Source organism: Porphyromonas pogonae (assembly GCF_036320655.1).
GTDB lineage: Bacteria > Bacteroidota > Bacteroidia > Bacteroidales > Porphyromonadaceae > Porphyromonas > Porphyromonas pogonae.
In genome coordinates this window covers 403,701-519,043 of the sequence record NZ_CP143258.1, presented here as the reverse complement: position 1 = coordinate 519,043, position 115,343 = coordinate 403,701, and the positions used below count along the sequence as shown (strand labels likewise).

Annotated in this window: 81 protein-coding genes, 2 tRNA genes, 1 pseudogene and 3 riboswitches (2 of these 87 cut by a window edge); of the genes and pseudogenes, 21 read left to right on the top strand and 63 right to left on the bottom strand. The window is 43.7% G+C overall.

Going from position 1 to position 115,343, the window contains the following annotated elements:
* Positions 1–919, bottom strand: the 5' portion of a protein-coding gene (locus VYJ22_RS02090; protein WP_329904755.1) for a YifB family Mg chelatase-like AAA ATPase. Its footprint begins 650 nt before the window's first position; only the first 919 of its 1,569 coding nucleotides appear in the window; the start codon lies at positions 917–919; its stop codon lies beyond the left edge, outside the window.
* Between the two features lie 69 nt (positions 920–988).
* Entirely contained in the window at positions 989–1,723 is a 735-nt protein-coding gene (locus VYJ22_RS02085) for a hypothetical protein (RefSeq protein WP_329904754.1), read from the bottom strand.
* 224 nt (positions 1,724–1,947) lie between these two features.
* Between VYJ22_RS02085 and VYJ22_RS02080 the strand changes: the two genes are divergently transcribed.
* Genes VYJ22_RS02080 through VYJ22_RS02070 form a run of 3 tightly spaced genes read left to right on the top strand, consistent with a single transcriptional unit; the run spans position 1,948 to position 4,006 of the window.
* Positions 1,948–3,342: an alpha/beta hydrolase family protein gene (locus VYJ22_RS02080; RefSeq protein WP_329904752.1), complete on the top strand. Its 1,395-nt coding sequence runs from the start codon at positions 1,948–1,950 to the stop codon at positions 3,340–3,342.
* A 58-nt stretch (positions 3,343–3,400) separates the two neighbouring features.
* A complete protein-coding gene (locus VYJ22_RS02075) occupies positions 3,401–3,805 on the top strand; it encodes a putative signal transducing protein (protein WP_329904751.1) in 405 nt (134 codons plus the stop codon).
* 9 nt (positions 3,806–3,814) lie between these two features.
* Positions 3,815–4,006 carry a hypothetical protein gene (locus VYJ22_RS02070; protein WP_329904750.1) on the top strand — a complete coding sequence of 64 codons (192 nt, stop codon included), beginning with the start codon at positions 3,815–3,817 and terminating at the stop codon, positions 4,004–4,006.
* A 22-nt stretch (positions 4,007–4,028) separates the two neighbouring features.
* Here VYJ22_RS02070 and VYJ22_RS02065 read toward each other — a convergent pair whose 3' ends face one another.
* From VYJ22_RS02065 to yihA, 13 genes are all read right to left on the bottom strand, one after another.
* Positions 4,029–4,679 carry an O-methyltransferase gene (locus VYJ22_RS02065; protein ID WP_329904749.1) on the bottom strand — a complete coding sequence of 217 codons (651 nt, stop codon included), beginning with the start codon at positions 4,677–4,679 and terminating at the stop codon, positions 4,029–4,031.
* 1,367 nt (positions 4,680–6,046) lie between these two features.
* The gene (pepE, locus tag VYJ22_RS02060; RefSeq protein WP_329904748.1) at positions 6,047–6,769 is read right to left on the bottom strand and encodes a dipeptidase PepE; all 723 of its coding nucleotides are present in this window, start codon (positions 6,767–6,769) and stop codon (positions 6,047–6,049) included.
* 273 nt (positions 6,770–7,042) lie between these two features.
* Entirely contained in the window at positions 7,043–7,618 is a 576-nt protein-coding gene (gene tpx / locus VYJ22_RS02055) for a thiol peroxidase (protein ID WP_407989189.1), read from the bottom strand.
* Positions 7,619–7,724: 106 nt separating this feature from the next.
* Positions 7,725–8,663, bottom strand: a complete 939-nt coding sequence (locus tag VYJ22_RS02050) for a hypothetical protein (RefSeq protein WP_329904747.1) — start codon at positions 8,661–8,663, stop codon at positions 7,725–7,727.
* Positions 8,664–8,875: 212 nt separating this feature from the next.
* The gene (gene kbl / locus VYJ22_RS02045) at positions 8,876–10,066 is read right to left on the bottom strand and encodes a glycine C-acetyltransferase (protein ID WP_329904745.1); all 1,191 of its coding nucleotides are present in this window, start codon (positions 10,064–10,066) and stop codon (positions 8,876–8,878) included.
* A 40-nt stretch (positions 10,067–10,106) separates the two neighbouring features.
* Entirely contained in the window at positions 10,107–10,544 is a 438-nt protein-coding gene (locus VYJ22_RS02040; RefSeq protein ID WP_329904743.1) for a DUF5606 family protein, read from the bottom strand.
* A 39-nt stretch (positions 10,545–10,583) separates the two neighbouring features.
* The gene (gene coaE, locus VYJ22_RS02035; RefSeq protein WP_329904742.1) at positions 10,584–11,174 is read right to left on the bottom strand and encodes a dephospho-CoA kinase; all 591 of its coding nucleotides are present in this window, start codon (positions 11,172–11,174) and stop codon (positions 10,584–10,586) included.
* An 18-nt stretch (positions 11,175–11,192) separates the two neighbouring features.
* The gene (locus VYJ22_RS02030) at positions 11,193–12,194 is read right to left on the bottom strand and encodes a YbbR-like domain-containing protein (protein ID WP_329904740.1); all 1,002 of its coding nucleotides are present in this window, start codon (positions 12,192–12,194) and stop codon (positions 11,193–11,195) included.
* A 15-nt stretch (positions 12,195–12,209) separates the two neighbouring features.
* Complete coding sequence (gene yajC, locus VYJ22_RS02025; RefSeq protein WP_329904739.1) at positions 12,210–12,533, bottom strand: preprotein translocase subunit YajC; 324 nt, start codon at positions 12,531–12,533, stop codon at positions 12,210–12,212.
* Between the two features lie 260 nt (positions 12,534–12,793).
* Positions 12,794–13,840, bottom strand: coding sequence for a transcription antitermination factor NusB (gene nusB, locus VYJ22_RS02020; RefSeq protein WP_329904738.1), 1,047 nt, complete (start codon positions 13,838–13,840; stop codon positions 12,794–12,796).
* A 389-nt stretch (positions 13,841–14,229) separates the two neighbouring features.
* Positions 14,230–16,302, bottom strand: coding sequence for a S9 family peptidase (locus VYJ22_RS02015; protein WP_407989185.1), 2,073 nt, complete (start codon positions 16,300–16,302; stop codon positions 14,230–14,232).
* A 36-nt stretch (positions 16,303–16,338) separates the two neighbouring features.
* Positions 16,339–17,373, bottom strand: coding sequence for a UDP-glucose 4-epimerase GalE (gene galE, locus VYJ22_RS02010; protein ID WP_329904737.1), 1,035 nt, complete (start codon positions 17,371–17,373; stop codon positions 16,339–16,341).
* Positions 17,374–17,393: 20 nt separating this feature from the next.
* Positions 17,394–18,002 carry a ribosome biogenesis GTP-binding protein YihA/YsxC gene (yihA, locus tag VYJ22_RS02005; protein WP_329905547.1) on the bottom strand — a complete coding sequence of 203 codons (609 nt, stop codon included), beginning with the start codon at positions 18,000–18,002 and terminating at the stop codon, positions 17,394–17,396.
* A gap of 303 nt (positions 18,003–18,305) precedes the next feature.
* Here yihA and VYJ22_RS02000 point away from each other — a divergent pair, with 303 nt between their 5' ends.
* Positions 18,306–18,911 (top strand): hypothetical protein, encoded by a 606-nt coding sequence (locus VYJ22_RS02000; protein ID WP_329904735.1) that lies wholly within the window; start codon positions 18,306–18,308, stop codon positions 18,909–18,911.
* A gap of 326 nt (positions 18,912–19,237) precedes the next feature.
* On the opposite strand, the gene VYJ22_RS01995 is transcribed toward VYJ22_RS02000, so the two are convergent.
* From VYJ22_RS01995 to VYJ22_RS01910, 18 genes and pseudogenes are all read right to left on the bottom strand, one after another.
* Positions 19,238–20,587, bottom strand: a complete 1,350-nt coding sequence (locus tag VYJ22_RS01995; RefSeq protein ID WP_329904734.1) for an IS4 family transposase — start codon at positions 20,585–20,587, stop codon at positions 19,238–19,240.
* 1,191 nt (positions 20,588–21,778) lie between these two features.
* Entirely contained in the window at positions 21,779–23,893 is a 2,115-nt protein-coding gene (locus VYJ22_RS01990; protein ID WP_329904732.1) for a TonB-dependent receptor domain-containing protein, read from the bottom strand.
* A 28-nt stretch (positions 23,894–23,921) separates the two neighbouring features.
* A complete protein-coding gene (locus VYJ22_RS01985; protein ID WP_329904731.1) occupies positions 23,922–25,076 on the bottom strand; it encodes an adenosylcobinamide amidohydrolase in 1,155 nt (384 codons plus the stop codon).
* A complete protein-coding gene (locus tag VYJ22_RS01980; protein WP_329904730.1) occupies positions 25,073–26,869 on the bottom strand; it encodes a VWA domain-containing protein in 1,797 nt (598 codons plus the stop codon). The genes VYJ22_RS01985 and VYJ22_RS01980 overlap by 4 nt, the downstream gene beginning before the upstream one ends.
* Before the next feature lie 4 nt (positions 26,870–26,873).
* A complete protein-coding gene (locus VYJ22_RS01975; protein ID WP_329904729.1) occupies positions 26,874–27,800 on the bottom strand; it encodes an ATP-binding protein in 927 nt (308 codons plus the stop codon).
* Positions 27,801–27,820: 20 nt separating this feature from the next.
* Complete coding sequence (cobN, locus tag VYJ22_RS01970; protein ID WP_329904728.1) at positions 27,821–31,576, bottom strand: cobaltochelatase subunit CobN; 3,756 nt, start codon at positions 31,574–31,576, stop codon at positions 27,821–27,823.
* Positions 31,573–32,598 (bottom strand): ABC transporter ATP-binding protein, encoded by a 1,026-nt coding sequence (locus VYJ22_RS01965; protein WP_329904727.1) that lies wholly within the window; start codon positions 32,596–32,598, stop codon positions 31,573–31,575. Before VYJ22_RS01965 ends, cobN begins: the two co-directional genes overlap by 4 nt.
* 4 nt (positions 32,599–32,602) lie before the next feature.
* Positions 32,603–33,634, bottom strand: a pseudogene (locus VYJ22_RS01960) (FecCD family ABC transporter permease).
* Entirely contained in the window at positions 33,634–34,806 is a 1,173-nt protein-coding gene (locus VYJ22_RS01955; RefSeq protein ID WP_329904726.1) for an ABC transporter substrate-binding protein, read from the bottom strand. The pseudogene VYJ22_RS01960 and the gene VYJ22_RS01955 overlap by 1 nt, the downstream one beginning before the upstream one ends.
* Before the next feature lie 199 nt (positions 34,807–35,005).
* A riboswitch (cobalamin riboswitch) is annotated at positions 35,006–35,201 on the bottom strand.
* 1,219 nt (positions 35,202–36,420) lie between these two features.
* Entirely contained in the window at positions 36,421–37,992 is a 1,572-nt protein-coding gene (locus VYJ22_RS01950; RefSeq protein ID WP_329905544.1) for an MGH1-like glycoside hydrolase domain-containing protein, read from the bottom strand.
* A 51-nt stretch (positions 37,993–38,043) separates the two neighbouring features.
* A complete protein-coding gene (locus VYJ22_RS01945; RefSeq protein WP_329904723.1) occupies positions 38,044–39,183 on the bottom strand; it encodes an alkaline phosphatase in 1,140 nt (379 codons plus the stop codon).
* A 112-nt stretch (positions 39,184–39,295) separates the two neighbouring features.
* Positions 39,296–40,318: a phosphatidylinositol-specific phospholipase C domain-containing protein gene (locus VYJ22_RS01940; RefSeq protein WP_329904722.1), complete on the bottom strand. Its 1,023-nt coding sequence runs from the start codon at positions 40,316–40,318 to the stop codon at positions 39,296–39,298.
* Positions 40,319–40,321: 3 nt separating this feature from the next.
* Complete coding sequence (locus tag VYJ22_RS01935) at positions 40,322–41,944, bottom strand: alkaline phosphatase family protein (protein WP_329904721.1); 1,623 nt, start codon at positions 41,942–41,944, stop codon at positions 40,322–40,324.
* Between the two features lie 29 nt (positions 41,945–41,973).
* On the bottom strand, positions 41,974–44,892 hold the full coding sequence (locus tag VYJ22_RS01930) for a GH92 family glycosyl hydrolase (protein ID WP_329904720.1): 2,919 nt from the start codon (positions 44,890–44,892) through the stop codon (positions 41,974–41,976).
* 116 nt (positions 44,893–45,008) lie between these two features.
* Positions 45,009–46,676 carry a RagB/SusD family nutrient uptake outer membrane protein gene (locus VYJ22_RS01925; protein WP_329904719.1) on the bottom strand — a complete coding sequence of 556 codons (1,668 nt, stop codon included), beginning with the start codon at positions 46,674–46,676 and terminating at the stop codon, positions 45,009–45,011.
* Positions 46,677–46,689: 13 nt separating this feature from the next.
* A complete protein-coding gene (locus VYJ22_RS01920; protein WP_329904718.1) occupies positions 46,690–49,086 on the bottom strand; it encodes a SusC/RagA family TonB-linked outer membrane protein in 2,397 nt (798 codons plus the stop codon).
* A 116-nt stretch (positions 49,087–49,202) separates the two neighbouring features.
* On the bottom strand, positions 49,203–50,285 hold the full coding sequence (locus VYJ22_RS01915) for an IS5 family transposase (RefSeq protein ID WP_329904717.1): 1,083 nt from the start codon (positions 50,283–50,285) through the stop codon (positions 49,203–49,205).
* Positions 50,286–50,307: 22 nt separating this feature from the next.
* Positions 50,308–51,153: a carboxypeptidase-like regulatory domain-containing protein gene (locus VYJ22_RS01910; protein WP_329904715.1), complete on the bottom strand. Its 846-nt coding sequence runs from the start codon at positions 51,151–51,153 to the stop codon at positions 50,308–50,310.
* 415 nt (positions 51,154–51,568) lie between these two features.
* Here VYJ22_RS01910 and VYJ22_RS01905 point away from each other — a divergent pair.
* Positions 51,569–51,643 (top strand) — tRNA-Val (locus tag VYJ22_RS01905).
* Between the two features lie 54 nt (positions 51,644–51,697).
* A tRNA-Val gene (locus VYJ22_RS01900) sits at positions 51,698–51,772 on the top strand.
* A gap of 284 nt (positions 51,773–52,056) precedes the next feature.
* On the opposite strand, the gene VYJ22_RS01895 is transcribed toward VYJ22_RS01900, so the two are convergent.
* Both VYJ22_RS01895 and VYJ22_RS01890 read right to left on the bottom strand, forming a co-directional pair.
* Entirely contained in the window at positions 52,057–52,191 is a 135-nt protein-coding gene (locus VYJ22_RS01895; protein ID WP_329904713.1) for a hypothetical protein, read from the bottom strand.
* 76 nt (positions 52,192–52,267) lie between these two features.
* A complete protein-coding gene (locus VYJ22_RS01890; RefSeq protein WP_329904712.1) occupies positions 52,268–53,578 on the bottom strand; it encodes a metallophosphoesterase in 1,311 nt (436 codons plus the stop codon).
* 206 nt (positions 53,579–53,784) lie between these two features.
* On the opposite strand from VYJ22_RS01890, the gene VYJ22_RS01885 reads away from it, so the two are divergent.
* Positions 53,785–54,900, top strand: a complete 1,116-nt coding sequence (locus VYJ22_RS01885) for an AraC family transcriptional regulator (RefSeq protein WP_329904711.1) — start codon at positions 53,785–53,787, stop codon at positions 54,898–54,900.
* Between the two features lie 105 nt (positions 54,901–55,005).
* On the opposite strand, the gene VYJ22_RS01880 is transcribed toward VYJ22_RS01885, so the two are convergent.
* Positions 55,006–56,478, bottom strand: coding sequence for a glycoside hydrolase family 125 protein (locus VYJ22_RS01880; RefSeq protein WP_329904710.1), 1,473 nt, complete (start codon positions 56,476–56,478; stop codon positions 55,006–55,008).
* Positions 56,479–56,532: 54 nt separating this feature from the next.
* Positions 56,533–57,357, bottom strand: coding sequence for an alpha/beta hydrolase (locus tag VYJ22_RS01875; protein ID WP_329904709.1), 825 nt, complete (start codon positions 57,355–57,357; stop codon positions 56,533–56,535).
* Between the two features lie 67 nt (positions 57,358–57,424).
* On the opposite strand from VYJ22_RS01875, the gene VYJ22_RS01870 reads away from it, so the two are divergent.
* A complete protein-coding gene (locus VYJ22_RS01870) occupies positions 57,425–57,790 on the top strand; it encodes a YccF domain-containing protein (RefSeq protein ID WP_329904707.1) in 366 nt (121 codons plus the stop codon).
* Between the two features lie 239 nt (positions 57,791–58,029).
* On the opposite strand, the gene rodA is transcribed toward VYJ22_RS01870, so the two are convergent.
* The 17 genes from rodA to VYJ22_RS01785 all read right to left on the bottom strand — a co-directional run bounded on the left by rodA (position 58,030) and on the right by VYJ22_RS01785 (position 80,719).
* A complete protein-coding gene (gene rodA / locus VYJ22_RS01865; RefSeq protein WP_329904706.1) occupies positions 58,030–59,487 on the bottom strand; it encodes a rod shape-determining protein RodA in 1,458 nt (485 codons plus the stop codon).
* A 1-nt stretch (position 59,488) separates the two neighbouring features.
* On the bottom strand, positions 59,489–61,447 hold the full coding sequence (gene mrdA / locus VYJ22_RS01860) for a penicillin-binding protein 2 (RefSeq protein ID WP_329904705.1): 1,959 nt from the start codon (positions 61,445–61,447) through the stop codon (positions 59,489–59,491).
* Positions 61,448–61,457: 10 nt separating this feature from the next.
* On the bottom strand, positions 61,458–61,976 hold the full coding sequence (gene mreD, locus VYJ22_RS01855; RefSeq protein ID WP_329904704.1) for a rod shape-determining protein MreD: 519 nt from the start codon (positions 61,974–61,976) through the stop codon (positions 61,458–61,460).
* The gene (gene mreC, locus VYJ22_RS01850; RefSeq protein ID WP_329904703.1) at positions 61,966–62,835 is read right to left on the bottom strand and encodes a rod shape-determining protein MreC; all 870 of its coding nucleotides are present in this window, start codon (positions 62,833–62,835) and stop codon (positions 61,966–61,968) included. Before mreC ends, mreD begins: the two co-directional genes overlap by 11 nt.
* An 18-nt stretch (positions 62,836–62,853) precedes the next feature.
* A complete protein-coding gene (locus VYJ22_RS01845; protein ID WP_329904702.1) occupies positions 62,854–63,876 on the bottom strand; it encodes a rod shape-determining protein in 1,023 nt (340 codons plus the stop codon).
* A 55-nt stretch (positions 63,877–63,931) separates the two neighbouring features.
* Positions 63,932–65,449, bottom strand: a complete 1,518-nt coding sequence (gene purH, locus VYJ22_RS01840; protein ID WP_329904701.1) for a bifunctional phosphoribosylaminoimidazolecarboxamide formyltransferase/IMP cyclohydrolase — start codon at positions 65,447–65,449, stop codon at positions 63,932–63,934.
* A 1,649-nt stretch (positions 65,450–67,098) separates the two neighbouring features.
* Positions 67,099–68,550: a CCA tRNA nucleotidyltransferase gene (locus VYJ22_RS01835; RefSeq protein WP_329904700.1), complete on the bottom strand. Its 1,452-nt coding sequence runs from the start codon at positions 68,548–68,550 to the stop codon at positions 67,099–67,101.
* Between the two features lie 85 nt (positions 68,551–68,635).
* Positions 68,636–69,439 carry a TIGR03915 family putative DNA repair protein gene (locus VYJ22_RS01830; RefSeq protein WP_329904699.1) on the bottom strand — a complete coding sequence of 268 codons (804 nt, stop codon included), beginning with the start codon at positions 69,437–69,439 and terminating at the stop codon, positions 68,636–68,638.
* A complete protein-coding gene (locus tag VYJ22_RS01825; RefSeq protein WP_407989438.1) occupies positions 69,429–70,700 on the bottom strand; it encodes a putative DNA modification/repair radical SAM protein in 1,272 nt (423 codons plus the stop codon). Before VYJ22_RS01825 ends, VYJ22_RS01830 begins: the two co-directional genes overlap by 11 nt.
* A 133-nt stretch (positions 70,701–70,833) precedes the next feature.
* Positions 70,834–71,781 carry a ribose-phosphate pyrophosphokinase gene (locus tag VYJ22_RS01820; RefSeq protein ID WP_329904697.1) on the bottom strand — a complete coding sequence of 316 codons (948 nt, stop codon included), beginning with the start codon at positions 71,779–71,781 and terminating at the stop codon, positions 70,834–70,836.
* A gap of 71 nt (positions 71,782–71,852) precedes the next feature.
* A complete protein-coding gene (locus VYJ22_RS01815; protein ID WP_329904696.1) occupies positions 71,853–73,547 on the bottom strand; it encodes an alpha-amylase family protein in 1,695 nt (564 codons plus the stop codon).
* A 7-nt stretch (positions 73,548–73,554) separates the two neighbouring features.
* Complete coding sequence (locus tag VYJ22_RS01810) at positions 73,555–74,355, bottom strand: patatin-like phospholipase family protein (RefSeq protein WP_329904695.1); 801 nt, start codon at positions 74,353–74,355, stop codon at positions 73,555–73,557.
* A 579-nt stretch (positions 74,356–74,934) separates the two neighbouring features.
* The gene (locus tag VYJ22_RS01805; protein WP_407989172.1) at positions 74,935–76,359 is read right to left on the bottom strand and encodes a Gfo/Idh/MocA family protein; all 1,425 of its coding nucleotides are present in this window, start codon (positions 76,357–76,359) and stop codon (positions 74,935–74,937) included.
* A 32-nt stretch (positions 76,360–76,391) separates the two neighbouring features.
* Entirely contained in the window at positions 76,392–77,972 is a 1,581-nt protein-coding gene (locus tag VYJ22_RS01800) for a peptide chain release factor 3 (protein WP_329904694.1), read from the bottom strand.
* Entirely contained in the window at positions 77,969–78,865 is an 897-nt protein-coding gene (gene rfbD / locus VYJ22_RS01795; RefSeq protein WP_329904693.1) for a dTDP-4-dehydrorhamnose reductase, read from the bottom strand. The genes VYJ22_RS01800 and rfbD overlap by 4 nt, the downstream gene beginning before the upstream one ends.
* A 15-nt stretch (positions 78,866–78,880) precedes the next feature.
* The gene (locus VYJ22_RS01790) at positions 78,881–79,423 is read right to left on the bottom strand and encodes a DUF4924 family protein (RefSeq protein WP_329904692.1); all 543 of its coding nucleotides are present in this window, start codon (positions 79,421–79,423) and stop codon (positions 78,881–78,883) included.
* A 15-nt stretch (positions 79,424–79,438) separates the two neighbouring features.
* On the bottom strand, positions 79,439–80,719 hold the full coding sequence (locus VYJ22_RS01785) for an alkaline phosphatase family protein (RefSeq protein ID WP_329904690.1): 1,281 nt from the start codon (positions 80,717–80,719) through the stop codon (positions 79,439–79,441).
* Positions 80,720–81,323: 604 nt separating this feature from the next.
* On the opposite strand from VYJ22_RS01785, the gene VYJ22_RS01780 reads away from it, so the two are divergent.
* The 8 genes from VYJ22_RS01780 (at position 81,324) to VYJ22_RS01745 (ending at position 93,559) form a co-directional block, all read left to right on the top strand.
* The gene (locus VYJ22_RS01780) at positions 81,324–83,258 is read left to right on the top strand and encodes a S8 family serine peptidase (RefSeq protein WP_329904689.1); all 1,935 of its coding nucleotides are present in this window, start codon (positions 81,324–81,326) and stop codon (positions 83,256–83,258) included.
* 344 nt (positions 83,259–83,602) lie between these two features.
* Complete coding sequence (locus tag VYJ22_RS01775) at positions 83,603–85,537, top strand: S8 family serine peptidase (protein WP_329904688.1); 1,935 nt, start codon at positions 83,603–83,605, stop codon at positions 85,535–85,537.
* Between the two features lie 292 nt (positions 85,538–85,829).
* Entirely contained in the window at positions 85,830–86,453 is a 624-nt protein-coding gene (locus VYJ22_RS01770) for a hypothetical protein (protein ID WP_329904687.1), read from the top strand.
* On the top strand, positions 86,453–86,740 hold the full coding sequence (locus VYJ22_RS01765) for a winged helix-turn-helix domain-containing protein (RefSeq protein WP_329904686.1): 288 nt from the start codon (positions 86,453–86,455) through the stop codon (positions 86,738–86,740). Before VYJ22_RS01770 ends, VYJ22_RS01765 begins: the two co-directional genes overlap by 1 nt.
* Positions 86,737–88,917 (top strand): TonB-dependent receptor, encoded by a 2,181-nt coding sequence (locus VYJ22_RS01760; protein ID WP_329904685.1) that lies wholly within the window; start codon positions 86,737–86,739, stop codon positions 88,915–88,917. Before VYJ22_RS01765 ends, VYJ22_RS01760 begins: the two co-directional genes overlap by 4 nt.
* Before the next feature lie 19 nt (positions 88,918–88,936).
* Positions 88,937–89,575, top strand: a complete 639-nt coding sequence (locus tag VYJ22_RS01755; protein WP_329904683.1) for a hypothetical protein — start codon at positions 88,937–88,939, stop codon at positions 89,573–89,575.
* A gap of 514 nt (positions 89,576–90,089) precedes the next feature.
* The gene (locus VYJ22_RS01750) at positions 90,090–90,923 is read left to right on the top strand and encodes a GLPGLI family protein (protein ID WP_329904682.1); all 834 of its coding nucleotides are present in this window, start codon (positions 90,090–90,092) and stop codon (positions 90,921–90,923) included.
* A 23-nt stretch (positions 90,924–90,946) separates the two neighbouring features.
* Positions 90,947–93,559, top strand: coding sequence for a peptidase associated/transthyretin-like domain-containing protein (locus tag VYJ22_RS01745; protein WP_329904681.1), 2,613 nt, complete (start codon positions 90,947–90,949; stop codon positions 93,557–93,559).
* Positions 93,560–95,061: 1,502 nt separating this feature from the next.
* Here VYJ22_RS01745 and porW read toward each other — a convergent pair.
* From porW to VYJ22_RS01710, 7 genes are all read right to left on the bottom strand, one after another.
* Positions 95,062–96,801, bottom strand: a complete 1,740-nt coding sequence (porW, locus tag VYJ22_RS01740) for a type IX secretion system periplasmic lipoprotein PorW/SprE (protein ID WP_329904680.1) — start codon at positions 96,799–96,801, stop codon at positions 95,062–95,064.
* Positions 96,802–96,821: 20 nt separating this feature from the next.
* Positions 96,822–97,643 carry a metal ABC transporter permease gene (locus VYJ22_RS01735; RefSeq protein ID WP_329904679.1) on the bottom strand — a complete coding sequence of 274 codons (822 nt, stop codon included), beginning with the start codon at positions 97,641–97,643 and terminating at the stop codon, positions 96,822–96,824.
* Positions 97,644–97,663: 20 nt separating this feature from the next.
* Entirely contained in the window at positions 97,664–98,101 is a 438-nt protein-coding gene (locus VYJ22_RS01730) for a phospholipase (RefSeq protein WP_329904678.1), read from the bottom strand.
* Between the two features lie 8 nt (positions 98,102–98,109).
* Positions 98,110–99,399 carry a 3-phosphoshikimate 1-carboxyvinyltransferase gene (locus tag VYJ22_RS01725; RefSeq protein ID WP_329904677.1) on the bottom strand — a complete coding sequence of 430 codons (1,290 nt, stop codon included), beginning with the start codon at positions 99,397–99,399 and terminating at the stop codon, positions 98,110–98,112.
* An 8-nt stretch (positions 99,400–99,407) separates the two neighbouring features.
* Entirely contained in the window at positions 99,408–99,890 is a 483-nt protein-coding gene (locus VYJ22_RS01720; protein ID WP_329904675.1) for a GAF domain-containing protein, read from the bottom strand.
* Positions 99,891–99,909: 19 nt separating this feature from the next.
* Positions 99,910–101,541, bottom strand: a complete 1,632-nt coding sequence (locus VYJ22_RS01715) for an ABC-F family ATP-binding cassette domain-containing protein (RefSeq protein WP_329904673.1) — start codon at positions 101,539–101,541, stop codon at positions 99,910–99,912.
* 174 nt (positions 101,542–101,715) lie between these two features.
* Positions 101,716–104,370 carry a DUF5686 and carboxypeptidase-like regulatory domain-containing protein gene (locus VYJ22_RS01710; protein WP_329904671.1) on the bottom strand — a complete coding sequence of 885 codons (2,655 nt, stop codon included), beginning with the start codon at positions 104,368–104,370 and terminating at the stop codon, positions 101,716–101,718.
* A gap of 123 nt (positions 104,371–104,493) precedes the next feature.
* Here VYJ22_RS01710 and VYJ22_RS01705 point away from each other — a divergent pair, with 123 nt between their 5' ends.
* Positions 104,494–105,699: a dicarboxylate/amino acid:cation symporter gene (locus tag VYJ22_RS01705; RefSeq protein ID WP_329904670.1), complete on the top strand. Its 1,206-nt coding sequence runs from the start codon at positions 104,494–104,496 to the stop codon at positions 105,697–105,699.
* A gap of 88 nt (positions 105,700–105,787) precedes the next feature.
* Here the strand turns inward: VYJ22_RS01705 and VYJ22_RS01700 are convergent, their stop codons facing one another.
* Both VYJ22_RS01700 and VYJ22_RS01695 read right to left on the bottom strand, forming a co-directional pair.
* Entirely contained in the window at positions 105,788–106,921 is a 1,134-nt protein-coding gene (locus VYJ22_RS01700) for a PepSY-associated TM helix domain-containing protein (protein WP_329904669.1), read from the bottom strand.
* A 71-nt stretch (positions 106,922–106,992) separates the two neighbouring features.
* Complete coding sequence (locus VYJ22_RS01695; protein ID WP_329904667.1) at positions 106,993–109,329, bottom strand: TonB-dependent receptor; 2,337 nt, start codon at positions 109,327–109,329, stop codon at positions 106,993–106,995.
* 391 nt (positions 109,330–109,720) lie between these two features.
* Positions 109,721–109,935: riboswitch (cobalamin riboswitch) on the top strand.
* Positions 109,936–111,584: 1,649 nt separating this feature from the next.
* Positions 111,585–111,788: riboswitch (cobalamin riboswitch) on the top strand.
* A gap of 326 nt (positions 111,789–112,114) precedes the next feature.
* Between VYJ22_RS01695 and VYJ22_RS01690 the strand changes: the two genes are divergently transcribed.
* The 4 genes in view from VYJ22_RS01690 to VYJ22_RS01675 are tightly spaced (at most 44 nt apart) and all read left to right on the top strand, a layout consistent with a single transcriptional unit that may run on beyond the window.
* Positions 112,115–113,575, top strand: a complete 1,461-nt coding sequence (locus VYJ22_RS01690) for a 4-hydroxyphenylacetate 3-hydroxylase family protein (RefSeq protein WP_329904666.1) — start codon at positions 112,115–112,117, stop codon at positions 113,573–113,575.
* Positions 113,576–113,593: 18 nt separating this feature from the next.
* On the top strand, positions 113,594–113,893 hold the full coding sequence (locus VYJ22_RS01685; RefSeq protein ID WP_329904664.1) for a NifU family protein: 300 nt from the start codon (positions 113,594–113,596) through the stop codon (positions 113,891–113,893).
* Positions 113,894–113,936: 43 nt separating this feature from the next.
* Positions 113,937–115,229 carry an acetyl-CoA hydrolase/transferase family protein gene (locus VYJ22_RS01680; RefSeq protein WP_329904662.1) on the top strand — a complete coding sequence of 431 codons (1,293 nt, stop codon included), beginning with the start codon at positions 113,937–113,939 and terminating at the stop codon, positions 115,227–115,229.
* 44 nt (positions 115,230–115,273) lie between these two features.
* Positions 115,274–115,343 carry the beginning of a 4-hydroxybutyrate dehydrogenase gene (locus tag VYJ22_RS01675; RefSeq protein WP_329904660.1) on the top strand. 1,046 nt of this gene lie beyond the right edge of the window, so the window shows 70 of its 1,116 coding nt (coding positions 1–70); the start codon lies at positions 115,274–115,276; its stop codon lies beyond the right edge, outside the window.

Sequence of the window (115,343 nt, the reverse complement as noted above, 5' to 3'; positions counted from 1 at the left end):
CGTCAAGGAACAGCACCCCGTTATGTGCCAAGCTGATCTCGCCCGGCTGCGGGAATGAGCCTCCACCTACCAGAGCAGCCGGTGATATGGAGTGATGCGGTGCTCTAAAAGGCCTTGAGGTAAGTAGTGTGGATCGGCTTCCCATCTTGCCCGCTACAGAGTATATCTTAGTCGTCTCCAAAGATTCGCTCAGAGTAAAAGGGGGTAATATGCCCGGCATACGTTTTGCCATCATACTCTTACCACTCCCCGGCGCACCTATCAATATAATATTGTGTCCGCCGGCGGCAGCCACTTCGATAGCTCTTTTCACATTATCTTGTCCCTTCACCTCCGAGAAGTCATAGTCAAAGATATCTTGTTGCTTATAAAACTCTTTTCTGGTATCTATTATTACCTGCTCTATCTCCTTTTTGCCACAGAGAAACTCTATGACCTGCGCCAGTGATTCAGCTCCGTATACTTTGAGGTTATTCACCACAGCAGCTTCGCCTGCATTCTGCTTCGGCAATATCAGCCCTTCGAAACCCTCCACCCTCGCCTGTATGGCTATAGGCAGTGCTCCTTTGACCGGTTTGAGAGAGCCGTCTAGCGAAAGCTCTCCCATGATCATATACTTACCGAGATTATCATCCGGGATTATCTCGTTCGAGGCCAAAATTCCTATAGCAAGAGGCAAGTCGTAGGCCGTGCCCTCCTTCTTGATATGTGCAGGGCTCATATTGATGACAATGTGTGTGCCGGGAAAACGAAATCCGCTCGATTCTATAGCCGACACTATACGATCATGACTCTCTTTTACAGCCGCATCCGGTAGTCCCACCAGCTGGAAGTATACACCGGGCGTGCTATGCACTTCTATGGTTACAGTGGTTGCATATATGCTTTGCAAAGCAGCAGCATAAGTTTTTACCAACATAAATTATACGGTACAGATTTATTTATTATTGAGGTTAACAAGATTAATTAAGAGTAATTAGCAGAGCCTTTATCTTTTCACTTTCCCCAGGCTGTCTATCATGATCACTTGAGTTTCTTTGTATACCCCGTAAGCATCTCTGGCTCGGCTCACAATCCCCAGGCTATCCGAGATCACCGTACCTTTGAGCTTATTGCTCTTGGCTATGTTTTTGGCCTCGGCATCCGTAGGGGTCAGGATCAGGTACACTCTGTTTATAGTATCGGGCTGAGTGGGTACCTTATCGATCAGTTTAGCCATCGCCGAGCTATCCGAAGCTTGAGGGGTAATAAAGAGCAAAGCTGTAGTCTTCTCTTTATAAATAGAAGGCAGAGAGAAAAACTTACCGTACACATCGGGTCCCGATATGGTAGCAAGCCTCTGTTCATATCCTGCATCCAGGTTGATCTGATTCACCTTATATTTCAGAGAGTCTATCGGGGCAGCCCCCCACTGTGCATTACGTAAGTAGTACGACTGCAACCTCACACCGCCATCTATATATACAATAGCACGATTGTATAGCGTGGTATCAGGGTTTATTTCAAATTTATCACTAGCCGAATGAGATATAAATTTATTAAACGTCTGCGCCTTCTCTCCATACAGCAGTAGCCACACGGTGGAGTCTCTGGCGGGCTGTCCCTGCACAGTAAAAGTAAACTTAGGCATATCATCCGATGTTGTACTATTTTTCTTCTTACATCCGGGCAGTATGGTTATCACACTCAGCAGTAATATGATGATTGGGAAGGTATGCTTCATAGAATGAATGATTTTTGCAAGATTAATTATGTTCTCAACTTACACAAATATAAATAATTCCATCGATTATATCTTGTTTTATCATTTAAAATGAATCAACAGCCTTCTTATTGCCAAACGGGCTATCATGGTGAGTCACGGATAAAAGAATTGACATTACAAGAACACGGACTACTCTTTTCATTATATTTGTATCTATAGTTGTTTAAATTACATATCCTGCTATGAAGAAAATAACCTTTGCTCTTTTTCTTATTTTCACCGGTCATATGCTCTGTCATGCACAAAATTACGCAGGCAGTTGGAAAGGAACACTTTCTTTCCCCGGCGGATCTCTCAAGATCGTGTACCATGTGGCGGAAGATGGCGACAGGTACAAAGCCACCATGGACAGTCCGGATCAGATGGTAATGGGATTACCGGTAAGGAGGGTATATGCAAAAGCCGATTCCATCACATTTGACATGAAAGAGATCGGGATGGAATTCAAAGGAGTGCTTTCGGGCAAAGATAAGATCAGCGGCAAGTTTTATCAAAACGGAGCTGCTTTCCCTCTGGAACTATCACGAAACGGAGGTAGCGCCTATGACAGACCGCAGACTCCCGCTAAGCCGTATCCTTACCAAGAACGAGAAATCAGAGTAAAAGGGAAAGATGAAATAGTTTCCTTGGCAGGCACTCTTACATTCCCCTCCGGAGATAAAGCCAAGCACTATCCCACCGTCATACTTATAACAGGTAGCGGCCCTCAAGATAGGAACGAAGAGATCTTCGGGCATAAACCTTTTCTGGTTATTGCTGATTCCCTCACGCGAGCCGGCTATGCAGTATACCGCTACGATGATAGAGGCACGGGACAAAGTTCGGGTAAATATGCAAGTGCTACTATCGAGGATTTTGCGACAGATGCCGAGGCTGTCTTCGACTATATTAAGACACTCCCGGAAGTTGACAACAAGGAGGTCTTTCTCATGGGACACAGTGAAGGTGCACTCATTGCAGCCATGGTTGCAGCCAAGAACAAGGACATTGCAGGAGTAATATCTATGAGTGGGCCGGTAGTGAGCATCAAGAAACTGCTACTGGAACAGACATCTAAAATATCATCGCTTATGGGTGTTTCCGAAGATAAAATAGCACACACCTCTAAGCTAAACATGGCATTGTATGATCTGATTTCGGACAAGACATTGCCCAGCGACAGCCTATACCCCAAGATAGTCAGGATATCCTCAACCTATTTGGGTGACGAGCTCAAGTTTTTGCCTGATGACCGGCAAAAAGAACTTTACAGAAAGATAGAAGCCGAGGTAAACTCCCCATGGATTAGGAGCATTATAGATCTGGATCCGGCCACTTATTTCACACAGCTCCGTTGCCCCGTCATAGGTCTTTACGGCTCCAAAGATGCGCAGGTATTACCCGGCAATGCCCAAAAGCTGCAAGAGGTGTGTCCTCACGCCCGAGTGAGGGTTTTCGACGGCCTCAATCACTTGCTGCAACCGGCCGACAAGGGATTACCGCAGGAATATGTCTCTATCCCCATCACCATCAGTAGTGATGCGCTACGCTGGTTGGTACAGCAGCTCAAAGCTATTACTCCCCCTGAGAAGAAGTAATGCATCACGTGGGGCCTTCAACTCACATTCAATTTTTAACAATCAAAGAACTTTCACAATGAAAAATAATCAAGAAGAACAGATAGTACTGCTGGCAAGCTATCAAAGTATAGAAGAGGCGCAAGATATACAGCGCATTCTGGAAAGAGCAGGTATAGAGACCTTCTTAGCCAATGTAAATACGAATCAGTTGATGGGAGGGCTGGTAGACGTAGGCGGTGTCAGGATAGAAATTGCAGAAAGCAATGTAAATGAAGCTCTCAAGGTACTGCACGATGAAGGCATCGTACTCCCAGACGAAACAGACTCGGAAATAGGCAAAATCGCCAACTTTGCCGACAAACTCCCTCTGATGAAAGGGCAACCACTGGAGCGTAAGTTATGGTTTATTATAGCTATGATGGTAATACTGCTGGGTATTTTGGCCGCTATAGCCTATTTTACAGGACTCACCTCGAAATAAGATCGGACAATGGCTTACAAAAGACCCCTCACCAACTCACAGATAGCTTGCATCATCCTGTTATGGCTTGTGATCACCGTCTATATCCTGAGCCGAGCTATACTCAACGGCATCACCATCATCACCTTGGCTATGGCTACATTCATTGTATTTTACCCCATTGTCAAGAGCATACGACAGCGCCGAAACGACAAACGCTAGAGTATGCAAGCTCCCCCTCTCCTTACTCTGATACTTTGTAGATGAGCGATAGTCCGTCGCGCAAAGGTAGTATCAGGTTTTCCACCCGCTTGTCGGCCTGCACAAGGTCGTTGAAAGCGAGTATGGAACACGTTTGTGTGTCAGTGGGTAAGGGATCTTCCACCACTTTTCCATCCCACAGGGTATTATCAGCGAGTATCACCCCTCCTACGGGCAGATACTGCATCACCAAGTGGTAGTAATCGATATACTCCCGCTTGTTGGCATCCATATAAACGAGGTCTATCTTGTATTGCCTCATTACTTGCGGTATGATCTCCATGGCATCTCCGAGGTGTAGCGTTACCTTGTTGCCCCATGGCGAAAGCTGCAGATACTTTCGGATAAAATCCTCCATCTCATCATCCACCTCTATGGTATGTATAGATCCGTCAGGAGTCTCCATACCCTCTGCCATACACAGGGCTGCATATCCCGTATAAGTACCTATCTCCATGATATGATGGGGCTTCAGCATGCGCACAATCATTTTCAACAGTCGGCCCTGAAGATGTCCCGATATCATTCGGGGACGCATAAGTCTTACATGCGCGTCTCTATCCAAGGCACGTAGTACATCTCCTTCATCATCAGTATGTGTAAGTATATATTGTTCAATCCTTTTGTAATCCATATTGCTTTGCAGATGTGATAATACTATTGCGAATTTACGAAAAGCAAACGGGATTATAATCAGTGAGTTTACGAAGCAATACACAGCCTGTACACACGTTATTGAATAGTTATTGAATACTTATTCACAATTTATCCACGGATTTTCAATATCCGAGGTAGTAATTATAGACAGTTGTAAACATATTGTTGATAACTTTTCTGAGCCGGCTATCTATGCTATATCAGTGGAAGTTATGCCGAAATGATGATTACTTATAGAACACTCTGTAATCTCCCCAACGAATAGCATAATACAACATCAAGCATCACACAATGCCCACAATCTATTTTAGGCTATAATTTTGACAAAATGTCAAAAAGGATGGATTTTAGAGACAAAACAGTGATGTTCTTAACACTCTATAAATCTCACAACTAAATAAATATAGAAACAGCAGAAGAAGCCTCGAAAACTTCACTTCTTAGTTACAATTTCAGGCTTATTTGTACAAAGTCTAAATAAGAAATTACTTTTTTAATAGAAGATTTCAGGGATTTTAGAGGCTAAATAAAGAGGCAAGCTCTGTTTCTCGCCGATATAGAATATCTGCAAGATGTATACCCTATATTATTCGAATATTTGTTTTGATGGCTTAGTTAGCAAAAGTTATCCACAGGGAGTGAATTCTATTATGATAAGTCTCTTGACTTATCATAATAGGTCGATGATCTGTATACATAAAGCAATGGTCCGTATACGATAAGTCAGCCGACCTATTAGGATAAGTCAGCCATCCGTATATAGCAGATTCGGCGACATATTATATCAGGTTAGGAAAAGAAGATGCAGATGTAAAGTCACGCCAAGAAGCAATGCAGCAAAAGTGACTTGGTTGCGAAGTAAAGACAGGATTGTCCTATAGGTTTGTTACTTCAGGAGGTTAATATGGTGTGTGAGGGACAATATATCATAGTCGCAATGAGACCAAAAGGATGTATTCACACTCCTCCTTAAGCCCAGCGAAAGCCCTACTCATGCTGGAAATATCATCAGTCATATTGCCCATATGTGCCCCCTGTATAAATTGATTATTTATGTGTAGTTTGTAGCCTTTGCGTGATGTGTATAGCCATGATGTATGCATGCCCAAAGATACAACATCATGCCCCCTTTGTCAAGCCCCCAAGAGAGAGGAGAAAGGAGTGTAAACATAAAACTCCAACCCCCAGCAAAAAACTGACAAAATGTAAGCTATCACCTCATACCCCAACGGGAAAACGATGCTGAGTACAATGCACAAAACAAAAGAAGTAGAGAGGGCATACTAATGTATCCCCAGCTCTCTACTCCCAGTCGTAAGATCTGTGCTATCGCCCCTGACTTTATCACCTTAGACGGATACCCAGCAGGGTATGCGGCAATACGGACGGCGCGACCTCCACCGGTTCATCTCCGTAATGAAATACGCGCGCATCGAGCTCTCCTTTGAGTTCATATTCGTTACCCTCGACACGTAGCATAGTATTCTCACGCAGGCCAATCACGTATTTGTCAGGATTGGCAACCAGATATTCATTGATCCTCTGCTCACGCGTCTCTCCTCCATGATTGGTAGGATGAGCATCGAGATAGTGAGGATTGATTTGGAAATCAATGAGGTTGAATGCCCCAAAATCCAATGGCTGTACAATGGGCATATCATTGGTAGTACAGATGGTAGGACAAGCAACATTGGCTCCTGCACTCCATCCGAGGTAAGGTACGCCGGCAGACAATACTCGCTCACGCACAGCAGGTATGATACCCAACTCCTGCATCATCGATAGTAAGCGGAAGGTATTGCCACCGCCCACCATGATAGCCTCAGCTTCCATGACAGCCTTGAGGGGTTGGGCTTCATGATGTATCCCATAAGCAACATGTCCCGTATCTTTGAGGGCATTATTGACCTTGGTTACATACTCATCAAAGCCATATGTTACAGCGGCAAAGGGTATAAAAAGTATTTTTTTAGGGGTATTACCCAAGAAATCATGGATAAAAGGTGTGGCATAGCCCAGGTAAGGTTGCCCCGGCTTGGCAGAGTTACTGATCAAAAGGAGTCTCATAGTTTTCTTTTTTATAGGGTGTTAATATCATGTGCTTGAGAGAGGTAAGCGGTAATGGCATACTACGCCGGCGTTTTATATCCCAAACGCTTGATCTTGGCGAAGCATCAGAGAGCATCATGCTGAATGAGTGTAATGAGGTTGTGAATGTATTGACACTTTTACAGCATATCATACCTTCGTTCCACATTCTACAAAAATAAAAAAGATGTGCCACATAGGGCACATCCTGATGAGCATAAATAGGAGCAGAGTCCTATAAACGTGATGATTTTACTTCAACACTTTGAGTGCTGCATCGTAGTTGGGTTCTTTGGAAATCTCTTTCACAAGTTCTGTGTAGAGCACTTTACCGTCGGTATCAATGACAATGACTGCACGAGCCAACAAGCCTTTGAGAGGACCATCGGCAATAAGCAGACCGTAACGTGTGCCGAAATCAGAACGGAAATCCGAGAGCGTATGTACATTTTTGATACCTTCAGCTCCGCAAAAGCGCTTCATGGCAAAAGGCAAATCTTTGGATACACACAAGACTACAGCATCTTTGATATCCGCTGCTTTCTGGTTGAAAGCCCTTACAGAAGCAGAACATGTACGTGTATCCACACTGGGAAACACATTGAGGATTATCTTCTTGCCTTTGAAGTCAGCAGCAGTAACATCCTTCAACTCCGTATCACAAAGAGTGGCTTCAGGGGCGGTATCGCCCACTTTGGGCATCATGCCCACGGTATGTATGGGCATCCCACCCATGGTCACTACCTCACCTTTTGTTTGCTGAGCAAAAACAACTGAGGGAACAAGCAGCAATATAGCTGCAAAGAATAATTTCAAATTTCGGTTCATATACGTATAAAAGTTTCGATTCTTAAACAAAACCTTGCCAACAGTCCTTTTGTTGTGCATCTATAAACTAAAACAATGATTTTCCTGCTGAGAAATCAAAAAATCTTTATTTACTTATAATCACTGTGGCTGTACGCACGGGGAAAGCACTGATATCACTAACCTCTATGACATTTTCTTCATCATTCATGAAGCGATAAGTAAATTTATGCTCGAGTCGCTCGCCATTGTCCTTGTAAATAATAACCCTTTCGGGCAAATATCGAGGCTCTACCCCCATGGCTCCGCACATATCAGTGGGCATACCAAAGACCGTGGGCTCTACCATATAATTGAAGAATGAGCATAAAACCCAGAAGATACCGGGATTGCGAAATGTACCGGGATAACTAAACTCATAGTGTACTTTGCCATTGTAATTACTCTTGATAACGGCACTATCTCCGGTACACTCCTGATCGGCATAGACAATGAGGTCATTGTGCCACACCATGTGGATATTGGAAGAAGATTTATTCTCTACTTTTTTACCTCCCGCATTTGTAAATACAGCAGTGCTATTGATAATATAGCGTGACAGAAAGTTGTCTTTGAATGTAGCAGAAGCATCTGTGACAATCTCACCCTTGACATCATTATCCGTAAAAGATGTTTTCACATGAGCTTTGGAGAGGAGTGCGTTTTCACCCAAAGTTGAGGTGTATGAGGATTCAAATCCTTTGAGTGGATTGGTGAGCACGGCTGTTTTGTCTGTAATCTTATTGAGCATGATCACAGAGTCCTTATCAATAAGACGCTTGATAGAGTCGAGCTTACTATCTTGATTGTAATAAAAGTAAAACTCAAGCGGCTTATTGATATTATTCGTATTGAAGCTGATACGGGTAAGCCTCATGGTATGTACAAAGCCTTTGTTTACAATCTGCTTATACTCCGGGATCTTATTATTGATAGGACCATCGTCTGTGTTGCACGAGCTGAAAAAAGCTATGAAAACAGAAATCAGGCATAGGGCGAAGGCGTGCTTTGTGTATTTATTATTCATAAGAGGGTCTCCTTTAAAGCGTAGTAATTTCCCCGAAGTTCGTCATTTTTGATGAAATTACAACGCCTTGAAGAGGTGATGCACTTGAAATATCCTGAAAAACATGTATTGCGTATATAAACTATAGCATATCAAAATCAAAGGGTGTATCCCGGCCGTAAAGCTTATGGATACACCCCTGTCAATGAGTGGGGAGAGTATAATCGCGTTGATTATTTGATAACGCCCAACTCCTTACCTACCTTGATGAAGGAGTTGATAGCATGATCGAGATGGCGGCGTTCGTGACCGGCAGAAAGCTGCACACGGATACGAGCTTGATCCTTGGGTACTACGGGATAGTAGAATCCGGTTACATAGATGCCCTCTTCAAGCAAACGAGCAGCATACTCCTGAGAGAGCTTGGCATCATAGAGCATCACAGCACAGATAGCAGACTGTGTGGGCTTGATATCAAAACCGGCAGCAACCATCTTGTCATGGAAATAAGTAACGTTTTCCATCAACTTCGTGTGAAGCTCGTTACTTTCCTTGAACATCTTGAATACTTCCAATCCGGCACCTACTACTGCGGGTGGGATGGAGTTACTGAAGAGGTAAGGACGTGAGCGCTGACGGAGCATGTCTATGACCTCCTGAGGGCCGGCGGTAAAGCCACCTACAGCACCACCAAAAGCCTTGCCCAGCGTACCGGTGTGGATATCGATGCGACCGTAGCAGTCGAACTGCTCTGCCACGCCATGACCGGTAGGGCCTACCACGCCTGCAGAGTGGCACTCGTCCACCATAACCATAGCATCGTACTTCTCTGCCAGTTCGCATATTTTATCCATTGGAGCCACATTGCCATCCATAGAGAACACACCGTCGGTAGCGATAATGCGGAATCTATCGCCTTGCGCTTCCTGCAATACTCGCTCGAGGTCTTGCATGTCTGCATTTTTGTATCTATAACGCTTAGCTTTGCAAAGTCTCACACCGTCAATGATAGAGGCATGATTGAGCGCATCGCTGATGATAGCATCTTCCTCGCCGAAGAGAGGCTCAAAAAGACCACCATTGGCATCAAAACAAGCCGCATAAAGTATAGCATCGTCTGTTTTGAAATAATCGGCAATAGCCTTCTCGAGTTCTTTGTGGATATCTTGGGTACCGCAGATGAAACGAACAGAACTCATCCCAAAACCGTGAGTATCCATAGCCTCTTTTGCGGCCTTGATAAGTCGCGGATTATCTGACAGACCTAAATAGTTATTGGCGCAAAAGTTTACCACCTGCTTGCCTTCATTAACTTTGATGTCGGCCTTCTGTGGAGTGATAATGATGCGTTCTTTCTTGTACAGCCCTGCCTCTTCAATTGATTGAAGTTCACCGGCAAGGTATTTTTTCATTCCTTGGTACATAGCATTTAGATATTATGAGTGGTTATTATAATATAAGTATTTATTCGGCTGTTTCTGTTTCGCCTTCATCAGCTTTATCTTCTTCTGCTACTGTGGCAAAAGAATCAAACCCGTTTTCGAGAAGCAGGTTGTACCATGAGAAAAGCTTTTTGATATCGCTGGGATATACACGGTCACGATCGAACGAAGGGATAACTTCTCCGAAGAATGCACGGAGCGCTTCATTGTCTTTGAGAGTTGCCACATCGACGGGCTTGCCCTGCTGATGCTCATGAAGCTTTTGCATTACATCACCCAAAGGCATGTCTTCCTCCTGGGTATAGATAGAGATATCGGCCAATGATACAATACGATCCGATGCATGTACGGGCATACGACGAGCATTGACCATTGATTCTACTATAACACTGTTTCTACCTTGTGAAACGAGTTTGAACAAACCGGGTTTGCCGGAGATAGAGAGTATTTTTTTCAACATATTATATGAAAACTTAGTTCTTGCAAAGATACTTATTTTTTAACGTAAACGTTTGATGATATCGTATAGCTGAGGTACGACAAAGGTATCGCCATCATTGACGACCCTATAATCCGAACGTGCAATAATATCGTCTTGCGACATCTGCTTGGCTATGCGACGCTGCACTTCTTCCCGCGAAGAGCCGTCACGAGACATGGCTCGCCTCACTCTTATTTCATCAGGAGCGGTGACGGCTATGACACAGTCTGTAAATCGGGGGATATTGGTTTGAAACAATATGGCACTCTCAATGCCACAGAGCTTATATCCTTGATTGTCCAGGAGGTCTCTCCATAAAAGGAAATCACGGTCTACTGCCGGATGCACCAACTCGTTTACCCGAGAGAGAGCAGCCTGATCGGTAAAGACTATACCGGCCAGTAGCGTCTTATTGATTTTGCCATCGGGTGTGTGATACAACCGGTGACCAAAATGAGAGATCATCTCATCTTTCAAGACAGGATCCGTATCGTACAGCACCTTGGCTTTGGAATCACAGTCGTATACCGGCACGCCCATAATCTCGAGCACATTGCTCACAACAGACTTACCGCTACCGATGCCTCCTGTAATACCTATCGTAATCATGTGGTGGTGTAAGGGTGATTATCTGTTTTCGACTACGTATTGCACCCTTTCCGGTTGCAAATTGATATGTGTAACCCATTTAGGCTTTTGGATAATCTCTACCGGCAAAGATGCATCCACGCCTACACTGTCGATATTGGGGTATCTGACGCCTACAGTGAAGTCCTCAGAGTTAAGATCATTGTAGCGAGACAGTGGTACGGTGACCAGGAGATTAATACGACCGGGCAATGGGCGTAATACTTTGCCCGAGGGGAGGTCGAGGACTAATAACGGGAGCTCGAAACTAGCTTGGGTAAGTTCTTCCACATTGACTTTGAGCTGCACAGACTGACGCTCGAATACTACCCCGGGTACAGGAGAGTTCACTCCGATTGTTTTGTAAAGGGCAGAACTCAAGCTTTTGCCCTTGATACTATCAGTGTACACGGCATCTATTTTGCTCAAGGTATTTTGGCTACCGTATATCACAAGACTATCAGGGGTAATACCGGTATTGGATATGATATAACCTTGGGAAGCAGGAGGTATATATCCTACTTTTACGGGTACCTTCTTTTTTCTTCTGGTAAAAATAGGAATATTTACATCTGAAGGAGAGAGTGAGATAATACGAGCGGAAGGATCTAGCTTCTTAGTCACTTCGTTGAGCAAATCTTTGCGTGTAATGCCTAGAGATAATCCGTCGGCTTCCTTGATTACTCTGAGCTGTATAGGTATAAAATGGCTAAAAGTGTATTCTACAAGGTTTACCCCCTTGTCGATAACTTGTACCTCCACATATCCGGGAGGTGTGAGCTCAATACCCAGCCTTCCGGGTAAGCTGTCATATTGCAGAGGTATTACAATCTTTTTCTTGTAATCGCCTTGCAGACTTTGCAATACCCAGAATATAGACGAAATCAATACAAAGACAAAAAAGGTCAATAGCGATGATGCTTTTTTTCGTTTCTTGACATCTTCGGCATTTGACCTTTCGTTGTTTGCCCTCGTCTTTTTGGTACCGAGGTTGAGCTTCATAGGCTAATTTGTTTGTTATTTGGCCGGCTCTTGTGCTTCCGATGCCGTAAGGAATACGGAACCTTTATCTACACGCACTTTCACGTTTTCGGCTATTTCCACTACAAATTCGTTGGCTTTTACATCTTTGATTACACCGATGATTCCGCCAGAGGTAACTACACGGTCACCCGGCTTCATAGCTTCTCTCTTTTTCTGCAGCTCTTTCTGACGCTTTTGTTGGGGACGGATAAAAAACAGCCACATGATCACAAACATGGCTACGATCATCAAAATTGTATACCATCCGCCATTAGGATTGGGTTGTGCGGCAGCTGCCTGCAATAGCATAAAGTTCATAGGATTATCAGTGTTAAAAATAATTACATTGTTTATAATCAGTACAAATATAATGATTACCTGCATGAGTTACAAAAACCTGTATCAATTCTTGTCCATGAATGTGTTGCCGGTGTAAACAATTGTTGCTATCAAATAGAAAAAGCAAAGCCATGCAAGCAACCTGCATGGCTTCGATAAAATTAGACTCCGGGAGAGATAAGAGATAAATTAAAGCAGAAAGATATTTCACTCCCGCCTTTTACATCCCCGGGTTGTTGTTATTGCTTGATGATTCTGCCGCTCTCTTTGAGCTCTCGGGCTACAGCATCAAGAATACCATTTACAAACGTATGGCTTTTGGGGGTAGAGTATATCTTGGCAAGCTCAATACACTCGTTGATGGTGACCCATGTAGGTATCTCGGGGATATAAAGCATCTCTGAAATGCCCATCTCCAGAATAATCATGTCCATATCTGCCACACGCTCGCTATCCCAGTTCTTGCTGAGGTGCTGCTCTACGAGTATTTTCAGGTCGGCATGCTTCAGAAGAGTCTGACGCAAGAGTACCTTGGCAAAATTCTCATCCTCTCGATCTTTGAAAAGCGGTAAGAAGTGAGCCTCGGCAGGCTCATCCTCAATAATGCGACGCAAGGTCTTTTCCGTAAAGTCTTTCACAATCTCTACAGAGCTGTCAGAGAGCGTAACGGCATTGTAGCGATTATTTCTTCGAGCGTCCTGTACGGCATTATCGATCTCATCCCAATCCGGTTGCTCTTCGCAATCGATCTTTTCGAGAGCAGTAAGTTCATCATCCCAATAAATAGATTTGTCTTCAAGATATTCGGCAAGATCTTCATCGGTAGCAATGATGTTTTTGAACACTTCGACCCAGAAAAGTTGATCATTCTGAAAATTATCCTTAGAGTTGAGATATCTTTCGTATATCTCACTCGAGATGATTTTTTGCAACAAAGAACGCAGTAAAGTTTCTTCAGTTCTCCACGTAAGCCCCTTGTCTCGGGTACGGTTGTCCAAAGCTTCGCTTTCGTAAAGCATGCGTGACAAGCGATTATCTACCAATCGTGTGTTGGGGTTTTTATCTTCCGCAGTAGCGAGATGTCGATTTTTACGAACTTCCAGCAATTCCTGATGCAATTCTGTAATCGCGGGGATCAAACTCAGTAAATAAAAATATAAATCATACGTGCGAGAGAAGCTGTTGTTCAGCTCAAGCTCTGCAGTAGCCACAGTAGAATTCTCTCTATGGTGATGTGCGTATACTACTTGCAATACGCGGGTTCGAATGAGTGCTCGATTTATCATAATTTCAAATTCCGCATTTCATCACAAACATTTTTTCGCTTTATTTTTGTTTAGGGCGTATGATGAATGCAACCACAAAGTTAGCACAAACTCCGCAATATTTAAAACTTATGTGATTTATTCCTCCATTTTATCCCTTATGATAAGCCATGCTCTGCCGGGCTTATCAGAGTGCGATGATATAGCATTATTATCTCGTGATAGAGAGCGTTTTATTACCATAGGCTGAGACTAACAGCCACATGCAGGCAGGCTACACAGAGACGAACGTACTATATTTATCTTATATCCTTGCCGTCACTTTCCTTCAATTATGGATAAAGCGTGCAACTCTCTAACAGAAGTTGAGAAATCGCACGCTTTGATTTGAATTTATCTGTGGAAAGATCTTATTTTGCAGGTTTCAACCAGCGATCGAGCCACCCGAAGAATGTGCGTTGGAAGAGCACGGCATTCTGAGGTTTGAGCACCCAGTGCGTTTCGTCGGGATAGATGAGCATTTCCGAGGGTATGCCTTTGAGCTGTGCGGCATTGAACGCCATCATACCTTGCGAAGCCAAGATGCGATAGTCATGTTCGCCGTGAATCACCAAAATAGGAGTATCCCAGTTGTTGATAAACTTGTGAGGCGAGTTGGCAAAAGACTTCTGGGCTACCTTATTATTAGTATCCCACGGCGCACCGCCCAAGTCCCAATTGGCAAACCACAACTCCTCTGTCTCATAGTACTGAGCCTCGAGGTTGAAGATGCCGGCATGTGCGATAAAGGCTTTGAATCTCTTCTTGTGATTACCGGCAAGCCAGTAAGTCGAGAATCCTCCATAGCTCGGCCCTACACAACCGATATGTTCGCCGTCGACATAAGGCTCTTTCTTTATTTCGTCCACCGCAGTGAGGTAGTCTTGCATATTCTGTCCGCCGTAATCACCGCTGATCTGCTCATTCCACGCCTTACCAAAGCTAGGCACGCCATGGCGATTAGGCGCTATAACGATGTACCCCTGCTCTGCCATGATACGGAAGTTCCAGCGAAAAGAGAAGAATTGGCTCACGGCACTCTGTGGTCCGCCTTGGCAAAAGAGGACTGCCGGGTATTTCTTCGTTTTGTCGAAGTTGGGCGGCAATACCACCCACACCAGCATATTCTCACCATTTGAGGTCTTGATCCATCTTTTTTCGATACTGATAGGAGGGATGCTCTTGAGCATAGCATCATTCTCAGCTGTTACCGCCACGGCATTGCCGTCTTTGAGATTCACCCGATAGAGGTCGGTGGGTACAGCCATAGACTGACGTCCCGCCGCCATCACTCCATTGCGATATTCAAACCAAGTGTAGTCATGAGGGCCATCGGTGATCTGGCGTATCTTACGGCTCTTGACGTCAATGCTGAAAAGCTGTGTCTCTGCCTTGATGGTACTTTTGAAATAGATCGTCTTGTTATCGGGAGTCCATTGGATTTGGTCCACATTACACTCAAAGCCGTCAGTGAGATAAGTCTTCTTGCCCGTAGCAACGTCTTGGACAAACAGTCTGATCAGATCCGACTCATAGCCGTCACGCTCCATACTCAGCCAAGCGATGCTTTTACCGTCAGGCGAAAACTGTGGGGCAGTATCGTATCCCATCATGCCCTCGGTTATGTTGCGAGTCTTACCACTGGCAACATCATATAGATAGATGTCGGAATTAGTCGAAACTGCATACTCTTTACCCGTCTTCTTACGGCATGCATAAGCTATGCTCTTACCATCAGGACTCCATGAGAAATCACCGATACCATTGTGAGGCTTCATGGGCGCTTCGTACGGCTCTCCCTCCAACAAGTCTTTACCCGAAGTGATGGGGCTATCTCCCAATGTAGCTATAAATGGATGCGGTATGGTCTCTACCCATTCATCCCAGTGCTTGTACATCAGATCAGTTACTACTCTTCCTGTAGCCAGGGGCAAGTCTGGATAAATATCGGCAGCTGTCTTTACAGACTTAATATCTTTGGTGTAGAGTACCTGCTTCTCATCAGGGGAGAAAAGAAATCCGGTAATCCCGCCTTCTATATTCGTCAGTTTCTTGGTATCTGATCCATCAGCATTCATCGTCCAGAGTTGCATACTACCACCTTCGGTAGAGAGGTATGCAATACGTTTACCGCCATCGATCCACACAGGGCTGTACTCACCGGTTTTGGTACGGGTGAGTTGTGTCCTGTTTTTTCCGTCCATACCTACAGTAAAGAGCTCGGTCTGAGACTTGTTTTCTTTGATATTGGGAAAGCTCACGGAGTATACCAGAGTCTTTCCGTCCGGCGACAAAGCCGCATCGCCCACGCGAGCCATTGTAAGCAACATCTCAGGAGTCATGTGCCCCGGAGTGTTTTGCTGTGGCATCATTGCATTTGCAGAAGCAGGAGATGCAGCTGCAATGAAGCCGGTAGCCAGTGCTGTCATTGTTGTTTTCTTCATTCTTGAATTTTGTATTGCTTATAAGGTTATAATAAACTAATCCATCCGAGATATCTTCTTTTGCCATTTCCATGCACTACGGAGCGTATCGCCCAGCGTTTCCTGTGCTTTCCAGCCCAACACGGAGTTAGCTTTAGTAGGGTCAGCCCACACCTGCTCGATATCACCCTCACGGCGTGCTACTATTTTATGCGGGACTTTTACTCCGGTTACTTCCTCAAACGTATTGATAAGCTCCAGTACACTCACACCTCTACCGGTACCCACATTGAATACCTCGAGCGCATCACTCTGCTTCTTTTCGTCCAGCATGCGCTGTATAGCTATCACGTGCGCTTTGGCAAGGTCTACCACATTGATGTAGTCACGTATACAAGAGCCGTCAGGCGTGTTATAGTCATCACCGAATACGCTGAGCTCGGCACGTATGCCTGCTGCCGTTTGGGTGAGATAGGGAATCAAGTTTTGAGGTACACCCAGCGGTAACTCTCCGATAAGGGCTGAGGGATGTGCTCCTATAGGATTGAAGTAACGCAGTAGGATAGCTTTGAAGTTCACTCCAGCATGTATCGTGTCACGTATGATCTCCTCATTGATCTGCTTGGTATTACCGTAAGGCGATATTGCTTCTTGTATAGGAGCATCTTCCGTTACAGGCAGCACTTCGGGTTGTCCGTACACGGTGCACGAAGAGGAGAAAACGATACCCTGAGTACCATGACGTTGCATTGCTTCGAGCAGTACGATGAGTGAGAGTATATTATTCTTGTAGTAGAGAAGAGGCTTTTGCACTGACTCACCCACAGCTTTACTTGCGGCAAAATGTATTACGCCCGCTATACCGGGATTCTCGGTAAATATCCGCTCTATCGTTTTTTCATCATTGCAGTCTCCTTCATAGAACTTGGGGCGTATGCCTGTGATGGCTTCTATTCCATTGATTACATCGGCACTCGAATTGGAAAGATTGTCAATAATGATAACATTGTAGCCCGATTGCTGTAGCTCAACAGTGGTATGCGACCCGATGTATCCGGTGCCGCCGGTAACCAAAATCGTTTGATTTGTCATAATATTTGTACGATTTATACTTATTTATTTTGAAATATGCCCTGGTTGATATCATCGATATAGTCGAGTATCTCTTCTCCACCCTCTTTCTTTTCGCTCGAAGTCACAAATATCTTAGGCAGTTCCTCCCAAGTCTCGAGGAGTTTGGTTTTGTACTGCTCCACCGACTCCTTCAGACGCACTCTGCTCAGTTTATCTCCTTTGGTAAACACGATGCTAAACGGCACACCCGTCTCTCCCAACCACTGGATAAACTCCAAGTCTATTTTCTGTGGCTCATGGCGGCAGTCGATCAGCACAAACAAGCACGTGAGTTGCTCACGGCGCATGATATACTTCTTGATCAGCTTACTCAGATACTCACGGTTGTCTTTGCTCTTCTGGGTAAATCCATATCCGGGCAAGTCCACCAGATACCATGCGTCATTGATGATAAAGTGATTGACAAGTTGTGTCTTACCGGGCTTTTGTGAAGTCATTGCCAAGCCTTTCTTGTTGGTAAGCATATTGATAAGCGATGATTTCCCTACGTTAGATCTGCCTATGAATGCATATTCGGGCATGTTACCTTCCGGACATTTGCTGATATCCGTATTGCTGATAACGAATTCCGCCGATTTGATAATCATAATTTCAATAGATTGTGAGGCCTTCTGCATGCTTAGTACCACATACTTCGGGCATTCTGTTTTACGTTGGCCATGGAGTACTTCTCCGAGGCTTGGGATGTAAGGCATTCAATGCCGTGATCATTCTGATAAGTCTATTTCAAAGTAAAACGTATCTTTGTGATTATACAAATATAAAGCTTATTGAAGATAATGAAAAGAACTTAGTCATTTATCGTTCGTTTCGAGTTCTTTATAGGCCGTTTTTTATTGTATAAGTTTGATCCCTGCAATGAATTATTCACTATTAAAACCAATATTCATATGAACAAATCCCTATCCTTCTTGATATACGCGCTAGTCTGGTTGGTACTGGTATTGGTGCAGTCTCTGCTGATGTCGGGCAGCGGAGCCAATGCAGCCTTCTGGCAGTCTCCGCAGCAGTACTATTCCTTATGGTTGGTCGATGTATTTCTTATCATCCTTTTCTATGCCAATTATTACATCATCGCACCCAAGATGATTCGTCGCAGGCTATTCTACCCATACATCCTCCTATCTTTGGTATTTGCTATTATAGGCCTCTTTATTCCGGTAGTATGTTACCATGCTTGGCATTGGACGTTGCCGGGCTATGCTCCCGGCACTATACCTTACTCCACGCTGGGAGCCGTAGGAGCCATTGCTGTCATGGCAATAGGACTTTCCGTAAGGGGAGTGAAAGAGTGGATCAACCTCGAGGACGAGATGAAAGCAGGTATCATAACCCGAGACGAGATGCAACAGGAGATACACAAACTACAAAAAGAAAATGAAGAATTGAAGCCCAAGCCCATCAACGAAACACATGTGATGACACCGCCCCCGGCTACAGATACTGTAATAGAGCGTCAGTCAGATGCAACCCCGCCTGAAGAAGTGATTCCATAAACACATTTTTGCAACCACACAAAACTTATACGGCTATGTTCTCACAGGATATAGCCGTATATTCTTTGGGGGGGGGGATAAGGACCCTATTTTATTTATTATCCCAAGCCCATCTCCCTGCTTGTACGTCACAATACCTATTTGGCCATGGATTTACGAGATGTTATATATTTTGAGATATCCCTATCATAGCAAGGGTGTAATCGGCCAAAAAAGTCCTTACCACTCATTTATTAACACCCCCGATACAGGTGGTAACTCAAGCCCCGGGGTGGTACAAAAAAAGTAGCCACACCTCTTGACAAACTAATCTTTATACACATCTTTTAATATTTTTGTTTCATGAAAGATAGTACAGTGAGGTGCTCATGGAAAACCTTTAGACCTTTGCATATGGTATTATATCCTGGAGGTCCGCCAGATTTTACATAAGCTTTCCATGATCCCAGTCGGGCTATTATCCACGAAGCCCAAGCTAACGAATCTTCCCGAAAAGGATTATTCCCATCTTTTGATCGAGGAGACTCTTTATGTAGCATTTCCATCTCTAGATGCAGCATCTCGCACTCTTCCTCTGTAAAGAGTCGATTACATGAAACGCTCTCATTGGCAGTGTCATATTTTTTCTTTAGAGTCATACACTTTAGCACAACATAGAACCCCATTGCCATAAGCTTTTTCATCGCCATACCGTTTTCTAATTGGGCAGAGGTAATACCCAAGCCTTTGGTTTTCATTAATCTAAAGACTTCTTCGATATGCCATCGATACTTGTACCACTGTATAATCCGGAGTGCATCTTCCTTACTCTTTACTTCGTGCGAGGTGAGCAAACGCCATTCGATAGGCTTTTCACCCTCGGGAACGCTACCGGCATCTTCTCTGACATGAACGTAGTGGCAGCTAATACTCTTTGAAACATCGTCTTTACCATTACCTGTGTTGCCGAAAGTGACTGGTGCATATTTGACGTCGAACAACGCCTTGCGAGGTTTACGCCTATTTTGCCTAGTGATCTGGGATGTGCAACTGAAACTAACCGGTTGTTTATCCAACCATTCGATGATACGTTCTTTTTTAGATTTTGAATCTCCCTCGAGAAGCCGATTGTGAATGGAGCGAATCAGAAAATCACATCCTTCTTCCAACGTCTTACTCATGACGGTGTAGATATCATTCTCACGATCACCCACCATGGTTTTACGTAAATTTTCTGGCAAATTCGCGTTTGCCATTTTAGCCGATGCAGCCCAACGAGACGATTCTTTCTCATTAAATCCAAGTTTTTTACGCAGCTGTTTCTTCTGGCGTGCGTCTTTGCGATCTCTGTTATACAACTCAATCGAACTATAACCCATAGGGGTTTCCGTCTCAGGGTCAAAGAGCAAGCAAGGATGAGCAAAGATGCTGTACTCCGAACTCTTGTTGGTTCCATACCCATAATCTTCGTCATTAGGGTTTAATCGGCCACTGATATTATCAAAAGTAAACTCTGTAGTATCCTGAATGCAAAGCACATGCTTAAGATCTTTGCAACATTGTGCGCTATTTGCGGTAACGCAGTCCAAAAACTGATCCATTTTCCATCTTTTATTATTTAGGAGTCGATAAGCCCCCTGCCTTTCTGCATGATTCTTAAAACAACTGTTCATGACCCCGTCCACACGACGTGTCATTGCTGCCAAGACGAAATATAATCGCTTAGCGATACGTGCATCTTTTATGACGCCTGAAAATGTTAAGTTACATATATAAAGATACGAAAAAAACAACGAGGATACAATGCAAGAAATTGAATAAAAGTATGTTAAATCGTTGAGATATGTGTATAGATTAGCTTGACAAAGGGGGTACGATGTTGTATCTTTGTCATGATGACAATTACTTTTTATCCCACACGTATGAATACTCCGAAACATCACCTATACCCCACGAATACAGCAAAACGCTCGCTAAGTGACTTGCTGGCAGCGGTATGCACACCACGGAGCTTACACTTTGTCAAAATGCAATAGAAAAGATAAAATATCAAATTGTCAAAATGTAGCCAACTACACTTGACCATCACAACAAAGCCGTATAGAGGACACCTGCACCTCTTTACGGCTTTTTCTGTAGGAGAGCTCAAAATGCACCCGTATTTTAGTTAAAATGTCTCGCTAATTTAACTAAAGGACTCTCCTGTTTTAGTTATGACACCGAAATGTTTTAGTTAAAATACTTTTGTGTTTTAGTTAAAACACAACTTTATCTCAGTTAAACAACGACTGCGATCAACCTCTACACCTCAAGAAGCTCAATTATACAAAAGTCACTGCGCTACCCACTCTTTCAAAAAGACAAACCCAAAAGTACATTTACATCATTTTGAAACATATCAAGCCACATTTGCATCAATATGACGATTTCAAAATTCTGATTTTTGTCAGACTAAACATCCGTTCAGTTGTTATAAAAACAGCTGAATTGAAGACTGCCAAGTCAGACTATTGCTTATTTTGTTTCTATACCGACAGTGGCCTCTAAAGAAATTTCACCGAAAAGCCTCTCCCCATCTATACTCTTACGGGAGAGAAGCGAGTTGATCTATGTCACATAACGCCTACCCCTCCTTTAGCGCATTGTTATAATTTTGCAAAATGAAGATCAGAGGGGAAAACCATACAGCTGAAGTGCGAGGGGATGTCTACAAAAAAAGTCTGCAAGCTTAGGCATACTGCGATGCCTAAACTTGCAGATAAATCAGAAGGAACAGAGCGGAAGCAACCACTCAGCTATATTTCACCGCCATGCCATGGTGCCTAGAGTGACGTACCCACAGTGGTTATGGCGAAATATGCTTGTTTCCTGTAGGTATTTATAGGGAATCAAAACTGATAAGTAGCCTTGAACATGACATTGCGACCGGGCATGTTATAGCCGTCTTTTTCAGTGTAGTTCTCATTGAATATGTTGTTCATGTTTGCGCCTACCATGAGGTGACTATTCACGTGGTAGTAAAGTGACGTGTCGAAGATCAGAAACTGGGGCATCCTCAACAGCCCTTTCGCAGCCAGCTCGGGATTTTCTTTTTCCAGCATAGCGTTGAGTGTAGGGCGCACTTTGGGGTAATATTTGTACCAGTTTTCCTCGTATCTGTGACCGGTAAAGCGGCCGTTGAGCACAAACTCTATACCCTCTTCGCCTCTGTACTCGATACCAAAAGAGATGTTTTGGCGACGAGTATAAAGCATCTGCGACCACTCATCTTTGTTGGCATCTATCTTTACTTTGGTGTCGAGCATAAGTGTTGCATTGATATAAGGCTTGAGCACAAAGCTATTTGCCCAAAGCGAACCTAAGTTGTATGACGCCATGAGCTCCAGACCTCTCATCTTGGCTTTCTGTGCATTGAGGTAAGAGGTGATAGTTTTGTCTTTTTTGTAAGAGATTATCATGTCGGAGTGTCTGGTATCGAAGTAGGTGATATCGACCTGAATACCCTTGTCGAAGTTGCTGTAGCCCACCCCAAAGTCTGTGGTGCGAGACTTCTCAGGTTTGAGATCGGGGTTACCTTCCGTACGGCCGAAAGGACCATCGTACTGACCCGATTTCTGATATGCATCGGGAGCGGCAAATGATCTACCCCATGACCCATGCAACATCAGCCCCCGGAGCAACTCGTACTTCACACCTACATTGGGGCTCACGATGTTGTACGACTCCGTTTTAGCCTCGTTCTTGAGCAGATCGTTAGCTTCGAGCTTGAATTTCATAAAGTCCGCACGGGCGCCTGTAGAGATCAGGAGTTTGTCATTGAGTAGCTTAAAGTTCATTTGAGCGAAGATCCCCATACTATTGGTTCTGTAACCGGGCTGATAGGGCTTTTCTTTTTCGTTACGAGCCTTGTATCGATCCGATTTTGTCTGCATGTTACGGCTATCCAATCCCAGCACGAAGTCTTGGTCGGCTATCTTGAAGTTGTCTTGAAGGGTAGCACCGTAGGTCTGGTACTTGCTTTTGTAGTTGACATATGCAGTATCGGCATAGAGGGTGTAGTTTTTGTTTCTCTCTATATTGTAATAAGGAGTAAAGAGGAGCTTGTGATTGCCAATACCACCGCGGAGTTCCAGAGAAGTGGCACTACGCCCTATGTCCTTTTTCTTGTTGCCATATACCCCCCAGATGCTACCGCCCGTAGGTATGTCGGCTCCCGAGAATATAGTCTGGTATACATCGAGCGACCACAAAGGGCTGAATTCGTAACCGAGCCTGAGACGACCTGTAGCGGCACCGAAGTTACTACCCATCATACGGATGCCCTTGGTGGCAGTATCCAAGATCACTTCTTCCAGTGGAGAGAGCGAGAGCAGGTTGTGCTTGCCGGTCTTGTAGCCCTGAGCTTGATTGTCAAAACTCACATTGAGGTCGAAGGACAGTTTATCGACGAGTGCTCCGCCCAGATTGAGGGCTCCGCGGGATGCCTGGAACGAGCCCACTGAGAGTGACACATTGCCCGTGAGGTCTCCTTTGTTCTTTTTCGTGATCAGGTTAAGTACCCCTCCCATGGCATTGGTGCCATAGATAGAGGAGAACGGCCCCTTGAGTATCTCTACTTGCTCTATGTCTGTCACGCCCAGTGTAGAGATATTGTCGGTACCTGCAGGTACACCATTGACCAAGACTGTAACATACTTGCCCGATGGTTTAAAACCCCTGATACCTATAACCGTGTTGTAGCCACTGTACTGGATTACACCCACCGAGCTATTGTTTTTGAGAATATCCGCAAGATTGCTATAGCTCGAGTTGGCTATAGTACGAGAAGGGATAACTTCTATCTTGCCGGGTACACGTTTGAGAGGTAATGCTGATCGCGTAGAATACACCGTGACATCCTGTAGGTTGTAGACCTTGACGGAGTCAACAGGATTTCCATCCGCTTTAGCCAACAATGGCAGAGCCATGGCTAAAGTAATAATAAGGAGTAAATTCTTTTTCATTGTGTTTATTTTAAAAAATATAGTTGCATTAAACTTGGGAGTGGAGTATACGTGCCAGAGAGAGTATTGTATCCGATATTATCATTTTATAAATGTCTTGATTCTCATATCGGGTATGTTTGCTTTTACGGTGCAAGTCTATTGCTTGTTGCCCGTATGTACGAAGCAGGTCATTGAGCAATAGCCCGGCTTTGTCCATGAGAGTTTTGTCAGTGATGAGACCCCAGCGGTTTTGGTCACACAGGTGTGCTATGCAAGCCACAGACGCCACCACCTCATTGTCGGTGATCAAGGCATCGAGCAGTGGAGTGACTTGGTTTATCTCATAGTCACCGAAGCTATGGCTGTAGTAGTGAAGTATACTCTGACGTGTGAGGCCATAGCGCTTGCATTGCCACTCGACCGAGGATTGACGCTCAGGAGTCATGCCCGTCTGCAATGCCAGCGCTTTGGTCACAGCTTCCTTGACACTGCGCCCTATCATCTCGCCCATGAGCACATGCTTGCCGGTATTGTACAGTACCGTGTGCGCATCATTGTTGCACACGGCTATGAGCGAGTCGGTACCGGAGCCGGTAGCCAAGTCCTCCGAATACATACTGTTTGCCATGAGCTCGAGCAGAGCAGCTGTTTTGGCTTCGGTGGCTGTAATGAGCGCACGCGTGAGGGCTCCGCTATCGAGCCATGCATTGATGAGTAAGAATACATTGATGGTGCCCACTTGTGTAATAGGGGACTTGGTAAACTCATCATGAGCTGCTCTATCACCTGCTCTGCCTCCATTGACATCTATACCGGCAGTGGCTATAGCCATGACTTCGATGCCATGGTAGGAGCGTGAGGCACAAGCTGCATTTTCGATGAGGGCGGCAGTGCCCATACCGGTGGTGTGCGTGATGGGCAAGCCCAGCTCCCCGGCAATGGCACTGTAATGCTCGGTGATGTTGCGCCCCTTGAGCGGACAGTGACTTTTTGCCACTACGGACGGCACTCTCCCACAGCTGTTGTTGAAAGCAAACTGTAGGTCTTCCCTGTAACCGCCATTGAGGTTGGACGTACTCACAACACCCCTATTGCCCACAAAGCGCATCACCATACTATCGTCATAGAAGTAGACCTCATCACCCAGCGGGGTGAGGTATAGCAGTTCTTTATCCTTTCGTTGATCAAATGTCACACTCATAAACATCTATTTATTATATTGGGTACATATTCTGTGAGCTCGTCCAGCAGATAGTACGAGTCGGCTTGCATAGCCTCCGCTATCCGTTGTGCTTTGCGGAGGCGTATAAATCCCGTCTCCGTATCGATAACGATGGTGCGAGTGGTGAGATCGGCAAGTCTGCGTGCGCATCCTGCTATTACATCCACCTTGTTTTCACCATCGAAATTAGAGGTGGCTCTACCATCGGTAAGCAGAACCAATACAGGCGATAGCTGTTTGTTTTTTCGCTTTTCCGATGTGATGACTTCGCAGGCAAGTTTGAGCCCCATATAAAGCGGGGTGCGCCCACCTGTAGATATATGTGCCAGTAGATCATGCGCTCGCGACACACTACGGGTAAAAGGCAACACCAATGTAGCATCATCACCCCGAAAAGTAATCATGCCCACACTGTCACGCTTGATATAAGCGTTGCGCAGTAGCTCCATAATCATGCCTTTGACCTCTGTCATCCTTTTCTTCACTCCCATGGAACCACTGGCATCCACTAAGAAAAGGATGTGATATCCGGTACGGTGACGACGTTTCTTGATGCGATAATCCTGTGGATCAATAATCAGAAACGGGTCACTCGCTGTACTCGAGAGCTTACGGTGATATTGGAACGGAGCTGCGGCTCGGATGGTGGGTATGATGGCAAGATCGTAAGACAATCGGGACGTGGCAGCAGCGCTTCTGTAGCTCCCTTTGTGAAAATCCTGAGCACATTTGACTCTGGCTCCAAAGCCGGAGTGAAGCCTGACGACACGCTGTAGGTTGTTGATGGGATCGAATGTCATGGACAAACGTCCTATCTCATCCATACGCTCGGGAGCAAGAAGCGCTTCATCAGGCTCCGATTCTGCGGATGCAGAGGTGGGAGAGGGGTTATTACAGTCGGGAGCCTCAGGGATTTCAGAGGGCGGTGGAGCTGAGGCATCTTGCTCACCCTGATGTGGGGGAGTGTGATCAGAGTTGGGCAGGGAGTCCGGCACCGGGTTGTTGATCCGATGGCGCAGCGCTAAGTCCTTCACCGCAGTGAAGTCGCTAAGATCCAGACTATTTCTGCCGGCAAGTGAAGCATGCGTAATGGCAGCATGAAGTAGTGCTATGTCGGCTCTGTGTCCTGAGACAAAAGCCTCGGCACACAATTGTGCAGCGAATCGGTAATCCGTTACACTCACCTTGATCTCGCTTGCTTTGCTTCGAGCCTTGGTTATGTTAGCGGTGAGCAGGTGTTCATTATAATCGGTTTGCAAGAGCGATTGTCTGATAATCCGACTGCGCACCTCCGGTTCGGTGATATGTTGCAGGGCGACGAAAAGGTCGAACTTATCCAACACGGCTGCACTGATGCTCCCCTCCTCCGTGTTCACGGCTCCGATGAAACAAAAACTGTCTTCGCCCCGGCATTGCTGTAAATAATCGAGTATAATAAAAAGCACATGAGTGGGCAGTAAATTGAGGTTGTCCGCTAGCACTACATTGCCATGCATCCGTCGTAGCAGGCCCTCTCGCTGTCGGTAATGCCCCTGCTGTAGTATCTCCGATACATCGGTGAAATCATAGAGCATGTCCTCGGAGAGAGAAGAAGGAAGTACCAGCACCTCTCTGCTACCGGCAAGCTCGCGCACTGATGCAAGGAGGAGGGATTTGCCCACACCCGTCTCACCGCCCAAAAGGAGGCTGCACGACGTAGGACTTGCAAGTGCTACGGTGATAGCTTGACAAGCCTGAGGCTGACCAATGATACTACTGAATGATACGCGCATAATCTTATACTTCGGGGTGAAGATCGGAGACTATTTTTTCACACAACGACCTCACATCATCTGCTGTGAAGTCGGGGGAGTCAAACGGCAATCGACGCATGCGATGAGGTAATACCAGCTCCGAAGCTTTGAATACATCAGTAGGCGACACCTCATATCGGCCGTCGAATGTGGAGAGCGCCATCGCTGTTTTCAAGAGCGTAATATCGGCTCTATGCCCATCGACTTGCAGCTCGATGCTGATATGGGCTATCAAGGCTAATATATCGTTGGCAAAAGTGACCTGCGGTAGTAGCTCACGCGCATGAAGAATGCGTGACGCGAGTGCACGCTCCTCGTCACGATACTGTTCCATGAAAGCCTGGGGATTACGGTCGTACTCCAGCCTGCGTTTCAGAATCTCCATACGGTTTTCGACATCCTGCTCGCCACGTACCCGTACCGATAGGCCGAAACGATCGAGAAGTTGCGGGCGTAAGTCTCCCTCTTCGGGGTTCATGGTGCCGACAAGCACAAATTCGGATGGATGTGAAAAGGAGATCCCTTCTCGTTCTATATAATTCACCCCCATCGCAGAGACATCGAGGAGAATATCCACTAAGTGATCTTCGAGCAGGTTTACTTCGTCTACATATAATATATTGCCGTGAGCGTGATGCAGTATACCGGGCTCAAACTTTGTCTCACCGGTCTTGAGCGCATGCTCTATATCGATGGAGCCAACCAACTTATCCTCCGTGGCAGAAATGGGTAGCTCCACCACGGATGTATGCTCTGTGAGCAAAGCGAGACCTCGCACCACGGTGGACTTGGCCGTACCTTTCTCGCCCATAATGAGCACTCCTCCTATCTTAGGATTGATCATATTGAGCAGCAGTGCCAGTTTCATCTGCTCTTGTCCTACTATCGCTGTAAATGGATATCTTATCATATCTTAGTTTATCATCGTTATTAATCGCCTTCCATCAGACCTTCACACTCCAGATACACCTTTTCTACCAGCTCCAGTGTTTCGGGTTGTGCATGCCACATCCCTCTTTGTGAGGCTTCGAGTAGCTTCTCTGCAATCTCTCTTAGAGCCCAGGGATTGGCTTCACGCAACCATTCTTTGTGATCTGCATTACCGAGGAGATGCTGTGCCAAGGCTTCGTAATTCCAGTCTTCGACAATATCAGCCACGGCGTCCCACCCGAATATATTGTCCATGTTGTAGGCTACATCTTGTGCTCCTTTGTAACCATGTCTTTTGAGCCCTTCAATCCAAATGGGATTGAGTAATCGTGAACGCATCACCCTGGCAGACTCTTCTTTGACCGACCTCACAACGGTAAAGGAAGGATCCGAGCTGTTACCGTAAAAAGACTGCGGAGCTTTGCCGCTGCACTTTTTCACCGCAGCTATGAGGCCACCGTGATAGATAAACTCGTCATCGATATCATAGAGATCGAAGTCAATTGTGTTTTCGTTCTTCACCGTGGCAGTTACTTTGGAAAGCTGTCGCTCCAGATTATCACGGCACTTTTGTCCATGAAAGTCGCCACTATAAGCGTGAGCAGCCCACGTGATGGCAGCTGTAGCAAGATCATCATCAGTGCTCCAATTCTTATTCTCGACAAGTACATCTACCCCTCCGCCATAGTTACCGGGAGGACATCCGAAGACTCTCACGAGGGCGTGTTGCTCGGCAAGTTTGGAATCTATTCCTTGCTCACGCAGATGCAATATATCTTCATCGAAATGCTTTTTTACATAATTCATCTCGTGCGGTTCGTTCAGACTCACCACCATCTTGACGGCATCGTCGAGCAAGGATATAATAGACGGAAAAGTATCGCGCAACAAACCCGAGATGCGGGACACGACATCGATCCGTGGGCGCTGTAATACATCCAGAGGTATTACTTCAAGCCCGGTAACTTTATCAGAGCTGTCACTCATCCACACAGGTTTTAGTCCCATGAGCCATAGTATCTCTGCTATATCCTCACCGTAGGTACGCATCTGATCGCCCGAGTAAAGAACTATCGCTATACTTTCGGGATAAGTGTCATCGTTTTTTAGATATTTCTCCAGCAATTGCTCACCCAACTTGCTTCCTATCTTATACGCTACATGAGAGGGTATTTCGTTGGGATCGAGAGCATACATATTACGACCGGTAGGCAATATGTCGAGATTTCCGCGCGACGGACTTCCACCTTTTCCGGGAAGAATGAACTGTGCTGTGATCCCTTTTTCGAATGCCTTCAATTCGTTTGTCGTATCACACAGCTTGGGGTATATCTGCTCGTGCACTACCTGCATGATGTCCTGCACTGCCTGCATACTTCCCACACCGTCACCGAGAATGCTACGGCACCTAGCCTCATCAAGGGGATTAAAACGGTTTTGATTCAGAGCCTCGACCAAGCGACGACTCACCGCCGTGAACCGATCAAGTATCATCACAGAGGTAGATCCGTCATTCCAGATCTTATCAGGGATAAGGCGCAACACTTCTATAGGGAAACCATAGTACAGAGCCAGTGCTTCGTCCATAGACAAGCAGTTACTACCGGAGACCCGTAGCAATACACGCACAAAGTCGTTGAGTCTCGATCCCGATGGCGCTTCGCCAAAAATATGCAACCCGTCCTTTACCATGGAGCGCTTGATTACCCCCAGCCAGTTGTGAACTTTGGTAATATACGCTCCCGCATCCGTTACATTACCTACGTCTAATCCCAAATCCTGATCCATATGTAGCTTTTGCACCATAGCCAGGATACTTTCTTCACATAGTCGGTGTTGGGCTTTGGTCATGGGTGCTGTGATATATTTATGCACCAGCTCATCCAGTTCCGATAGCTCGTCATACGTACCGCTCTCGGTAGATACGGGTTCGAGGTGATTGAGTAGCACCGCTGACGCTCGCCTTTTGGCTTGAATCCCCTCCCCGATTACTGATGTATGATAGAGGTAAAGGTGTGGCATATCGTCTATGTTGGTTTGAGGCAGACAAGCCTTTGACAACGCTTTTTCTTTACCGGGCAACCACTCCAGCGTACCGTGTGTACCGATATGTACGACAACGTCGGCATTGAATACATGGCGTATCCATTTATAGATAGCTATGTAAAAATGAGGGCAGGCAATATCTGTGCTGTGATAAACCGCCTCGGCTTGCTGTTCGTAGCCACGAGGGGGTTGCAATCCTATAAATACATTACCATTGAGGATGCCCGGCACGGGCATTGCTCCATCAACGACTTTGAACGTTCCGGGCGAGGCCCCCCAGTCTTTTTCAAGGAAAGCTTTCGTCTCCGGCTCCAGCTCATCATGCCATCGTTGGTAAGCCTCAGCAGGTATCGTGTCGGTAGCTCTCTTCATCAATTCCTCATCGCTGAGCCACTCATCGTCGTTACTCACCGCACTGATAATACGCCTGATGATGTCATCGCCGTTCTTATAATGGTTATCAAAACTTACCCCCATAGCTTCGAGGCTGTGCAGGAGATTGTACACTGAAGCCGGCGAATCAAGTCCTGCGGCACACCCGATCATATCATTGCGAGGCGGCATATTGTGAAAGATGATAGCGACTTTCTTTTCAGCATTGGGGGTGTACTGCAGCTTAGCCCATCTGTACGCAAGGCGAGACACGATGTCTATCCCTTCTGCCATGGGGGCAATAGTGATCTCCTGAGGGTGTGTCATATCTCTACACCCGATAGGATACCCGTCTATCTGACCGTCAAATTCTGGATAATAAACAGCAGATACCAAAGAAAACGCATCGAGCCCCTGCACAGATTCCTTCCACTGCTCGTAAGAGAAATAGGTATAGTATGCCTGTATTACAGGGATGTTCATGCGCGCAAGTAACGATGGTGCAGATGTACCGTTTTTCTCCATCCAAATAGAACCGCTTTCCTCGAAGATCCCCAAGGAATAGCCCAACGTATTCACCACCACATCTACCAGCAGACCGTCAGGGTCATAAAAATACTCCTGCACAGTAGCCGTCACACCCTTCTCGCCCGTGAGATTATCTTTCGACGCAGTAGTATAAATAGGTATTACCACTGTACCCGCACTATTGAGGGCGGTTATAAGCGCGTCGATGTGGCGTAAGTTTTTATCAGCATACAAGTGATATGGTATCAGCACACCCACCACATAGCACCCCGCGTCTTTCGCCTTACGTACCTCAGCAAGATAATTCGTCTCTAATTCATCAGTGATATAAAGTCCTTCCCACTGCGGTATTACTGGAGGAGCATAATCAATGTCGATACCTCCGTAGTGCGAAGCAATGAATTTGTTTAGGTTGATCAGGTTAGTTGTGTTCTTGCACTTGATGTATTTGAGTATCGTATTACCATCAGCCACACTCACTCTGAGCCACAGCATCATCTCCGCCATCTCATCAGGCATGGTGCTGTAGATAAAAATCATCTTCTTATCAGCGTACTTTTGCTTGAAGCGGTTGAACTGTTTGAAATAAGCAATACTGCCATGAGTCATGAGCAGAATAAAGTCAGACGAGTCCAGCGTAGACCAGCTATCGCCCTCTGCCACAGCCTCGGCATCGAGTGTGGAGGTGCTTATTTTGCTTGCCGATATTACAGTGTCGCTACCCGACCTACACAAGGCTTCGTTCACCTCATCGAAAGGAGGTAGCGTAGTGTGTGCATCCAGCACATAGGTTATGTGATACGACTTCATGGGTGCGACGTATGAGGATAAGACATAGCATGTAATGCTTGGATGAGTGTTCTGATAGAGTCAAAGGAAGTCTTATCCGTTGCGGTACTGAGGATCCAGTCTTCATCGCGCACTGTTATGGCAAACCGGCAAGAAGCATCAGAGGCATTGACGTAGCCGTTACGATGCAGAGCATTTACCGTCCAATCAAACCTCAAACCATTTCCTTCTATTTTTATAGGATGGAGCGATGAACTATTCACTATAAACTTACCTTGATGAGCATCGAAAGTAAGATGACTATTCCCGAAAACCTGCTCAAAGCCTCCGTTGAGGATGAGGTCTTCCGGAGCTCCCGCTTCTATATCGCCATGCTTATTCATCAGCCACACCGTATCCGCCCACTGTAAAGCGAGGTCTAATTCGTGCGTCGAAACAAGGATGCTTTTGCCTGTTTTGGATGCCAGATCCTTGAGCATAATCATGATTTCCAACCTACCCGGCAAATCGAGATGAGCAGTAGGCTCGTCGAGTAGCATCACAGGTGTTTCCTGAGCCAAAGCACGAGCTATCATCACCCGCTGCTTCTCTCCATCGCTGAGCTCACTGAAAAACCTCGACTCAAATCCATTGAGATTACATTGCTCAAGAGCCAAGTATATCATATGTTTATCACGCTCTCTCAACTTTCCCCGTTGATTCACATAGGGGTATCGCCCAATAGAGACAATATCCCATACGGTAAGATTGTTTGTGGTAATCTTATCCGTGAGCACAAGACTTAGAAGTTTGGATCTGTCACTGTCTCTAAGCTTACCCAATTCATGGCCTGCGAGATATACAGCACCGTTCAAGGGGCTTTGAAGTCCGGCTATAGTATGCATCAGTGTAGACTTACCGCAACCATTGGGTCCCATGAGCATGACCAGCTCTCCATTGAGTACGGATAGATCTATCCGATGCGATACCTCGTATACACCTCTATGCGACTTATAGCCTGTAGCAAGGCTCTCCAGCCTGATATTATCTTGATGTTTGTTCATCTACTTAATTGAATACGAGTCTTTTCTTTCTATTTTTAGCAATAATAAGTATGACCACGGGAGCACCTATCAGAGAAGTGATGGCATTGATGGGCAATACAAATCCCTTGCCCGGTACCTGCGTTATGATATCACACACCAGCATCAGCAGTGACCCGCACAACATCGTTGCAGGGATCAGTATCCTATTGTCCGAGGTCCTGAAAGCCATGCGTGTAAAGTGCGGTACGGCGATACCCAAAAAAGCTATAGGCCCCGTGAATGCCGTAATGCAACCACTGATAATGCTGGTAATAAGTATGAGTGCCATACGTACCTTGCCCACACTGATACCTACACTGCGGGCATAGTTTTCACCGATATTCAGAGCATTCATATATTTGGGCATCATCAGGGATAAGAACAATCCTATGGAAACGACAGGCATCATAACCTGCAACTGGCGCCATGTTGTACCCGAGACACTACCAAATGACCAGAGCAAATACCCCTTGAGCGTCTCATTGTCTGTAAAAAACTGGAGTATCGAGATTACGGAACTTGCCATAAAACCTATCATTACCCCAACGATGAGTACAGATATAATATCCTTGAGCCATGAAGCTATACCGGAGATGAGCATAAGCACCACCAACGCTCCGATAAAAGATGATAATACTATACCCCAAGTATTGGCTACCCCCGATGTCTATATAAGTCCCGGAAATATGGTAAACGACATGGTATAGATAGCTACACCTACACCTGCTCCGCTATTGATCCCCAAGATAGATGTATCTGCCAGCGGATTGCGAAATAGGTTCTGCATCTGTAATCCCGCTATAGATATACCGGCTCCTGCAAAAAGAGCGGTAAGCGCTTTGGGTAGGCGGAAGTTGCGTATTACATAATCCGTAGTATCCATAGCGGAGGTATTGAACAAGGCGTTTATTGCATCGGACATGGATATATCCAAACTACCCCATATCAAATCAAGGAAAAAGCAGAGTAGCGTAAGCAATGCCGCTGCCACAAAAGCGATGTTAGTTCTCTTCATCATTTCTTAAGCTGCATCCAATAAGTTGTTTCATAGTCAGGCAGTAACTGCGGACGTGTTATCTTGATAATATCTTTGAGCAGTAAATCCGGTCGGTAGAGACCACTCTCCCAAAAGTCATTGCCGCCATTCTCATTGACTCGCTTGCGGTCTATAAACACCATGCCGTTGGCCGCAGCATCAAAATGCTTGTACCGGTCGTTGAGCGCCAAGAAGTCAGCCATGGTAAAAATCTTACCAGTCATCATACATATCCATATCTTTGCATGGCGGTGACGGCTAAAGATGCGCTCGAAACTACAGGGCTGGCTACTCACTTTGCCCTCGGCATAGTCAAACTTAACCCCTGCATCTCTAAACATAGAGGTGGGATAGCTAAACTCACCCGGCAGATACCACGTGCCTTTATAGTCCAGACCATACATGATGGGGATAGTATCGGTTTGTTGCGCCACCAGCTCTTTTGCTTTGAGGTAGTCTTCCTCTATTTTGGAGAATAATTTGTCGGCTTTGGCATTACAGCCCAGGAGCATGGCAGTAAGCTTCATCCATTCCGCACGCCCCAGGAGATTACGTTCTTTCCACTCATTGTAGAGTACGGTATTGATACCGGAGCTTATGAGCTCCTCGTCCTTGTCGGACATTCTGGACAAATCCTGTAGCACCACCTCAGGGTGCAAAGCGGCTATCTGCTCTATATTCTTAGCCATACCCCGGGCTATCTCTTGCACTTTACCCTCACTGATGCGTTTACGCACCTCCGGATTACAGATATTTTTTATATTGGAGCAACCTACAAGCTTATCCACCTTGCCCAGCAATGGTAATACTCCCACTTGAGTAGTAGATAAGCAGGCAATATTTTTCAGGGGAACAGGTATGAAATAGCAATTGCGACATGATAGTTGAGGACGTTTCTCACCCCGCGGATACAATATATAGGTAGCCATAGTATCAGGAGTGTCAGGGCTAAATACCATGACCTCTTTGTAGTGATCATGATTTTTCACCTCAATACCTTTGGCATATTTGAATTGGACAGGATACGAAAAGTCGGCATAATCAATAGATACACTATCTATCGCTTGTGTGTTTTTGCTACGATTTCCATTACAAGAATAAAACAGAAGTACCAGCAAGATCGAGTAAAAAAAGCAGATGTTTTTTTTCATCAAGGCGATTTTTTTGATATTTATTATATACGGATCGCCAAGAAAAATACAAGGAAAGGAAGCTCTGACCTCATAGCGGGAGGAGCAGTACATACACTGACTGTTGTATAAAATTCTTTTCAACCCGAAAGAACTTAAAACAAAAGGACTCCCACAACCCGATAAGACATATAGGTGATATCAAACATTCGTCTATATTATCGGTAATGATACTTCGGCAGGTCTTCCGACTCAGTCTAAATCATAGTGCCTTCCCGCTTGTGGCAGTGACATTATACTATGACATATACGACTTTACGGCTACGGGGATAGCTTTGGGATTACACCAAATTCCCTTTTAATCAATCGATATTCCATGCAAAGAATATCTTTGAACCGAATGTCCTGTTAGTTGCGACCACCTGTCGCTAGCTTTGCTCTAATACGAATACAATAAAAGCCTACATTAAATAAAGTTATACGCATCCGATTCAGCTAAGCAAAGATATAAAAATTTAAATTGTGACTCTTCGTACAACCCAATAATCATTAGCCCTGAGAGCCACTAAAGAAAAGCATCACCACTCCTGTGGCAACACATCTGGTTAGGATTATCACTTTACATGAGACTAAAAGAAAGATAATATAGGCTACCGCACCGTAGCTGCAGGGCAGAGCAAATCGGGTACCAAATGAGGGCACCGTAAGTTCACATCTCTTCAGGATAAAAGTAAAAAAATAGGGTTACACCTCTTGACAAAGGGGGGTACGATGTTGTATCTTTGTCTTGATGACAATTACTTTTTATCCCACACGTATGAATACTCCGAAACATCACCTATACCCCACGAATACAGCAAAACGCTCGCTCAGTGACTTGCTGGCAGCGGTATGCACTCCACGAAGCTTACACTTTGTCAAAATGCAATAGAAAAGATAAAATATCAAATTGTCAAAATGTAGCCAACTACACTTGACCATCACAACAAAGCCGTATAGAGGACACCTGCACCTCTTTACGGCTTTTTCTGTAGGAAAGCTCAAAATGCACCCGTATTTTAATTAAAATGTCTCGCTAATTTAACTAAAGGACTCTCCTGTTTTAGTTATGACACCGAAATGTTTTAGTTAAAATACTTTTGTGTTTTAGTTAAAATACAACTTTATCTCAGTTAAACAACGACTGCGATCTACCTCTACACCTCAAGAGGCTCAATTATACAAAAGTCACTGCGCCACCCAATCTTTCAAAAAGCCAAACCCAACAGTACATTTACATCATTTTGAAACATATTAAGCCACATTTGCATCAATATGACGATTTCAAAATTCTGATTTTTGTCAGACTAAACATCCGCTCAGTTGTTATAAAAACAGCTGAATTGAAGACTGCCAAGTCAGATTTTCGTTTGTTTTGCATCAATGCCAACGGCAAATCCTCTTTGAGATCCAATAGCAACAGTTTATAACCAGGCATGTGTAGTGAGTATTTGTTGTGTTTTTATCAGTTAGAATATGATGCTACACCCTGATGCAAGAGATTGAATACATCCTGAAATAGCGGTACACTACCCTGAAATTCATGAAGAGCAGAGAGGGGTTCCCTTGTGTGGGGTCCCCTCACTGCTTTGTAGGTTAGTAATTGGTGCGATCAGGGGTAACCGCTATGGTTTCTGTGCGATCGCCATAGTTGACAACTAACTTGAACGCTTTATTGGTTTTGATGGAAAGTTGTGGTTTCGAGGCTGCACTTGTGCGAGCCGATGCAATCAAATCGATAGAGCCTGTGGGTCCGAAGGGATATCGCTTGATACCGTGCCTTACCGTTTCGTTGAGATCCCATGTAATGGTATTATTGATATAATCACCTTTGATCCCCAGCATGTATTCTATGAGAATGGAAATAGGCGGCAGTCCTGTCCAACCTATAAAATCCTTACGCGCCATGAAGCCGGGCTCAGCCTTTTCGGGAGCGTAATACTCCCAAAAGGTATGGGTACGACGATAAACATCGAGTACTTGGCTATAATGATTGCGTGCTATTTCGAGAGCTTGTTTTTTATATCCTTTGTTGTAAAGCCCGTTGATCACCATATAGTTGGTACCCGGCCAGATCCCCCCTTGCCAGTAACGACCATTGTCACGGTACTTAGGATTGTCTGCACTGAGCGAGGGTACCCTATATTTACGGTTAAAGGTATTCGGGTTGTCCAACTCTGCTGTGAGCCTATCGAGCTTTGCCGAGTCGAGCACATCGGAATATAAAGCCCAGTATGCACCGATGCCTTTGGTGTAATTGAGTTTGCCATCGGCATATTGATCATATAAGAAGCCGCTCTTCTCATCCCATAAGTTGGTGCTGATATAGTTTTTGAGCAACTTGGCATCGTCTTCAAAGTCCTCAATCTCTTGCCAACGCTCGAGATAAAGCCCCATCTCAAGCAAGAGATTGGCAATAAAAAGTTGCTGTAGATTGGTATCCAACCAGATCATGTGACCATGGCTGAATATCATATTGTATTCCGGAGACACTCTGGGCATATTGTCCATACCGGTACCCCAGCCACTGGACCAATAAGTACCGTTGCGCCAAGTACGGTTGAGTTTGAGCCATTTATAATAGGCACATAGTACGGGAAACACTTTGTGCAAACGCTCGGTGTCGCCAAACTGCTTGTAATACACCATCTCACACCAAGGCAGAAGATTGGGACCTGTGCTTACAGGATCATAACGCTCGAAACAGTCGGCACCATCAGCTTTGATCTCACGACAGATGAAGCCGTCAGGGTGTTGTTTGGCGTAAAAGTTGTCGAGCGTCTGCTGGAAAGGAAATAAACGAGTGCCATAACGGGCAAACATGAGAATAAAGCAGGAATCCCACATGAAGATATTGCCATTGTACGCTGTATCGAAGTACGTAGAGACAAACCCTGATCCCTGTAACGGATGTTTGAGGTTTCTGACGGCAAACTCCCATGCTTTCCAGTACATTGCTAGTTCATCAGGATACCCATCCCAGATAGGTTCGGGTAAGATATTTTTGGCTTGGGCAAAAGACGGTACGGGTGTTTTGTGCGCGGGTAGCGTACGATACACATTGTCCGTGACCAGAGGCTCCTTGACATATGTGTTTTTGTAAGGCAAGTTGTATTTAGTAGCTTTAGTTTCCTGAGCCGTACATATCTCCGATACGCCCAAGAGCATAGCCCATACAGCAATTACAACCCGCCATGTAATAGACCTCTGTGTCATGCTTTACAGGTTTAGGACTTTCTTTATTTTGTCGAAAAGAGCAGTGTTTTCATAGATACCGGAAAACTCCTCCGCACCGGGGCCATAAACATATACAGGAACCATGACACCGCTATGCCCACCTGTAGAGAATTTACCTTTTATCTCTCCCTTCTGCAAATCACCACCTACGAGCGTAAGCCCTCCCGTTTCGTGGTCAGCTGTAACGACTACGAGCGTTTCGCCATTCTTTTCAGCCCATTTCATCACAGCTCCTATGGTACGATCAAAGTCTGCCATCTCCTGCATGAGCATGTCCAAGTCATTGGAGTGTCCGTAATCATCGATTTGTGAGCCTTCCACCATCAGGAAAAATCCCTTTTTGTTAGCAGAAAGGAGATCCATTGCCTTCACCGAAGCTTTTGCCAATACGTCTTTGCGAATCTTAGGCTCGGGAATATCCACCGTATCCAATACGGCAAATACTTTACCGGACTTAATGGCGGCCACGTCATCCCACTTCATAGGCGTTTGATAACCTTTTGCTCTCATCTCTTTGATAATATCCCTCTTATCAGGTCTTTTGTTGAAATAGTTGGCTCCACCACCAAGAATAAAATCGACATTACAATCGAGATAATCTTTGGCAATATCATAGTAATCTTCCCTATCGACATTGTGACAGCAATAAGCCGCTGGCGTGGCGTCATACAAGCGACACACCGATATTACACCGGAAGAGAGACCTTTTTCCCGAGCATATGTAGTGATAGACTTGAGTTCTTTACCATCAGGATCCGTACCCACCATATGATATTTCGTCTTATGCCCGGTAGCCATAGCCGTACCTGAAGCACCGGAATCAGTGATGAGTTTGTCTGTACAGTAAGTTTTGGACAATCCTATCGTTTGTGCATTCTCCAGATTGAGACGCCCCTTATTGGCAACCCACAGCGTATATACATGTGCCAAGCTCATGCCATCGCCTATCATAAAGACAACGTTCTTTACTTTGCTGCCTTTGATAGGCATTACCTTGACAGGTTCGTAGGTTTTTTCCAGAGTCACTGTGGCTTCAGTATCCTGTTTGTGCTGGGCCTGTAATGGGATGATGCCGAGGCACAGCAATGATGCCGCAAGGAGTAAACATTTTAGCTCTTTCATTATTTTACAAGTGTTATGTATTTGTTCAATATTTTTGTCTAATGAGATAATTACAACACGCAAAGAAAAACTATCCTGTTATTGACTTTACGTGTTGTAATAAAAGATGCAACTATAGATTTTGCTTGATTAGCTCCATGGTAAGCTCTTTACCCTTGTCTGATCCGCAAAAATCCATAAAGAACAAGCCTTTTACGGGGACAGAATTCTTCCTCAGATCTTCTACAGCAAGCCTATTCATATTCCCGGCAACACGTTTGGGGGGGAAAAACACCCCCGTACCACTTAAAAAAGTTACATAAAGCGAAGTGCCATTAGAGGCACGTGAAGCACTGAGATGATTGTAGATAGCTTTCCATTTAGATGAATCAGAAACGCCTTTCACTTTGTATTCATCTTCCACTTGAGCCGAAACGCTTCCCTGCTTTGAATATAAGAAAGAACGAAAAGAAGCATTGTCGCTCCACAGCTGAAAATATGAAAAATTATCGAGCCCCGGAACGTTATCACGGAAAAGAATTGCCAACTTACCTCTAAGAGAACCGACAGTCTGATAAGGTGAATAAATCGTGGTAAACCGGCTTTGTTGCGGATGACTCTTGATAATCTCATTCATTAGCTCATTGTAATCCTTACTTCCACTCGTAGGATTTCCCTCTCGTTTTACATGAAGTAAGATAAATTCAGTAGGATGGGTATCGAGATACTCAGTCATCATATCCAATACATCTCGTTTGAAATCAGTGTACTGGTTGGCGGTACCATGATAGATAGCCAATTCTTTATTGGCATAAGCTCTAAGCCTGATATCAAAGCCTCTCACTCCTGACTCAAGCTGCTCCTTAAGACTACTATTTTGAGTAAGGTACATAAATCCTCCCGACTTACTCGCCCCTGCATCATGGGCAGAGGGAAGTGCCAGATTGCATATCGTTTTGCCATCATCCAACAATTGCATCCAGGAAGAAGTGGGGATATTTCCATTATGAAGTGTACCTGACTTCACATGACTAACTAATGAGGAGTTTTGTCCATTAAGAGGCGCTCCATCATGATTCAACTCAGCCTTAGTACAGGCTGTACTAAACGTTACAGATAAAATAGCACAAAATCGGAGTAAATTAAAATTTTTCATAGGTTATTTATTAAGTTTTGAAAATGGAATAGTTTGCATGGGAATAGTCTCAGAACCATAATATACTTGTAGGGACTGCCCCATGTAATTCTCAAAATACTCAACTTTTATTGAATATACTCCTTTTCCCAGAAAAATATGTCCACGCTTCATCGCGGGAGAATGTGACCCGTCGTTATCAATCACCTTTTTATCGTTGATATATAACTTACATCCATCATCCGAAATAACCCCAAAAGAGTATTCTCCGTCATTATCAATACGTAATTGTGATGTGAAAAGAATCGCAAAATGATCTTTGTCGTTTACATTTAATTCATCAAGAGAAAACTCATGCACGTATCCAGTACGTGAAGGCTTACCCAAAATATTAAAATCAGGAACAGACTTACCCATATAATTATCGTACATTGCATAATGCACCTTCGGGATAGCCTCCCGACTAACAACCCTAAGATCAGCTTCGCCAATATCACTACCATGGAGTCCTTTATAAGCTATAGCCCTAACGACAGCGGAGGAGGTAAGCGTGAGAGAATCTTTATAGATGGGTGATTTAGGGCCGGGTTTAGAACCATCAAGGGTGTAGTGAATGACTGCTTGTCCCTCTGTGTCCGAAGTTATACCCACTTTGACACTATCCCTAAACATCCCATTGGTAGGAGAGACAAAAGGCATGGCTACATATACATCTCTGCTCGAGCCTTTCTCCTTGGAAGTGAAAGCCTCCGATATAAACCGCCCCTCTGAAGCTGGAGCGAGCTTTACTCCCAATAAATGAGCTATAGTACCCGCAACATCACAGATAAGATGACCGTCATGAAGCTTTTTGCCCGCAGTAACACCGTGACCGTACAGCATGATAGGGATATTATATTCGGCAGGAGAGTCATCGCCATGAGCATGACCGAGACCTCCGTGATCAGCCGTAATGAGGATGACTGTGTTTTTATCCATGCCGGAAGCCTTGAGCCGATCTATGAATTTGCCGATAAGCACATCGTACTTCTCTATACATCCGAGGTAGGCCTGTGACTCATGCCCATGCTCATGCCCCACATCATCAGTCTCAACAATGGAGATAAAAGAGAAGTCGGGTTTGGATGCAAAGAAGTCCTCCATACCCTCACGGAAAATCTCTTCACCGGTTTTACCTTTGACAATCTTATCCACGGCAGAAGTGTCATACATACGTTCCTGCTCCACCCATTCATAAAACATATGTACTTTTTTATTGGGAGCGGCCTCCTTGATTAGATCAAATAAAGTAGGGTACAAACCTTTCTTGTTTTTGTAAGCAGGCACAATAATGCCGGTATTGGGCATCCAACCATTGTCGGTAACTCCATGAATCACCGGTATAGCTCCGCTGACCATAGACATCCAGTTGGGACTACTCTCTGTGGGTCTTACGGAACGGGCATGTATAGTCCACGCTCCCTCTCTGATAATCCGATTGAGAGACGGGGTTCTGGCTCTCTGCACACCATATCCCCCCATAGCATCAAGTCCTATGAGTACCACGTGGCGCGGCATAGATCTTTGTGCGCAGAGGTACTGATCACTTGCAGCAAAAGTGAATAGCAACTGGGTAAGGAGTATGAGTAAAATGTTTTTATGATTCATCAAATTCTTATTTATTATGAATAACAGATTTATTCGATATACAAAATACGTGAGGGTATAGGAGTGAATGTGTGCGCCTCTTTACGTTTATAAAACCAAGCGAAACCCTGACCTTCATAGTCCTCAAAATACTTAATCTCATAGCTATGATAGCCACGAGCAAGAGCTATGCGCCCCGTAGCAGTGATGAAACTGTGTGAACCATCATTATTGACGACTTCTGTACCATTGATAGAAAGCACACTGCCGTCATCGGATTGAGTTTGAAAGTCATATACACCATCACGATCTATATAGATATACCCGTGGAATACGTAAGCAAACTTATCTTCTCTGGGAGCATCGGCAATAGATGGATATGACATCACTCCTTTTTTCACAAGATTGCAATGGGCGATATCTTTTACCGAAGAGCATGCACCCTCGTAATAGCTGTAGTTTACCCCGTTATTTTTCATTTTTAGAGAACTGCCGGGCATAAGTACGGCACGTACTGCTTGTAGTGTCAGTAACTCCGAGGGCTTACTTCCTTTGAGATAAGCTCGGGCTTTGAGGGTAGCAGAGCCATTGAGTTTGAGCGCAGAGGTATAAAGAGGACTTTTATCTGTGGGAGCGGAACCGTCCAGCGTGTAATATATTGCTGCACCCGGAGTGGAACATCCCAAATGTATGGCTATAGAGTCGACAAAAAGATAAGTGTCCTCCTGAGCATAAGGTATAGATACCTGATCAATATGTGTGAGGCTATACACCCCATGTGTGTTTGTCTCAGAAGAGACGACAGGTTTGTCGCTAAGAATATACTCCAGCTTCCCTCCCTTTATCAGAACATCATAGTGTAATGTATTTCCGCGGATTGTTTCTCCATTGAGCCGTACTTCTTGGATATAGACATGATGCTCAGGGTCATTAGCCGTAATGACTAATTCTTTCCCATGGGGCAATTTCACGACTGCTTTTTCGAATAAAGGAGTTGTAATGACAAACTCGCCACTGCCGGGACATACGGGATAGAATCCTAAAGAAGATAATATGTACCATGCTGACATTTGTCCGCAATCCTCATTACCAATGATGCCATCAGGTTGATCCGAATACATCTCACGAAGTATACGACGGGTGATTTCTTGCGTTTTCCAAGGCTGCCCCAAACAAGCATAAAGGTAGGCTATGTGATGGCTGGGTTCATTGCCGTGAGCATATTGCCCTATCATACCGGTAATATCCTGCAAGTCACCTTTCACGGCGGAAGTAGTACTGAACAAACTATCCAGAGCTTGTATCATTGCGCTCTTTCCTCCGAAAAGATTAGTAAGACCTTTTATATCATGTGGGACATAGAAACGATATTGCCATGCGTTGGCTTCGGTGAAGTCACGACTTATTTCATACGGATCTAAATTGGGCTCCCAATTACCATCAAGTCTCTTCCCCCTAAAGAATCCTGAGTATCCATCAAACAAATGAACATAATTGTAAGCTCTGCGATAATATCGATCAGCGACATCATTGCGCCCCATAGATGCCGCCATACGTGCTATACACCAGTCATCATAAGCATACTCCAATGTGCATGAAACAGATTCTCGCTTCAGATCAGACGGGATAAAACCATATTTAATGTAATAGTCCGACCCTTTTTTGTTTATATCAGATGACTTTATCATCGCCTCCAAAGCAAGGTCAGCATCAAATCCTCTGATTCCTCTGAGATAGGCATCAGCTATGACCGACACGGCATGGTACCCGATCATCGTATGAGTTTCGCCTGTAGAAAGAGGCCATATCGGAAGTTCTCCTTTTACTTTATACATTGCAAGCATGGATCGTATCATATCAGCCGTGAGATCAGGGTTTATAATAGTCATCAAAGGATTCCATGCTCTATATGTATCCCAAAGAGAAAAGGTAGAGTATACTTTATGATCCTTATTCATCGTTGAAAACACCTGATCTCCCAAACGGTATTTACCGGATACATCACTGATCACATTGGGAGTAACCATGGCGTGATAAAGCGAGGTGTAAAAAATGGTTTTATCCTTATCACTACCCTTTTGGATACGGATGCGCAATAATTCATGATTCCACGATAGGCGTGTATCTGCAAGTATTTTGTCAAATGTTTTAGAACCACACTCCTGTTCTCTATTGCGCCGAGCCTCCTCTACGCTGACCAGTGAAATGCCCACTTGCAGCTCAATGGTACGCACGGAGTCATCAGGAAAATTAATTATTATTTGCAGTGAATCTCCACGAGCTTTAGTCCCCTTTACAGGTACACCCGACTTAAAAATACTAAAGTTACTTATAGGTTTTGATAGACGAGCGGAGAAGTAGACGGGCTGCGGATCCACCCAACCGTTAGTAATGCGAAAGCCTTCCAAAATTCCATTTTTGACTTCCAATTGAGCATCATAGATTTTATCTTTTCCCAAAGAATGAATGAGATCTATAATCAAGTTTTTGTTCTTCGAAGAAGGATAGGTATACCGATGTACACCGCTCCGCATGGTTGCAGTGAGTTCAGCCCTAATCCCATTGTCGAGCATCACGGAGTAATACCCCGGCGAAGCTGTTTCATTGTTATGGCTGAATTTCAAAGGAGGCATTAGGAGAGTCTTCTCCGTACCCTGATTTTGCAGAGGGTAAATAAGGATATCACCAAGATCAACACACCCCGTACCACTCAAATGAGTATGAGAAAACCCAATTATAGTAGAGTCAGAATAATGATATCCGGAGCAAGCATCCCAATCGGATATACGAGTATCCGGACCTAATTGGACTCCTCCCAAAGGAGCTGTGGCTCCAGGATAAGTATGTCCATGAAAATCCGTTCCAATAAAAGGGTTTACATACCGGATAAGGTTATTTTGACTATAAATGCCTATGCGACAGATCATCGATAGCATCAGGAATAAAAGCATTCTTTTCATTTTGGTCATACGTAGATACGGATAATGTCAGAGACGAAACCTATATATCTTTTATCCAAAGCCCCCTTGATAGAGAGCTTTGGATATGCAAAATATACTATTGCTTAAATTAAATATTACACATCTCAATAGCCTTTGTTTTGTTTCAAGGCACCCATGGAGCGCTTAATCTCTTCGGGTGAATAAGGAAACACGCAGGCCTTTTCTGCATCATACTTCTTCGCAGGCATAATCTCAATAACTCCTTTATATGTTTTTCCATTAATAAGCATGGCTTTTCCATTCACAGTATCGATTTCTGAGTTAGGGTTCGATCTATTGACATATTTAATACCATGCTTTGCAGCTTCAAGTCTCTCACGAGCTTCGGGGTATTTGACCGACCATCTTTTGAGATCATGTACCCGATCAGTAAACTCGCCTGCAAGCTCACATCTTCTCTCATGCATAAGGTCGTGCATAGTGGCATTGGTATAGACATCACCGAGTCCTGCACGGGTAGTGATGCGATTGAGTACTTTAGCAGCTTCAGCACCCTTACCGGTTTCAATAAGAGCTTCAGCTTTGAAAAGAAGCATTTCCGCAAATCGCATGATAGGGACATTGAGGTCTGTTGTAGGACGGTTACCATTATTGGAGACCTTGTCAGAGATCCCCGCACCCTTGTTATTGATCGTTCCGTATTTAAATGGCTCCATATACTTATTGAAGTGAAATCCACACTCAAGGTCAGTAGAAGAGAAAAATTTTCTTTTCTCGCCGAAGAATGTAAACTCATCTCCGTACTGAAGTATAGTGGTAGCACGTCTTTGATCTTTGTCGCTGTATTCAGCCCAAAGTTCGAGAGTAGGTTTGAAATTACCCCATCCATTGTAACGTCCCCAACCTTTATTATCGAGCATAATACCCGGCAGTATACTTCCCGCATAGTTTTTTGCATCAGAATTGACGGAAAATATATATTCCTTGCTCCATTCATGCTCTGTGGAAAACACATCGGCAAATTTGGGCAGAAGAGCACGATGACATTCGTTTTCCAACTTATCTACCAATGCTGGAATCTCGCTCCACTTCTTAGAGTCGTATTGAGCCCAGTAGGCATATACTTTTACTTTGAGTGCTATAGCAGCATCTTTGGTAGCTCTACCGTAATCGGCGGGAGCCGTCTGATCAAAGGCAGGCAACATGGAGATCGCTTTGTCAAGATCCTGGATGATCAGTTCATAATTCTCCACTACAGACTTACGCTGCTGGGGTATTTTGCCATCGACATACTCTTTATAATCTTCATATTTATCAAAAGGAACACCATTGTCAGGTCTTCCATAGCGATAAGCTATCATGAAGTGAGAGAAAGCTCTCATAAAATAGGCTTCGCCCAGATGCATCTTGATGCGATCAGATGGAGAAGACAACTTTAGGGCATTAAGAACAACTCTATTAGCACGTGAATTCATCTGATACAAAGCCTGATAAATATCCTTGAGATTGCTTTCGGTAGAGCCATTCATCGTCAAATTGGCAAGGTTCATCTGCGTAGCGCCTCTCTTACGGCTATAGAAAATATCGTCCGACGCTCCTTGCTCCCAGAAGAGGTCACGTCCCCATGTTTCTTCCATACTCAAATTAGCATACACAGCATCTATGGCATCACTAAAGTCTTTGTCTGTTTTCCAAAAGTTTTTGGCATTGGGTGTTCCTTCGGGTTGTGGGTCTAACCAATCGGAGCAAGAGTTCATGCTCAATGAAGTCAATACCAACCCTAATGTTATGATTATATTTTTTGTTTTCATTGGTTATTGCAAATTAGTAGTTGAGTTTAAGACCAATTGAGAAAGTACGTGATATAGGGTACTGACCGGCATCGATACCTGTACCACCTACTTCGGGGTCGATACCGCTATATGAAGTAAACGTAGCCACATTGTCAATGCTGAATGTGAGATCAAGCGTGCTATTACGAGTACTAAAGAGCGACATTTTCCTGACAAGATCCGTGAGGGAATATCCCAATGTTATATTTTTGATACGGAGATAATCGCCTTTTTCCAGATAGAAATCAGAAGGCGTAGTAAAGTTCTCATTGGGATCATCTGCTGTAATCCGAGGAACGGCTTTATTGGGTCCGTCAAGAGCTTTGAGTATATCTCTGGATCTGTTAAAGCTTCCTTGAGATTCGTTAAGAGTAAGATATTTGTAAGCATTAAATATTTTTACGCCGGCAACCCCTTGAAGCATCATACTGAAAGTAAAGTTTTTGTATGAAACACCGCCTGAGAGAGCATAAGTAAGCTTAGGCATAGCATTACCCATATAAACACGATCGGCATTGCTGATCTTGCCATCGCCATTCTCATCCACAAATTTCAGGTCTCCTATCTGAGCTTTGGGTTGGATTTTTTTACCATCCTTGTCCACATAGCTGTCAATTTCCTGTTTGGTTGTAAATACACCTGAGTTTTTGACCAGGAAGAATGAGTAGATAGGCTGGCCGACCTCTGTTTGGAAGGGGCGTAAATCTTTGAACTTACCGCCATCAGTCCAAATTACCTTGTCATCCGGAGAGTTTGTTTGTCCCATACTGATTACCTTATTCTTCAAGGTGGCGAAGTTTCCTCCAACCCAATATTTCAAAGCTCCTACTTTATCGCTCCAGTTGGCCGACATTTCAAAGCCGGAGTTTCTGATCTTTCCGTCATTTACAAGTTGCGGATCATACCCGATACTGTGTGACCAGCCTGCATCCTGTTTCTTGATCAGATCTTTGGTGTTTTTGATAAAATAATCCATTGTCAAAGAGAGTCTGTTATCAAACAATCCTAAGTCAATACCGAAGTTGGTTTGCTCTGATGTTTCCCATGTAAGATTAGGGTTATAACCTTCTGCCACGTATTTACCCAACACAAGATAAGGAGGATTGCCTACCTGTCCTGCTATGTCACCATCACCTATACGATAGTTTTGGAGTAGTGGGTATCCATATCCCATACCGATGGAGCCTAAGTTACCAATACGTCCCCAACTCATGCGGAACTTCAATAAATTCAAAGCTTCCATATCTTTCATGAAAGGTTCTGATGAAAGCTTCCATGCCAAGGTTGCTGATGGGAAATCACCATACTTACGCCCTTTGGGTAACCTGCCGGCATAGTCACGGCGCCATGAACCAGAAAAGAAATACTTATTATCATAACTATATGAAGCTCTAACTACAAATGAAAGATTACGATCGAGCCAAAAACCATCTTTGGCCGGATTGAATTTGCCGGCTTGACCAAAATAGATCAAAGAAGGATCTTCGTTGTAGAAACCTTCAGCAGATGCAGAGAAGTCTCTGTATTTGGCTTCGGAAGCTGTAGTAGATGCCATGAGGCTTACGCTGTTCTTATTAAAAATACGCTCGTAAGTGATGGTATTCTCTGTACTCCAATTGGTGGTTCGGAAAGTAGAATACCCCATGAAGTTCCTATCAAACGGCTTGCCCGGCTCCAGACGTTTGGGTGAGAACTTTTTGTCGAAATAGTTCTCAAGTTGATATGTAAACCGAGATGTGAAGTTAAGCCCCCTTATCGGCTCCATGATATCAAGGAATGTGGAAGACGAGATTGTAGAATGGTGGTTTTCGAAAAGGCCTGCCGTGAGCGTTCTGACAGGGTTGATAACATCACCGTGAATATCGGCAAAGTTGCTGCCATACTTGGTTATGTAAGCTTTATCACTGGGGGCTGTACCGCCAAATGATCCGTCCGGGGCATATACCTCAGCATTTCTGGGCATCATGAGTGCAGATAAGATTACACCCGATTCTGCACTGTAGGTATTAGCATCGCGCAGTTGATTCTTTTGCCATGTAAGATCTTCACGCACACGTATGTGATCGCTGAGTTTGTACATAGAATTCAAACGAGTGGTCCACTCCCTATTATAAGTATTGAGCAAGGTGCCATTCTTATTACTGTACTCAAATGACACGAGGTTATTGAATGTCTCCGTACCGCCGGAAAGAGACATATTGTGTCGCTGAAACATAGCATTGCGAAAAATAGCTTTGATCCAGTCTGTACGGGTTTCTGCTATGTATGGATTTTTATTGGGATCCCATCCGTCAGGGAGTTTGTTTACTCCACCGAGTGCCGTAGCACGTACTCTACGCTCCTCATCTATTGAGACTGTTGAAAAAGTCGGATCGAGACACAGAGACATAAAACGAGCCGTTTTCCGCCCGATTTTAGTGAACAGACGAAGGAATTTTGATTCTAACTTTCTTGATTTAGCTCATTTTTGAGCCTCTTGAGGGGTCAGTGCCCCTCAAGTAGAGTCTAGTTTACGTTTTGTTGCATAAGTAGCTTTGGCGCACGTTTGAGATTGTACGCCAAAGACTCAATGAGGTTCTGATAATGCGTTTTAGCAATTCCTCGGTAGCGACATCGTCCACCATGAAACCATCGTATAATGCTACCAAAGCTACGCTCTATCTGCCATCGCATGGAACTGATCAGTCTATTCAATTGCTTTTTACCATCCGTCAGTGGCATACCTTTGACTGCTTTGTGCATGATGCCATCTATCAAGTTGTGGTCGCACAGATAACCTCTGTTTTTCTTGGATGTGTACCCTTTGTCCGCTAATATCATTGTCTCTTGGGGGAGTTGAGCCTGCTCCAACAGAGGTATGATTTGTGTCGTATCTGCCACGTTAGCCGCTGTGGTGATTACTTCATGTATTAGTCCCTTGGTGTCTGTTAAGATGTGCTTCTTGTAACCGTATCTATATTCATTGCATTTCTTCACCCAACGAGCCTCTTCATCTACGCCGGGTTTGCTTGAGCAGACTTTGACTTGGTATTCTTCTTCAGCCTCTTTCTCTTGATCGCTACGAGTATCCTCCCGATCATCGCAGATCACAATTTGAAGCCCTCCCGTTGGTTTGTTGGGGCTGTCAACAATACTTGCGTCCACAATGGCGCCCTCTTTGATCTCCATGATGCCATGTTGTTTGAGTTGCTTGTTGAGAAGCTTGAATAGCTTTGCCATTAAGCCTTTCTCTATAAGTTCTTGCCGGAAGCGACAGATGGTGGAGTGATCGGGAGAAACAAAGTCCATCGTCAGGCCCAGGAAGGCACTCCATGTGAGGGAATCGTTGATTCGCTCTTCTACTTGACGATCTGAGAGAGCGTACCAAGTCTCTAAGAGCAGGATCTTGAAGAGCATAATGGGGCGGTAAGAGGCAGCGCCCAATGGGGTGTCTCCCTTAAGACAATGTTTGTTGAGCAAGTTGGAGATGGGACGCCAATCTACAATGGTGTCAATCTGATGCAAAAAGTTGTTTTTGGTGGCTTGGCGACGACGTTCTACTGCTAGTTCTGCAAAAGATGCGGCATTGGTGTTCTTTTCCTTACTCATAGAGACTGTTTTGACTACTGGTTTAATATTCAAATATAATGATATCCAGCGATATAGGCAATATTAAAAGGGCAATTCTCGTGCAACAGTCTCCTATTGTAAGGGATTGTGGCAGGTTGGTAGCCTTAGATACCCCTGTCACCATATTATATTGGAATGTAGGTTTGCCTTCTGAAGCTCTTTTGGTTGTTACTATGATGACACCGGCCGATCCGGCATATGCTCCGTAAATCGCAGCAGAAGCAGTATCCTTCAATACTGTCATAGAAACGACATCACCTATATTAAATGGAGCATTGGGTACTCCATCCACAACAAACAAAGGTTTTTCCTCTGCTCTGGATCCCATACCCCTGATAGTAATGGCAGGCTTGGAATCAAGATGGCCTCCTTGCGACACTACTGTGACACCGGGTATTTGGCCCTGAAGCATCTCCTCCACACCTTGGATAGGTCTTTCCTTGAGTTGTCCGATATTGGACACGGTAGCCACAGATGCGGATAAATCTCCTTTCTTAACTTTACCATAACCAATGAGCACAACCTCATTGAGCGAAATAGCACTCTCCACGAGAGAGATTACTACCGTTTCGCTTTTTGTCACCGTAATCTCTTTGGTTACGTATCCAATGTAAGAAATTTTTAATTTTGAATTAGGAGCTAATTTTAGCACAAAGGCACCATCAAGATCACTTTGCGCTCCGGTAGTAGTGCCGGCAATCTGAACGCTCGCTCCAATGATAGGTTCTTGTGTTTTGGAGTCAACAATTTTTCCTTTAATTGTTACCTCCGACTTTTGCGCTTTCATCTGAAAGGTCAATGCTCCTACAAAGAGCATCAACAAAAGGTAGACGTGTTTACATTTCATAGGTTGATATTTTTTGTTCTCTCATATGTGCGTAACCTTTACTTTCACAAGAATAAAGATTACTTTTTCCTTATGCATTTGACGGCACAAATTTAGTAATTAAATCTATAGACACGCCTTTATTCAAAATTAATTTACATGAGACTATTATTTAATAAAATATACACATTAATAACATGGTTATGAAACATTCTTTTGATTAATCGGAGGTATTGTTACGAAAATATTTAGCCCCTTTTAACTGGGTATATTTTGATTGGCAACGGTGTCTCAGCTTAAACAAGCTAATATTTACAGGAAATTGAATTAAAGTTCTTAGTTTTTTTGCCCGGGCTATTGCAAATTCAGAAAAATCATATACCTTTGCAACCATATTTGAGAAGCAAATATACTTTGACGATATTAATTGATTAAGGGGCCTATAGCTCAGCTGGTTTAGAGCATCTGCCTTACAAGCAGAGGGTCATAGGTTCGAATCCTATTGGGCCCACTCCTTTTCAACAATATCATTAAAATCTGAGATACGATAACTTCTCAAAATTTAGGGCCTATAGCTCAGCTGGTTTAGAGCATCTGCCTTACAAGCAGAGGGTCATAGGTTCGAATCCTATTGGGCCCACCCTAGAAAAATTAAGTCAAAAAGCTATGCACAAAACATGCATAGCTTTTTTTGCTTTATAGTCTCATCTCTGAGTAAATATCAGGACTAAAGACGGTGGTGCAGATACACTTTTACAAGATGAGGCCTATGTATAGAATTTATTGCTAAGAGACCAACTTGAACTATGATAACGTACATTTAGATGACATCTTTTTACCGGGACTATAAAGAAAGTTTGCTCTTCGTGAGAGATAGAGTTAATTACTTCTCCTAAATCCGGTAATACTCAATGAATATCAAATCTAATAGCCGTTATCAAAAGCCACATCAATTCTTAAACCGCCTGCTGGGGATCCTCCGGCAGGCGGTTTTGATATATAAATAAAGAAATTAAACAGGAGAATGAGAACGTTACATTCAACTTCACTTATTTCCATATTACTTTTTATCTTCAAAGAAGACATCCTGACTGTACATCCGATTTCAGAGGATCAGATATAAATATTTTCAGGTTTATTTGGCACCACTCCCTATATTGGTAATATTACCATTTTTTTCGTACATGTAAAGTCCCACTGTATTCTTGTCTCCAGTAGTAATGACTGCGAAGGTTCGAGTAGCTTCAGGGTAATCCGTATTATCGTCGACCCATGTACCATCATTGACATAATATTTTCCGTTAGTTAACTTTTTGAGAGTAGGAACATGTGTATGACCAAATACTACAACATTTACATTCTCGTTGCTATTTTCGAGATACTGCACCCTGGCTTGTTCGAAATAATAATCCCAGTTTATTGTTCCGGATATTGCAGAAAGAAAGGTATTCGGCTTCTTTACCTTGTTCTGCTCCTGACGAGTTCCCCACGTACGCTGAATATTCTTAAATAATTTCCCGGAAATTGTACCATCAGGTTGTTCTTGAGGATAGAAATCAAGATAACTGTAATCGTCATTGAATCCTGCAATATGCATCTTGAATATCTTCTCATTAAGCCCCTCCTTAGGAGTGAATCGTTTCGACACCTTTGCCAATAATGAATAATAAGCATACGCTCCACTTTGATCAATATCATCCTTGTCAGGTACTTTATTCACTAGGGGATATTTCTTTTCTACGGTTGGCTTACCCTCTACTACCCAAGTGGCAGCATAGCGGGCATAAAAGTACCCGGCAGGCAGGATTGTATTGTCGTTTCCACATAATTCTTTGTTAGACACACGATCAGGAGCAGAGAACACATCGTAGCGATGCCCGTGCTCAATCGCTATTTCTTTTCGGTCTCCGGTATAGTAAGTGGCCAAACCTCTAGCACCTTGGCTTGGCTGTACAATACCGGGGATGGCATCCTGTAGTGTTTTTTGCTCTAAAGTCATGTCATGGTTTCCTATAACATAAACCAATTTGATACCACTATTTATAACCTGCTTGAATTCGTCTATAAGCTTCTGATTGTTGGCAATAACACCCTTATAGAACAGTTCTTCATCAGTGTAAGTAGGATAAAACACAGGTAGATACCACGAATCAAGAAAATCACCTATAATCACTAATTCACGCACATCTTTTGTCTTTTGAAGTCGTTTGAGAAAATCAATGAGTAAAGGACGATTCCTTACTGTTTCCGAATACCTATCGTCAATACCTACGTGCAGATCGCTGATAGTCACAATCTTGTTCCTTATGCTACCAGCCTCCCACAGGGGAGCAATCTTTTCGCCATTGCTCTGATCATCATCTTTGGTACATCCCGAAATAATTGCCATGAATATTGTTAAACACATAACAATAGGGAATGTAAAAGCATTGGTAATTCTCTTCATAATTTTAAATTTATATTTTAGTGATACTATACATTACAATACAAATATAGATGTTGAGAATTTCGGTCAATTACTTTTAATTGTATCAATATTACAAATATGCGTTTCATTTTTGCAATAGCACAGATGGAACATTGATTTCCATTTATGAAACTTACTATCTTATATCATTCATTTCCTATCTTTATCTCTCAAAACGAAATAACATGGTTGAACAATTTCTTATAGCTACAGTATATACTGCTCTAATTGTCATGTTTCTCTCCTCCGCCACACTGCTTGCCTTTCGTAAGAGTGGAGATCGTTCCCGAATAATACTCTGTGTTATTTTATTTATCTCTGTATTAAACTACATACCACGCCTTATAGACAATATGAATGGAGTATATCAAGCTCCGGTCATGAGTGTGCCCATGCTATCCTTGGCTTTGTTTATGATTCTATCCTATACTATATATCCCATAGAGGTAATATCTCCGGGATGGATGAATTTCAAAAGGCTTCTTTTATTGTATACACCAGTGGCAGTGATATTGATTTTTTACAAGATTACACTACTCCTTGGTGTGGTATATCCGGAGTATTCCAGCATTATAGCAATACTACCCCATTACCTTGAGTTTGACGCAATATTTCGTATTTTTCTATGCCTTATACTGTGTTTGCCTGTCTTCTTAATATTTTATATACCCTACACCAGCAAGTACAGCAATACAGATAGGACATGGATCAGAATATACGTCATAAGCGGGATCATAGATGTACTTAGCTATTTACTGATTTTAGCTTATCATACAACGGTCATCACTATCATCTATTTTCATATTACAATAGCATTGACAGCTCTCAGGCTTTACATGGAGTTGATTTATCGTATAGTAGGCAAGAAGGTGACTAACGAAGATATAATGGCTCCTAATATAAGTAGAAAAATAGCAATTGAACAGAATATCATAAAAAGGGAGAACGTAAATCATGCTAATAAACTGTTTATTCTTTTGGAGCGATATATGATGGATAAACAAGCATGGCGCAACCCCAATCTTTCCTTAAGCCTCATTACAGAGGAGCTTGCTACCAACCGTACCACATTAGAAAAGGTAATACATGAAAATGGGGTTGAAAACATAACGACTTATATTAATAAATTTCGCATAGCTGATTTTATTTCCCTGCTAAACAAAACGCCGGAAATGAGTATCAAAGAAGCTTTTTATATCAGTGGTTATCGTTCACGTACTACCGCTCTGAGAAATTTTCGTTCGTTTACCAATATGACACCGTCTGAATATTTCGGCAGAAATTTAAACACCAATGATTAGCTTCAACACTCTGAAGTAAGCTTCATACTTTCATCAAAATTAGAGCAAAGTAGTAAGCCTCCCTATTAGTGCTCGCGATTGCGAAGTAATACCGGCAAAAGATTATCAATGTGCAGTTTGTTTGGTTGTAATACTATTGAGCAGCTCCAACTTACCATCGTCAATGAGCTTAAGGATCAACTCACCAAAGAGAGAATTCTGCCACGCAAACCAAGGGCGTGTAAACTTATCCGCATTATCTTTGTGGAAAGACTCATGTATAAATCCCGTACCCGCATCAGTAAGCATTAGTGTCTCTATACAGTGCTTTATCTCCTGATCATTATCCGAAGTAAAAGCTTTCATCATAATACTCATCGGCCATATCATATCAAAGCCTATGTGGGGACCGCCAATACCTTCGGCTACTTTACCTTTAAAGAAATATGGATTGGATTCACTCCACACAAAGCGCCTTGTATTGAGATATACAGGATCATCGTCAGGAACATCCTCTAAATACGCCATACCGATGAGGCTCGGCACATTCGCATCATCCATCAGCAATTGATTACCGAAACCATCCACCTCATAAGCATAGATCTTACCATATTCAGGATGATGATATACAGCATACTTATCTAAAGCATTTTTCACCTCACTTGCCAGTGTTGTGCACTCTAATGCAAGCTTTTTGTCACCGTTTACCTCTGTGAGGATATCAGCAGCTTTGTTAAGTGACGTCACTGCAAAGAAATTGGAGGGGATAAGAAAAAGAAACGTAGTAGCATCGTCAGACGGACGAAAAGCCGAAGCTATAAGCCCCACCGGCTTCACGGGGCTACCCCAGCCTTTATTGCCCATAGAGTCAGTAGGATCCTCCGTAACCCGCTGAAATTTGTATGGCCCCAAATCTTGTTTCCGCTGTTGCTCCTTGAAGGTCTGCAAAATCAGTCGCATGACTTTGATCCAGTCTTGATTGAAAATGGAACTATCTCCTGTTGCTTTCCAATAGGCATAGGCCAATCTTATTGGATAGCAAAGGGAGTCTATCTCCCATTTTCGCTCATGCAACTCGGGTTTCATTTCTGTAAGATCACTACTCCAAGGACTTTTGCCGGGTTTGATATTGAAAGCGTTGGCATAAGGGTCTATAAGGATACATTTATATTGACGGAAGATAACCCCTTTGAGCATCTTTCTGATATTGGCATCCTGATTGGCAAAACGGAGATAAGGCCATACCTGAGCCGACGAATCGCGCAGCCACATAGCAGGTATGTCACCGGTGTAGACAAAAGTATCTTCCTTACCGTCTTTGACTCCAAAATGGACAGTAGTATCCAGCGTATTGGGAAAGCAATTTTCGAACATCCATGCCAAATAGTTATTAGTCAGTTGGCCTTTCACTTCTTTTATTTTGCGCTCCACATAGTCCGAATAGAAAAGCCTCTTGGCTTGCGGTGGGCGCTGTGAAAGGAGTTTCTCTCTTTGTGCATGTAGTTCTTGACGCACTTGTAACGCGGGCGCAGCCACATTCGCAGCAGATGCCATAGAAAGCGCCGGCAGCATGAGTAAATATAGGATAGGAGTTTTCATTTCGTAAAAAAATAATTGTTAAGAGCGGGAATAATGTCGGTTGGAATGTATCACCTACTTTGAGGCAGCACTATTGAAATAATTGTAAAAGAATAACGCCTGTGTCTTTATAGCCTCTGACCAATAAGTGCGGTCATGTATGCCCGGGCGGGAGATATACTCATGGGGGATATTGTGATAAAGGAGCTCTTCGTGCATCTTAGCATTGACCGAATGAAAAAAATCACCTGTACCGCAGTCTATCATGATTTTAAGAGAGTCAGGAGTCAGCAAATGCAGCATATTGATCACAGAGTTTTGACGCCAGCGTTCAGGATATTTCGCCTGCACCCCTAGTCTCTTGGCAATATTCCAGTTGTTTGGGAAAGGGGTCATATCCATACAACCGCTCATGCTACCACAAGCCCCAAATAGGTCTTGATGTCTAAAGGCAAGGTACAAGGCTCCATGCCCGCCCATACTGAGCCCCGCTATGGCACGCCCGTTACGGATTTTACGGGTATTGTAGTGTATATCCACATAAGGAAGAAGTTCTTGCGTAATATAAGTTTCATAGCGGTAGTTTGCATCAATCGGGCTGTCGAAGTACCAGCTCTCACCGCCATCCGGACATACAATGATCATTTGGTATTGGTCCGCTAATCCCATCACCCCGGGAATCTTATTGATCCATGTATCGTACCTCCCCCCGTAACCATGGAGCAGATACAGCACAGGATATACCGATGCTTTATTCATACCGTCAGGAGTTATTATTACATTTTTAATATCTTTACGCATGGCTTTGCTATGTATTGCTATGGTATCCACACGCTCAGCCCTTAAAGCAAACATGCTGCAAAGGGTCAGAATGATCAATCCTGCAAAGTACTTCTTCATGACAATATTTTTAGAGAAATTTCTTGAATTATAAAATTAATAAATTCAATTCTATAATCTATAACCTATGAGTATTTTAGGAAACATCGTGTGGTTTATCTTCGGCGGTTTTATGATTGCCATTGAATATTTCTTGGGAGGAATAGTAATGATGCTTACCATCATAGGCATACCTTTCGGGATCCAATCTATGAAGATGGCGGAGCTGGCACTTTTCCCCTTTGGTCGTAAGGTGGAAGAAAAGCCGGGAGCCGGTGGATGCGCTCTTATTTTGAGTGTACTATGGATTATCGTTGCAGGCATCCCCATCCTGGTTACTCACATTTTTGGGGGTGTATTGTTGAGTATCACTATTATCGGCATTCCTTTCGGTAAGCAACACTTCAAGCTTGCCAAACTTGCATTGGCGCCTTTCAATTTCAGAGTGGTATAAAAGGAAAGAGACTCTCGACGATTAATTGAGACTGTTGCAAAAGTCAACAGTCTCATGGATTTTGGAGGCAAAGCCAACAAAAGACACTTTGACCGGGCAGAGAAGGTAAAGTGCAAGGCGCTAAGAGTGAGTGCACAGGGAGTTTACTTCAGGTAAATGACCAAGCACGAATCTCGCAAGCAACGAAGCAATTGGCCTGCTATGCAACGGTCTCTAATTGGGTATGTACGATGTTACAACTACTTCCTACGGGCATCCATACCCAAAAAGATAAAGAGAAGTATAGTAAAACCCCATAGCGATGAGCCCCCATAGCTAAAAAAGGGCAAGGGTATCCCTATCACGGGTATGAGGCCGATGACCATACCTATATTAATGGTGAGGTGAAAAAGAAAGATGGAAGCAACAGAATATCCATAGACTCGTCCGAAGATATAGGTCTGTCTCTCGGCAAGCCTGATGAGGCGTAGTATAAATACGGCATAGGTTATGAGAAGAGCGGCTGATCCCAGAAAACCTTGTTCTTCTCCCACTGTACAGAAGATAAAGTCAGTAGCTTGCTCGGGTACGTAGTTGAGCTTGGTCTGAGTACCTTGTAGAAACCCCTTACCCATTAATCCTCCGGAGCCAATCGCGATCTTGGATTGGTCTACGTTGTAACCTTTACCCTTGATATCATCATCAATACCCAAAGCGACCTTGACACGTCCCTGCTGGTGGGGTTGTAGCACATCATGAAATACATAATCTATAGAATAAAAATACCCTACAGACATAAGAGAAAACAAGGCTATAAATAAGAACTTCGCCTTATAATATGATATGGCAAGCCAAACAAGACATATTATGAGTGCGCCTATACCCGCTATAGCCACCCATGCCAAATCGAACGGAGCGAATTTATTTACAATAAAAGATGCAGCTACCATAGCCAATAATATACCGGATATCCATGCCCAAAAATTGCGGGGTAGCTGCTCACAATATATTTTGATGAAAATAAGAGTAAACAAGATAATGAGTGTAGCTACCATGAAAAGATCAGACGAAGTAGCCCCCCACCATACTTGATCCTGTAGCATCAGCGCTACCACAAAGAAAACCACAGCCGAAGCGGCTATGCCCAAGAATATTCCTGAAAAACCCTCACGGTACAGAGCCAGAAACATCGCCGTAAAGACGAGTGCGGATCCCGTTTCACTCTGTAGCAGAATAAGCAGCATAGGAGTGATCACTATTGCAAAGATAATGCTATAATTACGCAGCCCCTTGATTTGGAATTGATATTTATTTACCTGCCAGGCCAATAACAAAGCCGTCGATACCTTGGCAAACTCTGCAGGTTGCAGCCGCATAGGCCCTATTACGAGCCAAGAGTGCGATCCTTTTATATCCGGCGCGACAAAGATGGTTACCGCCAGCACCAGCAGCATGATAAAGTAAAACAGAGGAGAGATATTCTCGATAAGATCGGAGTCTATCATGATAACAACAAACCCTATCACTACAGCAAAGCCCATCCAGATAAGTTGCATAAAGGGCCTTTCGCCGGGCTGAAATAGTTTATTTATATCGAAGTTATATGATGCTCCGCATATAGTGATCCACCCGGCTATGATAAGTACCAGATAGATGGCTACTGTGAACCAATCGAGTTTTTTCCAGATAGAGGGCTTGGCGCCTGAATAGGACAACATATCATTGAATAGGTTTATCGTTTTGTGAATTTGCGCTGTCTGCTCTCAAAGGCACTGTTATCGTAGAAGCTTTGTTCTTTTGTTCTAAATATATAGATTGTGACGGATCACCATCACCATACGATACCGACGTTTTCTTCATTTTTTCGGCAATAGCCTGTGATGCACCCGACAGCTCTCCCTTGCGAAGATAATATTCCATCATCACACGACCTATAGGCACACCATATACTGCTCCAAAGCCTCCGTTTTCCACATATACCCCCACAGCTATTTGGGGATTGTTACGAGGAGCAAAGCCAATAAAAGCGGAGTGGTCTTTACCATGCGGATTTTCGGCTGTACCCGTTTTACCACAAACTTCGATTTCTCCGGGAGCAAAGTTTGCAGCTCTACACGTCCCGCCTGTAACAGCGGCCGCCATACCCGACACGATATACTCCCAGTTAGTACTGCTGATCTCCGTATTGTGCTTATTGGTATACAACGTATCCAACTTCGAACCTGATATTCCTCTTACAACATGAGGTTTATAGTAATACCCCCTATTAGCGATAATAGCAGCCAGATTAGCTATCTGTAAAGGAGTAGCGAGGATTTCTCCCTGACCAATGGAGATAGAAATGATGGTAGAGGAATTCCAGCGTCCTTTATAAATCTTGTCATACACTTTACTATTGGGGATATATCCTCTTTTCTCGCCATATAAGTCTACTCCCAACGGATAACCGTATCCCAATTTTACAATCCTGTTTTTCCAATGCTCCAGAGCTTCTTGGGGCGAGCGATAGTACCGTCTGTCATCGAGCATCCCATGAAGCCCCCAGCAAAAGAATGCATTACAAGACGTAGCCAACGCAGGTACGATAGAAACAGGTGAAGCATGGGAGTGACAACGAGGTCTGCCCCGAAGGAGGGGATAACCATGATGGCATGCAAAACTCGTTTGCGGAGTGATGATACCTTCTTGCAGATAAATAGCTCCCTGAGCAGGCTTGAAGGTAGAGCCGGGAGGGTAATTACCCATAATAGCTCTGGCATATAACGGCTTGCTGGGCATATCTTCGAGAATGCGGTGGTTCTCTCCTTTTTTCTTTCCTGTGAGCATCTCCGGATCATAAGAAGGAGCACTCACCATTGCAAGGATTTCGCCTGTGGAGGGCTGTATCACCACGATTGCTCCACGTTTACCTTGCATCAGTTCTTCACCAAAGGCCTGCAATTTACTATCAATAGAGAGGGTAAGGTCACTACCATTGACAGGTGCACGGTCGTTTCTACCCTCAGCAGATCGTCCTTTGATGCGTCCGCTTGCGTCTCGGAGCAAGATCTCTACACCTTTTACACCTCTAAGCTCTTTTTCATACACGCGCTCTACACCCATACGCCCGGTGTAGTCTCCTGCAACCAAAGCTTTGTCACGTGAGATATCAGACGGGTTAGCTTCGGACACATATCCCAAGATATGTGCAGCATGATGATAATTATACTGGCGTATAGTACGGCTTTGGATAGAGAAGCCGGGGAATTTATAAAGTATCTCCTGAAAGCGTCCGGCCTCTTCAGTGCTAAGTTGTGATATCAGTACCTGGGGCACATTGCGGGAGAATCCGGGGTTCTTGCGCCTGTTGGACATGTCTTTGAATCTCTGTCTCAGAACAGTGATATCGATATTGAGGTTTTTGCACAGTGCTACGCTGTCAAATTCACCCGCCTCTCCCGTTACGACCATGAGATCGAAAGTCGGCTTGTTCATTACCAACAGCTCACCGTTGCGGTCATATATCACACCTCTGGCGGGATAGATAGGTTTTTGATAAAAGGCATTGCTTTCGGCTCTTGACTTATAGTTTGGTGTAAGTATCTGCAAATAAAAAAGCCTGATAATATACATCCCCACGATAACCACCGTCAGGATGATAAATAAATAGCCTCTTTTGTAATAATCGTTAGGGGACATCTCTTCTTACTTATTTGGCATCTTTCTCTGCCTGCTGAAAGATAAGGAAGAAAATTACACACACCACATAAGAGAACACAAAGCTCGATCCAAAACGCTTGAGGAAGTATACAAAGTCGAAGAGCGAAAGGGCATCAAGCAGGAAGAGTACCAGTGTGTTGAGCAACATCACTTCAAACAGCAACAGAAAAAAAGCACCGTTGCCCAGAGCAAAGCGTGAGGGGATAAGCTCTCTGTTGACTTCATCGTCACACAAAGGGGATGTAAGATAGTTACGCGCAAAAGCCGTAAGGGTAAATGCTGAGGTATTGAGGCCGGGAGTACCGCTGAGCGTATCGAGTATAAGACCTATGCAAAATCCCACCACCGTCATGATACTCTCACGAGTATTGATAGGCAGGAAGAAAAGAACTATAGGATAGATAAACGGAGTAGCTATCTTGAATAAGGCAAGAGGGGTAAACTCCCACACTTGCAGGAGTATGATGATAATGCTGACTAATATAAAACGAACCCAATTATTGAACATCTTTGATATCCCCTTCCAACTTTTTCACTTCCGTGGATTCTATATTATTGATCACATACACATAGCTCAGCTTATTGAAGTCTGTAGCCAGTTTCACGGAATAATTACTAAACGATTTACCTTCCTTGGGTTTTCTCTTGGGGTCCTGTGCCACCACCCCTACCATCAGATTCTGAGGGAATATGTAGGAGAATCCGCTTGTGACCACGGTGTCACCCGGAGCTATTTCTGCATGTAAGGGGAGGTCTCCCAGCGTAGCATACTCGCCTCCGGGTTTGTCCCATAACATGGATCCGTAGTAACCTTTGCCTTTGATACTGCAGCTCAATTTCATCTTGGGGTTGAGCAGAGGTATCACTATCGCATAGTTTGCAGAAGCTTCCGTGATAGTTCCCACTACACCATGGCTGCTCATCACCGGCATATCGGCATGTAAGTGATCTTTGGAGCCTTTGTTGATGATATAGTACACATTGCTGTTATGATTCTTGATGCTGATAATCCGGGCAGTGGTATAGCTGTATTCGGGCAGCGTATCCGACAGAGAATCTTTCACATGCACTATCGGCCTCACGGTATCCGCCTCGGCATCTTCCACCTTGCGCATCAGTGAGAGATAGTCACGCTCGAGGCGCGCATTCTCATGGAGCAAAGCTTCGTTTTGTTCTCTCAGATTCATGTAACTGTACACCTCTGTCAAAGATGAAGATACGTTACCCACTACGTAGTTTGTAGCCATTAGCTTAAGGCTGCGATGGTAGATGCTACTATTAAAGAGCATCAGCAACGCAGCCGTTTGCAATAGGATAAATATCAACCAATGTACATTGGTGCGCAAAAACTCAAGCAGCTTGTGCACGTATGATTGTAAATTTTATTATCGAATAAGGAAGTTAAAAGTGTCGAGATGTTTCAGTGCGATACCGGTACCTTTGGCCACGGCATGCAACGGATCTTCAGCCACATGGAAGTCGATACCGAAACGATCGGTCAATCTCTTGTCCAAACCTCTCAGCAAGGCTCCCCCTCCGGTAAGCGTAACACCGTTTTTCACAATATCGGCATACAACTCGGGCGGCACCTCTTCAAGCGTCTTCAGTACGGCAGCTTCTATCTTCTGTACCGACTTCTCAAGGCACTGTGCTATCTCACGGTGATTTACAGCTATCTTTCTGGGCAATGTGTCCATCTGGTCAGCACCGCACACAATGTATTCCTCTGGTGGATTGCTGATATCCTGCAATACAGCCCCTACGTTGATCTTGATCTGTTCTGCCGTGCGCTCACCTACTTTTACGTTGTGGGCTATACGCATATAATCCATGATATCGTGAGTAAGCTCATCACCGGCTATGCGTATCGACTGATCACGCACTATACCTCCCAGCGATATTACAGCTATCTCAGTAGTACCACCGCCTATGTCTACAATCATGTTGCCTTCGGGAGCCAGCACGTCTATGCCCACACCTATGGCAGCAGCCATGGGCTCATATATCATATACACATCACGCCCGCCGGCTCTCTCGCTTGAGTCACGTACAGCTCTGATTTCCACCTCGGTACTGCCTGAAGGAATACACACCACGATGCGGAGTGACGATGGTCCCAACCAACGACGCTTACTATTGATCATCTTGATCATACCGCGAATCATCTTTTCCGCTCCGTTAAAGTCCGCTATAACACCGTCTCTCAACGGTCTTATAGTACGTATATTGGCGTTGCCTTTCTCATACATCTCCCGGGCAGCGCTGCCCACGGCGATCATCTCACCCGTGCGCACGTCAAACGCGACTACAGACGGTTCGTCCAGAACTATCTTGCCGTCTTTGATTATAATTGAGTTGGCAGTCCCCAAGTCCATTGCCAGCTCTTGTCTAAAAGAGAATAACCCCATTTTTAAGTAGTAAATTATATTTTTTAACTCCCTTCGCACAGGGAGACTGTTTTTATCAATGTTTGAAATGGCGGAATCCGGTAATCACCATAGCCATTCCTTTATCGTTGGCTGCATCTATGCTCTCCTGATCTCTCACTGATCCACCGGGCTGTACTATAGCTTTGATACCCACCTCGGCAGCCAGCGTGACACAGTCGGCAAAAGGAAAGAAAGCATCACTTGCCATCACAGCGCCCTGAAGATCAAAACCGAAACTCTGTGCCTTGGCAATGGCTTGTTTGAGAGCATCCACCCTTGATGTCTGCCCTACGCCGGAAGCAAATAGTTGGCTATCCTTGACCAGTGTGATAGCATTGCTCTTACTATGCTTCACCAGTTTGTTGGCAAAGATCATATCATCCGTTTCGTCCGCAGTAGGCTCTATCGCTGTGACAGAGCGGAAGTCTGCCTGAGTCTCAGTCTTGGCATCACACTCCTGCATCAGCACTCCACCCAGCATAGAGCGGTATTGCCACTGAGGTTCTATCCTCTGCTTTTGAGTCAATATGATTCTATTTTTCTTCTGCGTAAGAACTTCCAACGCACCATTGTCATAGTCGGGTGCGATGATCACCTCGAAGAATATCTTATTGATTTCATTAGCAGTATCTGCATCTACGACTGTATTGGTTACCAATACACCGCCAAAAGCCGATACGGGATCACCAGCCAAGGCTGCTTCCCATGCTTCCAGGGCTGTACCTCTTGAGGCACATCCGCAAGCATTGTTGTGTTTGAGCACCGCAAAAGTAGGTGCGCTAAACTCTTGTATCAATTGTACCGCGGCATCAATATCCTGCAAATTGTTGTAAGATATTTCCTTGCCGTGGAGTTTGTCAAAATATTTATCAAAATCGCCGAAGAAAAGCCCCCTCTGATGGGGGTTTTCGCCATAGCGCAATACTTTGGCGTGTCCGGCACAAGCTCTGAAAGCGCTGCGCTCGTCGTTGTCAAAATAATTAAAGATCGCTGTATCATAGCCAGAACTTACGGCAAAAGCTTCTCTGGCAAAATTACGACGCTCTTGCAGCGACGACTTGGCGCCATTTGCCTTGAGCATGCTCATCAGTGGAGCGTATTGGTCTTTTGATGCTACGATAATGACGTCGTTAAAGTTTTTGGCTGCACCACGAATCAAAGATATACCACCTATGTCGATCTTTTCAATGATATCTTCGTCGGATGCTCCCGATGCTACCGTTTCCTCAAAAGGGTACAAATCCACAATCACGAGGTCGATCATCGGTATTCCGTATTGTTGCAATTGCTGCATATCCCCGTCATTTTCACGACGTGCCAGTATACCTCCGAATATCGCAGGGTGCAGAGTTTTCACTCTTCCTCCCAGCATAGAGGGATATTGCGTCAATTCTTCTACAGCTTCACAGGCGTATCCTTGTTGCTCAATAAAACTCCTGGTACCTCCCGTGGATACAAATCCCACTCCCAGTCTGTTTAGTTCTGCCAATATTTCAGATAGTCCATCCTTGTGATAGACTGAAATTAATGCCTTCCGGATCGCTTTTTCCATCTGTGAATCTTAATTTTAGAAGTTAAACGTTTTTAACTCGCACAAAGTTAATCTTATTTTTAACAACCTCAATAGCTAATACCTTATCATTATGGGATATAGTTGGCAATAATACTCATTTTTTTTATAACTTCAGCTATTCATTGTTTTATTAACGTTGTTATATCATTCAAAATTACGTCGTAACACAATTTTGTATACGGAAATTCAATGTTATTTACATTGCCTTAATTTACACATATATTACCCATACGTTCAATAAAAACGCCTTCTTAGTTCTTCCCTATGCAGCTTGTTGCGATGAGTATTCTACTCATAAAAACCAAGACTATGAATTGAAACAGACCCCTTACATCCATCATCTATACGATAGGGATAAGGCAACGATCTTTGTAGTACTCATCCATAGGAAAGAAGGAATCAATTTTGACATTTTGTCAAAATGATGAAAGAGGGGTTTGACGAGAGCCTCTATTATAAAACACGATATATAAGCCAACTAAACAATTTAAGTAAGCCACATATTGACCTCTTTTTTAGCTTTTACAGTTAAGTAAACATGATTATTTGTATCAAAATCGAGCAATTTTTTGGGGTTCCCAATATTTTCAGGTCACTTCAGAAGGGCTAATTAAACCAAAGTCTCAAAACAACGCACAATCATAAATAGCTGAAATATATAACAGGCTGTTATTATAATATTTTCACCTGAATGCTTGACCCCATGGATCATTCTATGGAGTCTTCGATTCTAATATATACGGACAACCGACCTTATATGATAGGATGACCGACCGTGTACGATAAGTCAATAGACTCTATACATAGGTCAGAGGTTCTTATATGATGAAATAAGTATCCTTGTAACGGGAGTTGGGGGAAGGACACAAAAAAACGGCCATGCTCGGAGTAGGCTGGCAGATAATGTGCAAATAGAAACTAAGCCGTATGGAACAATAGTGTGAAATCGAGCTCTAATAACACAGGGGGAGGTAAGGTCTCATGAAGCAACTCGGTATATCAGAGGATTCAATAAAGCTTTTGATTCTGAGGAATCACCAACATACGCCTCTGACAAAAGCACGAAATCCGGGACGATAAACTCTCGTTATTCATCAATACAAGCAGTATAGGGGTGTTTGTCTGCATGTCTTTATAAAATTGGGATCTGATCAATAAAACATACGGGGATAAATGAAGCAGGCGTCGGGTACAAAGATACAATCTTTTGCCCCTCTTGTCAAGTACCGCATAGTAGCACGAAATAAACCATAAAAACAGGGAAATCAGAGAGTGTGGAATATACTCATTATGCTGACAAAATGATACTCCTTTTCAGTCTCTTAACTACAAACCCGAGATACATATAAACACACACAAATCCCAAAACATCGTTTACCTGTCATGAGACCGTTGCATAGCAGGCAAATTGCTTCGTTGCTTGCGAGATTCGCGCTTGGTCATTTACCTGAAGTAAACTCCCTGTGCACTCACTCTTAGCGCCTTGCACTTTACCCTCTCTGCCCGGTCAAAGTGTCTTTTGTCGGCTTTCCCTCCAAAATCCATGAGACTGTTGACTTTTGCAACAGTCTCACTTCTGCTCCAAAGCCCAAATCTGTGCCAATAATGGTATCACACAACATATACTCTTACTTACTCACAGGGGTAAGTCCCATAGAGCGGGCTTTTTTGAGCATATATGCATGAGCAGCTTCATATTCATTGGGGATAACACCATCGAGAATAGCATCTTTGATGGCATCTTTGATAGATCCTACCTCACGACATGGAGCGAGACCGAAAGTGTCCATGATCATCTCTCCTGTAATAGGCGGTTGGAAATTACGTAACCGATCTTTTTCTTCCAGATCGAGCAATTTCTGCCTTACAACATTGTAATTGTCGAGATATTTACGCACTATCTCAGGATTCTTGCTGGTGATATCAGCTTCTACCAGCAACATGAGGTCATCAATGTCGTCACCAGCCTCAAATAGAAGGCGTCTTACAGCTGAGTCAGACACCCCCTCATCGACCAATGAGGCAGGGCGCATATGTAGCTCCACTAGTTTTTGGACATACTTCAACTTAGCATCCAGAGGTAAGCGCAATCTTTTGAAAATCTTGGGAAGCATCTTGGCTCCCACGAAGTTGTGATTGTGAAATGTCCACCCCAGGCGAGGGTCGAACTTCTTGGTGCGAGGCTTGCCTATATCGTGTAGCAGAGCACCCCACAAAAGCCATAGGTCTCCCTCACTGCGACCCCGACGATTGAGCACCTTAGCAAGGTTGTCCACAACTTTGTAGGTGTGAGACAGATTATCCTTGTGTCCCACTCCGTCACACGTCTCTGCTCCTTTGAGTTCAAGAAGCTCAGGAAATACCCTGCGCATCAAGCCCGAGAGCTCAAAAAGCTCCAATCCTATAGAGGGCTTGGGAGAAAGCATGATTTTGTGCAACTCCTCTATAATGCGCTCGGCAGATACGATGTCTATACGGTGAGCATTGCGCACAATAGCCTCGAACGTATCAGGATGTATAAAGAAGCCTAACTGCGAGGCGAAGCGTATGGCTCGCATCATGCGTAAGGGATCATCGCTAAAGGTGATATCGGGATCAAGCGGGGTGCGTATGGTGAGATCTTCCATATCATCAATACCTCCGAAAGGATCTATAAGTTCGCCGTATCTATCATGATTGAGACATATCGCCAAAGCATTGATGGTAAAGTCACGGCGTCTTTGGTCGTCTTCGAGCGTGCCGTCTTCAACAAAAGGCTTGCGACTATCTTGTGAGTAACTCTCTTTGCGAGCACCCACAAACTCGACCTCAAGATCTTTCTTTTTGACCTGAGCCGTACCAAAACGTGCGAATACAGACACCCGTGCTCCTTTGCCCAACTTATGCGCAAAAGCTTTGGCCAAATCGATGCCTCGTCCCACAGACACCACATCGATATCTTTGGACGGACGATGTAGAAACAGGTCACGTACATAACCACCAACTACATAAGCCTCCACCCCTAACTCATCCGCAGCCTCAGAAATCAGGTGAAAAACCGGTTGATCCAGCTTCTCATCTATTATATTTTGGTCTATCATTTACATTGTTTTATTGTACAAAGATAATGAATTGCTCCGGGGCATAAGCCATGTTGCCCATGGTGTAGGTGTGACTTGCCCACCATTACTCCTCTTGCATCTCGGTGAGATGGCTCCAGAAACGGCGTGGCATATGGCCTCGCTGTACTTTGGGATTGAATCGCTCGGGTATTGCCAGAGTTTTGAAATAAGTCTGCCACATCTGCCTGAGCATTTGCTCCTGTTGCGAGACGATATCTGCCGACAAACGGCCATGACCGATGCTGATGTGTTCGTTGAGATCAAGTGTGATCTCCTCCGTCTTCCCATCACGGCAGTGCAATCCGTAGCTGCGCCTTACATCATAGATGATCCACCTGAGCGATCCAAAGCGCTTACGGAAGTGTGACTCGATCAGAGAGAGCACATCATACTTGGGCTTGATGGGGGCAAAGTATATCCCATCGGCCATCTCCTGAAAGCGTACGAACTCTTTCATCTTATGGGCTTCAGCACCTACTTTGTGTGCTATCTCACGACAACGCAACACATCTGCATCAGCAAAGTTCGTTTCTATGGATTTGCCTTTATAATCGATATTTTTACAGATATACCTGAAGAGGAGCATCTCCCGCTCACGCATCTCCGATAGCCACACATGCAAGATGGTATTGCGTCCCATGGGGCTTAGCTTCTTGAGCAGTGCAACCCACACCCTTCGGCTATGTTCCGCAGTGGTGGGCACTGTGTAAGTATGCGCACAGAAGATAGGAAGCGGCTCGTAGTCCGGCACGATGTCGTGAGGTTGCAATTTGTGTAAATAAGCATAGAACACGCACGAAAGCAGCCCCTCAAGTGTGCCGTCATACACAAACAATAGCGGATCATGCGTGTGAGGATCAGTAATCATCGCCAAAGTCAATAGTCATTTGCACGGCATCTATGGTCTTCATAGACGTCTTCTTGCCGGCAATCAACTCCCGCAACCTGTCAGGCCCTAACTCATTGACACCTTGCATGGGCAATTCACGGCACATGAGGAAGTAGCGTGCACGTTTCATCACCACACCCATCTTTTTGAGGTTATCAAAGGCAAGTCTGCCGTAGCGACGCGAAGCTACAATAAGTTTAGCAGATTTGACTCCAATACCCGGGACACGGAGTATAGCTTCGTAGCTAGCTGTATTGACATCGACGGGGAAGAATTCCGGATGCCTCAAAGCCCAGCCGGTTTTGGGATCAACATCCAGATCCAAATTGGGTCTCGAATCATCGAGTATTTCTTTGACGTCGAAGTGATAAAAGCGCAGTAGCCAATCGGCTTGATACAGGCGGTTCTCACGCTTGAGCGGAGGCGTCTTGAGTGCGGGCAATCTGGCATCGTTGTTGACGGGGATATAACCTGAATAATATACCCGTTTGAGCTGAGGCCCGCTGTATAGTGATGCTGTAAGATCCAAAATCTGCTTATCGGTCTCCGGTGTGGCTCCGATGATAAGCTGTGTACTCTGCCCTCCGGGTACGTAGCGGGGAGCTTTGCGAAACTTACTCCGCTCTTCTACATTCTGCACGATGCCGTCACGAATAAATGCCATGGGGGTGAATACACTTTGAAAATCTTTGTCGGGAGCTATCATCTTAAGCTCCGGCTCGGAAGGGATTTCTATATTGACACTCATACGATCAGCATATAGGCCTGCCTCATCGATAAGTCCTCGGCTGGCACCGGGTATAGCTTTCATATGAATATAACCATTGAATCGATGCATGGTACGAAGTCCTTTGACTACACGCAACATCAACTCCATGGTGTTATCGGGAGTACCTATAACACCGGAGCTGAGGAACAGACCTTCGATATAGTTCCTCTTATAAAACTCCAATGTAATCTCTATGATTTCTTCCGGGGTAAAAGTGGCTCGCGGTACATCATTGCTCCTGCGATTGACACAGTAGGCACAGTCATAAATACAATAGTTGCTGAGCATAATCTTGAACAATGACACACACCTACCATCCGAAGTAAAAGAATGACAAATACCGGAATAAGCAGCTGAGCCAATACCGTTTTTAGTATTGGTACGCCTGGAACCGCTGGAAGCACACGAGACATCGTATTTGGCAGCTTCAGTGAGAGTTTTGAGTTTATTTAATGTCTTATCATTGATCATACTGTTACTAAAGTAAACACAAAATCTGAGACTCCAAAGACCTATATTGAAAGAAAAAAGAAGGAAGAAAACAGGCGTCTTCTTCCTTCTCAATTATATTATTGGGGAGAAAAACCTCCCGTAATGCTGAATATCAGATGGTGTAAAGCGAGCTGATAGACTCGTGGTTGCACACACGCTTGATAGCCTCGGCAAACATTTCAGCTACGGGAAGTATTCTGATCTTGTCGCATTGTTTCTTGAGGCTGATGGAATCGGTAAAGATCATCTCCACCAGAGCAGAATCAGATACACGCTGAGTAGCAGGATCGCTCATCACGGCATGGCTGGCAATAGCCCTTACACTCTTGGCTCCATTTTCCATCATGAGGTTACCGGCTTTAGTAATGGTACCGGCGGTATCCACGATATCATCGATAAGCAATACATCTTTGCGCTGCACATCACCGATGATTCTCATTTCTGCCACTTCATTGGCTTTGATACGGCTCTTGTGACATATTACCATAGGTACACCCAAGTGTTTGGCATAACTATTGGCACGTTTGGTTCCGCCCACATCAGGAGTAGCTATAACGAGGTTGTTGAGATTTAGTTCTCTGTTGATATATTCCAGAAAAACAGAAGACGCGTAGAGGTGGTCTACCGGCACATTGAAGAATCCCTGAATCTGATCGGCATGCAAATCCATGGTAATGAGCCGGGTGATACCGGCACTTCCCAACATATCCGCTATAAGCTTGGCACCGATAGAAACACGGGGTTTGTCCTTTCTATCTTGTCTTGCCCAACCGAAGTAAGGGATAACGGCAGTAATGTAGTGCGCCGATGCACGCTTGGCCGCATCGACCATAAGAAGGAGTTCCAGCAGATTGTCTGCAGAGGGAGTGGTAGACTGCACCAAAAAAACATCCTTTCCGCGAATGCTTTCTTCATAATAAACCGCAAATTCACCGTCAGCGAAGTGTTCCGTTGTCATTTTCCCTAGTGGGCATCCCAGACTTTTACAGATCTCTTCGGCCAGATGTAGCGAATTTGATCCGGCAAAAACCGCGTAGTTGTTTTCTTTAATTGTATTCATTATCGTGTTATAGATTAGCTCCTAATAGATAGGCTGTGTGTGGCACACTTTCGGCTACAAAATTAATAGTTTTATTCTTGTTTACTAAATTTTATCACGCGAACTCTATAAGGAGCAACAATAATTTCATACGGAGCATGATAAGTAAGGGTATCTATAGCAGTGATACCGGTGAAGAGATCTGTAGCACGGAGAGGTATATTCTCCTTGAGACCGATAGCCTCAAATGCCTCTTGAGGAATGATTATAGAGAGTTTGTCTTGCGTATTGGAGAAATTACATACTACCAAAATAATCTCACCGGCCCAATAGCGCATAAAGGAATAATGGCGTGATGCTCTGAATGAATCATTGGTCATATTGGCAGGACACAAATCATAAAAATCACCGAAAGAGATGGCTTCTTCAGTACAAATATCCGCAAAGATCTTCTTGTAGAAACGTCTTACTCGGCGCTCATCGGTAGTAAGCCTGTCTTCATTGTATTTACCTTCGTTGATCCAGCGTTGCATTGTATCAAGACTCCAGTAATCGAAAATAGTAGTTCTACCATCGCGTCCGCTAAACCCCTCCTTGTCCATCGCTCTCTCTCCGAGTTCCTGAGCAAAGTAAAGCATGAAAGGATTCTTACCACACAAGGCCGCCAAGGCTACGCCAGGTAACCCGCGGCCGGCATTACCGGCAAAGAAGTCCGAGGCGATACGCTGCTCATCATGATTTTCCAAAAAATACAGCATATGCTTGGTAAAATCAGCCGTAAGAGCTCGTGCCTGACCGAAAGAAAATACCGGTGACTCTTTGTTGATAATGCGTCTCAACGTATCATATACACCCACTTTGTCATAGAGGAAGTCAAAACCGGCCTCAATATAAGAGCGATACATTAAAGACTGGTAAATCTCGGCTATAAAGATGACGGGATAAACGCTCTTGATTTGAGGGATACACCATCTCCAAAACTCTACCGGCACCATCTCTGCCATGTCGCAGCGAAAGCCATCGACACCTTTGGAAGCCCAAAACTGAAGGATCTCCAACATACGATGCCAAGTATCCGGTATGGGATCAAAATAGGTATGCTTATTATCCATATAGTCTACCCCGTAATTAAGTTTTACGGTCTCGTACCAATCATCCTCGGACACTTGTGCCGTAAAACGGTCGTTACCGGAAACTTTGGCAGGGAATTCACTGTATAGATAGTCTTCTTCATTGGCTCCGAAGGTAAGCGTAAGGGTTTGACCGGGTAGATAATAGAAATTGTTTTGGGGATCAAAAGCTTTTTCCTTATTGTCGTATTCCCCCAAGTCATGGACGTGCGGAGGTTTATTCTTGGATTTGTATTGACGTGCGACATGATTGGGAACGAAATCAATAATTACCTTGAGTCCTAAATTATGATTACGGATGATGAGTTCATCAAACTCTCGCATACGATCAGCAGGTATATCGGCAAGATCCGCATCCACGTCATAGTAGTCGGTAATGGCATAAGGCGAACCGGCTTTGCCTTTGACGATGCCGGAAAAATCAGAACCAAGATTTTCCGTTTCGTAAGGCGTAGTACTGGCATGCTGTAATACTCCTACATACCAAATGTGAGTAACGCCAAAATCTCTGATTGCTTTGAGAGCCTCATGGGAAAAGCCTGAGAATTTGCCGCACCCGTTGGTTTTGATGCTTCCATTCGGTATCCTCGAAATATTTTTATTATCAAAAAGACGTGGGAGTACCGAGTATATTACTATTTTGCCGTTTTTCTTCATTTCATTCTTATTTTACCATGTTATTAGCATCCGATTGTTCATGGTTGTACTCTTCGATGCACTTTTTCGCCATTTCATATCCAAGCTGCATGATACCACGGGCGGAGTTGATTTCAAACATGCTATAACCTGTTATATCAGGAGACTCAAGTAGTATATCACAAAGTTGCCTGTCGTTTTGAGCGTTTTGCTGAAATATGAACTGAAAGCATCTGTCAGCAATACTCAAGAGAGACTTTTTATAAATCGGTGAAGGATCAAGACCCAGATTGACACCTATCACAGTATCGCAAAGAGGTCTTATGATTGATACGGGGAAGTTTTTGTACAAACCGCCATCTACATAATGAATACCGTCGATTATGACAGGATTGAAAAGTACGGGTATACTACATGAAGCGACCACAATATCTACAAGAGATCCTGACGAAAAAACCTTGCATTTACCATGGTCAAGGTCAGTAACCGGTATATATAAAGGGATGTTCAGGTCTTCTATCCTTTTGTGCTTGAGATTGCTCTCCAAATAAACATGAAAATTACGAGTACTAAACATACCCCCTTGCGGTATTTGGAAATTAGTCATTGCCATAAAACCTTTCCTGCTGAGTAACTCTACAATGTTGTCCGGTGTATGTCCGTCAGCATAAAACGCAGCAATGAGAGCTCCTGAACTGGTTCCTGATATCACATCGGGTTTGCGCCCTATTTCCTCTAAATACTTGAGAACTCCCAAGTGGGCAAATCCTTTGGCGCTACCTCCGCTCAGCGCCAGTCCCAATTGATATCTTTTCGATTGTTCCGCCATCTACAACTTCCCTCCTCCTTCTATTTTGGTTACGGGTACCTTCCCTTTTTGGTAGCATAAAAGTTCTGAGAATTATACTATCTGTACAAGTTCATTATTTTCAGCTGTCCTACTAATTCTATTAACCGATGAATTTAGCAAAAGTTAAGAACACACAGCACATACTTCCCTGAATTTTTACAGAGGGGTTGCATTATTTTACTTCTACGTACTTACATTTTGATAGTTAAGCTTTTATAAATATCTAATAACCCCACACGCGGAACTTATCTGAAAATATGTCTCACACTCATCTTTTGCTAATTTGAGACTGTTGCAAAAGTCAACAGTCTCATGGATTTTGGAGGCAAAGCCGACAAAAGACACTTTGACCGGGCAGAGAAGGTAAAGTGCAAGGCGATAAGAGTGAGTGCACAGGGAGTTTACTTCAGGTAAATGACCAAGCGCGAATCTCGCAAGCAACGAAGCAATTGGCCTGCTATGCAACGGTCTCATTAGGGCAAAAATATAAAATATCCGATTGGCAATCTAATCTATGCTAATCGGATATTTTATATAAAAGAGTTTGTTTAGGGCCTATTATTTAGCGAATTGTAGCTTTTTGAGTTTGTCCCATGCTCCACGGGTAAAGTCAGGAATCTCTACAGGTGCGCTGTTGTTTTTTACTGATTTTTCGGTAAGTTCTACTAAGCATGACCATTCGGCTGCATCATACACATCCTGATCCAAGGGCAAACCATGACGGAGGCAATGAATAAGTCTATAATCCATGATAAAGTCCATACCGCCGTGTCCGCCTACTTTCTTAGCTTTCTCACCTATTTCTTTGACAAAAGGGTGCTCATATTTCTTGAGCATCTCCTGCATTTCTTTTTCAGGGAGGGCTTTATGGAAATCAGGCTCCAGAGCGATCTGTTGTACAGGGTACTTCTGTGCAAAGCCTTTGGTACCGCTCACAAGGTGTATCCTATTATATGGGCGAGGGCTGGTGACGTCGTGCTGGATCATGATAGTATGCCCCTTTTCGGTACGTATAAGTGTAGTGTTCATGTCACCCATATTGTAATCTTCACCGGCTTCATGTGAATCTTTACCCTTTTTCTCAATGGCAGCTTTGGTCATGCCGAACTGATCAGTGGACATGGATACCAAGTAATTCATCTTATCACCTCTATGGATATTCATAATCTGACAGATGGGGCCAAGACCATGGGTAGGATAAGGATTTCCGGTATGCTCTTCATTAAAAGAGCGGCGCCAGTTATTGTGGTAACCACCTTTGAACTCCTCTCCGAAGTTGTAGTCGGTAAGATTATGAATGTAAGCACCCTCTCCATGTATCACCTCTCCGAATAAGCCTTGCTGAGCCATGTTTAGTGTAGCAAGCTCAAAGAAGTCATAGCAACAGTTTTCGAGCATCATACAATGCTTACGCGTCTTCTCCGAGGTGTTTACAAGTTGCCAACACTCGTCTATTGTGGTAGCAGCAGGGACTTCTATAGCAACATGCTTACCATGCTCCATAGCGTACACAGCCATGGGTGTGTGATTTTTCCAATCCGTACAGATATAGATTAGGTCAATATTGGGGTCTTCACACAGTTTCTTCCACGATGTGCTATCGGCAAAAGCAAGCTCTGCGGCAGGCTTGTTGTGTCTTTTGAGAATATTCTGGCACGAGTCTACATTTTGCTGCATAATATCGCAAAGACCTCTTACCTCCACACTGTCGAGATATGTAAATCGTTCTACAGCACCTATTCCTCGCATGCCCAGACCGATAAATCCCACGCGAACTACAGGTATAGGATCGGCTGTGAGCTGAAGCACGTCTGTTTGTCCATCTTCTCGATCGGGTGTTTTTGTAGACATTATACTTCCTGCTCTTTCGTCCTGAGCCTTTTGTTTTATAATGTCCTTGCCGTTTTTATTGATACACCCGGTGAGCCCGAGCATGACAATAATTACTAAAGCCGTAAGCCGGCCAAAATAGATTCTTTCCATGGGTAACTACGGTTTTTTATGATGTTAAAAAATCAGAATTCTGAAGTGAAGTGGAATTTGATATCAGGGAAGTCCTGCTGAGCCATAGTAAGCACATAGCCTGAATCTGCCAGATAAACATCGCGCCCGGCAATATCTTTGGCCATATATTGGGACTTGCGCCTTTTGAAATTGTCCAAAGATTCCTTGTTATCACTCTCTATCCAGCAAGCTTTATATAAGTGGATAGGATCCCAACGGCATTGCGCCCCGTACTCATGCAATAGACGATACTGGATTACCTCGAATTGGAGCTGCCCCACAGTACCGATAATCTTGCGTCCGTTGAATTGATTAGTAAAAAGCTGAGCAACTCCCTCCCCCATGAGTTGATCTATTCCCTTGGAGAGCTGTTTGGCTTTCATCGGGTCATCATTCTCAATGTATTTGAATAATTCCGGAGAGAAGCTGGGCAAGCCTTTGAAGTGAAGCTCCTCACCGGAAGTAAGCGTATCTCCAATCTGGAAGTTACCCGTATCGGGAAGGCCGATAATATCACCGGCATAAGCTTCGTCGACGGTCTCTTTTTTCTGCGCCATAAAAGCTGTGGGGCTACTGAAACGCATCATCTTACCCAATCTGATATGTTTGTAATTGACGTTGCGCTCAAATTTGCCGGAGCATATTTTCACAAAAGCGATACAACTGCGGTGGTTGGGATCCATATTCGCATGGATTTTAAACACAAATCCGGTAAAAGCCTCTTCGTGCGGATCTACTTTCCGCTCTATGGCTTGTATGGGCTGGGGTTCGGGAGCGATCTCGATAAAGCAGTTGAGGAGCTCTTGCACCCCGAAATTATTGAGTGCGGATCCGAAGAATACCGGAGCCACCTCTCCTTTGAGATATGTTTCCCTATCAAACTCAGGATATACGCCATCGATGAGCTCTATATCCGACCGTAGTTTCTGAGCTTGACTGTGGCGGATGTAATTTTCAAGTTCGGGAGAGCTGAGATCTTTGAACGCCACTGACTCGGTGATGCGTTGTTTGTCAGGTGTAAACAGATTGAGCCCTTGCTCATATATATTATATACCCCCTTGAAGCGCTGTCCCATATCAATCGGCCATGATAGCGGGCGCACACTTATCTGAAGTTCTTCTTCTATCTCATCGAGCAGATCAAACGGATCTTGTCCCTCACGATCCATCTTATTGATGAAAACAATAACGGGAGTTTTGCGCATGCGGCATACTTCCATCAGTTTGCGTGTTTGTGCTTCCACCCCTTTGGCACCATCGATGACAATGATTACACTATCCACAGCGGTTAGTGTGCGGAAGGTGTCTTCGGCAAAGTCCTGGTGACCCGGTGTATCAAGAATATTGATCTTGTGACCATTATAGTTAAATCCCATCACGGAAGTTGCTACTGAGATACCGCGTTGCTTTTCGATTTCCATCCAGTCACTGGTGGCGGTTTTCTTGATCTTATTACTTTTTACGGCACCCGCCACATGAATAGCTCCCCCAAAAAGGAGTAGTTTTTCCGTGAGTGTAGTCTTACCTGCATCCGGGTGACTTATGATAGCGAAAGTACGTCTTAGTTTGATCTCGTCAGAGTATTGGCTCATATTTTATTTAAAAATTCAGTGACGCCCACACTCCAATGAGTAGGTATCACACCGTATATATGTTGTATTTCTTGTTTGCTGAGTACACTGTAAAAAGGTCGCTTGGCCGGCACCGGATAGTCAGATGACGGTATGGGCAACACTTTGCACCGAGAGGAAAAAGGAGATTGAGAAATGATGCTATGAGCAAAATCGTACCAGCTACATACACCTGCATCAGTGTAATGAAGGTAACGTGTGCGGAAGCTTCGTTCCCTTAGGGCGCAATCGGTAATCATACATAAAATCTGTGCCAGATGTGGAGCATAAGTAGGGCTTCCTATCTGGTCATCCACAACCTTAACGATCTCTTTTTCTTTTGCCAAGCGCAACATTGTCAGTGCAAAGTTAGCACAATATGGCGAATAAAGCCACGCCGTACGCAAAACCAAAGCATGATCACCTAAAATGTCGCACACAATATCTTCCGCCATGCTTTTGGTATGCCCATATATTGATTGCGGATTCTTGGTATCCGTGGTGGTATAGGGGATATATCCTTTGCCATCGAATACATAATCGGTACTGATTTGTATCATCATGCACCCTAACAAACGACAACTCTGTGCAAGGTATTCCACGGCATGGGTATTGAGTAGAGTAGCCTTTTGAGGCTCACTCTCGGCTTTGTCTACTACCGTGTATGCAGCACAATTGATGAGAAGCGATGGCGCCTGTGAAAGCTGACTTTCCTCAAGATATTGCTCCAAAGCATGTGGATGAGTGATATCCAAGCGATCTACATCTGTAAACTCGAAATGCAGATGTGGATACAGCGGGGCAATGTCTTGAATGCAGAGCCCCAACTGACCGGCTGACCCGGTAACAATAATAAGAGGTTTGGATGAATGCATGCCTTGTATTACTTCTTATTCTTCTTCGATAACATCATCTCTATGCTTGAATCTATCCGCAAGCATGGCAAGAAAGGTGCTGATCTGCTTGATGGACTTCTGAGTGTCTTCACTCACAAGCTTGTTTTGCAAGCGCAAGGTAAGATAGCCGTACACAGCATTGAAGCATGTTTCTATCTCGCCCGCATTATTGCCCCCGTTTTTCTCGCGGAGTTGGATTATAGCAGGTAATACTTGGTAGTAGAGGCTGGTATATATCGTTTGTTTAGGATCTGCAAGGAGTTCTTTACTCAGGTCCTCCAGCTCCATCATCACAATACGATTGATATTGAGGTGTCCACTCTCGCGTACGCCTTCGGTCAGCATCATATCTGTCAGCTCTTGATACCATGTTTCTATCTCTTGCCGTGTAGGCTCATCTACCTCATACCGATTCAGTATAAGCTTGCGTATATTATCCATATTACAATCGGCGGCACGTATCAGATCTTCCACTTGCCACATATATAAGAGGTATTCAGAGATATTTTCCTTTCTCTTCTTTCGAGCTATTATCATGAGCGATAAGTAAGTTTATTTTTGATGAGCGGGCACAATCAGTTTATTCACTTCTGATACATCGCCATCATTAGGAGCAGGGGTAATGTTGAGTAGTTTACAGATAATACCGTAAACATTAAGATTGAGCAAAGGTTGTGAGAGCTCCGAATCCGAGCGGAAGTGAGGCCCGTTTGCCATGAAGATAGCGTTCATCTCTGGAGCCTTATTGTCATATCCATGTGCACCACCCGTCTTGAAATTAGGATTTTTGGCAAAGTAAACCATAGTACCTATATTGGGGATAACGACAATGTCACCAATACGTGCATTGGTGCCATAATGAAGATATGTGGGCACATCTTTTTTCCAAAATACTCTCACGTGAGGCACCTTCTGTAATTTATTGTATAGATCCTGTGCCATATCTTTCTTGGGATACAGATGAGTAAATGCGCCGGTGGCGACATGATCGAACTGATCTCTATCGACATAATCGGCAAGATTCACGCTTTTGTCCGGAGTATAGGTAGCCATACCGTGATCCGACACAAGTAGGAAATCGATCTTGGACGCAATGGGCAGTTGATTCATCTTATACAGAAAAGCGCCCAATATACTATCAAGGTGTGATACCATAGCCAGCGTTACGGGGCTCTCGGGTGTTTGTTCGTGTCCTGTATGATCAGGCTCTTCTATATACCACATGATCAGGTGAGGTCTTTCCTTTTCAGGCAATTGCAACCAACTGATTACAGAGTCTGCCCTATTCATGTAAGGCACTTTGTCGTTGAATTTTTTCCAGCGATGGGGGTGATGTCCATTGATGGGAGTTTCAGATCCGACCCAGAAGAAACTTGCTGTATTGACTCCTTGTCTGCGAGCAGTATTCCAAGCAGGTTCTCCATTATAGAAAGCCGGGTTTTCCACAGCTTTTCTATCTCCTAAACGGTAATGTCCATGTTCCGGATCCCAAAACTCATTTGCAACGATACCATGATGATCAGGATGCAAGCCCGTAGCCATAGCGTAGTGATTGGGGAATGTAAGAGACGGAAAACAAGGTCTCAGTCTGCCGTAAGTACTATGTCTGGCCAAAGAATCCAGTGTGGGGGTCTGAGCTTTTTTCCAATAGTCGTAACGGAAGCCATCAAGAGACAATACTACAACATATCTGTCACCAAAAGGCTTGGCGCTTACATTGTCATGCATAGTTTTTGCCCCGGTACCGCATCCGGCGAGAGCAAAAGCCAGCACAATACTACAAAATCCCAAGGATAAGTGAAGTTTAGATCCTAATTTATAGATATATTTCATAGAGGACAATTGTTATGAATAGATTTTCTAAAATACAAAGTTAATAAATACTCTAAATTACTTCCTATTAGCATTAAATAGCCTTCATTGAATTGGAAAAAGCCTTAAGTAATACTATGGAGGTAAAGCCTTTGAATCTTTATTTTGAAAATGTGTTTTTCTGAGAATTATTCTTATTTTTGCAATATAACTGTGAGCCACTATTACCAAAGTCAATAGCCTGGTTTTCGGATGTATTTTTATTTATATTGTTATTTAGATGCATTTGTTTTTAATTCAAAGCCCTCTGTCTGATCTCTTATTTGCTGATTCGTTGCCTTTTTGTTAAACATCCTTTGTTAGTTGTTCCAGTATTCCTTCTTTAGGGAAAATGTGTCTTTTAGCCGGATGTGTGTTACACTTTATCTTTTTTGTTCTTATTTATTCTTAGAACTTGTTTTTGAAGATGGTATAGCAACTCTCTGTTTATATTTTATGTAAAGTTATTGTGTGGGCGCCTGTTTTTATTTAAGTCGCATCCACTTTTATTTATTTTCTAACGGGCTTATCTGATGTTGTATTTGCGTAAAATAGGACTTTGGATTATAGCCATAAAATTTTACCTATGAAAAAATATATTCTTTACTCATTATGTATTTCAGCCATGTTAAGCTCTTGTACATCCGAAAGGGAGTTTGACAATGTTACCTACAGTTCTTCCCCAAATAAGGTACAGCCGGCTATAAATCTTGTCGGTAACGGGATCCCGGGAGAAATGAATATCAAAGTGTCAGAGGAAGTGGCCAGGTCGCTTGAAGTATCTCAAACCGGTAAGACTTCTCTTAGAAGTTTCACTCCCGGTATTATGAGGGCAATGAGTTCTATTGGTACCACTGAAGCTGCCCGTGTATTCCCCGATGCCGGTAAGTACGAAGCCAGAAGTCGGGAAATGGGCTTGCATTTGTGGTACAATGTTAAGTTCGATGTTAAGCAAAACCTTGATAAAGCCCTTGACCTTATGTCTCAAAATTCTGACATTAGTATCGTCGAGAAAAGTTATGCTACATCCATCCCGGATCTTAGCGTTGATGACACACCTGTTGTTTTTCCCAAGAGTGAAAAGGAGTTGCCGTTTAACGATCCGGGCTTGATTTATCAATGGCACTATGACAATCAGGGTCTTTATCCCCGGAGTGTGAAAGGTGCAGATATCAACCTATATGAAGCATGGCGTTATACAACCGGCAAGCCTCAAGTCATCGTGTCGGTTGTGGATGGTGGTATTGATTACTCCCATGAAGATCTCAAAGATAATATGTATATCAATGAAGCTGAAAAAAACGGACTTCCTAATGTAGATGATGATAAGAACGGATATGTAGATGATATATATGGTTATAATTTTTATAATAACAAAGGCCAGATTGTCCCTGACTCAATGGGACATGGTACTCACGTCGCAGGTATTGTAGGGGCAAAAAATAATAATGGTATAGGAGTATGTGGCGTTGCCGGAGGTGATGGATCTCCTAACAGTGGAGTACGGCTTATGAGTTGTCAAACCTTTGTAAATATACTATGTTATACTCAAGATAATGCAAAGGCTATAAAATACGGAGCAGATAACGGTGCTTTGATTTCACAAAATTCATGGGCTTATCCTCATTCGGGACCTCAAGCTTTGCCTGCTTTAATAAAAGATGCCATAGATTATTTTATAAAATATGCGGGTTGTGACGAAAATGGAAATCAAAAATCTAATTCATTAATGAAGGGAGGGGTAGTCATTTTTGCTGTGGGAAATGAAAATCGTGAATATAATGTACATCCCGCTTCTTATCCCGAAGTAATATCAGTTTCCTCTATGGCTCCTAACTTTACAAGGGCATGGTATAGCAATTTGGGAAAATGGGTTTCGATTATGGCACCCGGAGGAGATTCTACCTTTACAACTCAAGGGAAAGTATACAGTACATTGCCCCCCTCTATAGGTAAAAAAGTTAAGTACGGTTATATGCAAGGAACTTCTATGGCTTGCCCCCATGTATCCGGTTTGGCTGCACTTATTATTTCCAAATACGGTAAGGCTGGATTTACATGTGATGATCTGAAGAAAAGATTATTGGCAAGCATCAAGCCTATTGATATCAATGAGCTAAACCCGCAATATACCAATAAACTGGGTTGTGGATATCTTGATGCAGGTAAAGCTTTTGTTTCAAATCTCAAATATGCTCTGGACGCTCCCGATTTTTTAAATCCCCTCGTTAGTGCTAATAAAATGAATCTGATATGGAACACTGTCGTAGATAAAGATGATACTACTGCGGACAAATACATTCTTTATATGAGTAAAGAACCTTTAAGCGTGGATAATTTTGAAACACAATACCTCAAAAAACATTCTATCGTAGCAGCGGGCTATAGTTCAGGACAGCGTATGGAATATACGGTATCTGATCTGGAACCCAATACTCGTTATTATTTTGCTATTCAGGCAGTGGATCGTTGGGGGCTTAGATCTTCTCCCAAAGTATTTAGTATTACTACTCATATTTAATGACTAAATAAAGTATGTATGCTAAGGGGGGCGAATGTGATCTCCCCCTGCATAATATTAACCTTGTGATATACTTCTCAATCATAATTGTCTATTTATAAAATATTCTTATGTAAGCTTTTTATACTTTTCAGTTGAGTACCGGACATATCTATTTTGTATTTGTAGGTGTTAACTCTATTCGTCAAAATAGATATGCTAATCTCTGTTATTTATACTTTAGTAAAGAAGGTCAATGCTTATGAGGTAGCATTTTCATTCTCTTTTATTTAATTATTAGAAGGCATGAATATCACATAATTAAGACTTGTGAATATGTGCTTTCTTTTGTAATCTTATTTTTTATGAATAAATATATTTTTTACAGCTTATGTATTGCTTCGGTATTGGGATCATGCTCTACCGAAAGGGATTTTGATAATGCTTCTACTAAAATATCAGGATTGGAAAACATCCAGAATATAGCTTCGAATGGTAATGGAATACCGGGAGAAATGAATATTAAAGTATCTGAAGATGTCGCAAAATCGTTAGAAGTATTAAAATCCGGAGAAGTTTCTTTGAGGAGTTTTTCCCCGGGCATACTCAGATCTATGAATTCTATCGGAGCTGTAGAAGCTCGTCGTATTTTCCCTGATGCCGGAGAATATGAAGAGAGAAGCCGAAAAGAGGGGCTACACTTGTGGTATACAGTAAAGTTCGATTCCAAGAAGAATCTTGATGAAGCTCTTCGCACTATGGCTGAGAATAAAGATATTTCTATTTTGGAAAAAGTCTATGCGACTTCTGTGCCCGACTCTAAGGTTCATTTTGCGACCCCACTTCCGAGAAGCACAGTTAGAATGCCATTTAATGATCCGGGGCTTATCTATCAATGGAACTACTTAAATCAGGGACTTTATGAAAGAAGTCATAAAGGCGCTGACATCAACCTTTTCGAAGCATGGGACTATACTGCTGGTAATTCCAATATCGTTGTCGCTATTGTAGATGGTGGCATTGACATCCATCATGAGGATTTGAGAGATAATATTTATATCAATCGGGCTGAATATGGAGGAAGACCAGGCGTTGATGATGATAAAAACGGATATATTGATGATGCTTTTGGTTATAATTTTTTAGATGATAATGGTCGTATTGTACCCGACATTTCAGGGCATGGTACACATGTTGCCGGTATTGTAGGAGCAAGAAATAACAATGGTATAGGAGTATGCGGTGTTGCCGGAGGAAATGGTTCCCGAGATAGTGGAGTAAAGCTCATGAGCTGCCAAATTATGAGAACGGGTAGGAATGAAAGTGTAAATTCAGCAGCAGCCGTGAAGTACGGAGCTGACAATGGTGCTCTCATTTCTCAGAACTCATGGACATATGGTTATCCGGGTCCTCATACCCTTCCTCAATCAATGAGAGATGCCATCGATTATTTTATCAAATATGCCGGATGTGACAAGGATGGCAATCAGAAATCTGATTCTCCGATGAAAGGCGGTATCGTTGTATTTGCTGCAGGAAATAATAATCAAGAATATGAAGCCCTTCCTTCATCTTACCGGAGTGTAATATCTGTTTCTGCTATGGCTCCTAATTTTAGTAAAGCTCATTATACAAATCGGGGGAATTGGGTTACTGTAATGGCTCCCGGAGGAGATCGTAATTTTGGAGAAAGAGGTATGATATACAGTACTTTGCCGGAATCTGTGGGTGCTCGTGTTAAGTATGGTTATATGCAAGGTACATCAATGGCTTGTCCTCAGGTTTCAGGGATAGCTGCTCTTATAATTTCTCACTTTGGAGGCTGGGGATTTACTTGTGATGATTTAAGACGGAAGTTATTGGGAAATCTAAGGCCTGTAAATGTCAATAAAGTCAATCCTGATTTTGCCAATAAATTAGGTGCCGGATATATTGATGCCGGCAAGGCTTTTGCAACAAATAGAAACATCAAACCCGATGCCGTGGGAGAAGTGATAGTGCTTAATAATGGCAGGGATGCTATATCCATTACGTGGAAAGCATGCGCCGACAAAGACGATGACATTGCTGCAAGATATTATGTATATGTAAGTAAAAACGAATTGACGCCCGGTAATTTTCAGCCTCAGGGCGTCAAGGATTTTGATGTTATTGGCTTGGGTTATAAACCGGGAGAAAGCGTTCAGCTTACCATCCCTAAGCTCGAAGCCAATACTAAGTATTATATCGCCATTCAGTCTGCCGATAGATGGAATCTGAAATCTCCGGTGAAGATTTTGAGTGCATCAACAACAGAGTAAAAGTAAAGCATTACTCTTGCTTTCGAATCAAAAGTGCTGACATGTGCACGTAGCGAATCTGTCAAAGATAAGGTCATGTGGCGCACAGCGAAAAGGTAGGTTATATAAAAAGAATATTTTATAAGTTGTGGGATTCCATTGCACCCACAATATTGGGGAGCTTTCTTTGATTGGAAAGCTCCCTTTCCTTTTATCATATAATTTATGTTAAAATATTTGGTTAATAAAATTAACTAATTAACTTTGCGTGAAAGTAGGATTGCTAAAATATTGAATAATAACAATTACAGCCATGGATAATAGAACTATCAGCAGACAAGAAAGCCTTGAAATTATTTCCAAAATGATCAGTCGTACACGCACTCGCGTTTCACGAGATACAGCCGTTACCTTCTTAATATGGGGTTACGCATCTATTATCACCACTTTCTTAGTTTGGATATCTTACACGCTTACGCATGATTTGCGTGCTTTTTATCTGTGGTATTTACTGCCACTCATTTGTTTTCCGCTCACCTATTGGAATTATTCCAAAAGAAAATCTCTCTCCGACGGTAAAGGCTATTCCAAGAACTATACTGACGAGCTTGTGGGATACATATGGCGTATCATCGGCATCACTATATTGGTGCTCAGCACATTCACTATATTTATCTCTTACCTCCCCATCCTGTTCTTAGTCGCCATGCTATTGGGTATAGCCACTTCGCTTACAGGCTACATCGTTCAGGCAAAGGAGCTCGAACTCTCGGGCATTGTCACACTCATAGCTTCTTCCGTGCTACTTTTCATGAAAGAGTGGAGTTTGCAGATGCTTTCTTTCTCATTACTTATCGGTATCATGATGATTGTACCGGGGCATATACTCAGGTATAAGTATAAAAGAATGTCCGAAGGCAAAGGAGGTGTTGCGTAGTGGAATCTTTAGACCCTATTATCCATTCCGAGCTCAGACTTGCCGTGATGTCACTTTTGATATCTCTGGAAGAAGCCGATTTTGTTTTCCTCAAAAACGAAACGGGAGTCAGTGCCGGCAATTTGAGCTTACAGCTCGACAAGCTTGCAGGTGCAGGCTATGTCAAGATCACAAAATCTTTCAAAGGCAAACGCCCATGTACCACCATCAAAATTACACGCAAGGGGATAGATGCTTTCGACCACTATGTAGAAGCTCTCAAATCATACATTAATCACAGATTATGAAATCCATTTTGATTCAATTATTGCTTACATGCACTACACTGACATCACTCGGAGCTACAGATCTCAAGATCAAAGGACGTGTATTTGACAAGGCCAACAAGCCCGTAGCTAAAGCCAACATTGCAGTGCGCGATGCTTATGATGGTGCTACATCCGACGCACAAGGACATTTTGATTTCACCACAGAAAGGGCAGATACCATCTACCTCATCGTATCGCATCCCGAATACGAAGCCGACACGCTCACTATAATACCTCATCTGAAGAAAGAGGTTTCACAGGATGTTTTGCTCAAACGCAAAGAAAGCATCATGCTACAAGAAGTTGTGGTGAGCGCATCTTCCCTCAGAACGGGTGCGGGAGACAAAGTAGCGCTCAATCAGATGGATGTTTATACCAATCCACTGGGTAATGCCGACCTGTCTATGGCCTTCAGATCTACTCCGGGGCTTCAACAAGTCGACAGTCGCGAGGGCTTCTTTATCCGTGGTGGCGAATCTCGTGAAGCTGTGGTAACTATTAATGGCATAGTGATCAAGAATTTCTTTTCCGACGGTATTGCCAGTTCACCCGGACGAGGTCGTTTCGAGACAGGTACATTCCAAGGCATGAGCCTGAGTACAGGGGGCTATAGCGTACGCAACGGTAATGCTTTGAGTGGCGCCCTGGAACTCAATCTCACAGACATCCCTGCCGAAAGCAATCTGTTTATCGGCTTGTCTCCTATTTTCGCCTCTCTGGGCGGAGGCAAGGTGTTTAAAGGTAAAAAGAGCTATCTTGAGGGAAGCATTACCTATGCCAATCCATCTATCTATATGCCCCTCTTTTTGAAAAAAGGTTGGCACTTCAAGGCTCCCGACAATAATGTCACTTCCGGGATAAAAGGAGTTTTCAATCTTACTCCTGATGACCGATTGGATTTATTGGCACAGATCAATGTCAATCGCATGGGCATGCTTCATGATTCGGAAGGGCTTTTCAAGGTCAAGTCCGATTACGCTGTAATCCTGTTGGCACACCGCCACGAACTATCCCCAAGTAGTTATCTCCGCTCGGGAGTAGGCATAAGCTACGATTACAGCAGCAGACTTTTTACACCCGCTTCTGCTCCCTTCACTCTCGACAGGGATCTTACCGACCGTTTTTTCACTGCCGGCACAGCTTTCTTTCATCGGTATCATTTACTCACCTTCGAGCACGGATTCAATATTCAATACACTTCGGCAAACTACACACAATCTCTTCAAACGGCATTCGATAATAGATACAAGGAAATCCAAAGTGCATTATATACTCAAGCCACATTGCCCCTATATCACAATATCACTCTTGAGGGCGGGCTGAGAGCAGAATACTCGAGTTACGTCAGTAAGGCATCCCTACTGCCACGTACAGCCCTCACCTTCCGACTTACGCCCAAGACAAAACTTACGGCGGACTGGGGGATGTATAGCCAGACAGCAGACTACCTCAAAAATCATGGTATAGTCAATCCTCACAAAGAGCAGAGCATGCAAACCAACATCACCATGGAGAGTAAGCCGGACAAAGGGAGACTGCTTCGTTTGCAGGCTTTTTACAAAGATTACAAGCATCTCGCACGCTTCTTCTCTCCTGTACAACCTGTTTTGACTGACGGGAAAGGATATGCCCGGGGCTTTGATCTATTTTGGCGTGACGGTAAGTCCATACCAGGCACAGAGTACTGGATCTCTTATTCTTTCATGGATACTCACCGGTTATTTGCAGATTATCCCATAAGCACCCAGCCCGATTTTGCAGCAAAACATACGGCCTCATTCGTTGCCAAGCGTTGGTTTTCATCCATACATTCCTTGGTCAACGTTGCACTAACTTATCACTCGGGGTTTCCTTATCGCAATCCCAATCTGCCACAAGAGCAATTTATGAGTGAGCGCACTCCGGGGATATTCTCTTTGAATCTCTCTTACAACTATCCATTCGAACGCAAATCACTCAAAGGGGTAGTAGTCCTCACGGTACAAAACATCTTCAACTCCAATCCCACTCTCGGGTATCACTACGGGGATACAAAAATAAACAATGAGTTTCCTCGTTTTACAATCAAATCACCTATAGGCACCAGCGTTTTCCTGGGATTTTTTATCAATCTGGGGGTCGACCGCAGAGATGAAATCATTAATTCTCATCTATAAATCTATAACAATAAATTTTATGAAACTCAGACATCTTATTTTTATCGGTCTACTGAGCCTTTGTGGCATATATGCCGCGGCACAAAATGACAAGTATCAACAGTCGATGAGGGAAGCTATCACCCAGTTCAAAGGACTTAAGAGCGCACAAGATCTAGCTGCTCTGAGCAATAAATTCGAACGCATCGGTAATGCAGAGAAAACCCAATGGCTTCCTTATTACTATGCAGCGTATAGCAACGCTATCATGGCTCTTAAGAAGCCCGCAGAGAGCGAAGCAGGGGTTAAACAGGCTCTCAAATGGCTGGACAAAGCTGAAGAATTGGGCGGTGACAAGAGTGAGACTTACTGCGTACGCAGCTACCTCTTCACAGCAACTATGCTGATGGATCCGGTAAATCGCTGGTCCACTGATGGCGTAAAAGCAATGGATTATCTGGACAAAGCCGTCAAGATCAACCCCTCTAACCCCAGACCATACCTTTTACAAGGACAAACATGGGCATATACCCCCAAAGATTTTGGTGGGGGCAAAGATGTAGCTTTGCCTTTGCTCAATAAGTCGCAAGAGCTATTCAAGACTTTCAAACCCGCCAGTGAGCTACACCCCAATTGGGGAGAAGACTTCTTGCAAGAAATTATCAAAACACTGGAATAAACTCATCAGTTTGCAAATACAACGACTCAATGCACGATAAGGGATCATATTCCTTATCGTGTTTTTGTTTCAGAAGGCTATGCTCATATTAATATTGTTTAAACAATATTTTATTAAAAGAAATACATATATTTGTTCTAAAGATATTTATCTAAGATGTACTTATTATTAACATAGAATCAGTTGATAATGAAAGCAAAGTACTTCTAACATTAACAGCTTTAGCAATTACAGCCGGTTTTTCTTGTGCCTCACAATGCACAACCTTTTTTGTGTGTGAAAAAAGAGTCATGAGTGTTGACCTGCAGTTTTTTGATACCTATGGAGAATGGGAAGATTACACAAGAGATCTTAATGAGATCAATCCATTGTGGAACCGGAAATATCAGCATTACTTCTGATAACCCCAAATGGAACTTATGTAATTCAGTAATTCTTTTAGTTTATTATGGAGCTAGGATACACACATAGGATAGAATCTTTGTGTATGCTAGTTCTTTTTATATATAATCATATGAATAAATTTTTTACAATTGTCCTACTTGTGTTCTCTCTATCAATGATAAGCAGTGCACAGAAAAAGATGATGTATCGTAGTGTAGAAAAGGTAGGAGAGGCTTCGTTATTGTGCTATTATATTTATTCTCATAGCGAGCAAGGTGTAAATGAGAGAGTATTGATGCTTCTTCAGACGGGGCATAATATCCAGAAATTTGGTAGCTATGCCAACTATCTCAGAGATTCTCTCGGATTGCATTTCAACAATCAACCTCAAGATACACGGCTCTTATCTTATGAGTCCTCAAAAATTCTCAGATTGCCCAGTTGTCAAAATGATGTAGACTGGACACTGTACATAAATTATCCGGAGAACAAGGAAACTATTACCGATAGAGTATTTTCGGACTCTTTTATCTCTAAAGAAGAAATCTTATTACCATCATGGAATTACTCCAATGAAACGAAGAAAATAGGCGCATACCTATGTTGTAAATCAACGACCCAATTGTACGGAAGGGATTGGGTAGTCTGGTATGCACCAAGCATAGAACGACCGGATGGTCCTTGGCTACTAAGAGGCTTGCCCGGGATAGTGGTGGAAGCCGAAGATAGTCGTGGAGAATTTAAGTTTGAGTTACATAAGATAGAGCGGAGAGAAACTCCAATTGTTTTTAATAAAAAACAATATTTTGAAGCCAATAGAAATATTGTCCTAAAGACAAAGCTCAAATATTATGACAATAGAGCGCAATATGTAAATGGGACTTCATTAGGCGGATCTAAAATGATAAATCTGCCAGCTACCCCAGCTCAATCATATAATCCTCTGAGAAGGATAGAAAAATGATCATTAAGGCTATAAAAGGGACATTGAAACAACTAATAACACTATTTTTACTTCTCTGTTGCTTTACTATTACCCAAGCACAGGAGGTAGTATACACAGTACAAGGAGTCGTATTAGACAGTAAATCTTTGAAACCTGTGCACAATGCCATCATTACTTTTCATCCTGTAGGCGACGACGATAACGCTTCTACTCAAGTTCTGGCATTCGTTACCAGTCGTCAGGATGGTACTTTTAGGGTAAGTTTGTCAAATCATAAAAAGCCGGTTTTATGTCGAGTACGGCTTATGGGATATCATGAGCAGAAGATATCTATTACACCATCGAATATCGGTGATAAGCTTACCATTCATTTGGAGGAAAAAAGTGAATTGCTCCCAGAGGTAGTCGTGGTAAGCAACTCTATAATATCTAAAGGAGATACTATTTCTTATAAAGCATCTGCTTTCATCAAACCTGACACCTATTCGGCAGAAGATCTGATAAAAAAATTACCGGGACTAACGGTAGATACCAGAGGATTTATCCACTACCTTGGAGAGCCTATTCAAGGTGTATATATTGAAGGCATGGATCTGGTGGCAGATAAATATCAAACCGCTACTCGTACGGTAAAGGCGGAGGATATTAAATCTATTGACGTGATGGAACGATTTCAACGAGTTAAACTCTTAAGAGGCCTTGAAGAAGGAGAAGGAGCCATGCTCAATATTAAATTGAAGAATACAGAGATGCTTAATCCGTCTGGTGATGTGGGTATTGAAGGGGGATTATTATCCAAGAAAATAGTTTCAGATGCAAAAGCCAATGCTCTGCTGATAAACTCTAAAGCTCAAATTCTAGGCTCTTTTAATATTGGAAATACCAATCAAATACCTATTCAAGATATGGCACAGGCTCAGAGTATACCTCATGTTTCTATCAGAAATATACTGCCTCAACGCCTGCCCGATGGCACACCTTCTCGTTTATCACGCTCTCAAAAACGTACGAGCGGGACTTTCAATCATTTAATGCGCCTCAGAGAAGAGACTACGCTAAAATATAACCTTGCTTATGAATATCAGATGCAACAGAAAAGCGGGGGGCAGAAGGCTAAGTTGTTTAATGGCTCTGACTTTGTTGAGTTTGAAGATAGATGGGATAATAAGAATAAAAATCATATAGCAGATCTGTCTATCGATTACACACAAAATAGCTCACACCAATATTTTCAAAACAACTTGCATCTTGAAGGTGATTTCCTGAATGAAAATAACGATCTTGACCGAAAAAATGTACCTATTCATGAATATGCAAAGATTGGAGAATTTCGTATTGCTGATAGCTTCAATTATATGAAAAAGAGCGATCAAAACCTGTTGAAAATAGGAGGGCTCATCAACTACAGAAAACTGCCACATGCTTCTATCGGTGTTCCTTCCGGTACTTACCTTTACCGTCAGATTCTCCGTGGACAAGAATTAATGGCTCAAACGGGATTTACTTATGGATGGGGAGTAGGCAATGCATATAATATATATGGAAATGTAAACATCGAGGGGCATTATCAAGATGGCAATATAGCATCTACAACTCACGATCTCATCAGTGAAGCCAACGGAGGTAAGCTACTTTGCACTACTGCACCCACACTTAGTTACACTTCTTTTACTCTCAAGTGGTCTTTATCAATTCCGCTGGAATTTCGCTGGGATAATTATTGCTATACTGATTTTGAAAAGCAAAAGAAGCATCATCGTAGCCTCGGGGTGTATCCCGGAATAAATGCTAATCTATCCTACAGACCCAATAGTTATTGGTATATAAACTTCTCTACAAGGTTCAAACACCAGCAAACGGGTAGCTTTACCGATTATCTAATCGGGTCATATCACACTACTTTCGAGAGTATTATCACAAGAAGAAATCTTCTTACACCACAGACATCAACTATAGGAAGTACACTCAATGTAGAATACAGAAGATCTATTCAAGCTTTTTTTGCAAGGTTGACTATTGCCGGAAAGAGAAGCTCCGGGAATAATATTATTAATTCTATTCTCCATGGAACCTCCAAGGAGGGTATAGTACTCAAAGGGCAAAAAATAGGATATGATGCCATAGGACAGCTCTATCTTTCTAAACAATTTAGGTCTATAAAGACTTTAGTCTCTCTTTTAGTAGATTACAACTATTTAAATCGCCCTTTAGTCATATCAAGTAAGCATAGTAACTTACATGTACATACCATGTCTGTAGGGACAGATATCAATAGTGCTCCGGCACATTGGTTAGAACTCAATGCTTCTATCCATTATTCGACTAATCAATATAAAAATACATACTCAACGAATCGTATGGACAACTGGCTTATAGGAAGCGGGATCATCTTGAATATGGGAGAACACCTTACAGCTAAGTTGTATAATGAAAGCCTTATTTCAAATTCCAATGAGGGTGCTTATCCTACAAAATCTATTTTTAATGGAAGTCTCAGCTACCGCCAAACCCGATATCAGATAGATTTGAAATGTGATAATTTGCTCAATGAGGAAGTTTCGTATATCAATAAAAACATAGAAGCAAACGAGTACTACGTATACAACCAACTTCGCCAAAGACAAATCTTATTGTGTTATACCCTGAAATTATAACTTACCAAAGCCTTTGCAAGCTTGTTTTGTGAGTATTCTATTGATAATTGACATAGGATATGTCCCTTATGATACATCTCAAATTATCATTCTTTCTATATAATACATAATATCGGAGCGTTGTGGGCATATTTGTGGCTTAGGCTATTGACAAAGGGGGGTGGCGTGTTGTATCTTTGTACGGTATCACGGTGACTCCCCTAATTTTATTTAAAGACCAGTTTATGAAATACAATAGTTTACTCGAAATCGATGTTACACATCCCTACCTGTACAGGGGCAAAGCATTGCTATTTTACATCGAAATACTACAGAGCATATGAGCTGCAAAAACTGACCTTAAAATATCATTTTGTCAGAATTAAGATTAAAGAGTAAAATATCATTTTGTCAAATTCACGGAAATCATAGTGAAATATCTATCATGTATCCGCATACAGATTTTAGCCCTCTGCATGCGGATTTTTTGTATTGTAACACTAAGCCCTCTTCTATTACTGCTAAAACACATTCGTATTTTAACTAAAAAGATTTCGTGTTATAACTAAAACGTTTCGGTGTCTTAACTAAAATGTTTCGGTGTTTTAGTTATAATACGAACATAGCTCAACTAAAACAGTAATATCGTCAAGTGAAATCAAAAATCAACCTCCCAAAAAAAGCAAAAACATCCCAATTAAGCCCCAACCGGAAAATCAAAAAGACACGTAAATGCAAAATAATACACCATTTTGATTGATAATAATCCAAGCAACCTTGCATTTAGAAAAAGCCTCTTCAGGATAAATAAAGGCTATCGTCTCGCATACTCACACAAAGATAGAGAAAGAATACAGTGGAAGGTCTTATTCAATATTGAAGTAAAAAAGATACATTTCGAATTTAAGAGAGGTAATACTATTAGGGCAACCGCATCAAATTTAGGCCGATAAGGCAATTTATTGATAATCAAACCCTATTGTTCGGGCAAAGCCCTCGAAACGACGGCATGCGAAAACATACTACTGCCAAAGTAACCACGCCACCGCCCGTCATTGCGAGCTGAAAGCGAAGCAACCCGGAAAACAAACCAAAATAACACAATCCGGATTGCTTCGGGCGGGAGCCCTCGCAATGATGGTGAGCGATAAAACGGAATCTGAATATCAGCACCTTATGTTTTGATGCGGTTGCCTGGTAATACTATGGCCTTGCACCATTGGAGACCGTTGCATAGCAGGCAAATTGCTTCGTTGCTTGCGAGATTCGCGCTTGGTCATTTACCGGAAGTAAACTCCCTGTGCACTCACTCTTAGCGCCTTGCACTTTACCTTCTCTGCCCGGTCAAAGTGTCTTTTGTCGGCTTTGCCTCCAAAATCCATGACTCTGTTGACTTTTGCAACAGTCTCAATTGAGCACTAAGCACTGGATTTGAAATCTTTCATATCTTTTACTACTCTAAATGAGACGTTAACGGTAATCCCCAACGCACAAGATGACTTAGAAATGGTCAAGAAATCGATTTATGGAGTAGGCGGTGGGATTTGATCAGGAAAACGTCTCTCAAGTATCTGACGATAACGTATGCTTTCATCAGTGAGCCTCAGGCGGTCACGTAGGGTGGTTATGATATCGAGATATGCCCGGATGATAAGTGCTTCTGAGGCTTTGACGGCTTGTGGGGTATGTGGCACTTCCATAGTACTTTCGGGGTTCGTGGCTGTTGGGGCAGAAGAAATCTCGTTATATGATACAGGGGCATCGTTGTTGACAGCAAGTCTCTCGCTTGCCTTTTGGGTACGGCGACTTTGTTGCCAAAAGTCACGGAGTTTCCTATTACCCCACTTGCGCTTAAATTCCTGCTTGCCACGCTCGACCAATACAGGATCATCAAAATAAAAGCGACCTTTTCGCACCGAACCATGAGCCCAAGAAGGATTACTTACAGCCATGGCAGTAACTCCACTGCCTCTTGCATCCCATACCACCATATCCGTGTCGTCTGCAGAAGAAGGATTTTCAAGGTTAGCGGACTTGTTTCGGAGCGAATCAATCTGGGTATCGCTCAATGAGGCCAGGAGCAACAGGCTGTCTTGCCTGTGTATCACACGCATATTCTCGCTGATCTCAGCCAGTGCCTGTATAGTATCGGCTCCTTCGGGAGTAAGCCCCATGTTACTGTTGCTGTAAGCATCCCAAGCCCCCGTATAGTCTCGTGAGGCAAGGAACAGATCGCCCAGAAGCCTGTACGTCTGTTTGAGGTTGGGGTCATTATAGTCCATCTCTTTTACGGCAGCCTCATAGGCATGTATCGCACCGGACTTATCGTCGGCAGCTTGTGCCATACGAGCCTGAGCGAGATAGACCAGAGATCTTTTCTGATTGTACTTGGGACTTGCAAGGAGAGCTTTTACACGGGAGGTTCTCTCCTTGGAGGTAATGGGCGAGTTTTCCAAAGCTTTGATCTCCGCCGCACACAGCAGGCCCAGCGGGGGAGAAAGGCGTAGCACCTGTGCAAAAGCATCGTACGCCCGGCGTTGCTGGTGATTGCTCTCGTAGAGCTGACCTATGATATAGTAATAGCGAGCCAGAAGTAAGGGGTTGCGCTCTCTACTGCAAAGTTGCTCGAGATAGGGCAGGGCTTGGGCAGGATGTGGTGTACGCAAGTAATACTCTGTGACAGCCAGCTCACGCAGGCGAACCGTGGTAGGATGGTTTGTAGTAACCTCGATGATGTGTTGTATCTGTAAGGAGGTGGTATCTATGCGGAGGTCACACCTTGTTTTCCATAGCAGGGCTTCCTGTCGCACCTCCCCTGTATAGGTATCCTCCTTGTAAATACTGCCGAACACAGCTGATGCCCCTGTGTAATCACCGTTGAAAAACATAGATTTGCCTTTGAGCAACCACACTTTGTAGAGTACGGGGTTGTGCTCACGGGTGTTGCCTCCCGGCTCATAAGTGATGATACTATGAGCAGCTATGGCCTTATCCGCCTTTTGCAAAGCAATATCAAAATCACCGGAGCTGTGCAGCGGTGCTACATCGGGCTCCTGCAATGCAAAGAAGTGTACATCATCCTGAACAAGGCGGGACTTATACGCTTGATCAAAAGCTTTTTCACCATTGTAAAGCACATTGTACCGTGTAGTAAACCCCTGATACCAGCGGGAGACAGGCGTATTACGCCTCACGCCGCAAGAAGCCAACAGCGCCACTGAAATCACACAGGATAAAACGTAGATGAGTGATCGCTTGGTCATGCCGTTGTGAGTAGTGAGGGTTAGATCGTTTTGACCTTGAAATGACGTAGTGAGGTCCCCACCTTGGCGAAGATAAAGAGGGTAACCAATACCAGGATAATAAAGGCTCCCGAGGGTAACCCCCAATAGTAACTCCCCAGTAAACCGGCAACACAGGCACACAAAGCTATGATCACAGAGCCTACCAGCATCTTACGGAAACTGTAAGTGTAAAGATTCATGATCGTCTGCGGCAGGGTGAGCAGAGACATGAGCAACATGATGCCCACCAGGCGTATACTGAGCACTATGCCTATGGCTATAGCTATAAACATGAGGGTTTCGATAAGTTTGACTCGAACACCCTTGGTACGGGCGAAGTCGGGATCAAAAGCGGTGTAAAGGATGGGGCGATAAAATACCACAAAAGCAATGGTCATAAGCAGGGCCATGAGCGCGAGAGCGATGAGGTCTTGTGTGGTAACGAGTAGTATATTGCCGAAGAGGTATGATGCCAGATTGGTAGAATAGCCGGGTGTAAGTGTCATGAACAGCACTCCCAGTGCCATACCCAGCGACCACACACCTGCGATGGCGGAGTCCTCTCTTATCGTCTCAGTCTCCGAAGCCTTGGCAATACCCAAAGCCGACAGTACGGCGAAGGCACCTGCCCCCAGCATGGGATCGAACCCGAGATACAAACCTAAACCCAAGCCTCCAAAAGAAGCATGGGTGATGCCACCGCTGATAAAAACCATACGACGCACCACAATATAAGAGCCTACCAGCCCACACACAATAGCTGTGAACAGGGATGCCCACAAAGCGTTTTGAAAAAACTGATAGCTGAGTATCGAGGTCATAGCTTAGGCTTTATGAGTAATCAGAGATCATGAGCGTGTTGTACCCTGTGTTCGCCTACGATAAGAAACGCTTCGGACTTCAACTCATCGGGTAGCGCTATCTGGCGCAACTGCAAGCTCCTGAGCCAACCCGGCACGTCTTCCTCCCGCAGGGTATACAATACCTCTCTGAACTGGTCTGTCTGCTGAGATGTGTACTCATCGGAGGGTTTGTTGCAATAGGCATCTAACTCCTCGTCGTCATAATAAACTATTCTGGGGCTTACGGCAGCAAGCAAGCTATCTTTTTCGCAAGTGATGTGCATACCGCAACAACCTTCGGGTCGAAGAGGTTCGGGTTCTTCTATCACTTCCCCACGAGCTATTCTCTTCTCTTTGCTTTTATTTTGGTAATATCCTATAATGGCTGCTACCACACCCAAAAGGAACAATCCCAATATAATCCATAGAATTCCCATGCTGTAATTTACCTTTCTTCTATTGTAATACCCAGTTTTTGGACTTCAGTCCAAAATCCGGGGAAACTCTTGTTCACCACCTCGGGTGATTGGATGATGATACCCTCCTCATCATAGAAAGCCCACAGCGCAAAAGCCATGGCGATGCGGTGGTCATTGGCGGGGTCGATGGTCACTTCGCTTGCCCTCTTATGTGGGATAGTTGAAGATGATTGCCATGCTATCTCATCATCTTTGACATCTAATTTATATCCTAATTTAGCAAATTCTTGAGAAAGTACCGCAAGCCTGTCACTTTCTTTGGTACGCAACGCACTCACACCACAGAATACGAATGACACGCCCTTGCAGATACAGAGCGAAACGAGCGTGGGTACAAGATCGGGGCAGTGCTGCATGTGCGCTGTGAGCGTATCCGCTCCGAGATCGCTCTTGCGGGTGATAGTCACTCCATTGTCGTTCCTGTGTGTAACAATATCGAAAGCCTCAAACAACTTGCACACATAAGCACAATCGCCCTGCAAAGAATCGAGATACAGTGACGGGAGATGAACAGTGACGGGAGAAGGCGAGAGTGCCGTGAAGGCATAGAAATAAGACGCAGCCGTCCAGTCGGCTTCGAGCCCCAAGGGGTTGGAGATAGCACTTTGGTCTTGTCTCACATGATAACCGCTACCCTTTTCTGCCACTACACAACCACTCTGAGCCAGCATGGCGGCCGTCATGTGTGCGTAAGGCTCCGATACGCGGTGTTTATTGGTGAGGATGATTTCCAAGTCTTCATCGAGTAAGGGAGCTATAAGCAACAGCGCGCTGATAAACTGGGAACTCACCGACGCATCGAGCTCAACACGCCCTCCACACAACTTAGCGGGAGAGATGCGGAGCGGAGGGTAGCCCTCACTCTCCAAATAGGCGATGTCGGCCCCCATGCATCGTAAGGCTTCTACAAGTGGCGCTATGATGCGACTGTGTTGCCTGCCCTGGCCACACAAAGTGGTGGGAGTCTGTACTGTTGCTGCCAGATAAGCCGCCAGCAAGCGCATAGCTGTGCCCGACTCGCCTGCACTGATAACCTCTACGCCCTCGGCAGCCTGTGACAGTGCTGCTAAAATGGCTTTATTGTCGAGCGACCAAAAGGCAGGCTGCATGGTATGATCGAGCAATGGCAAGCCTGACACAGCCCGCAGGATGAGCTGACGGGATATGATGCTTTTGGATGGAGGCAATATGATTTCGACTTCATCGATAGGACGATTTGCCCACGTGAGTCGATAGCCGTTAGTTGCTCGTATCATACATTACATTATAATAGCTCTGTCACGATGTCGGCAATCTGCTCGAGATAACAGGCATCGACTTCTTCGGTGAAATCATCGAGCCGGTCGCTATCGATATCCAATACTCCGCGTACTGTACCGTCTTTGATCAAGGGTACTACTACCTCGGATTTACTCTGAGAGCTACAAGCGATGTGACCGGGGAAGGCATCGACATCGGGCACAACGAAAGTGCGGGCTTGTGCCCATGCAGAGCCGCACACGCCCTTGCCATGAGCTATGCGGGTACAGGCTATATCGCCCTGAAAAGGCCCCAGCACCAACTGATCGTCTTCTATGAGATAGAAGCCGACCCAAAAGAAGCCAAAGGTTTGTCTCAAAGCCGCACAGATGTTGGCTAAATTGGCCACGAGATTACGCTCGCCCTCTACCAGCGATCGTATTTGTGGTACGAGGGTCTCATAGCGCTGTGAGCGGCTATCGCCTTGTATGATAAGATTCTCTGCCATGATGGTTGATATACAATGATTATTTTTCCAATTCCTTCAGGTTTTCGAGCTTTTTGTTAGCCATAAACTCATAGATGCCCTCGAGGTGTTCTTTGACTTTGCCACCACCGAACTCGTAAACTTTGGTCACGAGGCCATCGAGGAAGTCACGGTCGTGCGACACAATGATAAGCGTTCCGTCGTACTCCTGCAGAGCTTGCTTGAGCACATCCTTGGTTTTCATGTCGAGGTGGTTGGTAGGCTCATCTAAGATAAGCAAATTTACAGGTTCGAGAAGCAACTTGAGTATCGCAAGGCGCGTCTTTTCGCCACCGCTGAGTATGCGCACTTTCTTTGTAGAGGCTTCGCCGCCAAACATAAAGGCTCCCAGCAAATCTTTGATCTTATTGCGTATCTCGCCTTTGGCTATATCATCGATGGTCTGAAATACGGAGAGATTTTCGTCCAAAAGCGAAGCTTGATTCTGAGCAAAGTAAGCAATGCGCACATTGTGCCCTATGGTGAGCTCACCACCGTGAGGGATCTCCTGCATCATACACTTCACCAGCGTACTCTTGCCCTCACCATTCTTACCCACAAATGCGATCTTGTCGCCACGCTCTATCGTAAGATTGACATGCTTGAATACTTGCTTCTCATCGTACTGCTTCTCTACATCGCGCATCATCACAGGATAATTACCCGAACGTGGTGCAGGCGGGAAGCGCAGCCTGATAGAAGAGGTATCTATATCGTCTACTTCCACCAGCTCCAGCTTCTCTAGCATCTTCACGCGGCTCTGCACTTGGAGGGTCTTGGAGTATGTGCCCTTGAAACGCTCTATAAAATCCTGCGTCTCGGCTATAAACTTCTGCTGCTCCTCATAGGCCTTTATCTGCTGCTCGCGACGCTCGGCGCGCAAGCGCTGGTACTCGGTGTAGTTTACTTTGTAGTCATAGATGCGTCCCATGGTCACTTCTATCGTACGGGTAGTGATCTTGTCTACAAAAGCGCGGTCGTGGCTTATCACCACTACGGTCTGTCCCGTTTCGATGAGGAAGTCTTCGAGCCACTGGATAGACTCAATGTCAAGGTGATTGGTGGGCTCGTCCATCAAGAGTACGTCAGGTTTCTTGAGCAGGAGCTTCGCCAGCTCGATACGCATGCGCCATCCTCCGCTAAACTCGGAGGTCTGGCGTGTGAAGTCTGAGCGCACAAAGCCCAGACCTATGAGCATCTTCTCGATAGCCGCATCGTAGTTGATCTCCTCTATGGAGTAGAACTTCTCGCCCAAAGCCGATACTTCTTCAATAATGGCGTAATACTCGGGACTGTCATAGTCGGTGCGCGTCTCAAGTTGTTTGTTGAGCTCATTGATCCTTGCCTCCATCTTGTGTATATTGTCGAAAGCCTGTGCCGTCTCCTCAAACACCGTGCGCCCGTCCTCTATGAGCAGATGCTGTGGCAGGTATGCCACTACGCAGTCTTTGGGGGCATTCACTTTGCCCCGTGTAGCCTCGCGTGCTCCGGCAAGTATCTTGAGCAGCGTGCTTTTACCCGCACCGTTTTTGCCCATGAGAGCAATGCGGTCTTTGGGATTAATAACGAAAGATATATTGGAGAAAAGAGCCGAACCACCGAACTCCACGGTGAGTGCATCTACTGAAATCATCGATCTATGTATCTATTATAATATGAAGCTACAAAGATAATGATTTATAACCGCATTAACGGGGATCCATTGCTTTGCTACTGCAACAAGACAAGGGCTTGGCAGTGCGTACACGTGTAAGGGCGTGCACTGCATTGCCGTGCGGATGAGAAAGAGGTACTGAGAGATGAAGCCTTAGAAATCAAAGTTGAAGCGAAGAACTACACCTTTGTCCTTGTATCCATTATACCCTCCGTAGAAGATTCCCCAGCGGAGAGACGACGAAAAACCATGGGAGTAGCCGGCTTCCAGGTAAGGCGATTGTTTGAAGTCAGTATACAGTTTGAGATACAGTGCTTCGTCGGACATGTTGATCCAGTCAAACGGCAGGTAATTGATCAAGATACGATTGGCCCTATACGACAAGTTTATTTTGGCAAAAGTCATCCCCTCCACTGCGGTGTATGGATGTAAGGAATGAAAATCTTCTAAAAAGCTTTCGCTATTGAAGAGAAACATGCCATTGTTACCTTTGAGGTACAGAGCTCTATCGGGATTGAGAACTTTCTTATGCAGGTAGCGCCCCATAGTAGCAGAGTAATCGAACCACCGTTCAGAGTACCGGCCCATCTCGATCTGCTGATTCACCCGAAGCGTTACCAGACTAAAGTCATTGTCCCAACCCGATACCACGGGAATAGCTACCTGAGTACCGAGATTGACTATAGGACTCTTCTCTCCCTCGTTTACATACTCCGTACGACCCCAACGATTGAGTTTGTGATAAGGTGTGGGATTCCATTTTATGTTAGCCTGAATACTCCACGACTTAGACGACTGTAAAGTGATATGCTCATCCTTGTCTTTGCGAGCATTCATAAAATTAGCAACGTTGCCCCAATAACTCTTGGAGATACTTCCTATTTTGGACATATCCACACCTCTGTTATCGGAGAAATCGACAGATGCAGCTACAGTAAGGGATCTCTGAGGCATGAAAGAAACGCGAGCCTTGGCATATCGGCTGTCATATAACTCAAACAGCCCCCTGCCGTCAATGGCGGTGTAAATCATATTCTGTATCACTTCGGATTGGCTGTATTGCTTGCCAAGGTTGGCCGTCCTGCGCCCTGCCTCCAGTGCTATATATCCGTTGTGCTTATGAGCAAACCCCAACTTCAGGTCAGTATTCCAAAGCACAACCTTACGTCTTGGTGCGTAGTAAGCACCTCCGCTGAGATCCCACGTGAGTCCAAGAGAATTATTGTGGAGAAATAGTTTTTGGCCCATGACCAATCTATCTGCAACATTATAATCGTGCAGCAAGCCTTTCAGCACTCCCTCGAAGCCATAAGTAATCTTTTTCTTGTTGTACGAGCGTCCGTTCAACAAGGAAGACAAGAACCCGGAGCTATCATAGGATTCATTAGACTGCTTCTTTCGGGGAATAAAACCAAGCGTCTTCCGAGACTCAAATGCTTTGGAGAGGGAGTCGCGTTTGAGAAAACTCTGTTTCTCCCTATCATCCATAGGGATAGGACTTATCTTGCTCCAGTATAAAGAGTCTTGATTATCGGCAAGAGAATCTTTTTGGGCAGTGACTTCGTTTTGTCGCTCTTTCTTGACGAGATAGGGGTCGTAATGCGGATCTTCTTTCTTCTTGAGTTCTTCTCTGATCTTATCTCCGTGCTTCTCTACAATCTTATTGGTAAGCTTACCACTACTCGGGAGCGACTGTGACAGATCTGAAGAGAGTCGGCGACTCAAGGGGGTTAGCTTGACATCGGAGTACTTCATGGATGTGACGTACTTATAATCTGTGTCCACCCCGATGATTTCGATCTTGAGCTTGATCATAAAAGTAGTAGGCAAATACATTCCCGGCATCACCTCTGTGAGATTGTAAGTGATGTCCTGCTTCAGAATGCCCATGTTATTGATGTTGATTCGCAAAGTTTTCACAGCCCAATCATCACCTACTACGTCCATAAAGCCCGAGGCAATACTTTTGCCTCCGGTTACTGATCTGAAACTGATGCGGTAAATATCCTTGCCATCTTCCCGTGAAGTACCCTCGAGTTTATATTTGTATTTATTATATGCCCCCGGTGTGATAGGATTGACATTGTACTCCGAGTAATTGATACCTATGCCCTCATCGTAAATGTTTTGCGTGAGCAGCTGATCGGCATTCTGCCCTTTACTCGCAAACTGCTTGGGTGCGGAAGTACGGTAGCCCTTGATGGTCTGTCGGTACTTGCGAGGAGCATCGAATACAACAGAGATGGAGCGCTCATCGACCATATTCTTTTTCTCCAGATCCTTGAGTTTGATAGCATCGTTCACCTTTACATTTCGGAGAAAGAAAGGCACCTTGGCAAGATACATCGTACCACGGGTATAGGCTTGCATATTGTAATGTTGCAGCATATTGCGATAGATAGGGACTCTGTACATCACTCGGCGGATGATAGGATACGCAGGATCTTCATGCGACTTATTAGCCGTTATACTTACTTCCTGCAAATGATAGACCTGAGGCTCTAAAGCGAATACAAGATCATTGATGTTCCCGTCCTTTACAACAAGTACTCGGCTCTGACTTTTGAACCCCAATGAGCGCACTTCCAAATGATACTCCCCGGGAGACAGCTCAAGCTTGAATTGTCCTTTATCATCCGTCACACTCCCTGACTTCGTCTCTTTGATGTAAACTCCCGCATAAGAGATGGGACTGCTGTCTTCTTTGCTGATAATCTTACCCGAAATGATAGATTGTGCATTTAAAATAGCATTGCATAAAAAAAATATTACACAAATACTAAGTATTTGACGCAGAATTAGAGGCATATGTATAATAATTATAATTTTTGAGCCGTTTAATTATTGTATTTGCTATATAGGATTGTCGTATTGTAAAATTTGTATATTTTTACGGACAATTTTAAACCATGAATATTTTATTACAAAACTATGAAAAAAAGACTTCACATAGGGCTTTTGGGTAAGATTCTTATTGCCATTGTCCTGGGTATACTAACGGGTTATATTTTTAATGCCCCTCTCGTCAGAATATTTGTTACTTTCAACGCCATATTCAGCGAGTTTCTCAACTTTGTCATACCGCTGATCATCCTGGCTTTGGTAGCCGATGCCATAGGCGACATAGGCAAAGGAGCCGGCAAGATGCTCCTTATCACCACAGCCATTGCATATGGATCCACAGTATTTTCAGGTTATTTGGCATACTTCACAGGCTCTGCGGTGTTCCCTTCGCTCATAACACCGGGCGAAGATATGGGAGCTATCGAAGAAGTAGCATCATTACAGCCTTTCTTCACGATAGGCATTCCGCCTGCAATGAGTGTGATGACGGCTTTGGTATTGGCCTTTACCCTAGGATTGGGAATGGCAAGCCTAAAGAGCTTTTCACTCAAAAATGTAGTGCACGACTTCAAGGAGATCATCTCAGACGTCATTGTACATGTGATCATCCCCTTGTTGCCGCTATACATCTATAGCATCTTCCTAAATATGACATTCCAGGGCCAAGTAATGTCCATTATTTTAGTATTTATCAAGATTATAGGTATCATATTCGCATTACACATCATACTGTTGATCCTACAATTCTCAGTGGCAGGAGCCATCGTCAGGCGCAATCCTTTCCAGCTCTTGTGGCGCATGTTGCCGGCCTATTTCACGGCTTTGGGTACTTGTTCGTCGGCAGCTACCATCCCTGTAACGCTCAAGCAATGTAAGCTCAATGGGGTGACTGAAGATATTGCCGGCTTTACGGTGCCTTTGTGTGCTACCATACACTTGTCAGGTAGTACTCTCAAGATTGTATCCTGTGCTTTAGCATTGATGATTATGCACGGCATGCCACATGATATAGGGCTTTTCAGCCAATTTATCTTCATGCTGGGTATTACTATGGTTGCAGCTCCGGGTGTACCGGGTGGAGCCATCATGGCGGCCTTGGCTATCCTACAATCAATACTTGGTTTTGATCCGCAGATGCAAGCTCTGATGATATCACTCTACATCACCATGGACAACTTTGGTACCGCTTGCAATGTAACAGGTGACGGCGCTATCTCTCTCATTGTAGATAAAATAGTGAAGAAAGAATTACCTGAAAGCGTAGCCATACCGGCTGAGATGGCTGCGGAATAACATCTTCTCAGACAAAAAGAGATTCTTATATTCCAATCAACAGATAGGGTGCCGAAATTCGCTTTTCGGCACCCTATCTTTATATATCTTATGAATGTTTTTTCCGCCTTTGCACCCAGATAACTAATCCCGTCACAGGTAAACTCGTGCATACAAGCCCGGTGATAAAGATGATTATCTTACCCCATAAGCCCCACCAATGTCCTACATGGAGGTCATATATGGTCTGGACTATAGTATTATGGTTTGTGAATACCTGAGGGCACTTGATAGGCATGCCGGTATATTTATCGGTGAAAAAGAACAATCCGTTATCTTGGCTCTTAAGCCCTACTTTCTCACCTATTGCAGTGTAATAAACAGTGCCTTTTTCTTCAAAAGGAGTGGTGAGTCTGACTTGACGTGCCGATGGATACAGGTCGAATAGATTGGCTACAACTTTATCAAAACTGGGCACAGGGCGCTCCGGCTGATGAGGAGGGAAAAACTCTCTCATGCGCGTGAACCCGTCGGGCATACCATTAAATGCCTTTTGAGTAAGATTGCCCAGCATACTGAAAGCCATAATTATACCTGTAAAGGAGATGATAAGAGCAGGGATCATGATATAAAAGCCAATCACCTTGTGCAGATCATAATTAACCCTTTTCCACGGTGCTTTCCTTTTGATGAGAAAGAGTGATTTGAGCACTTTGCGGTTCCACTTGCGCGGGAACCATAGTATTAACCCCGTGACTAGTTCTATAAAAAATATAATGGTAGCTATACCTACCACCCAATGCCCCACGCTACCCATAAGCAATTGGGCATGTATCTGCGATGCAATGTAAAAGAAAAACCAGTAAGACCTGCTGTTTTTGAGCACATCTCCTGTATAGGGGTCCATGTAAGTGTACATGAAATCACCCTCATTCTTCTCAGAGGCTACTCTGAAGCTTCTGGCGGGATCCGTAAATGTATCAAAATAAAAAAGCTCTCTATCCGGATATTTACGGTTGAACACCTCCATGAGCTCTACAATACTCTTCTTCTCCGTCGGAGGTGGCGGTACGGCAACATACTTGGCATCGCCCGCTATAAGGTCTATGATTTCATCACAGAACACAAAGAGAGTCCCCGAAAGTGATACGATGAAAATAATAAGACCGGAGATAAGCCCTAACCAAAGATGTAATTGTTTGTTCAACTTGCGACTATTTATCTTGCTTGTTTTCCCGTTCATAATATTATGTGTTTATAAAATCAGACATTGGACTTATGTCCAATGTCTGACAAATCTATCTATGGCTGATATTAAAAGTGCAATGTCAGATTAGCCTGTACATTTCTCGGAGGTTGGAATTGACCCCAATAATCCGACAAGTAATAAGTCTTATTGGTAACATTATTGACTTTGATGGCAATACGATATTTCTTACGATCGTAAAATAACGATGCATCGAATTTTGCATAACCGTCACCTACAATATCATAGGTATCAAAGAGTGGTATTTCCGACTGAAAGTTTCCTCCCAGTCCTACACCCAATCCTTCCAAAATACCAGAATTGAGTTGATAGCTTGTCCAGAAGTTGCCCACATGTTTGGGAACACCATAGGGGCGTTTGCCTTCAACACTCTTGTCCGCCTTGATGTATTTACTCATATTGTATCCATAACCCAAGAGAATATTGAAGCCTTCGAACGGATTGGCTATAATATCCATCTCCACGCCACGACTCACACGAGTTCCATCTTGTATCGACTCCAAAGGATCCTCAGGATTGGGACGTATGATATCCTTTACATTAATATCATAATAGCTTATCGTTCCTGATATCCTTTTATTGAAAAGCTCGGCTTTTACTCCGATCTCAAATTGATTGGCCTGCTCAGGTTTGAATATAATCTGCTTATTAGTCTTAGGGTCTACTCCCGGGGCTTCATTTTCGAACCCATTCATATAATTGGCAAAGATTGACAACTTATCTTTGACAGGCTGATACACCAGACCAAACTTAGGTGAAGCTGTTGTTTGGTTAAACTTCTCATCCGAGCTTTTGCTCCTGAAGAAATCCACACGCAGAGCTACCATAGCCATCAGCCTATCGGTAATGCTTACTACATCAGATAGGTATACGGCTATTGTGCGCCAGTCTTTCTTGTGCCCATAAATGAAATGGGCGGGAAAGCGATTGTTAAATTCCTCAAGAGAAAAATACTTAGGTTCTTTGTTTATCTCTACCATATCTAAGGGATCTAAGCGGAATCGATGATCACTCGAAGCATTAGTGGCAATATCCACGCCTAAAAGTACTTTATTCTCGATCTTATCCCCGATCTTGAATTTACCATTGAAATTATGCTGTATGTCCACGGCGTTGAATATGCTGGGAATATGCATATAATTACGGGTAAGAGAGTCTTTGCTCATGATCTCCGCAAAGAAATAATTGGCTTCGTTCTGAGTATTGGCCATAGAAACCAACGTTTGCGACTCCCAATTATCATTGAATTTATATGACATCTTAGCGAATATATTGAACACCTTTATATGTGACAGGATCTCATTATTGGTGTAAGAAATCTTGGGATCCAGATTAAGTTCGGAGAACTTTTTCACATTGATGGGCTTGGATATCTTCATGAAATTGGAGTTTCTATCAGTCTGATAAAGTTCCGCATCAAGGTCAAAAGTCAACTTATCATTGACATCGTATCTGATACTGGGAGTGAAGCCCCACGAATTGACCACACCATAATCCTGAAAAGACTTCTCCTTCTGGTAGAATCCATTGAGGCGAATAGCCACTTTATCGTTGATGGGGATGTTGATATCACCCGTGATACGATTATTATTGAAACTGCCTACAGTATAGCTCACCTCCCCCTTGAAAGTGTGGTGAGGCCTTTTGGTCACGCGGTTTATCAACCCTCCATAAGTCACCAGTGCAGAACCAAAGAGTGTACCCGAAGGCCCTTTGATTACCTCGAGATTTTCAAGGTTGTAAGGATCGGCCAGAGTAACAAAGTTTGTACCGAGTCCGTTACGCATAGTACCTGCATAAGTAGAAAAACCACGAATAAAAGAAGTTAGCCCCACTCCTCCGCCACCGGGAGAATAAGTAATATTGCTGGTACCGGGAGCAGTAGATAGTGCACTTTGGTAATCATTTACCAGTTGCTGATCCATCAGAGCCTTGGGCAGCACAGTGTATACTTGTGGATTTTCCATGTTTTTCAGGGGCATGCGGGCTACACTCTCACTTCTTTTTTCAGCGTATTGCTTCACGGTGGAGGTGACGGTCACGGCATCCAGGAGACGAGACTCCTCTGCGATCACAAAGTCTATCTTGTAATCTCCTCCGCTCTTTACCGAGATTTTACGCTCATCGCCCTTACTGCCTACAGCCGACACCTTCAGTACATAATTGCCCGGTACAACATCTTTTATACTGTAATGACCATTTTTGTCCGTAGCACACCCCATGGTGGTATTGCTAATATAGACACTGACACCTACGGCGACGGAACCGTCAGAAAAGCGCACACTACCGGAGATACTTCCGCCCAGCTGCTGAGCCTCAAGATACATGAGACTTACAATGAATGTAAAGATTAAATAAATTGATTTTTTTAGAATTTTAGTCATAATTGTTATTATTACATAAATTTTTCGCAAGAGCCAAAATTAAGATTTGAACAAAGGATGTACTATCCCTACATATAATGATTGTCCTTGTGTATACTCATTATATGTGGGGATTATTTTTCTTTGATGGCGGTAGTATCTTTGTAAATTGTTTAGTTAATGAGTAATTGCCAAACCTCCGTAAGGATTATTCAATATCAGTAACATGAAATGAGGTCAAGAGCTACTGAGGCATACTCCGTTCATTTTTCTACAGGAAGATGAGCATTGGGCGTGTCTTGTATATTATTAAAACTTTGAAAAAACAGCCCCTATTAACTAATTTTAGGAATATCTGTCATCTAATTTTATTTTATTAACCTCAAAAACAGACTTAATTACTTAATTAACTATACATTTGTAACGTCATAGGTGATTGCGGAGTAAACTACTCCGGAATTGAAAAAGGGAATCCGGTGAGAATCCGGAACTGTACCCTCAGCTGTAATTCCTATAATGAAGACGGTGTTGCAATCTTTGGCCACTGACCTGCATCACAAGTATGCACGTCGGGAAGGCGCAAGACCCGGGAAAAGTCAGAAGACCTGCCATGACGGGCTTTATTTTTACTTTGGGGAATAGGAGTAAGAATAACAACTTTTTAGGATAAACTGAATTTGATATTAAATTATGCCCGCTGATGGGTATACGTGCTTGTGTACTTGGATGGGTATATGATATATACTCGGCGTAGCCGAAGGTATGTCTTTACCTTACAAGAATGTTGCAACCTACAGCAACCATGAGCCCAATGTGTGTGTTGTAAATATCTTCTTTTTATAATGAAGTGAACATTCATATGAAACACGATGTCACAACTGGTACTGTGACGATGTGAAAAAAGAAGATTAGAATGATTTAGATTTGTTTTTTTCTATGCTGTAAAGGTCTGTCCGCCGTTGATGGCAGGCAGACCTTTCATTTTTTACAAGAAAAATCATCCGCCATACTGATCCTGTTGCAGCGTACAGATGTCACAAAGCACAGTAGTGCAAAGCCGAGCCTCACCCCTGAAGTATGAATAGTGACCTCTCAAGAGCGATGTGATATTTCAAATAGGCATTTACAGATGGCATTTATATCATAGAATCCCACCCCGGCTATCATTTTGATAGTTTTTGCCATTTGTATCGCACCCCACCCCAATGATCAGCAACACACCATACCCAGGGGTATTGACAAAGGGGTATCTGATGTTGTATCTTTGTATATCAACAGAGCAAGACTAAGCCACCCTAATTTACAACAGAGAGATGCAAAAGACGAATGATATATTACTGATGATTACGAATCAGAAACTATTCCTCCAGACTTCATGCCTTGCCCTCCCCTACTTTACATGCTCCGACTCATCCTTTTTCATATAATTATCTAAACATTGTACTATATCCGATGTGGTGATTTCGATTTGTCACCTACCACACGTCATGTGTAAATCTCATCCAAATCTTATCCTATAAAGACTACTGACCTATCTATAAAGACGAGCGACTTGTCCACTAAGACAAATGACTTATCATATAAGAGTGGCAGGCTCATCATAATAGGATATGTAAAACATGTAACTTAAATAAGAATACCATCATACTATGTAAAGAAAAGGCTTGTAAAAAGCCCACATCTTTCAAATATTAATTATCACACCCCAATCGCGAGCAAGGATTTATTTAGGAGCCGTGCAGCAGACAATATGCCTCTAAAAAACCAATTTCTTATTTAGACTTTGTACAAATAAGCAGAAAGCTGTAACTGTAAGATGAGAAATTCCATCATCATTACACGTTTTTTTAATTTACTTAGTTTAGAACATATCAGCATATTACCTTCGTGCGGTAACATGGATAATCAATCTTTATTTTTGACAAAATGTCAAAAAGCAATTCCACCCTCAATAAATTATGATCAAGGCCTGCTAAAAAGCATAATATACACCTTAGGCCCACATAAGAGACTGCAAAAAAAGGCAACTCATGATGGCATATAATTTTATCAAACTAAAATATAATTCAATTTGTGTAAGAATTATATGACCTAAAATATTAAAAAAACAAGCAATTTGCGCCGAAATTTGTGGTACACTATAAGTATGAAAGACATTATTCATAGCCTATTAGGTAAAGGATTTTAGAATGATCAAAAAAAGAACATGAAAAAACGAAATTTGTCATTTTATGATTTATTAACACTTAAAAAAGATTTATTTCTTTAATTAGCCCTACATTTACATCGTCATAGGTGATGGACCGATAATCAATCGGGAAATTGAAAAGGGAATCCGGTGTAAGTCCGGAACTGTACCCTCAGCTGTAATTCCTTATTTGGGAATTTTGCAATCACAGCCACTGTTGGGCTTATTACAGACAACGGGAAGGCGCAAAATTCGGGAAAAGTCAGAAGACCTGCCATGACGGGCGAATATCTTGCTTCAGGGTTTAGGAGCGGGAATTATGTACATTTTTTTTCATAATCAATTTTGTAAGGCTTTGCCCTAAGCAAATGCCGCCAGTTGATACTAATAATAAAGGAATGTAACCACACGTACGCAATAACTTACTCCCGTACATCTGTGCTTGCAAACCTCTGAGGATGTGTTACACTCTATGCATGGCATCATAAAATGCCATGAGGTGATGTGCACCCTTACCGTATCACTGACGTGGTTGCAGAAGGCTTGAACGGATATAAATATTTTTTTTAATAAAACTACACTTAAACGTTACAATAACATTTTAACCGAGGTAATATTATGATGACGAGTAAACAGTACGAAGATAGTCTCAGAAAAATGAATCTGAACGTCTACTTCATGGGAGAAAAGATTGACAACCCTGTGGATCATCCTATGATTCGTCCGTCCATGAACTCCGTTGCTATGACCTACAAGTTGGCCGAAGAACCGGAATATCAAGAACTCATGACGGCAACTTCCAATCTCACAGGAAAGAAAATCAATCGCTTTTGTCACTTACACCAAGGCACTGACGACCTTGTAAAGAAGGTAAAGATGCAGCGTCTCTTGGGACAGAAGACTGCAGCTTGTTTCCAGCGTTGCGTAGGTATGGATGCCTTCAACGCCATATTCTCTACGACTTATGAAATGGATCAGGCTCTGGGAACCGAGTATCACAAGCGGTTTACAGACTACATGAAGTTCGTTCAGGACAATGACCTTGTTATCGATGGCGCCATGACCGACCCCAAAGGTGACCGTGGCCTGGCTCCCTCACAGCAGGAAGACCCCGATCTCTATGTACATATCGTAGAAGTACGTGAAGACGGTATCGTGGTATCAGGAGCCAAAGCCCACCAAACGGGAGCAGTAAACTCGCACGAGCATCTTATCATGCCCACAATAGCCATGAGGGAGGCCGATGCCGACTATGCAGTATCCTTCGCTATACCCAGCGATGCCGAGGGTATAACCATGATTTACGGACGTCAATCATGTGACACAAGAAAGATGGAGCCGGGTGCTGATATTGACCTTGGCAACTCACAGTTTGGAGGCCATGAGGCTTTGGTCGTATTCGACAGAGTATTCATCCCTCATGAGCGCGTATTTATGTGTAAAGAATATGATTATGCAGGTATGATGGTGGAGAGATTTGCCGGCTATCACAGACAATCCTATGGTGGTTGTAAAGTGGGAGTGGGTGATGTGCTCATCGGTGCTGCAGCTCTTGCGGCAGACTACAATGGTGTACCCAAAGCCAGCCATATCAAAGATAAACTCATCGAGATGATCCACCTCAATGAAACACTCTTTGCCTGCGGTATCGCTTGCTCTGCTGAGGGTTCACAGATGCCTGCCGGAAACTATATGATCAACCTGCTTTTGGCAAACGTTTGTAAGCAAAACGTAACACGCCTTCCTTATGAAATAGCACGCTTGGCAGAAGACATCGCCGGAGGTATCATGGTGACTATGCCTTCTGAGCAAGACTTGAAGAATGAAGAAGTAGGACCACTCGTAAGAAAATATCTTGTGGGAGCCAAAGGTAAAGACGTAGTGAACAGAATGAGAGTACTACGCCTGATCGAAAATATCACTCTGGGTACTGCTGCCGTAGGTTACAGAACGGAATCTATGCACGGTGCCGGATCACCGCAAGCTCAGCGTATCATGATAGCCCGTCAGGGAGATCTTGAATCGAAGAAAGAGTTTGCTCGAAATATTGCAAAAATTGACACTTCATTGGACAAATAGACCTGTTGACCTTAATCAATGACCAAACAGATGTTTAATATGTATAGTGTGAACCGCGTGTTGCGTGAGAGAGTAAGTCCTCTCTTACGCTCGCACGGCGGTGATTTACAGTTATGCTCCATCAGCGGAGATCTGGTTAAGGTACGTTTCACAGGTTCGTGCCATGGCTGCCCCTCTGCCAGTGAAACAGTAGAGCGGGTGGTACAAGCAGCTCTACGGGAAGAATTCCAAAACGAGAATATCGAGGTGAGAGTAAACAATGAAGTAAGCGATGATTTGATACAACAAGCCAAACGAATATTACGACACGAACAATAAAAAAACGACGAAACTAATACTAAATAAACCATATCCCTGTCTTATGAATTGGAAAGAAATCTATCAACAGAAAATCACAACAGCAGAGGAAGCTATCAAACACATACAAAACGGACAAAGAGTAGCCGTATCACATGCCGCAGGGGTTCCGCAGGTTTGTATCAAAGCCTTGTGTAACAGCTCAGACAAGTTCAAAGATGTAGAGATCTATCACATGCTTTGCTTGGGCGACGGTGAATACATGTACCCCGAAAAAGCTTCTAACTTCAGACACATCACCAACTTCGTAGGTGCCAATTCGCGCAAGGCTATAGAAGAAAACAGAGCCGATTTCTTCCCGGCATTCTTCCACGAAGTGCCTGCGATGATCAGAAACAAAACGCTCAAGATAGACGTAGCCTTGGTGCAGGTATCAGAGCCTGACGAAAACGGTTATTGCAGCTTTGGTATCTCTTGTGACTACACCAAACCCGCAGCCGAATGCGCTCCTCTCGTAATTGCTGAAGTGAACAAACAGATGCCATATATAGGCGGGGACAATCTCATCCATGTATCCGACCTGGACTACATTGTAGAGACAGACTATGCCCCCTATACCCTACCGGCAGCTAAGATAGGCAATGTAGAGCAAGCTATAGGAAAAAACTGTGCCAACCTCGTACCCAATGGAGCTACACTACAGCTGGGTATAGGTGCTATACCCGATGCTGTACTGCTCTTCCTGAAAGACAAAAAAGACCTGGGTATCCATACGGAGATGTTTTCGGACGGTGTAATGGAACTTGTGAAGTCCGGTGTAGTAAACGGCAAGATGAAAACACTGCACCCCGGCAAAATGCTCGCAACATTCCTCATGGGTAGCAAAGCCCTCTATGACTTTGTAGATCACAACCCAGACGTGGAGATGTATCCGGTGGACTATGTAAACAACCCCTCAGTAATAGCCCAAAACGATAATATGATAAGCATAAACAGCTGTATCGAGGTGGATTTGATGGGACAAGTTGTTTCAGAAAGTATTGGTGACCGTCAGTTTAGTGGCGTAGGCGGTCAAGTAGATTACGTTAGAGGTGCTTCACTCTCCAAAGGAGGTAAGAGTATCATGGCTATGCCATCGACTGCTCGTGGAGGTGCATCCTCACGCATCGTGACCCGCATAGCCGATGGTGCAGCGGTAACGACATCACGCAATGAAGTGGACTATGTGGTAACAGAGTACGGCATAGCTCACCTCAAAGGAAAAACATTGAGACAGAGAGCCGAGGCTTTGATTTCCATAGCTCATCCGGATTTCCGTGATGACTTATTAACCTTTTATCGAAAGAAGTTCGGCTGACTCCAATCTATTGACCAAAAACAAAACCAATAAACATTAAAAAAATGCAATTATTCAAACTTAAAACAGTCATTCACGAGTTCGATAGTTTCGAATCCTTTGCTAAAACATTTG

What these genes read in the sequence shown, in the direction of transcription:
- rodA (WP_329904706.1), bottom strand. Translation starts at nt 59,487, where the DNA reads ATGTTGTCCTATTCAGGCGCCAAGCCCTCTATCTGGAAAAAACTCGAT.
- VYJ22_RS01995 (WP_329904734.1), bottom strand. Translation starts at nt 20,587, where the DNA reads ATGACACGTCGTGTGGACGGGGTCATGAACAGTTGTTTTAAGAATCAT.
- VYJ22_RS01990 (WP_329904732.1), bottom strand. Translation starts at nt 23,893, where the DNA reads ATGAAAAAGAATTTACTCCTTATTATTACTTTAGCCATGGCTCTGCCA.
- VYJ22_RS01735 (WP_329904679.1), bottom strand. Translation starts at nt 97,643, where the DNA reads ATGACCTCGATACTCAGCTATCAGTTTTTTCAAAACGCTTTGTGGGCA.
- VYJ22_RS01825 (WP_407989438.1), bottom strand. Translation starts at nt 70,700, where the DNA reads ATGATCAATGATAAGACATTAAATAAACTCAAAACTCTCACTGAAGCT.
- VYJ22_RS01730 (WP_329904678.1), bottom strand. Translation starts at nt 98,101, where the DNA reads ATGGGAATTCTATGGATTATATTGGGATTGTTCCTTTTGGGTGTGGTA.
- mrdA (WP_329904705.1), bottom strand. Translation starts at nt 61,447, where the DNA reads ATGTCCCCTAACGATTATTACAAAAGAGGCTATTTATTTATCATCCTG.
- VYJ22_RS01800 (WP_329904694.1), bottom strand. Translation starts at nt 77,972, where the DNA reads ATGAGCCAATACTCTGACGAGATCAAACTAAGACGTACTTTCGCTATC.
- yajC (WP_329904739.1), bottom strand. Translation starts at nt 12,533, where the DNA reads ATGAACTTTATGCTATTGCAGGCAGCTGCCGCACAACCCAATCCTAAT.
- nusB (WP_329904738.1), bottom strand. Translation starts at nt 13,840, where the DNA reads ATGATAAATCGAGCACTCATTCGAACCCGCGTATTGCAAGTAGTATAC.
- VYJ22_RS01920 (WP_329904718.1), bottom strand. Translation starts at nt 49,086, where the DNA reads ATGTCTCTGTGTCTCGATCCGACTTTTTCAACAGTCTCAATAGATGAG.
- VYJ22_RS01790 (WP_329904692.1), bottom strand. Translation starts at nt 79,423, where the DNA reads ATGATAATAGCTCGAAAGAAGAGAAAGGAAAATATCTCTGAATACCTC.
- VYJ22_RS01895 (WP_329904713.1), bottom strand. Translation starts at nt 52,191, where the DNA reads ATGGAAATAAGTGAAGTTGAATGTAACGTTCTCATTCTCCTGTTTAAT.
- VYJ22_RS01805 (WP_407989172.1), bottom strand. Translation starts at nt 76,359, where the DNA reads ATGGAAAGAATCTATTTTGGCCGGCTTACGGCTTTAGTAATTATTGTC.
- VYJ22_RS02030 (WP_329904740.1), bottom strand. Translation starts at nt 12,194, where the DNA reads ATGAAGCTCAACCTCGGTACCAAAAAGACGAGGGCAAACAACGAAAGG.
- VYJ22_RS01980 (WP_329904730.1), bottom strand. Translation starts at nt 26,869, where the DNA reads ATGCGCGTATCATTCAGTAGTATCATTGGTCAGCCTCAGGCTTGTCAA.
- VYJ22_RS01835 (WP_329904700.1), bottom strand. Translation starts at nt 68,550, where the DNA reads ATGATAGACCAAAATATAATAGATGAGAAGCTGGATCAACCGGTTTTT.
- VYJ22_RS01760 (WP_329904685.1), top strand. Translation starts at nt 86,737, where the DNA reads ATGAAATCCATTTTGATTCAATTATTGCTTACATGCACTACACTGACA.
- VYJ22_RS02075 (WP_329904751.1), top strand. Translation starts at nt 3,401, where the DNA reads ATGAAAAATAATCAAGAAGAACAGATAGTACTGCTGGCAAGCTATCAA.
- pepE (WP_329904748.1), bottom strand. Translation starts at nt 6,769, where the DNA reads ATGAGACTCCTTTTGATCAGTAACTCTGCCAAGCCGGGGCAACCTTAC.
- purH (WP_329904701.1), bottom strand. Translation starts at nt 65,449, where the DNA reads ATGGAAAAAGCGATCCGGAAGGCATTAATTTCAGTCTATCACAAGGAT.
- VYJ22_RS02040 (WP_329904743.1), bottom strand. Translation starts at nt 10,544, where the DNA reads ATGTTGAAAAAAATACTCTCTATCTCCGGCAAACCCGGTTTGTTCAAA.
- VYJ22_RS01940 (WP_329904722.1), bottom strand. Translation starts at nt 40,318, where the DNA reads ATGAAAAATTTTAATTTACTCCGATTTTGTGCTATTTTATCTGTAACG.
- VYJ22_RS01690 (WP_329904666.1), top strand. Translation starts at nt 112,115, where the DNA reads ATGATGACGAGTAAACAGTACGAAGATAGTCTCAGAAAAATGAATCTG.
- rfbD (WP_329904693.1), bottom strand. Translation starts at nt 78,865, where the DNA reads ATGCATTCATCCAAACCTCTTATTATTGTTACCGGGTCAGCCGGTCAG.
- VYJ22_RS01885 (WP_329904711.1), top strand. Translation starts at nt 53,785, where the DNA reads ATGGTTGAACAATTTCTTATAGCTACAGTATATACTGCTCTAATTGTC.
- VYJ22_RS02085 (WP_329904754.1), bottom strand. Translation starts at nt 1,723, where the DNA reads ATGAAGCATACCTTCCCAATCATCATATTACTGCTGAGTGTGATAACC.
- VYJ22_RS01875 (WP_329904709.1), bottom strand. Translation starts at nt 57,357, where the DNA reads ATGAAGAAGTACTTTGCAGGATTGATCATTCTGACCCTTTGCAGCATG.
- kbl (WP_329904745.1), bottom strand. Translation starts at nt 10,066, where the DNA reads ATGTACCAAGGAATGAAAAAATACCTTGCCGGTGAACTTCAATCAATT.
- yihA (WP_329905547.1), bottom strand. Translation starts at nt 18,002, where the DNA reads ATGATTATCAAATCGGCGGAATTCGTTATCAGCAATACGGATATCAGC.
- VYJ22_RS01780 (WP_329904689.1), top strand. Translation starts at nt 81,324, where the DNA reads ATGAAAAAATATATTCTTTACTCATTATGTATTTCAGCCATGTTAAGC.
- galE (WP_329904737.1), bottom strand. Translation starts at nt 17,373, where the DNA reads ATGACAAATCAAACGATTTTGGTTACCGGCGGCACCGGATACATCGGG.
- VYJ22_RS01680 (WP_329904662.1), top strand. Translation starts at nt 113,937, where the DNA reads ATGAATTGGAAAGAAATCTATCAACAGAAAATCACAACAGCAGAGGAA.
- VYJ22_RS01935 (WP_329904721.1), bottom strand. Translation starts at nt 41,944, where the DNA reads ATGAATCATAAAAACATTTTACTCATACTCCTTACCCAGTTGCTATTC.
- VYJ22_RS01930 (WP_329904720.1), bottom strand. Translation starts at nt 44,892, where the DNA reads ATGACCAAAATGAAAAGAATGCTTTTATTCCTGATGCTATCGATGATC.
- VYJ22_RS01720 (WP_329904675.1), bottom strand. Translation starts at nt 99,890, where the DNA reads ATGGCAGAGAATCTTATCATACAAGGCGATAGCCGCTCACAGCGCTAT.
- tpx (WP_407989189.1), bottom strand. Translation starts at nt 7,618, where the DNA reads ATGAACCGAAATTTGAAATTATTCTTTGCAGCTATATTGCTGCTTGTT.
- VYJ22_RS01685 (WP_329904664.1), top strand. Translation starts at nt 113,594, where the DNA reads ATGACCAAACAGATGTTTAATATGTATAGTGTGAACCGCGTGTTGCGT.
- VYJ22_RS01700 (WP_329904669.1), bottom strand. Translation starts at nt 106,921, where the DNA reads ATGAACGGGAAAACAAGCAAGATAAATAGTCGCAAGTTGAACAAACAA.
- VYJ22_RS01975 (WP_329904729.1), bottom strand. Translation starts at nt 27,800, where the DNA reads ATGATAAGATATCCATTTACAGCGATAGTAGGACAAGAGCAGATGAAA.
- VYJ22_RS01775 (WP_329904688.1), top strand. Translation starts at nt 83,603, where the DNA reads ATGAATAAATATATTTTTTACAGCTTATGTATTGCTTCGGTATTGGGA.
- coaE (WP_329904742.1), bottom strand. Translation starts at nt 11,174, where the DNA reads ATGATTACGATAGGTATTACAGGAGGCATCGGTAGCGGTAAGTCTGTT.
- VYJ22_RS01915 (WP_329904717.1), bottom strand. Translation starts at nt 50,285, where the DNA reads ATGAGTAAGGAAAAGAACACCAATGCCGCATCTTTTGCAGAACTAGCA.
- VYJ22_RS02015 (WP_407989185.1), bottom strand. Translation starts at nt 16,302, where the DNA reads ATGAAGAAAACAACAATGACAGCACTGGCTACCGGCTTCATTGCAGCT.
- VYJ22_RS01910 (WP_329904715.1), bottom strand. Translation starts at nt 51,153, where the DNA reads ATGAAATGTAAACACGTCTACCTTTTGTTGATGCTCTTTGTAGGAGCA.
- VYJ22_RS01755 (WP_329904683.1), top strand. Translation starts at nt 88,937, where the DNA reads ATGAAACTCAGACATCTTATTTTTATCGGTCTACTGAGCCTTTGTGGC.
- porW (WP_329904680.1), bottom strand. Translation starts at nt 96,801, where the DNA reads ATGACCAAGCGATCACTCATCTACGTTTTATCCTGTGTGATTTCAGTG.
- VYJ22_RS01810 (WP_329904695.1), bottom strand. Translation starts at nt 74,355, where the DNA reads ATGGCGGAACAATCGAAAAGATATCAATTGGGACTGGCGCTGAGCGGA.
- VYJ22_RS02080 (WP_329904752.1), top strand. Translation starts at nt 1,948, where the DNA reads ATGAAGAAAATAACCTTTGCTCTTTTTCTTATTTTCACCGGTCATATG.
- VYJ22_RS01750 (WP_329904682.1), top strand. Translation starts at nt 90,090, where the DNA reads ATGAATAAATTTTTTACAATTGTCCTACTTGTGTTCTCTCTATCAATG.
- VYJ22_RS01880 (WP_329904710.1), bottom strand. Translation starts at nt 56,478, where the DNA reads ATGAAAACTCCTATCCTATATTTACTCATGCTGCCGGCGCTTTCTATG.
- VYJ22_RS01925 (WP_329904719.1), bottom strand. Translation starts at nt 46,676, where the DNA reads ATGAAAACAAAAAATATAATCATAACATTAGGGTTGGTATTGACTTCA.
- VYJ22_RS02000 (WP_329904735.1), top strand. Translation starts at nt 18,306, where the DNA reads ATGAACAAATCCCTATCCTTCTTGATATACGCGCTAGTCTGGTTGGTA.
- VYJ22_RS01770 (WP_329904687.1), top strand. Translation starts at nt 85,830, where the DNA reads ATGGATAATAGAACTATCAGCAGACAAGAAAGCCTTGAAATTATTTCC.
- VYJ22_RS01830 (WP_329904699.1), bottom strand. Translation starts at nt 69,439, where the DNA reads ATGATTACTGATCCTCACACGCATGATCCGCTATTGTTTGTGTATGAC.
- VYJ22_RS01820 (WP_329904697.1), bottom strand. Translation starts at nt 71,781, where the DNA reads ATGAATACAATTAAAGAAAACAACTACGCGGTTTTTGCCGGATCAAAT.
- mreD (WP_329904704.1), bottom strand. Translation starts at nt 61,976, where the DNA reads ATGTTCAATAATTGGGTTCGTTTTATATTAGTCAGCATTATCATCATA.
- VYJ22_RS01890 (WP_329904712.1), bottom strand. Translation starts at nt 53,578, where the DNA reads ATGAAGAGAATTACCAATGCTTTTACATTCCCTATTGTTATGTGTTTA.
- VYJ22_RS01945 (WP_329904723.1), bottom strand. Translation starts at nt 39,183, where the DNA reads ATGAAAGAGCTAAAATGTTTACTCCTTGCGGCATCATTGCTGTGCCTC.
- VYJ22_RS01985 (WP_329904731.1), bottom strand. Translation starts at nt 25,076, where the DNA reads ATGAGTGTGACATTTGATCAACGAAAGGATAAAGAACTGCTATACCTC.
- VYJ22_RS01950 (WP_329905544.1), bottom strand. Translation starts at nt 37,992, where the DNA reads ATGCTCTTGGGCGTATCGGAGATATGTACGGCTCAGGAAACTAAAGCT.
- cobN (WP_329904728.1), bottom strand. Translation starts at nt 31,576, where the DNA reads ATGAAGTCGTATCACATAACCTATGTGCTGGATGCACACACTACGCTA.
- VYJ22_RS02050 (WP_329904747.1), bottom strand. Translation starts at nt 8,663, where the DNA reads ATGAATAATAAATACACAAAGCACGCCTTCGCCCTATGCCTGATTTCT.
- VYJ22_RS01715 (WP_329904673.1), bottom strand. Translation starts at nt 101,541, where the DNA reads ATGATTTCAGTAGATGCACTCACCGTGGAGTTCGGTGGTTCGGCTCTT.
- VYJ22_RS02070 (WP_329904750.1), top strand. Translation starts at nt 3,815, where the DNA reads ATGGCTTACAAAAGACCCCTCACCAACTCACAGATAGCTTGCATCATC.
- VYJ22_RS01710 (WP_329904671.1), bottom strand. Translation starts at nt 104,370, where the DNA reads ATGCCTCTAATTCTGCGTCAAATACTTAGTATTTGTGTAATATTTTTT.
- VYJ22_RS01815 (WP_329904696.1), bottom strand. Translation starts at nt 73,547, where the DNA reads ATGAAGAAAAACGGCAAAATAGTAATATACTCGGTACTCCCACGTCTT.
- VYJ22_RS01965 (WP_329904727.1), bottom strand. Translation starts at nt 32,598, where the DNA reads ATGAACAAACATCAAGATAATATCAGGCTGGAGAGCCTTGCTACAGGC.
- VYJ22_RS01785 (WP_329904690.1), bottom strand. Translation starts at nt 80,719, where the DNA reads ATGAAATATATCTATAAATTAGGATCTAAACTTCACTTATCCTTGGGA.
- VYJ22_RS01845 (WP_329904702.1), bottom strand. Translation starts at nt 63,876, where the DNA reads ATGGGGTTATTCTCTTTTAGACAAGAGCTGGCAATGGACTTGGGGACT.
- VYJ22_RS01870 (WP_329904707.1), top strand. Translation starts at nt 57,425, where the DNA reads ATGAGTATTTTAGGAAACATCGTGTGGTTTATCTTCGGCGGTTTTATG.
- VYJ22_RS02065 (WP_329904749.1), bottom strand. Translation starts at nt 4,679, where the DNA reads ATGGATTACAAAAGGATTGAACAATATATACTTACACATACTGATGAT.
- VYJ22_RS01695 (WP_329904667.1), bottom strand. Translation starts at nt 109,329, where the DNA reads ATGACTAAAATTCTAAAAAAATCAATTTATTTAATCTTTACATTCATT.
- VYJ22_RS01705 (WP_329904670.1), top strand. Translation starts at nt 104,494, where the DNA reads ATGAAAAAAAGACTTCACATAGGGCTTTTGGGTAAGATTCTTATTGCC.
- VYJ22_RS01955 (WP_329904726.1), bottom strand. Translation starts at nt 34,806, where the DNA reads ATGAAAAAAAACATCTGCTTTTTTTACTCGATCTTGCTGGTACTTCTG.
- VYJ22_RS01725 (WP_329904677.1), bottom strand. Translation starts at nt 99,399, where the DNA reads ATGATACGAGCAACTAACGGCTATCGACTCACGTGGGCAAATCGTCCT.